At 62.5% G+C, this 115343-nt stretch carries 100 protein-coding genes, 2 tRNA genes and 2 riboswitches (1 of these 104 running past the window's edge); of the genes, 52 read left to right on the forward strand and 50 right to left on the reverse strand.

Going from position 1 to position 115343, the window contains the following annotated elements:
• The 8 genes from rpoB to QM659_RS03170 form a co-directional block, all read right to left on the reverse strand.
• Positions 1-2734, reverse strand: a 2734-nt coding sequence (rpoB, locus tag QM659_RS03135) for a DNA-directed RNA polymerase subunit beta (protein ID WP_415187342.1), incomplete at its 3' end; no start/stop codon positions are given.
• A gap of 227 nt (positions 2735-2961) precedes the next feature.
• The gene (rplL, locus tag QM659_RS03140) at positions 2962-3345 is read right to left on the reverse strand and encodes a 50S ribosomal protein L7/L12 (RefSeq protein WP_127079240.1); all 384 of its coding nucleotides are present in this window, start codon (positions 3343-3345) and stop codon (positions 2962-2964) included.
• Between the two features lie 56 nt (positions 3346-3401).
• Positions 3402-3929 (reverse strand): 50S ribosomal protein L10, encoded by a 528-nt coding sequence (gene rplJ / locus QM659_RS03145; RefSeq protein ID WP_127079238.1) that lies wholly within the window; start codon positions 3927-3929, stop codon positions 3402-3404.
• A gap of 310 nt (positions 3930-4239) precedes the next feature.
• A complete protein-coding gene (gene rplA, locus QM659_RS03150; RefSeq protein ID WP_127079236.1) occupies positions 4240-4953 on the reverse strand; it encodes a 50S ribosomal protein L1 in 714 nt (237 codons plus the stop codon).
• A gap of 5 nt (positions 4954-4958) precedes the next feature.
• A complete protein-coding gene (gene rplK / locus QM659_RS03155; RefSeq protein ID WP_127079234.1) occupies positions 4959-5387 on the reverse strand; it encodes a 50S ribosomal protein L11 in 429 nt (142 codons plus the stop codon).
• 125 nt (positions 5388-5512) lie between these two features.
• Complete coding sequence (gene nusG / locus QM659_RS03160; RefSeq protein WP_127079232.1) at positions 5513-6043, reverse strand: transcription termination/antitermination protein NusG; 531 nt, start codon at positions 6041-6043, stop codon at positions 5513-5515.
• 37 nt (positions 6044-6080) lie between these two features.
• Positions 6081-6278: a preprotein translocase subunit SecE gene (gene secE / locus QM659_RS03165; protein ID WP_127079230.1), complete on the reverse strand. Its 198-nt coding sequence runs from the start codon at positions 6276-6278 to the stop codon at positions 6081-6083.
• 100 nt (positions 6279-6378) lie between these two features.
• A tRNA-Trp gene (locus QM659_RS03170) sits at positions 6379-6455 on the reverse strand.
• A 245-nt stretch (positions 6456-6700) separates the two neighbouring features.
• On the opposite strand from QM659_RS03170, the gene QM659_RS03175 reads away from it, so the two are divergent.
• From QM659_RS03175 to rimO, 3 genes are all read left to right on the forward strand, one after another.
• A tRNA-Gly gene (locus QM659_RS03175) sits at positions 6701-6774 on the forward strand.
• A gap of 126 nt (positions 6775-6900) precedes the next feature.
• Positions 6901-8694, forward strand: coding sequence for a cation:proton antiporter (locus tag QM659_RS03180; RefSeq protein WP_415187343.1), 1794 nt, complete (start codon positions 6901-6903; stop codon positions 8692-8694).
• A gap of 116 nt (positions 8695-8810) precedes the next feature.
• A complete protein-coding gene (gene rimO, locus QM659_RS03185) occupies positions 8811-10157 on the forward strand; it encodes a 30S ribosomal protein S12 methylthiotransferase RimO (RefSeq protein ID WP_415187344.1) in 1347 nt (448 codons plus the stop codon).
• Positions 10158-10288: 131 nt separating this feature from the next.
• On the opposite strand, the gene QM659_RS03190 is transcribed toward rimO, so the two are convergent.
• The 3 genes from QM659_RS03190 to rsmG all read right to left on the reverse strand — a co-directional run bounded on the left by QM659_RS03190 (position 10289) and on the right by rsmG (position 12811).
• Complete coding sequence (locus tag QM659_RS03190; RefSeq protein ID WP_127079224.1) at positions 10289-11215, reverse strand: ParB/RepB/Spo0J family partition protein; 927 nt, start codon at positions 11213-11215, stop codon at positions 10289-10291.
• A 115-nt stretch (positions 11216-11330) separates the two neighbouring features.
• Positions 11331-12167, reverse strand: coding sequence for a ParA family protein (locus QM659_RS03195; protein ID WP_127079222.1), 837 nt, complete (start codon positions 12165-12167; stop codon positions 11331-11333).
• Positions 12164-12811 (reverse strand): 16S rRNA (guanine(527)-N(7))-methyltransferase RsmG, encoded by a 648-nt coding sequence (gene rsmG / locus QM659_RS03200; RefSeq protein WP_245434080.1) that lies wholly within the window; start codon positions 12809-12811, stop codon positions 12164-12166. Before rsmG ends, QM659_RS03195 begins: the two co-directional genes overlap by 4 nt.
• 57 nt (positions 12812-12868) lie before the next feature.
• Here rsmG and QM659_RS03205 point away from each other — a divergent pair, with 57 nt between their 5' ends.
• Positions 12869-13507, forward strand: a complete 639-nt coding sequence (locus QM659_RS03205; RefSeq protein WP_415187345.1) for a hypothetical protein — start codon at positions 12869-12871, stop codon at positions 13505-13507.
• A gap of 66 nt (positions 13508-13573) precedes the next feature.
• Here the strand turns inward: QM659_RS03205 and QM659_RS03210 are convergent, their stop codons facing one another.
• The gene (locus tag QM659_RS03210) at positions 13574-14212 is read right to left on the reverse strand and encodes a CatB-related O-acetyltransferase (RefSeq protein WP_415187346.1); all 639 of its coding nucleotides are present in this window, start codon (positions 14210-14212) and stop codon (positions 13574-13576) included.
• A 147-nt stretch (positions 14213-14359) separates the two neighbouring features.
• Positions 14360-16225, reverse strand: coding sequence for a tRNA uridine-5-carboxymethylaminomethyl(34) synthesis enzyme MnmG (gene mnmG / locus QM659_RS03215; RefSeq protein WP_415187347.1), 1866 nt, complete (start codon positions 16223-16225; stop codon positions 14360-14362).
• A 263-nt stretch (positions 16226-16488) separates the two neighbouring features.
• Here mnmG and QM659_RS03220 point away from each other — a divergent pair, with 263 nt between their 5' ends.
• Positions 16489-17469 carry a CBS domain-containing protein gene (locus QM659_RS03220; protein WP_303483479.1) on the forward strand — a complete coding sequence of 327 codons (981 nt, stop codon included), beginning with the start codon at positions 16489-16491 and terminating at the stop codon, positions 17467-17469.
• A gap of 178 nt (positions 17470-17647) precedes the next feature.
• On the opposite strand, the gene mnmE is transcribed toward QM659_RS03220, so the two are convergent.
• Positions 17648-19039, reverse strand: coding sequence for a tRNA uridine-5-carboxymethylaminomethyl(34) synthesis GTPase MnmE (gene mnmE, locus QM659_RS03225; RefSeq protein ID WP_415187348.1), 1392 nt, complete (start codon positions 19037-19039; stop codon positions 17648-17650).
• A 134-nt stretch (positions 19040-19173) separates the two neighbouring features.
• Here mnmE and QM659_RS03230 point away from each other — a divergent pair, with 134 nt between their 5' ends.
• Positions 19174-21231 carry a thioredoxin domain-containing protein gene (locus QM659_RS03230; RefSeq protein ID WP_415187349.1) on the forward strand — a complete coding sequence of 686 codons (2058 nt, stop codon included), beginning with the start codon at positions 19174-19176 and terminating at the stop codon, positions 21229-21231.
• 575 nt (positions 21232-21806) lie between these two features.
• A complete protein-coding gene (locus tag QM659_RS03235) occupies positions 21807-22409 on the forward strand; it encodes a helix-turn-helix transcriptional regulator (RefSeq protein WP_415187350.1) in 603 nt (200 codons plus the stop codon).
• A gap of 66 nt (positions 22410-22475) precedes the next feature.
• Here the strand turns inward: QM659_RS03235 and nudC are convergent, their stop codons facing one another.
• The 3 genes from nudC to QM659_RS03250 all read right to left on the reverse strand — a co-directional run bounded on the left by nudC (position 22476) and on the right by QM659_RS03250 (position 24814).
• Positions 22476-23426 carry an NAD(+) diphosphatase gene (gene nudC / locus QM659_RS03240; protein WP_415187351.1) on the reverse strand — a complete coding sequence of 317 codons (951 nt, stop codon included), beginning with the start codon at positions 23424-23426 and terminating at the stop codon, positions 22476-22478.
• Positions 23427-23501: 75 nt separating this feature from the next.
• Positions 23502-24482 (reverse strand): type I pantothenate kinase, encoded by a 981-nt coding sequence (gene coaA, locus QM659_RS03245; RefSeq protein WP_127079204.1) that lies wholly within the window; start codon positions 24480-24482, stop codon positions 23502-23504.
• Entirely contained in the window at positions 24479-24814 is a 336-nt protein-coding gene (locus QM659_RS03250) for a phosphoribosyl-ATP diphosphatase (protein WP_127079202.1), read from the reverse strand. Before QM659_RS03250 ends, coaA begins: the two co-directional genes overlap by 4 nt.
• Before the next feature lie 21 nt (positions 24815-24835).
• Here QM659_RS03250 and QM659_RS03255 point away from each other — a divergent pair, with 21 nt between their 5' ends.
• The gene (locus tag QM659_RS03255; RefSeq protein WP_415187352.1) at positions 24836-25051 is read left to right on the forward strand and encodes a hypothetical protein; all 216 of its coding nucleotides are present in this window, start codon (positions 24836-24838) and stop codon (positions 25049-25051) included.
• A 3-nt stretch (positions 25052-25054) separates the two neighbouring features.
• Here QM659_RS03255 and QM659_RS03260 read toward each other — a convergent pair whose 3' ends face one another.
• Positions 25055-25735: an AraC family transcriptional regulator gene (locus QM659_RS03260; protein WP_245434079.1), complete on the reverse strand. Its 681-nt coding sequence runs from the start codon at positions 25733-25735 to the stop codon at positions 25055-25057.
• A 149-nt stretch (positions 25736-25884) separates the two neighbouring features.
• Between QM659_RS03260 and QM659_RS03265 the strand changes: the two genes are divergently transcribed.
• The 3 genes from QM659_RS03265 (at position 25885) to secB (ending at position 28180) form a co-directional block, all read left to right on the forward strand.
• Positions 25885-27087, forward strand: a complete 1203-nt coding sequence (locus QM659_RS03265) for an MFS transporter (RefSeq protein WP_303483460.1) — start codon at positions 25885-25887, stop codon at positions 27085-27087.
• Positions 27088-27146: 59 nt separating this feature from the next.
• The gene (locus QM659_RS03270) at positions 27147-27515 is read left to right on the forward strand and encodes a hypothetical protein (RefSeq protein ID WP_415187353.1); all 369 of its coding nucleotides are present in this window, start codon (positions 27147-27149) and stop codon (positions 27513-27515) included.
• Between the two features lie 173 nt (positions 27516-27688).
• On the forward strand, positions 27689-28180 hold the full coding sequence (gene secB, locus QM659_RS03275; protein WP_303483457.1) for a protein-export chaperone SecB: 492 nt from the start codon (positions 27689-27691) through the stop codon (positions 28178-28180).
• Positions 28181-28441: 261 nt separating this feature from the next.
• Here secB and QM659_RS03280 read toward each other — a convergent pair whose 3' ends face one another.
• The 4 genes from QM659_RS03280 to QM659_RS03295 all read right to left on the reverse strand — a co-directional run bounded on the left by QM659_RS03280 (position 28442) and on the right by QM659_RS03295 (position 31621).
• A complete protein-coding gene (locus QM659_RS03280; RefSeq protein WP_415187354.1) occupies positions 28442-28645 on the reverse strand; it encodes a hypothetical protein in 204 nt (67 codons plus the stop codon).
• Between the two features lie 265 nt (positions 28646-28910).
• Positions 28911-29549, reverse strand: coding sequence for an acyl-homoserine-lactone synthase (locus tag QM659_RS03285; RefSeq protein WP_127079187.1), 639 nt, complete (start codon positions 29547-29549; stop codon positions 28911-28913).
• 91 nt (positions 29550-29640) lie between these two features.
• Positions 29641-30396 (reverse strand): helix-turn-helix transcriptional regulator, encoded by a 756-nt coding sequence (locus QM659_RS03290; protein WP_415187355.1) that lies wholly within the window; start codon positions 30394-30396, stop codon positions 29641-29643.
• A gap of 136 nt (positions 30397-30532) precedes the next feature.
• A complete protein-coding gene (locus tag QM659_RS03295; protein WP_415187356.1) occupies positions 30533-31621 on the reverse strand; it encodes a hypothetical protein in 1089 nt (362 codons plus the stop codon).
• A 61-nt stretch (positions 31622-31682) separates the two neighbouring features.
• On the opposite strand from QM659_RS03295, the gene QM659_RS03300 reads away from it, so the two are divergent.
• Positions 31683-32798 carry a helix-turn-helix transcriptional regulator gene (locus QM659_RS03300; RefSeq protein ID WP_415187357.1) on the forward strand — a complete coding sequence of 372 codons (1116 nt, stop codon included), beginning with the start codon at positions 31683-31685 and terminating at the stop codon, positions 32796-32798.
• Positions 32799-32818: 20 nt separating this feature from the next.
• On the opposite strand, the gene dnaQ is transcribed toward QM659_RS03300, so the two are convergent.
• From dnaQ to QM659_RS03325, 5 genes are read right to left on the reverse strand one after another with little or no spacing between them, the layout of a single operon-like run.
• Positions 32819-33544, reverse strand: a complete 726-nt coding sequence (gene dnaQ, locus QM659_RS03305; RefSeq protein ID WP_415187358.1) for a DNA polymerase III subunit epsilon — start codon at positions 33542-33544, stop codon at positions 32819-32821.
• Between the two features lie 30 nt (positions 33545-33574).
• Positions 33575-34201 carry a dephospho-CoA kinase gene (gene coaE / locus QM659_RS03310; protein ID WP_415187359.1) on the reverse strand — a complete coding sequence of 209 codons (627 nt, stop codon included), beginning with the start codon at positions 34199-34201 and terminating at the stop codon, positions 33575-33577.
• Positions 34198-35034: a shikimate dehydrogenase gene (locus QM659_RS03315; protein ID WP_415187360.1), complete on the reverse strand. Its 837-nt coding sequence runs from the start codon at positions 35032-35034 to the stop codon at positions 34198-34200. The genes coaE and QM659_RS03315 overlap by 4 nt, the downstream gene beginning before the upstream one ends.
• 8 nt (positions 35035-35042) lie before the next feature.
• Positions 35043-35645: a Maf family protein gene (locus tag QM659_RS03320; protein ID WP_127079173.1), complete on the reverse strand. Its 603-nt coding sequence runs from the start codon at positions 35643-35645 to the stop codon at positions 35043-35045.
• A gap of 51 nt (positions 35646-35696) precedes the next feature.
• Positions 35697-36584 carry a pyruvate, water dikinase regulatory protein gene (locus QM659_RS03325; RefSeq protein ID WP_127079171.1) on the reverse strand — a complete coding sequence of 296 codons (888 nt, stop codon included), beginning with the start codon at positions 36582-36584 and terminating at the stop codon, positions 35697-35699.
• A 321-nt stretch (positions 36585-36905) separates the two neighbouring features.
• Here QM659_RS03325 and hemE point away from each other — a divergent pair, with 321 nt between their 5' ends.
• The 4 genes from hemE to QM659_RS03345 all read left to right on the forward strand — a co-directional run bounded on the left by hemE (position 36906) and on the right by QM659_RS03345 (position 40712).
• Positions 36906-37952 carry a uroporphyrinogen decarboxylase gene (gene hemE / locus QM659_RS03330; RefSeq protein ID WP_415187361.1) on the forward strand — a complete coding sequence of 349 codons (1047 nt, stop codon included), beginning with the start codon at positions 36906-36908 and terminating at the stop codon, positions 37950-37952.
• A 114-nt stretch (positions 37953-38066) separates the two neighbouring features.
• Positions 38067-38507 carry a protoporphyrinogen oxidase HemJ gene (gene hemJ, locus QM659_RS03335; protein ID WP_415187362.1) on the forward strand — a complete coding sequence of 147 codons (441 nt, stop codon included), beginning with the start codon at positions 38067-38069 and terminating at the stop codon, positions 38505-38507.
• Between the two features lie 384 nt (positions 38508-38891).
• Positions 38892-40157 carry a transcription termination factor Rho gene (rho, locus tag QM659_RS03340; protein WP_127079165.1) on the forward strand — a complete coding sequence of 422 codons (1266 nt, stop codon included), beginning with the start codon at positions 38892-38894 and terminating at the stop codon, positions 40155-40157.
• A gap of 120 nt (positions 40158-40277) precedes the next feature.
• Entirely contained in the window at positions 40278-40712 is a 435-nt protein-coding gene (locus QM659_RS03345) for a GNAT family N-acetyltransferase (RefSeq protein ID WP_415187363.1), read from the forward strand.
• Between the two features lie 48 nt (positions 40713-40760).
• Here the strand turns inward: QM659_RS03345 and QM659_RS03350 are convergent, their stop codons facing one another.
• The 5 genes from QM659_RS03350 to QM659_RS03370 all read right to left on the reverse strand — a co-directional run bounded on the left by QM659_RS03350 (position 40761) and on the right by QM659_RS03370 (position 45119).
• Positions 40761-41678, reverse strand: a complete 918-nt coding sequence (locus QM659_RS03350) for a prephenate dehydratase (protein WP_127079161.1) — start codon at positions 41676-41678, stop codon at positions 40761-40763.
• 240 nt (positions 41679-41918) lie between these two features.
• Positions 41919-42641: an amino acid ABC transporter ATP-binding protein gene (locus QM659_RS03355; protein WP_415187418.1), complete on the reverse strand. Its 723-nt coding sequence runs from the start codon at positions 42639-42641 to the stop codon at positions 41919-41921.
• Positions 42642-42718: 77 nt separating this feature from the next.
• Positions 42719-43411 carry an amino acid ABC transporter permease gene (locus QM659_RS03360; protein ID WP_415187364.1) on the reverse strand — a complete coding sequence of 231 codons (693 nt, stop codon included), beginning with the start codon at positions 43409-43411 and terminating at the stop codon, positions 42719-42721.
• A gap of 7 nt (positions 43412-43418) precedes the next feature.
• Positions 43419-44153, reverse strand: a complete 735-nt coding sequence (locus QM659_RS03365; RefSeq protein ID WP_415187365.1) for an amino acid ABC transporter permease — start codon at positions 44151-44153, stop codon at positions 43419-43421.
• 57 nt (positions 44154-44210) lie between these two features.
• A complete protein-coding gene (locus QM659_RS03370; protein WP_415187366.1) occupies positions 44211-45119 on the reverse strand; it encodes an amino acid ABC transporter substrate-binding protein in 909 nt (302 codons plus the stop codon).
• Positions 45120-45417: 298 nt separating this feature from the next.
• Here QM659_RS03370 and QM659_RS03375 point away from each other — a divergent pair, with 298 nt between their 5' ends.
• From QM659_RS03375 to lon, 3 genes are all read left to right on the forward strand, one after another.
• Positions 45418-45705, forward strand: a complete 288-nt coding sequence (locus QM659_RS03375; protein ID WP_415187367.1) for a DUF3175 domain-containing protein — start codon at positions 45418-45420, stop codon at positions 45703-45705.
• A 183-nt stretch (positions 45706-45888) separates the two neighbouring features.
• Positions 45889-46296, forward strand: a complete 408-nt coding sequence (locus tag QM659_RS03380) for an Hsp20/alpha crystallin family protein (RefSeq protein ID WP_127079150.1) — start codon at positions 45889-45891, stop codon at positions 46294-46296.
• Positions 46297-46311: 15 nt separating this feature from the next.
• Positions 46312-48723: an endopeptidase La gene (gene lon, locus QM659_RS03385; protein WP_415187368.1), complete on the forward strand. Its 2412-nt coding sequence runs from the start codon at positions 46312-46314 to the stop codon at positions 48721-48723.
• Between the two features lie 108 nt (positions 48724-48831).
• Here the strand turns inward: lon and QM659_RS03390 are convergent, their stop codons facing one another.
• Positions 48832-49050 (reverse strand): hypothetical protein, encoded by a 219-nt coding sequence (locus tag QM659_RS03390; protein ID WP_127079146.1) that lies wholly within the window; start codon positions 49048-49050, stop codon positions 48832-48834.
• Between the two features lie 159 nt (positions 49051-49209).
• Between QM659_RS03390 and QM659_RS03395 the strand changes: the two genes are divergently transcribed.
• Entirely contained in the window at positions 49210-51432 is a 2223-nt protein-coding gene (locus QM659_RS03395) for a glycogen debranching N-terminal domain-containing protein (RefSeq protein WP_415187369.1), read from the forward strand.
• 721 nt (positions 51433-52153) lie between these two features.
• Here the strand turns inward: QM659_RS03395 and QM659_RS03400 are convergent.
• Together QM659_RS03400 and QM659_RS03405 are read right to left on the reverse strand one after the other, a co-directional pair.
• Complete coding sequence (locus QM659_RS03400) at positions 52154-54607, reverse strand: xylulose 5-phosphate 3-epimerase (protein ID WP_245434078.1); 2454 nt, start codon at positions 54605-54607, stop codon at positions 52154-52156.
• 48 nt (positions 54608-54655) lie between these two features.
• Entirely contained in the window at positions 54656-56782 is a 2127-nt protein-coding gene (locus QM659_RS03405; protein ID WP_415187370.1) for a glycoside hydrolase family 3 N-terminal domain-containing protein, read from the reverse strand.
• 205 nt (positions 56783-56987) lie between these two features.
• Between QM659_RS03405 and QM659_RS03410 the strand changes: the two genes are divergently transcribed.
• From QM659_RS03410 to QM659_RS03440, 7 genes are all read left to right on the forward strand, one after another.
• A complete protein-coding gene (locus QM659_RS03410; RefSeq protein ID WP_415187371.1) occupies positions 56988-58670 on the forward strand; it encodes an ABC transporter ATP-binding protein/permease in 1683 nt (560 codons plus the stop codon).
• A gap of 117 nt (positions 58671-58787) precedes the next feature.
• Positions 58788-60050, forward strand: a complete 1263-nt coding sequence (locus tag QM659_RS03415) for a glucoamylase family protein (RefSeq protein WP_415187372.1) — start codon at positions 58788-58790, stop codon at positions 60048-60050.
• Positions 60051-60092: 42 nt separating this feature from the next.
• Positions 60093-61412: a glycoside hydrolase family 15 protein gene (locus tag QM659_RS03420; protein ID WP_415187373.1), complete on the forward strand. Its 1320-nt coding sequence runs from the start codon at positions 60093-60095 to the stop codon at positions 61410-61412.
• Entirely contained in the window at positions 61409-64684 is a 3276-nt protein-coding gene (locus QM659_RS03425) for a GH36-type glycosyl hydrolase domain-containing protein (protein ID WP_415187374.1), read from the forward strand. The genes QM659_RS03420 and QM659_RS03425 overlap by 4 nt, the downstream gene beginning before the upstream one ends.
• Before the next feature lie 70 nt (positions 64685-64754).
• The gene (locus QM659_RS03430; RefSeq protein ID WP_127079134.1) at positions 64755-65207 is read left to right on the forward strand and encodes a cache domain-containing protein; all 453 of its coding nucleotides are present in this window, start codon (positions 64755-64757) and stop codon (positions 65205-65207) included.
• A 761-nt stretch (positions 65208-65968) separates the two neighbouring features.
• Positions 65969-66406: a hypothetical protein gene (locus QM659_RS03435; RefSeq protein ID WP_303483417.1), complete on the forward strand. Its 438-nt coding sequence runs from the start codon at positions 65969-65971 to the stop codon at positions 66404-66406.
• A 194-nt stretch (positions 66407-66600) separates the two neighbouring features.
• Positions 66601-66861, forward strand: a complete 261-nt coding sequence (locus QM659_RS03440) for an anti-sigma factor family protein (protein ID WP_415187375.1) — start codon at positions 66601-66603, stop codon at positions 66859-66861.
• 58 nt (positions 66862-66919) lie between these two features.
• Here QM659_RS03440 and QM659_RS03445 read toward each other — a convergent pair whose 3' ends face one another.
• From QM659_RS03445 to QM659_RS03465, 5 genes are read right to left on the reverse strand one after another with little or no spacing between them, the layout of a single operon-like run.
• On the reverse strand, positions 66920-68020 hold the full coding sequence (locus tag QM659_RS03445; protein WP_127079128.1) for a response regulator: 1101 nt from the start codon (positions 68018-68020) through the stop codon (positions 66920-66922).
• The gene (locus QM659_RS03450; RefSeq protein ID WP_303483412.1) at positions 68013-68450 is read right to left on the reverse strand and encodes a response regulator; all 438 of its coding nucleotides are present in this window, start codon (positions 68448-68450) and stop codon (positions 68013-68015) included. Before QM659_RS03450 ends, QM659_RS03445 begins: the two co-directional genes overlap by 8 nt.
• Entirely contained in the window at positions 68447-69937 is a 1491-nt protein-coding gene (locus QM659_RS03455) for a sensor histidine kinase (protein WP_415187376.1), read from the reverse strand. Before QM659_RS03455 ends, QM659_RS03450 begins: the two co-directional genes overlap by 4 nt.
• A 53-nt stretch (positions 69938-69990) precedes the next feature.
• Positions 69991-70515, reverse strand: a complete 525-nt coding sequence (locus tag QM659_RS03460; RefSeq protein ID WP_127079124.1) for a sigma-70 family RNA polymerase sigma factor — start codon at positions 70513-70515, stop codon at positions 69991-69993.
• Entirely contained in the window at positions 70516-70842 is a 327-nt protein-coding gene (locus QM659_RS03465; RefSeq protein ID WP_415187377.1) for a hypothetical protein, read from the reverse strand.
• A 113-nt stretch (positions 70843-70955) separates the two neighbouring features.
• On the opposite strand from QM659_RS03465, the gene QM659_RS03470 reads away from it, so the two are divergent.
• The gene (locus QM659_RS03470) at positions 70956-71798 is read left to right on the forward strand and encodes a response regulator (RefSeq protein ID WP_127079120.1); all 843 of its coding nucleotides are present in this window, start codon (positions 70956-70958) and stop codon (positions 71796-71798) included.
• 105 nt (positions 71799-71903) lie between these two features.
• Positions 71904-72605 (forward strand): alpha/beta fold hydrolase, encoded by a 702-nt coding sequence (locus QM659_RS03475; RefSeq protein ID WP_415187378.1) that lies wholly within the window; start codon positions 71904-71906, stop codon positions 72603-72605.
• Positions 72606-72660: 55 nt separating this feature from the next.
• Here the strand turns inward: QM659_RS03475 and def are convergent, their stop codons facing one another.
• The 3 genes from def to QM659_RS03490 all read right to left on the reverse strand — a co-directional run bounded on the left by def (position 72661) and on the right by QM659_RS03490 (position 75245).
• The gene (def, locus tag QM659_RS03480) at positions 72661-73191 is read right to left on the reverse strand and encodes a peptide deformylase (RefSeq protein WP_303483403.1); all 531 of its coding nucleotides are present in this window, start codon (positions 73189-73191) and stop codon (positions 72661-72663) included.
• Between the two features lie 123 nt (positions 73192-73314).
• Positions 73315-74904, reverse strand: a complete 1590-nt coding sequence (locus QM659_RS03485) for a cobyric acid synthase (protein ID WP_415187379.1) — start codon at positions 74902-74904, stop codon at positions 73315-73317.
• Positions 74901-75245 carry a cysteine-rich small domain-containing protein gene (locus QM659_RS03490; RefSeq protein WP_415187380.1) on the reverse strand — a complete coding sequence of 115 codons (345 nt, stop codon included), beginning with the start codon at positions 75243-75245 and terminating at the stop codon, positions 74901-74903. The genes QM659_RS03485 and QM659_RS03490 overlap by 4 nt, the downstream gene beginning before the upstream one ends.
• A gap of 130 nt (positions 75246-75375) precedes the next feature.
• Positions 75376-75573: riboswitch (cobalamin riboswitch) on the reverse strand.
• Positions 75574-75666: 93 nt separating this feature from the next.
• Between QM659_RS03490 and gluQRS the strand changes: the two genes are divergently transcribed.
• From gluQRS to bchE, 5 genes are all read left to right on the forward strand, one after another.
• Positions 75667-76539, forward strand: coding sequence for a tRNA glutamyl-Q(34) synthetase GluQRS (gene gluQRS, locus QM659_RS03495; protein WP_415187381.1), 873 nt, complete (start codon positions 75667-75669; stop codon positions 76537-76539).
• 49 nt (positions 76540-76588) lie between these two features.
• A riboswitch (cobalamin riboswitch) is annotated at positions 76589-76787 on the forward strand.
• 26 nt (positions 76788-76813) lie between these two features.
• Entirely contained in the window at positions 76814-77923 is a 1110-nt protein-coding gene (locus tag QM659_RS03500) for a FecCD family ABC transporter permease (RefSeq protein ID WP_415187382.1), read from the forward strand.
• On the forward strand, positions 77920-78699 hold the full coding sequence (locus QM659_RS03505; RefSeq protein WP_415187383.1) for an ABC transporter ATP-binding protein: 780 nt from the start codon (positions 77920-77922) through the stop codon (positions 78697-78699). Before QM659_RS03500 ends, QM659_RS03505 begins: the two co-directional genes overlap by 4 nt.
• Positions 78696-79553 carry an ABC transporter substrate-binding protein gene (locus QM659_RS03510; RefSeq protein WP_415187384.1) on the forward strand — a complete coding sequence of 286 codons (858 nt, stop codon included), beginning with the start codon at positions 78696-78698 and terminating at the stop codon, positions 79551-79553. Before QM659_RS03505 ends, QM659_RS03510 begins: the two co-directional genes overlap by 4 nt.
• A 490-nt stretch (positions 79554-80043) precedes the next feature.
• Positions 80044-81870, forward strand: a complete 1827-nt coding sequence (gene bchE, locus QM659_RS03515; RefSeq protein WP_415187385.1) for a magnesium-protoporphyrin IX monomethyl ester anaerobic oxidative cyclase — start codon at positions 80044-80046, stop codon at positions 81868-81870.
• A 91-nt stretch (positions 81871-81961) separates the two neighbouring features.
• Here bchE and QM659_RS03520 read toward each other — a convergent pair whose 3' ends face one another.
• Positions 81962-82420, reverse strand: a complete 459-nt coding sequence (locus QM659_RS03520) for a hypothetical protein (protein WP_415187386.1) — start codon at positions 82418-82420, stop codon at positions 81962-81964.
• A 285-nt stretch (positions 82421-82705) separates the two neighbouring features.
• On the opposite strand from QM659_RS03520, the gene QM659_RS03525 reads away from it, so the two are divergent.
• The 3 genes from QM659_RS03525 (at position 82706) to QM659_RS03535 (ending at position 86378) form a co-directional block, all read left to right on the forward strand.
• Complete coding sequence (locus tag QM659_RS03525; protein ID WP_415187387.1) at positions 82706-83824, forward strand: hypothetical protein; 1119 nt, start codon at positions 82706-82708, stop codon at positions 83822-83824.
• Between the two features lie 11 nt (positions 83825-83835).
• On the forward strand, positions 83836-84612 hold the full coding sequence (gene cobF / locus QM659_RS03530) for a precorrin-6A synthase (deacetylating) (protein ID WP_415187388.1): 777 nt from the start codon (positions 83836-83838) through the stop codon (positions 84610-84612).
• Between the two features lie 197 nt (positions 84613-84809).
• Positions 84810-86378, forward strand: coding sequence for a TROVE domain-containing protein (locus QM659_RS03535; protein WP_415187389.1), 1569 nt, complete (start codon positions 84810-84812; stop codon positions 86376-86378).
• A gap of 146 nt (positions 86379-86524) precedes the next feature.
• Here the strand turns inward: QM659_RS03535 and QM659_RS03540 are convergent, their stop codons facing one another.
• Complete coding sequence (locus QM659_RS03540) at positions 86525-87817, reverse strand: GNAT family N-acetyltransferase (protein ID WP_415187390.1); 1293 nt, start codon at positions 87815-87817, stop codon at positions 86525-86527.
• Positions 87818-87877: 60 nt separating this feature from the next.
• Here QM659_RS03540 and QM659_RS03545 point away from each other — a divergent pair, with 60 nt between their 5' ends.
• Complete coding sequence (locus QM659_RS03545; RefSeq protein ID WP_415187391.1) at positions 87878-88234, forward strand: hypothetical protein; 357 nt, start codon at positions 87878-87880, stop codon at positions 88232-88234.
• Positions 88235-88400: 166 nt separating this feature from the next.
• Positions 88401-91067, forward strand: coding sequence for an MMPL family transporter (locus QM659_RS03550; protein ID WP_415187392.1), 2667 nt, complete (start codon positions 88401-88403; stop codon positions 91065-91067).
• On the opposite strand, the gene QM659_RS03555 is transcribed toward QM659_RS03550, so the two are convergent.
• A complete protein-coding gene (locus QM659_RS03555; protein WP_303483363.1) occupies positions 91037-91564 on the reverse strand; it encodes a DUF2147 domain-containing protein in 528 nt (175 codons plus the stop codon). The two genes, QM659_RS03550 and QM659_RS03555, sit on opposite strands and share 31 nt — an antisense overlap.
• 167 nt (positions 91565-91731) lie before the next feature.
• Here QM659_RS03555 and QM659_RS03560 point away from each other — a divergent pair, with 167 nt between their 5' ends.
• Both QM659_RS03560 and mepA read left to right on the forward strand, forming a co-directional pair.
• Positions 91732-93123, forward strand: coding sequence for an aspartate aminotransferase family protein (locus QM659_RS03560; protein WP_415187393.1), 1392 nt, complete (start codon positions 91732-91734; stop codon positions 93121-93123).
• A 212-nt stretch (positions 93124-93335) separates the two neighbouring features.
• The gene (gene mepA, locus QM659_RS03565) at positions 93336-94607 is read left to right on the forward strand and encodes a penicillin-insensitive murein endopeptidase (protein ID WP_415187394.1); all 1272 of its coding nucleotides are present in this window, start codon (positions 93336-93338) and stop codon (positions 94605-94607) included.
• A gap of 21 nt (positions 94608-94628) precedes the next feature.
• Here the strand turns inward: mepA and QM659_RS03570 are convergent, their stop codons facing one another.
• The 3 genes from QM659_RS03570 to groES all read right to left on the reverse strand — a co-directional run bounded on the left by QM659_RS03570 (position 94629) and on the right by groES (position 98268).
• Positions 94629-95882: an MFS transporter gene (locus tag QM659_RS03570; RefSeq protein ID WP_415187395.1), complete on the reverse strand. Its 1254-nt coding sequence runs from the start codon at positions 95880-95882 to the stop codon at positions 94629-94631.
• 383 nt (positions 95883-96265) lie between these two features.
• Positions 96266-97894, reverse strand: a complete 1629-nt coding sequence (gene groL, locus QM659_RS03575; protein ID WP_415187396.1) for a chaperonin GroEL — start codon at positions 97892-97894, stop codon at positions 96266-96268.
• 56 nt (positions 97895-97950) lie between these two features.
• Positions 97951-98268: a co-chaperone GroES gene (gene groES, locus QM659_RS03580; RefSeq protein ID WP_127079815.1), complete on the reverse strand. Its 318-nt coding sequence runs from the start codon at positions 98266-98268 to the stop codon at positions 97951-97953.
• Between the two features lie 267 nt (positions 98269-98535).
• Here groES and QM659_RS03585 point away from each other — a divergent pair, with 267 nt between their 5' ends.
• The 7 genes from QM659_RS03585 (at position 98536) to QM659_RS03615 (ending at position 109144) form a co-directional block, all read left to right on the forward strand.
• Complete coding sequence (locus QM659_RS03585; protein WP_415187397.1) at positions 98536-99348, forward strand: hypothetical protein; 813 nt, start codon at positions 98536-98538, stop codon at positions 99346-99348.
• A gap of 219 nt (positions 99349-99567) precedes the next feature.
• Positions 99568-101211, forward strand: a complete 1644-nt coding sequence (lnt, locus tag QM659_RS03590; RefSeq protein WP_415187398.1) for an apolipoprotein N-acyltransferase — start codon at positions 99568-99570, stop codon at positions 101209-101211.
• A gap of 204 nt (positions 101212-101415) precedes the next feature.
• Positions 101416-101922 carry a helix-turn-helix domain-containing protein gene (locus QM659_RS03595; RefSeq protein WP_303488098.1) on the forward strand — a complete coding sequence of 169 codons (507 nt, stop codon included), beginning with the start codon at positions 101416-101418 and terminating at the stop codon, positions 101920-101922.
• Between the two features lie 54 nt (positions 101923-101976).
• Positions 101977-103146, forward strand: a complete 1170-nt coding sequence (gene metK, locus QM659_RS03600; protein ID WP_127079076.1) for a methionine adenosyltransferase — start codon at positions 101977-101979, stop codon at positions 103144-103146.
• Positions 103147-103268: 122 nt separating this feature from the next.
• Positions 103269-103907 (forward strand): tRNA (guanine(46)-N(7))-methyltransferase TrmB, encoded by a 639-nt coding sequence (gene trmB, locus QM659_RS03605; protein WP_415187399.1) that lies wholly within the window; start codon positions 103269-103271, stop codon positions 103905-103907.
• Positions 103908-104589: 682 nt separating this feature from the next.
• Positions 104590-108360: a vitamin B12-dependent ribonucleotide reductase gene (locus tag QM659_RS03610; RefSeq protein WP_415187400.1), complete on the forward strand. Its 3771-nt coding sequence runs from the start codon at positions 104590-104592 to the stop codon at positions 108358-108360.
• 88 nt (positions 108361-108448) lie between these two features.
• Positions 108449-109144 carry a hypothetical protein gene (locus tag QM659_RS03615; RefSeq protein WP_415187401.1) on the forward strand — a complete coding sequence of 232 codons (696 nt, stop codon included), beginning with the start codon at positions 108449-108451 and terminating at the stop codon, positions 109142-109144.
• A gap of 157 nt (positions 109145-109301) precedes the next feature.
• Here QM659_RS03615 and QM659_RS03620 read toward each other — a convergent pair whose 3' ends face one another.
• Entirely contained in the window at positions 109302-109991 is a 690-nt protein-coding gene (locus QM659_RS03620; protein WP_415187402.1) for a YggS family pyridoxal phosphate-dependent enzyme, read from the reverse strand.
• An 88-nt stretch (positions 109992-110079) separates the two neighbouring features.
• On the opposite strand from QM659_RS03620, the gene leuS reads away from it, so the two are divergent.
• From leuS to QM659_RS03640, 4 genes are all read left to right on the forward strand, one after another.
• Positions 110080-112686, forward strand: coding sequence for a leucine--tRNA ligase (gene leuS, locus QM659_RS03625; protein WP_415187403.1), 2607 nt, complete (start codon positions 110080-110082; stop codon positions 112684-112686).
• Positions 112673-113239 (forward strand): hypothetical protein, encoded by a 567-nt coding sequence (locus QM659_RS03630; protein ID WP_127079064.1) that lies wholly within the window; start codon positions 112673-112675, stop codon positions 113237-113239. Before leuS ends, QM659_RS03630 begins: the two co-directional genes overlap by 14 nt.
• Before the next feature lie 106 nt (positions 113240-113345).
• Positions 113346-114380 (forward strand): DNA polymerase III subunit delta, encoded by a 1035-nt coding sequence (gene holA / locus QM659_RS03635; protein WP_415187404.1) that lies wholly within the window; start codon positions 113346-113348, stop codon positions 114378-114380.
• A gap of 48 nt (positions 114381-114428) precedes the next feature.
• On the forward strand, positions 114429-115343 hold the 5' portion of the coding sequence (locus QM659_RS03640) for an adenosylmethionine--8-amino-7-oxononanoate transaminase (RefSeq protein WP_415187405.1). Its footprint extends 342 nt past the window's final position; the window shows 915 of its 1257 coding nt (coding positions 1-915); its start codon is at positions 114429-114431; its stop codon lies beyond the right edge, outside the window.

Here is a 115343-nt window from a genome sequence, read left to right on the forward strand (position 1 = left end):
AGATGGCGCGCAGAAGCTTCTCTTCCGGCGTCATCGGGCTTTCGCCCTTCGGCGTAATCTTGCCGACGAGAATGTCGCCCGGCTGCACTTCAGCGCCGATGTAGACGATGCCTGCTTCGTCGAGGTTCTTCAGCGCTTCTTCCGAGACGTTCGGAATGTCGCGCGTGATTTCCTCCGGTCCGAGCTTCGTGTCACGAGCGGAAACTTCGAATTCCTCGATGTGGATCGAGGTGAAGACGTCCGTCGACACGATGCGCTCGGAGAGCAGGATCGAGTCCTCGAAGTTGTAGCCCTGCCAAGGCATGAAGGCGAGGAGCACGTTCTTGCCGAGCGCCAGATCGCCGAGTTCGGTCGAGGGACCGTCCGCGATGATATCGCCCTGCTCGACGCGATCGCCGACACGCACCAGCGGACGCTGGTTGATGCAGGTGTTCTGGTTCGAGCGCTGGAACTTGCGCAGGTTGTAGATATCCACGCCGGACTTCGACGGGTCGGTCTCGTCTGTTGCGCGGATCACGATGCGGGTGGCGTCCACCTGATCGATGATGCCCGAGCGCTTTGCCGCGATGGCGGCGCCGGAATCGCGCGCCACGACGCTTTCCATGCCGGTGCCGACGAGCGGCGCCTCGGCGCGGATGAGCGGCACGGCCTGACGCTGCATGTTCGAGCCCATGAGTGCGCGGTTCGCGTCGTCGTTCTCAAGGAACGGGATCAGCGCGGCGGCCACGGAAACGACCTGCTTGGGCGAGACGTCGATGAAGTCCGCCTTCTCCTTCGCCACGAGCGACACGTCGCCCTGGTGACGGCAGATGATGAGGTCTTCGGCGAAGCTGTTGTCTTCGTTGAGCTTGACGTTCGCCTGAGCGATGTGACAGCGCGCCTCTTCCATCGCAGAAAGGTAGATGACTTCGTCCGTCACCTTGCCATCCACGACTTTGCGGTACGGGCTTTCGATGAAGCCGTACTTGTTGACGCGCGCGAAGGTCGCCAGCGAGTTGATCAGGCCGATATTCGGACCTTCCGGCGTTTCGATCGGGCAGATGCGGCCGTAATGCGTCGGATGCACGTCGCGGACTTCGAAGCCCGCGCGTTCGCGCGTAAGACCGCCGGGCCCAAGCGCCGAGAGACGCCGCTTGTGCGTGATCTCGGAGAGCGGGTTCGTCTGGTCCATGAACTGCGAAAGTTGCGACGAGCCGAAGAACTCGCGCACGGCGGCGCTCGCTGGCTTCGCGTTGATGAGATCCTGCGGCATCACGGTGTCGATGTCGACCGAGGACATGCGTTCGCGGATGGCGCGCTCCATGCGGAGCAGGCCGAGGCGATACTGATTTTCCATCAGCTCGCCGACCGAACGGACGCGGCGGTTGCCAAGGTTGTCGATATCGTCGACTTCGCCGCGACCGTCACGAAGATCGACCAGCGTCCGGATCACCGAAATGATATCGTCCTTCGTGAGGATGCGCATCTCGTCCGACTGCTTGATGTCGAGACGGATATTCATCTTCACGCGGCCGACCGACGAAAGATCGTAACGTTCTTCGTCGAAGAAGAGGCTCTTGAACAGCGCGCGCGCGGCGTCTTCCGTGGGCGGCTCGCCCGGACGCATGACGCGATAGATGTCGAACAGCGCGTCCTGCTGATTCTGGTTCTTGTCGAGATGGAGCGTGTTGCGGATGAACGAACCGGTGTTGACATGGTCGATGTCGAGCACGGGAAGCTCTTCGACGCCCACTTCGCGCAGCTTGTCCAGCACCTTCGAGTCGAGTTCGTCGCCCGCTTCGGCGTAGATCTCGCCCGTCGACATGTTGACGATGTCTTCGGCGAGATAGCGACCGAAAAGCGCCTCGTCCGGCACCGCGATGAACTTCACGCGCTCGGCGAGCTGACGCACGAGGCGCGCATTCAGCTTCTTGCCCGCCTCGATGACGACTTCGCCCGTGTCGGCGTCGTAAATGTCTTGCGTCGCCTTCAGGCCGCGCATGCGCTCAGCCACGAAGGCGGTGCGCCAGCCCTGCTTCGTCGCTTCGAAAGAAATGCGATTATAGAAGGTTTCGAGGATTTCCTCGTTGTTCATGCCGAGCGCGTAAAGCAGCGTCGTCGCCGGAAGCTTGCGCTTGCGGTCGATACGCGCATAGACGATGTCCTTCGCGTCGAACTCGAAGTCGAGCCACGAACCGCGATACGGAATGATGCGCGCCGCGAACAGGAGCTTGCCCGAGGAATGGCTCTTGCCGCCGTCATGATGGAAGAAAACGCCGGGAGAGCGGTGCATCTGCGAGACGATGACGCGCTCCGTGCCGTTGATCACGAAGGTGCCGTTCGACGTCATGAACGGGATATCGCCCATATAGACGTCCTGTTCCTTGATGTCGCGGACGGACCGGGAGCCGGTCTCTTCGTTGACGTCAAAGGTGATCAGGCGTAACTTCACCTTCAGCGGCGCGGCAAAGGTCATGCTTCGCTGCTGGCACTCGTCCACGTCATATTTCGGCGGCTCGAAGTCGTAGCGGACAAATTCGAGTTGTGCTTTGTCCGAGAAATCCTTTATGGGGAAGATCGAGGCAAAGACCGCCTGCAAACCGGTGTTCGGGCGTCCGCCGACCGGGTCTTGCACCATAAGAAATTGATCGTAGGACTGCTTCTGCACCTCGATCAAATTCGGCATTTCGGCGGCGTCGGCAATATTCCCGAAGCGCTTGCGAATACGTTTACGGCCGATAAACGTCTGCGCCATTTGATCTCCTCATTTTCACCGGGCGGCGGCTTGTCCTGCACGCCTTAGCGATTCGGGCGTCGCGATAGAGCCAATTTCTTGGGAAGCCACCTGATATGGCATCCCGTCAACGATTTTCAAGCCCTGTCGGGCACCCCTCTCCCGCCGTCGATTTAAGCGAGAACCAGGGCGCCCGAGGGCCATTGCAGTCCAGAAACGAGGGCCGGACGAACCGGCCGCCCGCGTTCTTACTTAATGTCGACCTTGGCGCCAGCCGCTTCGATCTTCTTCTTGATCTCTTCGGCTTCGGTCTTGGAAACGGCTTCCTTGATCGGCTTCGGCGCGCCTTCAACGAGATCCTTCGCTTCCTTCAGGCCGAGACCCGTGATCGCGCGGACTTCCTTGATGACGTTGATCTTCTGAGCGCCGGCGTCGGCGAGAATGACGTCGAATTCAGTCTTCTCTTCCTCGACCACAGCCGCTGCCGCGCCCGGGATCGGGCCAGCGAACACCGGAGCAGCCGCAGCCGCCGTCACGCCCCACTTGTCTTCGAGCAGCTTCACCAGCTCGGAGATTTCGAGAACCGTCAGACCCGACAGCTCCTGATACAGCTTTTCAAATTTCTCGGACATTTTGACCTCAGTGCATTCGATGATTGGTTGGTGTTGGGAGACCCTGCCTCAAACCATCACGCCGCTTCTTGCTTTTCCTGCTTTTCCTTATACGCCGTAAGGACACCCACAAGGTTCTGAGCGGGAGCATTGAGCTGCCGCACGAGATTGGAGCCGGGCGCAAGGAACACGCTGAGCAGCTTGGAGCGAAGCTCTTCCATGGACGGGATGGCGGCCAGAGCCTTGACGCTGTCCGCGTCGAGCGCCTGCTTGCCGAGAAGGCCGCCGACGATCACGAACTTGTCGGTCGTCTTGGCAAATTCGGCTGCCACCTTCGCCGCCGTTACGGGGTCCTTCGCATAAGCGATGCCCGTCGGCTCAAGGAAGAGATCCGCGCCAGCACCGTCAGCGGTGTTGGCAAGTGCAATTTTGGCGAGACGATTCTTGATGACTTTGAACTGAGCCCCGGCGCCGCCCATGCGACGGCGAAGCTCGGTCATTTGCGCTACGGTCAGACCTTTGTAGCGCGCCACCACGACAGAGCCGCTTGTCGCGAAGATGTCGTTGAGAGACTCAACCATCTCCTTTTTTTCAGCTCTATCCACCGCTTCTCTCCGTTAAAGACGGACCGCATCACTGCGGGCCGCCGCTACGATCACGCCGCGCGCCTCGAAGGAAGGCGAGCGACCGCTCAGTCCTGTCCCGAGGCGTGATAAGACGCGATCCACCAACCGGAAATCCGGCCAAAGAGATCACTCATAATCCATTCCCCGTCTCATGCAGGCGACTATTAAGCCTCGGGCCGAAACCCTTGGCGCCAGCAATCTTGGACAGGCTGCCCCCGCGTGAGCGGAGACAGCGCCGAAGCGTCGCCGCTTCGGCATTCCCGGACGGCGTGCCGCCCGAAACCTCTTATTACTGCGCTGCGGCCGCGCCCGCGCCGATCAACGTCGCGGTATCGACCTTCACGCCTGCCCCCATCGTGGAGCTGAGCGCGATGCGCTTCACGAATGTGCCCTTCGCGCCCGAAGGACGCGCCTTGACGACCGCGTCGGCGAACGCCTTGATGTTCTCGACGAGCGCCGTTTCGCTGAAGCTCGCCTTGCCGATGCCGGCGTGCAGAATGCCCGCCTTCTCGACGCGAAATTCCACCGCGCCACCCTTGGCGCCGCGAACGGCTTCGGCGACGTCCGTCGTCACTGTGCCGACCTTGGGGTTCGGCATCATGCCGCGCGGACCGAGGATCTTGCCGAGACGACCGACGAGCGGCATCATGTCCGGCGTGGCGATGCACTTGTCGAAGTTGATGTTGCCGCTCTGGACCTCGGTGACCAACTCCTCAGCGCCGATGACATCGGCTCCAGCGGCTTTTGCCTCGTCGGCCTTGGCACCGCGCGCGAACACCGCGACGCGCACCGTACGGCCGGTGCCGTTCGGCAGCGCGCAAACGCCGCGCACCATCTGGTCGGCATAGCGCGGATCGACGCCGAGATTGATCGCGATCTCGATCGTCTCGTCGAACTTCGCCTTCGCACCGCCCTTCACGAGCTTCACCGCCTCATCAATGGCATAGAGCTTCTCGCGATCGACGCCCTTCTTGATTTCCTTCAAACGCTTTCCATCGGCCATGGCGCTTATTCCTTCACCGTGAGGCCCATGGAACGGGCGGAGCCAGCAATAATCTTCGCAGCTTGATCGATGCTTGTGGCGTTAAGATCCTTCATCTTCTTTTCGGCGATCTCGCGCACCTGCGCCCATGTCACCGAACCGGCATCAGACTGACCGGGCGTCTTCGACCCGCTCTTGATACCCGCCGCCTTCTTCAGGAAGTGGGACGCCGGCGGCGTCTTCATCGCGAAGGAAAACGACTTGTCCGCGTAATAGGTGATGACCACCGGCACGGGCGAGCCGGGCTCCATCTCCTTGGATGCGGCGTTGAATTCCTTGCAGAACATCATGATGTTCAGGCCGCGCTGACCGAGCGCCGGACCGATCGGAGGCGACGGGTTAGCCGCGCCCGCAGGCACTTGCAGCTTGATATAGCCTATAATTTTCTTAGCCATTTAAGCCTCTCGGGAGCAACGCGCTCCGGGGTTGAGGATTGTGGTTCGGCCGTTGACGTCACGCCTGGCGAGCGAAACGCCGACCTCCCACACGAAAGCCAGACTTCCAAGATCCGCGCGCCGCGCTAGACCTTTTCCACCTGGGCATATTCCAGCTCGACCGGAGTCGCCCGGCCGAAGATGGAAACCGCGACCTTGAGCCGCGCGCGCTCTTCGTCCACTTCCTCCACATGCCCGCTGAAGGATGCAAAGGGACCGTCCGCGACGCGCACCTGCTCGCCGATCTCGAAGGAAATGGACGGCTTGGGCCGATCCACGCCTTCTTTTACCTGATTGAGAATACGCTGCGCCTCGATTTCGGAAATCGGCTGCGGCTTGTTGTCCGCGCCAAGAAATCCGGTGACCTTCGGCGTATTCTTGATCAGAAGGAACGCCCGGTCGTTCATGTCCATCTTGACAAGAACATAACCGGGGAAAAACTTCCGCTCTGTGCTGACCTTTCGTCCGCGCCGAACCTCGACGACTTCCTCCATCGGCACCACGATGTCCTCGAAGCATTCTTCGAGACCCGCAGCCGCGGCGCGCTCACGGATGGAATCCGCGACCTTCTTTTCGAAGTTCGAATAGGCGTGAACGATATACCAGCGCTTTGTCATCAGTTTTGCTGCTTTTAGTTACGAAAATTTTAAGCGCTTAATGGCCGAGCCGCAAAAGATGGGCGATACCCCAACTGAAGAACTGGTCCGCGAGCAGGAAGAAAATGGACGCCAGCACCGCCATGACCACGACCATGATCGTGGTCACAATGGTTTCGCGCCGCGAGGGCCACACGACCTTCGCGGTTTCGGCGCGCACCTGCTGCAAATATTCGAATGGACCGGTTCTTGCCATATTTTCTCAACACCGATGCGGAAGCACTTCCGCTTTCGCTATTCAAACGTCTTCTAATGTCTCGAATGCTCGATTTTCGAGTTTCTCCGCCACCGTGAAGTGGCAGGAGTGGAGGGACTCGAACCCCCAACCCCCGGTTTTGGAGACCGGTGCTCTAGCCGATTGAGCTACACTCCTCCATCCATCCGGTTAAGGGCAAGCCGCCGGAAGGAATGGTTCGAACCAATACCTAACCGCCTGCTACGGTCCTAACCAGTAGTAGGGATTTGATTGCTATCACGCAAGCCGACGCAATGCCAAGCATTTTTCGCGGCAGCGCGGAACAATTTGCGCTTGTCAAGCGGCTTCGAAAAATGTGGATCGCGCCCGGCCGCCGCTTTTTTCGTTGAGCGCCGCGCCAATCTTGCTAATGTGGCGTTCGCGCGGGTGTAGCTCAATGGTAGAGCAGCAGCCTTCCAAGCTGAATACCCGGGTTCGATTCCCGGTACCCGCTCCAGCCCTCCCACCAAGCCTTTTGCGACGAATCCGCCAAGCTGGCCCCGCGCTCACGGACACGTGAGGAAAAGGGTTTCGCACCTGTCTGCTTGCTTGTACAAAAAATGAAAGCACAAGCGGAGGGTTAGTGAGCGCGTCCATCAACATGCAAGCCTATAGCGACGCGCTCGTCGTGCTGGGTACGGCGGGGATCATCATCCCCATGGTCCATGCGTGGGGCCTGAACCCGGTTCTCGGCTGGCTCGGCGCCGGCGTTTTACTGGGGCCCCTCGGGCTTGGCTCGTTCATTCAGGAAGCGCCGTTCCTTTACTGGTTCACCGTCGTCGATCCAAGCCACATTTCCGGCTTCGCCGATCTTGGCGTGGTGTTCCTTCTCTTTCTCATCGGCCTCGAATTGTCCTACGAGCGGCTGATCGCCATGCGGCGGCTCGTGTTCGGACTCGGCGGCCTTCAAGTTCTCGTCACGGCGGCGATCATCGCGATCATCGTGAAATGGCTCGGCTATTCGAGCGTCGTGGCAGCCATTCTTGGCGGCTGTCTCGCGCTGTCTTCCACAGCCATCGTGCTGGAGGTGCTTTCGCGGCAAAATCGCCTGCGAACGAGTTCGGGGATTGCGTCGTTCTCGGTGCTGCTCGCGCAGGATCTTGCCGTGATCCCGATCCTGATCTTCGTGTCAATCCTCGGCGTGCATGGCGGCTCCGTGATCGAGACAGCCCAAAACGCCATCGTGCATGCGCTTGCGGCCATTGCGATCATCATTTTCGTCGGGCGTGCGTTTCTTCGACCGCTGTTTCGCCAGGTGGCTCGCACAAAATCGCGGGATCTGTTCATTGCGGCGACCCTGTTCGTGATCGTTGGAACGGGTGTTGTGGCGGCGCTCGCCAACCTCTCCATGGCGCTCGGCGCGTTCATTGCGGGGGTGATGCTCGCGGAAACGGAATACCGCCACGCCATCGAAACGGTTATCGAGCCCGTGAAGGGCCTGCTGCTCGGAATGTTCTTCTTTACCGTGGGCATGGGCATCGACTTTCGCGAGCTTCTGCATTGGCCGATCTGGCTGCCCGCATGTGTCGTGGGGCTCATCGCCCTGAAGGCCGCCGTTCTGATCCCCCTCGCGCGCGCATTCGGCGTGCCCTGGGCGGCTGCGATCGAAACCGGCCTGCTGATGGGGCCCGGCGGCGAGTTCGCATTCGTCGGCATCACCCTTGCCGCGTCTCTCGGCGTGATCAATCGCGACGCTTCGAGTTTCTCGCTCGCGCTGACGTCGCTCACCATGGCGCTGATCCCACTGCTTTCGATCCTCGCGAACCGCATCACGCCGCTCATCGTGAAGCCGCGGCCCGTGAACCCGGCGCTCGCCGCCGAGCCGCAACCACAGACCCGGCATGCCATCGTGGTGGGATATGGACGTGTCGGCCGGCTTGTCTGCGAAATGCTGGAGAAAAACGGCGTACCTTACACGGCAGTCGACAACGATACTGCCGCGGTGACGCAAGGCCGTGCTGTCGGCCATTCCGTCTATTACGGCAACGCCATCAACCCGCCTTTCCTCAAGGCGTGCGGGGTGATGGAAGCTTCCGCGGTCGTCGTGACCATTCATGTCCAACCCATGATCGACGACATCGTGGAGGAAGTCCGGCGGCTCAGGCCAGACGTGCCCATCATCTCGCGCGCCAGGGACGAAGGCCACGCGCGCCATCTCTACACCATCGGCGTGACCGACGCCGTGCCGGTCGTCACCGAGGCGAGCTTCCAGCTCGCGGAATCGACGCTTCTATCGCTCGGGCTTCCCGTCGACGCGGTCGAGAAAACGATCCAGACCCGGCGCGCTCAGGTGCGCGCGGAGTTGCAGCCGCATGCCATGGCGGCACGGCCCCCCATCGCTTCCACCGTTCCTGCGGAGCGCACCGAGGTCGTCTGACCGTTTCGCTGTCGAATGCGAGCCTCGGCACAACGCCCTTTATCGCGGCGGTGGAAAACGCTACATTCGAGGGGGCGCCGCATGGCGCTCTTTTTGTTTCAGCGAGATTTTCACGAATGCCGAAGCCGGTAGCAGAGCGGGCCGCGTCCACCGCGCCCAAGGTGGGATTTGTCAGCCTCGGCTGCGCGAAGGCGCTGGTCGACTCCGAGCGCATCCTCACCCGCCTTCGCGCCGAGGGCTACGTGATCTCGCCCGACTATGACGGCGCGGACGTCGTCGTCGTGAACACCTGCGGCTTCCTCGACAGCGCCAAGGCCGAAAGCCTCGACGCCATCGGCGAGGCCATGGCCGAGAACGGACGCGTGATCGTGACGGGGTGTTTCGGCGTGGAAGATCGGCGGATTCGCGATTCGTTCCCGGATGTTCTGGCCGTCACCGGCCCGCACCAATACGACGCCGTGGTGAACGCGATCCACGCCGCCGCGCCCGCGCCGCATGCGCCGTTCCTCGACCTCGTGCCGCGAGCCGGGCTGCGCCTCACGCCGCCCCATTATGCCTATCTCAAAATATCAGAGGGCTGCCACAATCGCTGTTCGTTCTGCATCATTCCGCAGCTTCGCGGCGACCTCGTCAGCCGCCCCGCCGCCGATGTGCTCGCCGAAGCCTCGGCGCTCGTCGAAGGCGGCGCGAAGGAACTTCTCGTCATCAGCCAGGACACGAGCGCCTACGGGCTCGACCTGAAATACGCCGCGAGCGACTGGCGCGGCTCGCCGGTGAAGGCGCGGCTCACGGAACTCTGCAACGCGCTCGGTTCGCTCGGCGCATGGGTGCGCCTGCACTACGTCTACCCCTATCCCCATGTGGACGAGCTTCTGCCGCTGATGGCCGAGGGCAAGATCCTGCCCTATCTCGACATCCCGTTTCAGCATGCCTCGCTGAACGTGTTGAAGGCCATGCGCCGCCCGGCCAATCAGGAAAAGACGCTCGAAACCATCCGCCGCTGGCGCGAAGCGGTGCCGGATCTCGGTCTTCGCTCGACGTTCATCGTCGGCTTTCCCGGCGAGACGGAGGAGGATTTCGCGCTCCTGCTCAACTGGCTTCGCGAAGCGAAACTGACACGCGTCGGCTGCTTCAAATATGAAAATGTCGAAGGCGCGCCGAGCCGTGCGCTCGATGGGCATGTGCCGGAAGAGGTGAAGGACGAGCGCTTTGCGCGGCTGATGGAAGTGCAGCGCGAGGTGAGCGCCGCCGTGCTCGCGGGCCAGGTCGGCAAAACCATCGACGTCATCATCGACGAGGTGGATGAAGACGGCGCGACCGGGCGCGGCCCGTGGGACGCGCCGGAAATAGACGGCTCGGTGCTGTTCGAGGACGCGGGCGACATGGAGCCGGGCGACATCGTGCGGGCCACCATCGTCGAAGCGGACGACTACGATCTCTGGGCGGAGCCGGTCGCGGAATAGCAGGCGCGCCGGTCCCGGACACGCACATGCAAGCGCCTCGCGCTGACCGCGCTGGCGCTGTTGCCGTCGGAAGGGGACGTGGCAAAACGCATGCGAAGCGGCCACCCGTTCGCACGACGACAGGCGTCGGATCAGCGCTTCTGCGTGAGCAACGCGCGGTAGATCACCTGAAACTGCTCAAGCGTCTTGTAGCGGATGATGACCTCGCCCGCTTCGCCGGAACCAGGGTTCATCACCACCGAAAGTCCGAGCGCATCGGACATGTCGCGTTCCGCCGCGCGCGCGTCGGCGTCCTTGGAAGGCGCTGCGGTCTTGCCCTTTGGGGCCGTGCCCTCGCTCGCCTTCTTGCCCATCACGAGCGCTTCCACGTCGCGCACGTTGAGGCCCTTCTTCACGATGTCGAGCGCGACGGTTTCAGCGTCTTCGCGTCCGATCAGCGCGCGCGCGTGTCCCGCCGAGAGCGATCCGTCGCGAACCAGCGCCTGCACCGGCTCCGGCAGCTTCAGAAGACGCATCGTGTTGGCGAGATGGCTGCGGCTCTTGCCGATGATCCCGGCAAGCTCTTCCTGCGTATAGCCGAAGCGTTCCACGAGTTCCTTGTAGCCGCCCGCCTCTTCGATGGCGTTCAGGTCGGCGCGCTGCACGTTCTCGATGATCGCGAGTTCGAGCGCTTCCTGGTCGCTGAGCGAGCGGACGATCACGGGAACGGTGTGAAGCGAAGCTCGCTGCGCGGCGCGCCAGCGACGTTCGCCAGCCACGATCTCGTAAGAGGTTTGCGCCGCGTCGGACGGACGGACAACGATCGGCTGAACGAGGCCCTTTTCCCGGATCGAGCCGGCAAGCTCATCCAGTTCCGCTTCGTTGAAGTTCTTGCGCGGATTGAAGGCGCTCGGCCGAACGCGGTCGATCGGAACCTGACGGATCTCACCGTTTGCCGCGATGACGCGTGGCGTTCCGATCGGCGTCGCATCGCCGATAAGGGAGGCAAGGCCCCGCCCAAGACGGCTTCCCCGAACGGGCGATGGTCCCGTCGCTAAAGCGCCCGATCTTGTTTCCATGTCGCTCTCCAGTCGCAAATGGTCATCATGTCATGCCGCCCGTGGCGGCAGCCCTCGACATACTCACCCACGCAAATCACCGAATGCGGGCCGCGTCGCAACGGCCCCGCGCCCGTTACGCCGCCTTTGCCGCTGCCGCCGCCTCGCGCGTGATCATCTCTGCGGCGAGGTCCATGTATGCCTTGCTGCCCGCGCTCGTGTGATCGTAAAGGAGCAGCGGCTTGCCGTGAGACGGCGCTTCCGCGATGCGCACATTGCGCGGGATGATGGTGTCGTAAACCTTCTGGCCGAAGAAGCTTCGAACTTCGGCCGCGACTTCATTGGAAAGACGCGTGCGGCCGTCATGCATGGTCAGCACGACGCCGTGGATTTCGAGGCCCGGGTTCAGGCTCGCCTGCACGAAGTCGATGGTTTCCTTCAATTGCTGGATACCTTCGAGCGCGAAGAACTCGCATTGCACCGGCACGAGCGCCGCATCGGAGGCCGCGAGCGCGTTCAGCGTCAGGATGCTGAGCGAGGGCGGGCAGTCGATGAGCACATAAGAAAGACGGTCGGCGGGGGCGCGGTCGAGTTCGGAGGCGCGGAGCGACGCGATGGCGTCGCGCAGGAAGTAGGCGCGGTTAGGCGCCGCCGCGATTTCCGGCTCAAGACCGGCGAGGTCTCGGGTGGACGGGGCGACGAACAGGCCGGGGATCGCCGCCGGCGTCATCGCCTGTTCCAGCGCCGCCGCACCCGCGAGCACGTCGTAGGTCGACACGTGGCGCGCCTCTTCCGGCACGCCGAGGCCGGTGGATGCGTTGCCCTGCGGATCGAGGTCGATCACCAGCACTTTCTCGCCAGCCGCAGCCAGCGCCGTGCCGAGGTTGATGGCCGTCGTCGTCTTGCCCACGCCGCCCTTCTGATTGGCGACCGCGAAGACGCGAAGACCTGCTGCCTGGTTTCTCTTTGTCACTGCCCGCCACCTTGTCTGAGCATCGGCTTGCCGATTTCCAAAATGCGACCCTCTGCATCGCTGAGGCTGGCGTGGCTTCTGACTTCGAAAGCCCATCGCTTCTGCGCGTCAGCGATTTCCACTTCGGCCTCGCGGCCTTTAAGAAACAATCCGGTTGACGCATTACCGAAGAACGGGTGGGCCAGATCCAGCAGCGCATCGAGCGAAGCCAGCGCACGCGACGTGACGACGTCGGCAACGGGTACCGCGCCCGTTGCGGCGGCATCGGCGATGCGCATGTTGTGCACACGAGCGGGAGCCCCCGTCCGCCGCGCGACCTCGGAAAGAAACGCACACTTTCTTGCGTTGCTCTCCACAAGATGCACACAGGCGCACTCTTTCTGATTCGCGATCATAATAGCAATCGCGAGTCCGGGGAATCCCCCGCCGGAACCGAGGTCGACCCACGTTCTGGCGCCGGGCGCGAGCGCGACGAGTTGGGCCGAATCCGCGAAATGTCTTTGCCATATCTGAGGAATTGTCTTCGGGGCGACGAGGTTCACCGCCTTCTGCCACTGCACGAGCAGCCTTTCGTACAATTCGAGTTTTTCCACTGTTTCATGTGAAACACGAAAGGTCCGGGCAAATTCGGCGGCGCTGTTCACGTTTGAAGCACTCATGAATGGTATCCGTAGAAGTGGGGGCGCTCTGGAGATTGCAGCATGCTGCCGCGCGTTCCCATGGCCCTTTCCACGCTTCTTGTTGCGCTGCTTTGCGGCATCGCGCAAACCGAGGCGTCGAAGTTGTTCACAGATGAGGCCGAGTTTCTCATCGCTCCCGTTCCGTCCGCCGACTGGACCGTTCAGGAAACCGAAATCCGCCCGAAATTCGCCGAGGTGGATTACCTGCCGAACGGGCAGACCTCCGACGACTGGAACCGCCTCGTCACCGTGCAGACCTGGCGCGACCCCGGCTTCCGCTACGACATCCTCGCGGAGAAGATGAAGGAGCAGGTCGAGGCGACGCAGCCCTGCAAGTCCACCGCCATGCAGAAGCTCGCCGACCGCAAGGTGAGCGGCTACGACGCCGCGCTCTATGCGCTGTCCTGCCCGGAGAACAAGACGACCGGCAAGGGTGAGTATACGCTCATCCTCCAGATTCAGGGACGGGATGCGGTTTACGGCGTGCAACGGTCGTGGCGCGGCGCGGCCTTCGAGCCCGGCGCGATCCCCGTGCCACATGAGGAGGGCGAGGAATGGCTCGCCTGGTTCGACCGCATCCAGCTCTGCGATAACCGCCTCGCGGGCAAAGGCTGCGGAGACGCCCTCGGCAGGGCGACCGCCACGGCGCGGAAACGCTGAGGCGCCCGGCCTGCCATCGGTGGACGCGTTCGCAAGAGGCGTGGCGCGAAGCCGAGCGTCGACCGTTTAGCGCGCCTTCTCCAGAGCGTCGATATCGGATCCGCGTATCGCATCGAGATTCCGCGTGATCTTCTCAACGGACCACTCCCACCATGCGACCGCCTGGAGACGCCCTATGGTTTCGTCATCGAACCGGCGACGGATCAGCCGGGCCGGATTGCCGCCAACCACGGCGTAAGGCGGAACGTCGGATGCGACGACCGAGTGCGCGGCGATAATTGCGCCATCTCCGATGTTGACGCCGGGCATGATGAGCGCTTCCATTCCAAGCCAGACATCGTTCCCAACCATCGTATCGCCTCGAAAGCCGGCCCGGATCGTCGCGAAATCGAAGCCCTCCCGCCACGCTTCGCCGAAGATGTTGAACGGAAAAGTAGAGAAGCCCGTCATGGCGTGGTTTGCGCCGTTCATGATGAACCGCACACCCGTCGCTATGGCGCAGAATTTCCCGATGACCAGACGATCGCCGATGAAATCGTAATGGTGGAGAACGCAGATCTCCTCGAACCGCTCAGGCCCGAGCGGATCGTCGTAATAAGTGTAGTCTCCCACAACGATGGTTGGGCGGGTGATGAGCGGCTTGAGAAAGCCGACTCGCGGATGCTCGGCGATAGGATAAGGGCGTGTTGGGTCTGGCGGTGTCATGACGGGCATCCCATGATGGTCGATTCAAGCGAAGCCGTGGCGCGCCCTTTTGTCGAGTTTACTTTATGGCGGGTCAATCGAAGACGGTTACAAAGATTTGCCGGCTTCGGGATCGCGCTAACGCTCGGCAGCGGGAACAGCCTTTCCTCACGCAGCGCGCGCCGTCTTCCGGATATGAGCGAGCAGCACCATCAGCGCGGCGGGCGTCATGCCGTCGATGCGCGCCGCCTGCGCGAGCGTCGCCGGACGATGGCGGTCGAGCTTCTGCCGCACTTCGTTGGAAAGTCCCTGGATCGCCGCAAAGTCGAGCGCGGGCGGAATGGCCACGGCCTCGTCCTTGCGGAAGGAAACAATGCTCGCCTCCTGCCGGTCGAGATAGACGGCGTAGCGCGCATCCACCTCCAGCCGCTCCACGGTTCCGCACGGCAGGTCGGCCAGCTCCGGCCAGACGCGGGCAAGCCCGGCGACGGACTGCCCCGGCAGCGCCAGCAGATCGAAGGCCGAGCGGCGGCGGCCGTCGCGGTTCAGCACGATGCCGTGGCGCGCCGCCTCGTCGGGCGTGAGCGTGAGCGTTTCGAGCAGCCGACGCGCCGAGCCGAGCGCTTCGGCTTTTGCGGCATAGGCAGCCTCACGCATTGAACCGACGCAGCCGACGCGCGCGCCCAGCAGCGTCAGCCGTTCATCCGCGTTGTCGGCACGGAGCCGCAAGCGGTACTCCGCGCGGCTGGTGAACATACGATAGGGCTCGGACACCCCGCGCGTCACGAGGTCGTCGATCATCACGCCGATATAACCGTCCGTCCGCGACACGGTGAAATCCGCAATGCCGCCGCCCGCCGCCAGCGCCGCGTTGATGCCCGCGACGACGCCTTGCGCCGCCGCCTCCTCATAGCCGGTCGTGCCGTTGATCTGTCCCGCGAGGAACAGGCGTGGCAGCCGCTTCGCTTCGAGCGTGGGGCCAAGTTCGCGCGGGTCCACATAGTCGTATTCAATGGCGTAGCCGGGCCGGATGATCGTCACGTTTTCGAGGCCGGGGATCGTCGCGATGAACGCGCGCTGCACGTCCTCCGGCAGCGAAGTAGAAATGCCGTTCGGGTAGACGGTCGGATCGTCGAGGCCCTCCGGCTCCAGAAAGATCTGGTGGCTCTCGCGGTCGGCGAAGCGCACCACCTTGTCCTCGATGGAAGGACAATAGCGCGGGCCGACACCCTCGATCTGGCCGGAGTACATCGGCGCACGGTGGATGTTCGCGCGGATGATGGCGTGCGTCTCCGCCGTCGTCGCCGTGATAGCGCAGGCGATCTGCGGCGTGTCGATGCGATCGGTCATGAAAGAGAACGGCACGGGCGGCGCATCGCCGGGCTGACAGGCGAGGCGCGCGAAATCGATGGTGCGCCCGTCGAGGCGCGCAGGCGTGCCGGTCTTGAGGCGACCCATCCGAAGGCCGAGCGCATAGAGCCGGTCGCTGAGGCCGATGGACGGAGCCTCACCCACACGGCCCGCAGGCGTCCGCGTCTCGCCGAGATGGATGACGCCCTTGAGGAACGTGCCCGTGGTGATGACGACGGCTCCGCTGCGCAGCTCGCGCCCGCTCGCCGTGACGACGCCTGCTACGGCATCGCCCTCGACCAGAAGATCCTCGACAGCGTCTTCCACCACGGTCAGCCGGTCCTGCGCGGCGAGCGCGGCCTGCATCTCGCGGCGATAGAGCTTTCGGTCGGCCTGCGCGCGCGGCCCCTGCACCGCCGGACCCTTGGAGCGGTTCAGCATGCGGAACTGGATGCCTGCCTTGTCGATGACCCTGCCCATGAGCCCGTCGAGCGCGTCGACCTCCCGGACGAGGTGCCCCTTGCCGAGACCTCCGATGGCCGGGTTGCAGGACATCTCGCCGAGCGTCGCCGCCTTGTGCGTGACGAGCGCCGTGGCCGCGCCCAGACGCGCGGCGGCAGCTGCGGCCTCGCATCCCGCGTGCCCGCCACCCACCACAATCACATCGAAAGCCCGCTCGGCCATCGCTCACATCCTGTCGTCTCGGGGAAGATGCTGCCGGCGTGGGGAACCCCCACTCGGCGCGCACCGAAGATAGCAACGCCGCGCCGCATTTGAAATGGCGGCATGGCTTCACGTGAACGCGGCGCTTGCTGCACTTGCGAAAAGACGCGACACTTTTTTGGGATCGTCCGGCGACGCCACCGCTAGCAAAAGGGCGCCTCTGCGATTAGGTCCAGTCATTCGTTGATGAATTCAAGGAGAGAGCGATGCAGGCGCGAGATGTCATGACGAAACCTGTCATCACGGCGACGCCCGACACCGACATCCGCAAGATCGCATCCATCATGATGGAGAAGCAGATCGGGGGCTTGCCCGTGGTCGACTCCAGCGGTGTCGTCGTAGGGATCGTCACTGAAGGAGACCTTCTTCGCCTCAGATCGCCGGACCAGCAGAAAATTCACGACTGGCGTCTCTCGCTTCTTCTGGACCCGAAGGCGCTCGCGCAGCCTCTTCTCGACAAACTTCAGGCCAGTCTCACCGCGCGCGACGTGATGTCTGCTCCGGTCATGACCGTGCCGGACGGGGCCGAAGTGCTGGAGATCTGCAAGATGTTCGTGGACACGGGCATCAAGCGCGTGCCGGTGACGCGGGAGGGGCGCCTCGTCGGGATCGTCAGCCGCTCGGACATCATCGCCCGTATCGCGCAGATGAAGCCGGAACCGCCGCAGGGCGAAGGCATCTTCGGATGGACGTTGCACTTCGATCCTTTCGACCGCGACAAGGACAAGACGCCACCCACGCCCTCCGCACCGGAGCCGCGCCCCGATGCCCCTTTGACCGCCTCCGACTTCCGCCTCATCGCCCAGGAGGCCGCGGCCAAGAAACTGCGTCAGCGCGCAATCCAGGACCACGTCAAAAGCGATGACCGCATGGCGCGCGTGAAGCAACTCGTGGACACCCACCTGTCAGAGGACGAGTGGCTCACGGTCCTGCAAAGGTCGCGCGAGGCGGCTGAACGCGGCGAGCGGGAATATCTCGTGCTCCAGTTTCCGGCCGAGCTTTGCAGCGACGGCGGGCGCGCGATCAATGTCGGCGAGCCGGGCTGGCCAGCGACCCTTCGCGGCGAGGCGGCCGAGACTTTCCTGCGCTATGAGCGCACCTTGAAGGATCGCGGCTTCCACATGATAGCGCGTGTGCTCAGTTTCCCGAACGGCTATCTCGGCGACATCGGTCTGTTCCTGCACTGGGGCGGCATCATGGAATAGTGCGAGCCGGAAGGCCGCTCGCATTCGGTCTGCGGTCCGCGGCCTGCCTTCCTTCGCGCAGAGGCTTACGCACGAGCCGGTTGGGGCTGCTTCGGGCTCATCGCTTCTCAGCAGCCGATGTTTCATGTGAAACAGTTTGTTTACTTTTTCGGGCGTGCGCGGCTTCCCGTCTCTGCGGTCACTTCCCGATGCAGAACTCGCCGAAGATCTGGCCCAGCACATCCTCGACATCGAGGCGACCGGTGAGGCGCCCAAGCGCGTCGGCGGCTTCGCGCAGATGTTCGGCGGCAAGCTCCGGCGCCTCGCCCGCTTCGACGCCTTCGAGGAACCGGGCAAGAGCAAGCCGCGCGCGCCCGATCTCCTGCCGGTGCCGGAAGCGCGTTATCGCCGGCGCTTCACCTCTGCCATAGGTCTCGCCAGCAAACCGCACGAGCGCTGCCTTCAGGGCATCGAGGCCGAGACCGGTCTTCGCGGAAATGTAGACCGCCTCGCTGCCGAAGTTTCCGGGCGCGGGTGACGGAGCCACGTCCACCTTGTTCACGACGAGGAGCCTTACGCCGGACGATGAGGTGACGGTGGCGCCCTCGATGTGCGTGGATGGGGACGAGGCGGCGGTTTCTCCGCCGGCTTCGGCCTTCGCCGCTCCCGCACCTTCGCGCGAACCGTCCACCATCGCGAGAACGACGTCGGCCGCCTCGGCTGCGGCCAGCGCACGGCGGACGCCCTCCTGTTCGACGGGGCTCGTCGCCTCGCGGATACCGGCCGTATCGCGCAACACGAACGGATAGCCGTCAAGATCGAGCGATACTTCGATCACGTCGCGCGTGGTTCCCGGCTCGTCGTAGACGATGGCGGCCTCACGCCCGGCGAGCGCGTTGAGCAAGCTCGACTTGCCGACATTCGGCTCGCCGACGATGGCGACCGATATGCCCTCGCGCAGGATCTCGCCCCGACGGCCATCGGCCAGCGCGCTCTCAAGATCGGCGATGAGAGCGCGGGCCTCCGGCACGGCTTCCCTGAAAGCACCGTCCGCGATGTCCGCCTCATCGGAAAAATCGAGGCTCGCCTCGACGTAAGCCATCGCCTTGAGAAGCGTGCGGCGCCATTTCTCGTAGCGCGCCCGCATCGCGCCCGAATGCTGCGCCAGCGCCTGCCGCCGCTGCACTTCGGTGTCTGCGTTGATGAGATCGGCCAGCCCCTCGGCCTCGGTCAGATCGAGCTTGCCGTTACCGAAGGCGCGGCGCGTGAACTCCCCCGGCTCGGCCAGCCGCAGACCGATGTCGGCCAGAGCATTCATGACCGCCGCCACGACCGCGCGTCCGCCATGGACATAAAGCTCCGCCATGTCCTCGCCGGTGAAGTTCGCGGGGCCGGGAAGCCAGAGCACCATCGCCTCGTCGAGCATCTCGCGTGACTTTGGATGACGCAGCCGCCGGAAGCTCGACACGCGCGGCGCGGGCAACCGTCCGTTGCAAAGCTCGTACAGCGTCTTTCTCGAAGCACGCCCGGAAATCCGGATCACGGCGATCCCGGCCCGGCCCGGCGCGGACGACAGCGCGTAGATGGTCATGAACGTTTCCTGCTTCTTAAGGCTTCAAAGACAAGTTGCACGATACATTTTCGAAATTTGGGTATAATCGTCCCGAGGGCTTGCCGTGCTTCTGGCGGACTTTCATTGGGCAAAGCAGTCAACAAGGTTGCCTCATGGCGTTAAATCGTTTGAGCGAAGAGACTAGTCCCTACCTTCAGCAGCACAAACACAATCCGGTCGAATGGTGGCCCTGGTGCCAGGAGGCCTTCGAGGAAGCGCAGCGGCTCGACAAGCCCGTGCTGCTCTCGGTCGGCTATGCCGCCTGCCACTGGTGCCATGTCATGGCGCACGAGAGCTTCGAGAAGGAGGATACCGCCGAGTTGATGAACCAGCTGTTCATCAACATCAAGGTGGACCGCGAAGAGCGCCCGGACGTCGACACCCTCTATATGACCGCGCTTCAGGAACTGGGGGAACAGGGCGGATGGCCGCTCACGATGTTTCTCACGCCCGACGGCATGCCCTTCTTCGGCGGCACGTACTTCCCCGACAAGCCGCGCTTCGGCAAACCCTCCTTCAAGGACGTGCTCGTGAACGTCGCGCGCGTCTACGCGCAGGAGAAGGAGACCATCGCGCAGAACACCGCCTATCTGAAGCAGCGGCTCACACCCCGGCTGAACTACGGCGCGGCGCCCGAATTCTCGGAGGAGCAGCTTGCCGCCATCGCGGCAAAGTTCATCGGCGCCATCGACCCGACGAACGGGGGCCTTCGCGGCGCGCCAAAATTCCCGAACACCACGATCTTCCAGTTCCTCTGGCGCGCGGGCCTTCGTTACAATCTGAAGACCTGTATCGAGGAGGTGAAGAACACGCTCCTGCATATCTGTCAGGGCGGCATCTACGATCACCTCGGCGGCGGCTTCTCGCGCTATACCGTGGATGAGCGCTGGCTCGTGCCACACTTCGAGAAGATGCTCTACGACAATGCGCTTCTCATCGAGTTCATGACCGAGGTCTGGAAGGAAACGCAGTCAGACCGCCTCAAGACGCGCGTGGCCGAAACCATCGGCTGGCTCAAGCGCGACATGATCGTTCCGGGCGGCGCCTTCGCCGCTTCCTATGACGCGGACTCCGACGGTGTCGAAGGCAAGTTCTACGTCTGGAGCGCGCGTGAGATCACCGACATTCTCGGCCACGGCGAAGAGGCCGCGATCTTCGCGCAGACCTACGACGTGACGGAAGGCGGCAACTGGGAAGGCAAGACCATCCTGAACCGCCTGAAGGCGCTGGCGCTGCTCAACGGCAGCGAAGAGCGCGCGATGGATGAATGCCGCGCCAAGCTGTTCGCCGAGCGCGAGCGGCGCGTGAAGCCGGGCTGGGACGACAAGGTGCTCGCGGATTGGAACGGCCTCGCCATTCGCGCGCTGGCCCGCGCCGGCGACGTCTTCGTCCAGCCCGACTGGGTCGCACTCGCGGTGGATGCCTATGGCTTCGTGAAAAACCGCATGATCGAGAACGGCCGCCTGTTTCACTCCTGGCGTGACGGCAAGCTGAAAGGCCCCGCCACGGCCGCCGACTATGCCAACATGATTTCCGCCGCTCTCGTCCTCCATCAGGTGACGGGCGAGGCGCGCTATCTGGACGACGGGGTGGAGTGGACCGCCATCATGAACCGTCACTACGACGCGGAACAGGGCGGCTATTATTTCGCGGCGGACGACACGAGCGACCTCATCCTGCGCCCGCTCTCGGCGAGTGACGATGCCGTGCCGAACGCGAACGCGACCATGCTGCAGAACCTCGCGGACCTCTATACGCTGACCGGAGACGCCGCCTATCTGACGCGCGCCGACGGTCTGCTGACCGCTTTCCAGGGCGCGGCCCAAACGATGGCCATCGGATACACCGGCCTTCTCTCCGGCGCGCTCACGCTGATATCGCCGCAATCCATCGCCATCGCGGGCGACCGTGCCGGTCCCGACGCAGCCGCGTGGCGCAGGGCTCTGGCGGAAGTGTCCTTGCCGGGCGCAACCGTGCAGTGGGTAAGCCCGGACGAGACGCTCCCCGCTTCCTCCCCCGCCTTCGGAAAGAAGGCCATCGGCGGCAACACGACAGCCTACATCTGTTTCGGACCACGGTGTTCCGAGCCGATCACCGATCCCGCTACCCTGAAGGAGCGGCTTAAGGAAGAGCGTGCCGTTTCGGTGCAGGTGGCCGCTTCGCCCGTTTAACGGAGCGCCGCCGGTTTTGTTTGGAAACGCAACGCAGCGCGATACAGGGATTGCGTCGCGAGCCGCGTCCCACCGTGCCGGCGCAGGAAACGGGGGCCTTTCGATCCCCAAGCCAGGACCCCCCCACGGCATCGTGCTTCGGATGAAACGGATACCCTTCCGGTTCGAGCGCGCCGAGGCGCTGAGCCGCGCGGCGCGGTCCTGAATGCGAAGCAGGCTGTGAGGGCCTATCCGGCCTCGAACCACTGAGCCACTCGAATACTGCAAGGCCCGGAGCGGGGGGGAGCCGTTCCGGGAGCGTCGTTGCGCGACATCAGGGCTGCTTTAGTCCCATGGCATCCGCAGAAGGCTCCAGACAAGCTCTTTGGCCCAGAATGGGATGGGTGCCAGAACACGCATGCGATTTGCCTTAAAGTGCGTACGATGTCATAGTAGCTGCTTGCTTTAGTCGGTACCGGAACCGGGTCGATTTCGGCTTCGCAACGCCTATTTCCGCTTTTTCGTTTGATGCCCACTCATTCAACTTATCTGCGCACTCCTAACTCTTGTGCACAAACCTGCTTTAGGAATTCGCCATGTCGAGTGGCATAGCCACAGTATTATCGGACCTGTTCGATCAGATTGCCGTCGCTGTTTTTATCATTTCCGGTAGCGGGAGCCTCCTTTTCTCCAATCGCGCCGGCCAAGCCATGATCGACGAGGGTTGGCCGGTCCGTTTCACCAACGGCGCGCTCACGGGGATCGACACCCCCGCTTCGGAGGCTTTGAAGAAGGCTCTCGACAAAAGGCATGCCGATGGCGCGAGCGATCAGGCCATTTGTCTTGCCATTGCGGGACAGGGAAGGCCGAGCGCCATCGGGTATCTGAGGGCCATCCCGGGGGCCGATACCTCGGCTTCCATGTTGCTCGTCACGCAAACCGGACGATCGACCGCCTACGGAATAGAAGGTCTGGCCAGCAGCTATAACCTCAGCAAGGCCGAAACGCGCATTCTCAAGCACGTCGTGGAGGCGCAGTCGCTCCCCGAGGTCGCGCAGCGCCTCAATCTGTCGCTTCCTACCGTCAAGAGCCACATGCGCCGGATTCTGAGCAAAACGCAGTGCTCACGGCAGGCAGACCTGCTTCGCATCGTGGAGGGGGCACGCGCATATTTTTATCGTCCCCGCAGCGAGAATTGAGAAGTCTGACATCCGCGTTGGCGAACCGCTTCCGCGATCCGACAACGACGGAACAGCTTCCCCCGCTCACGAGCGGGGAAGCGCGCCATCCACGAACGCGCGGATCAGCGAATGCGCCATCGAGATCCGCGGCGGGACGAACAGTCCTTCCGGGTGGGAGAGCGCAAGCATAGAGGCAAGTTCCGCCCGGTCGAACCAACGCGCATCGGATAACTCCGTGCGGTCGATCGTAAGCGCCTCGGTAAGCGCCTCGCCCCAGCAACCGATCATCAACGAGTGCGGAAAGGGCCAAGGCTGGCTCGCCACATATTCGACCGCACCCACCTCGATGCCCGTCTCCTCCTTAACCTCGCGGCGAACGGCGTGCTCGACGTCGTCGCCGGGTTCGACATAACCGGCGAGCGTCGAATAGAACTTGTCCGGAAAGCGAAGCTCATGGCCGAGCAGCGCACGGTCGCCGCGCGTGACGAGCATGATCACGGCGGGGTCGGTTCGCGGCCATGTGCTTTGCCCGCACCCCGCGCAGGTTCGGCACCATCCGCCCTCGATGGCATGCAGCGGACCGCCGCAGCGCGAGCAGCAGCGTTGATGGGCATGCCAGCCCAGCAGCGCCCGCGCTTCCGCCGCGATCAGCAAATCCGTTTCATGTGAAACACCCTGAAGCGCGAGCGAGCGCAGATCGACAAGCGGAGAGAGCGCCTTTTCCACCGCCGCGAAGTCTCTGTGGTAGGGCGGCACGTTACAGGCGAACACGCTGGCCCCCGTCCCGTCCTCACCCAGAAACGCGAAGTCGGCCGGCGCGGCGAGGGCCTGCACTTCCGGCACACTCAGCCAGCGAATGGCGGGCGGCGCGCGGTCCGGCGTCGGATGGATGGGAATCCGAAGGTCGGCGAGAACCAGAACCCTGGTGCCGGGAGCATTGAACCGGGCGTCGATGAAAGCCGCATCGCGCCGCATCTCCGCGCGGCGGTTGAGGCTCTTTTCAGAGGTAATCGTGGGTAAATGGAGAAACGGCATCGCTCAAACCTTAACGACTGAAGCGACGGCCTTCAATGAAGAGACATCGCTTCAGTCGGCAAAGCGGGCGCGTGCTCACAGCTTCCGCAGCGCCACCGTCTCCACGCGATGCGAGTCGCCCTTCGACAGGATGAGATTGGCGCGCTTTCTCGTCGGCAGGATGTTCTTCTTCAGGTTCACGAGGTTGATCGTGCGCCAGAGCTTCAGCGCCTGCGCGATGGCCTGTTCCTGCGTCAGCTTGGAATAGCGGTAGAAATAGGCGTCCCTGTCGCGGAACGCGGTGCTGTAGAGGCGCAGGAAGCGGGTCACGTACCACTTTTCGATCACCGCAGGTTCCGCGTCGATGTAGATCGAGAAGTCCAGAAGGTCGGAGACGAAAGGCACCGCGTCGCCGTGCTTCGGCAGCTTCGCGGGCTGGAGCACGTTCAGCCCCTCGATGATAAGGATGTCGGGCCGGTCGACGACGATCTTTTCGCCGGGAATGATGTCGTAGGAGAAGTGAGAATAAACGGGCGCTTCCACGCGCGCCTTGCCCGCCTTCACGTCGGCGACGAATTGCAGTAGCCGCGCCTGGTCGAAGCTCTCGGGAAAGCCCTTCTTGTGCATGATGCCGCGCCGTTCAAGCTCGGCATTCGGCCACAGAAACCCGTCCGTCGGAACGAGATCGACGCGGGGATGGTTCGGCCAGCGCACAAGCAGCTCGCGAAGGACGCGCGCCGACGTGCTCTTGCCCACCGCCACGCTGCCCGCAACGCCGATGATGAACGGCATCTTGGCGTCGCCGTGATTGAAGAAGCGCGTCGTCGCGCTGTGCAGAAGCTGCGCCGCGCGAACGTAATAGTTCACGAGCTTGGCAACGGGCAGATAGATGTCCGTCACCTCTTCCTGCGAGATCTTTTCGATGAGGCCCGAAAGGCGCGCAAGATCGGCCTCGGACAGCGTCATGTGAACGCCGTCGCGCAGCTTCGACCATTCCTCGCGCGAGAAGGTACGATAGGGAGAGAGCTGCAGGGCCTGGGGCAACTCGAACTCCAGAACGGGGCTCGGCATGCTCATGACTGCGAGCCATCCTTCGGCCGCGACGCCTTTTCCGCATGTCCTGATTGAGCGGTGCGGCTGTCGAGTTCGGCGAACACCGCCTCGATCGGGACATTGCGCGCTTCGAGCAGAACCATCAGGTGATAGAGAAGGTCCGCAGCCTCCGCGCGGAGCTTTTCGTCGCTCTCCGCGACGCCTGCGATCACGGTTTCGACCGCTTCCTCGCCAAGTTTCTTGGCGCAGGCCGCCGCGCCCTTGTCGAGCAGCGATTTCGTATATGACGCGGAAGCAGTGGAAGCGCGGCGCGCCTTTATCGTCGCGGCCAGTCGTGCGAGCGTATGTTCACTCATGCCTAAGCCCCTCGGGCCGCCGTGACCGTCGCCGCAATCATCAATGAGCGGCTTTTCCGGATCAAGGCGAAATTAAATGCCGAACTTCACGAACTGCGGAAATGCGAAGTCGCGCTCAGCGGCCTCGGAAGAAAGATCATAACCGGTCCCGCCTTGGGAAAGATCCCGTGCTCTTTCTCCGACCTCTTTGTCAAGATCCACGACGCTTATCCATACGGCGAACAACGGACGGATTGACGCCTATCGACGTCGCATCATGGCGACAAGCGCGCTTGCGCTGCGATAGCCGACCCGGCGCGCGGTAGCCTCGGCCTTCGCGCCCTCGCTCAGGAGGGCCGCGGCGCTCATCGCGCGCAACCGCCGCCGCCATTCCGCGAAGGAGAGACCGGTTTCCTCCCGGAAGCGGCGCGTCAATGTGCGGCGGGAAAGGCCGCACCGTATCGCCCAATCGTCGATGTTGAGCGGAAGCGCGCAATTCTCGATCAGCGCTTCGCAAAGCGCCGCCAGCCTGCGGTCCCCCGGAAGCGGAAGCTCGAACTCCGCCCTCGCTGCGCGCGCCACCTCGTGGACGACGAGCGCCGCCAGCGCGCCGCCTCGTCCGCTCTCGTCGTAAAGGACCGGCTCTTCGAGAAGGGCGAGGATCGCTTCGCGCAGGAGGACCGGCACGGCGATCACCTTGCATTGCGTCGGGATGACGCCGGCTTCCTCCCCCCGGATGTACGCGGTGCGGAGAGAAACGGGCACGCGAAAATCGACGCAATGGACCGTGTGCGCCGGTATCCAGAGCGCATGACGCGGCGGCACGATCCACGCCCCTTGCGCGGTCTTCGCCAGCATGACGCCCTCGACCGCGTGAAGGAGCTGTCCGCGCGGGTGAAAATGCGGCTGCGTGCTGGCTCCCGCCGGATAGTCCTTAGCCATAACGGCGACCGCGCGCGGCACATTCTGGTAGTCGGCGCGGTCGGTGCTGCGATTTTGGCCCGCTTGAGACAGTTTTCGGCCCCCGTGCGTTTTCAGGCCAGACTACGCTTTCGGCAGGCACGCAAGCAAGAGAGGGATACGCCAACACCATGACTGCAAAGGGCGACGCGCCGCACAAGACACTACTTTTCGTGAACATCGCACACGCGCTGGATCATTTCGTTCTGCTGATTTTCCCGACCGCCGTCATTGCCATCGCGGCGGACCTCGGCCGCGATTACGGCGATCTGATCTGGCTGACGACCGGCGCTTTCGTCGCGTTCGGTTTCTTCGCGCTTCCGGTGGGCTGGCTCGCGGACCGCTTCGGGCGGCGCGCGCTCCTGATCGCCTTTTTCTTCGGCTACGGCGCGGCGTGTCTCGCGGTGGCGTCATCGACGAGCTTCCCGATGATCGCCGGGTCGTTGCTCATGCTCGGCATGTTCAGCGCGATCTATCATCCCATCGGGTCCGCCATGATCGTGGCGAACGCGAAGAAGCTCGGCCGCGCGCTCGGCATCAACGGCGTATGGGGCAACATGGGCGCGGCACTCGCTTCCGGCATCACAGGGCTTCTGGCCGCGAATTTCGGATGGCGCGCGGCATTCATCGTGCCCGGCGTGATCCTTATCGCGCTCGGCATCGCGTTCGTGGCGCTCGTCCGCGATGACACCATGACCGGCAAGAAGGGCGCCGCGAGCCACGCGCTCGTCATGAGCCGCCAGCGCCTTGTGTGGCTGCTGCTCGCTTTCGTGGCAGCAATCCTCGCGGGCGGCCTGACGTTCAACATCGTGACGATCGCCATGCCGAAGGTGATCGACGAGCGGCTCGGCTTCTCGCTCCCGCTGGAGCTGACGGGCTGGATCACGACGAGCATTTTCGTCTGCGGCGCGCTCACTCAGATCACTGTGGGGCGGCTCATCGACAAGCTGGAACTGCCGTTGCTGTTCGTTGCCCTGTCCGCGTTGCAGGCAGGTGGCCTGCTGCTCTCAGCGCTGACGACGGGCGTGCCGATGGCGGCGGGGCTCGTGCTGGCGACGGCAGCGATTTACGGACAAGTGGTGTTGAACGACGCCATGGTGGGCCGCTACGTCGCCGACGAATTCCGCAACCGCTTATATTCCGTGCGCTTCTTCGTCGGCTTCACGGTGGGCGGCCTCGCGGTGCCGCTCATCAGCCTTCTGCGCGCTCACGGCGGATTTCAGGAGGTGCTGCTCGTCTCGGCCGCTCTGGCGGCGGTCATCCTCATCTGCGCGCTTGCGACATGGGCGCTGGTGCATGGGAAGACGCAACCCGCGGTGGCTCCGGCGGAATAGCGCCGGAACTGACGGCACTTGCGGTCGTTCTCCCGAAAGGGCCAACGGAGGAAACGACCATGCCGAGAATGACCGTGGAACCGCGCACCGCGGGAAACAGGCTGCTCCCGGCTTTGGCGCTGGGAGCGGCGCTGGCGGCATTCACAAGTCCTCCGCTTCAGGCGGATGTCGACGCGCCGAAGCCGAAAGCCGCGCCCCAAGATACGCTGTCGAGCGATCCGAACCGCGTTCAGGTGCCGGTGCCGGACTTGCGGCCTGGCGAAACGCTGACCGAGCATCTCGACCGAAACGACGGCGTCATCCGCCCGCAGGAACGCAATACACCCAACATGTCGACCGTGATGCCGCCTGAGCCTCATCCGAACACGACGCCGGTCATTCCTCCACCGGGCACGCCGGGCGGAGATCAGAGCATCGAACCGAAATAGAAGATCGCCTCCGTTCGCGGGGCGAAAACCTTGCTCCATTTCTTGGGATGACGGCGACTTGCGCCTGCGAAGGCGTTGCAGTCGCGTGTGCGGCATGGTAGCTCACCGCTGAAGGCGCGCCGCCCGTGGCCAGCCGCAAAAGCGTAGACTCAGACATTCCGGAGAATGAGCCAATGGCCGAGACCAATGGAACGAACGGCGGCACCGAACAGCCCGAACTGAATCCGGGTCAGCCGCAAGTCAACGTCATCGGACAGTATATCAAGGATCTGTCCTTTGAGTGCCCGGATCCCACGCGCTTCTTTCGCGGCCCCGGTAACAACCCGAACCTGCAACTCAACTTCAATGTGCAGGTAAACAACATTCAGGATGGCGTTTTCGAAGTCGGCCTTGCGCTCGAAGGCGAAGCCAAAAGCGATGAGGGCGTGCTTTACAACATCGAGCTGCTTTACGCGGGCGCGTTCGTTCTGAAGAATCTGCCGCAGGAAGCCGTTCAGCCCGTTCTGTTCATCGAAGCGCCGGCGCTACTCTTCCCCTTCGTGCGCCGTCTCGTAGCGGACCTGACGCGCGAGGGCGGGTTCCCGCCGCTGCTGCTCGATCCAATCGATTTCGCCGGTCTCTATCGCCGTCGCGCCGCCGAAGGCCAGCAGCCGACCGTCAGCTAGAACTTGGGACGATGCAGAAGGAGGTTCGCCTTCTCTGCTCGACGAGCACCGCTCATACTCGGCATCGCGCTTTAACAAAGGTGCGGTGCTTTTTTATTGAGGCGGCGCGACGCCGGATGGACCCTGACCGTCGGAAGTCCGCCCATGACCAAAGCATGCAACCGCTTTCGCCTTTGGCGAAGCGGTTTATCATGCCGACATGAAATCCCTCCGCCTGCGCGGAGTTGGTGCATGCTGTGCGACGCAGCGCGCCGATAGCAGTCAAGGATTGGCGGGGGCGTCAACCTGGATGCGCATCATCTCCGACGACATCCACGACAACATGACGGCCAGGGCATCGGTCGGCTGCATTCCCTCGCAGAGCGCGGCCTCGAATGCGTTCGTCAATTGAGACTGAAGCATATCCGAGACGTGCTCCGCGATCAGCGGTTGCGGATTTCCCGGGAAGAGGGAGTCCATATCCATCGGTCTCAGCTCGTTACGTAAGGGCATCATGCCTATCCTGTTGCTATCGTGTCGAAAGTAATCGTGACAATCATGACGTCACGCTTGCCAATGAGTGTGCCTGCGAAAGTCCTGATCACATTTCGTCTCCGCCTCGACCAATGCCTTTGCGAGTTCGCTTAGGCCGGCACCTTCGGCTTCGCGGGAGAGATATCGCAGGGCTGCCAGTATACCGTTGACATCCTGCTGCTTCTTTTCCGAAAAAAAGCCGTCTTCGACTGCGCTGCTAGGCAGCGAGCTGCATTTCAGTGTGTTCGCCATAATTGAGGACGTTCTCATAAATACCCGTTTTCTCCCGGACCTTCTGCAGGACCGCCCTCGATACTGTCAGCGAACCTGCTATTATTTTGTAGCCTTCTTCACTTCTCGCTACGTCTCCCAACCACTCGACTTCCCAACCGTTACGCACGAAGATATTGCGGCAGTACGCCGGGTACATGACGCCGACGATGCGGTTTATGCCCTGCGCAAGTCCGAACTCCAGATAGCCGATGATGAGTTCCTGAATGATCCGCTTGCGCTTCTCGGTCGGCATCTTCTCGTCCACGCAGAAACGGCTCCCCTCCCAGACTTCGGCTGCTTTCGGGATGGCGATGTTGCTGACGAGATGGGGGAAAACCTCCTGCAGCATGTACGGGCGATCTGTCGGATAAAGCCGCGACGATCCCCGCGCTCTTCCCGCCTCATCCCGCCAGACGAGATACCAGGCGGCCGGATTGTCATACTGGTCGTATTCCATGTTCCGGATCGTAGGCACCTTCCAGTGTTGCCGCTGCACGATGCATTCGTGCCTAAGCCGGTGCTGCTCGTAGATAGGATTTCCCGCAAACAGGTGACTTGTACTGATCGAAATGCAGTCAATCATCAGCGCCCTCGCTACGCGTGAACAACGAGGGGCATAATCGCGGAATGGCTGCCGCTTCACAGCTAGCAACCTTGACAGGTTCCGACGGGAATCAGCCGAAGAAGGAGGGGAGGATCAGACCGTGACGAATGGCCTTGACGGTCGCAAGTGTGCGCTCGTTAGCATTTAACTTCTTGAAAACATTGCTCATATGAAAACGAACGGTGGAGTGGGACACCCCCAGGATATCGGCGATGACGGAGTCGCTCTTTCCCTCCGCCGCCCAGGACATGATCTCCCTTTCGCGTTCGGTGAGATAAACCTCGCCGATATCCTCCGTCAACGGAGACTCGACTTTTTCCAGCTCCGTGAAGGCAAGATGAAATTGAAAGGCAAGCGCCTGCACCTTGTGGAGCAGCGCCCTGTCCGGGTTTATGCCGCCATGGCTGCTTGCGATACCGAAGCCAGCCAGTTCACCGTTCACACCGCAGATGGGCACGGCGATGCCGTCGCACAGGCGCGCTTCCTCCGCCTCGTTCATGACCTTTATCTGATCCGTGTGCCACTTGCGTTGCGTAAGCACCGACGCCCAGGTAAACGGCCTGCTCGCGCAAACCCCGAATTGCGGAACGGGGTCTTTTTTCTCGTACTGATTGATCCGGTAATGATCCATCCAATCGTCCGGGTAATTGCAGACGATACCGTGTCCCGCGTTCAATCCCACGGATGGATGATTGGTGATTAGGCTGTAGCAATAGCGATCATAGCCGAAGACTGCGAGGGCTTTTCCAAAAAGCTCGGAAACCTCCTTGCTCGACTTCGACGCGTTGGCGTCCTCGATGAATCGCTCTATCGCAAACCTGTCCATAACCAAATGCGCGCCGAATGGAGGTGAGGTCAGTGCATGAATTTATCGTAACACGCACAAACTCACTAGTGTAGCCTAAACATCACGGCAACCGGGGCTAGGATTAATGCGTGAACGTTTGGTTATGGCTTGAGCTTCAGACCCTTTCCAATATTAAGTAGTTGATATTATTAAATGGATCGCCAAAGACATCGGATCTTGCACCCTCGGCGAGAGCTTTCAGATCAGGCCGGCTCCGAAATTGCAGTCCCGGTCTTGAGAACAACGCCAGGTAGCCGCGTAAATCCGCCGTGGCGGCCACATTACAGACGATCAATTTCCCGCCGTTGGCTAGCTGATTATTAAGGACGCCGAGAAGGCGGCGCGCCCGCCTGTCGGACAAGAGCGTCAGAAGCAAGGGGCCATAAATCAGATCGAAACCGCCCTTCTCGCGAAACAAGCCTTCAATGTCATCTGACGAAGGCTGAATAATCGTGATTTGGCTCTGATATTTACGGCTGAGGAATGCACAGACCGCCGCGTCCCGCTCCAACGCGGTGAACTCCATGCGACTGAGGTCGAGGGGGCCGTCTTCCAGTTCACGAAGATGTCCCGCGCCGAGCGCAAGAATTCGAGGGCTGGCGCGGCGGGTGCTTACATCCTCGATATATGCGCGCGTCAGCGTTTTCAGGAGGCGCACCGAAAGCGCGAAAGTGCTCGTCGTAAGCTGGTCGAAGATCCTCGCGGCGCCCTTCGGCGTTCCCAGCGGCAATAAGCCACCATTGAGAAAGTCGAGGGAGACCGCGTAGCCGCCGGACTTCGCTGATGCATAGCTTGTGAAAGGGTCTTCACGGCAATGCCGGTACATCCGGTGCGAACGCGTTACGAGGCGAAGGCGGCTTAGGCATTGCAGTCTTTTTGCAAGGTCGAAGACCTCGGAAAGCTCCCGCTCCAGAAGCTTGTACGCGGCGGGAACATCGCCTTCTTCGAGAAGATCCGCCGAATCATCGAGAATGCCCTGCGCCAGAAACAGCAAGCTGTCCGGCGTGAAAGTGCCCAGACGCTGCTTGCTTCCCTGTGCTGCTGGATCCGCCGCAAGGGACAGGTTTTTCCCGGTTCTTCGCATACAATCCCGCGCCTCGCCATGGGCGAGAAGCCGCCCTCTCCACAAGGTAAACTGGCATTCTAGGGAGGATGCCTCCAATTTGCAGGATGCAAATGCATCCTGCATTTTTCGAAAAGCCATTGACTTCGTCCAAGCCGAGCGGCTTCCTGTCGGAGGCTGATAAAACTGCATACGAACGGCTATGGCCGATTCCTTCGAAACGCTCATCGACCTGATTTATGAGGCTGCGGAAGACCCGCTGAAGTGGGAACGGGTTCTTGCTCACCTGACCGCCGCCGTCGGCGGTTCGGGCGCGGCTTTTCATGCGAGCGAGGCGGACAACTCCGGTTTCGGCTTCGGAATGAGCTGGCACGTCGATCCCGAGGCGCAGCGGCAATACGCCGATTACTATCACTCGGTTAACCCTCTGGCCGCCCCCTTGACCATGGTCCCGGCCGGCGTTGCCATCGCCGATCACGCTCTCGTTCCGCGCGAGGCTTACAAGAAAAGCGAATTCATCCACGATTACTCGCGCCGTTTCGACATACGCGGTTCGATCACGCTGCTTGCCGCCCGAAACGCACAGCGTCTGGCCTGCCTTGGCGTCGTCAGGCCCTACCATTCCGAGACCTTCGAGCCCCGTGAGGTCGCCTTCGTGCAGCGGGCTGCCCCGCATCTGACGCGGGCGCTTGCGCTCAACAGACGCCTCGCGCAACTCGACGGCGAGCGGCAGACCTTCGAGGAGGCGTTGGAGAGATTGGGCCAGGCGGTGGCCGTCCTCTCCGAAGACCGCAAGATCTGCTACGAGAATGAGGCCGCGCAGCGGCTTTTCCGCCGTGGAGACGTCCTTCGCATTGTCCAGGGGCGGCTGGCTGCGGTCAGTCCCCTGATCGACGCCCGTCTGGCTGAGGCCGCGCGCGCGGCGCTTGCCCTCACGCACAGGCGGGGCGATATAGTCCTCGTGCCGCAGGAAAGCGGGTTGCGCCCTCTCATCGTCAGAATCATGCCATTCGGGCAGACTTCCGATTTCCCGCTCGGGATCGGAACGCGTGCAATTGTACTGATCACGGATCCTGGCGCGCCTGTACACGATGCGGCGACCGACGTGATGACTGCATTCGGTCTTACGCCAGCCGAAAAGCGGCTGGTTCATGAGCTTCTCGCGGGGCGCACCTTGCAGGAAGCTGCCGGCATCCTGAACATCACCCGCGCGACGAGCCGAAACAGGCTGTCGCACATCATGTCCAAGACCGGAACGCACCGGCAGAGCGAGCTGCTCCAGCTCATTCTGCGCAGCACCATGACAACAACGGGCTGAGAGCCTCTGAAACGCTGGGCTCAGGCCGCCGTCTGCACGGGCTCGGCTGGTGGCGCATCGTCATAACGCTTCCAGATCGCCTTGTCGCCGAGCGATGCGACGAAGGCGGCGTGCGCGGCGGCTTCTTCAGCGGTAAGCCTCGGCGCCAGCGGCTTGAGGCGCACCTGCACCGCCGCTGCCTGGCCCGCGACGGCAACTTCCGCCGAGCGTGCGCCAAGATCAAGCCCCGCCTGCTCCGCTCCGATAAGCCGCAGATACACATCCGCCAGCAACTCGCTATCGAGCAGCGCGCCGTGCTTCGTGCGCGTGGAATTGTCGATGCCGTAGCGGCGGCAAAGCGCGTCGAGATTGTTCGGACTTCCGGGGTGCTTGCGCCGGGCAAGCGCGAGCGTGTCCGTCACGCGCTCCATGGAGATCGGCGGTGGATAGCCAAGTTTCTGAAACTCGAAGTTCAGGAAGCCGACGTCGAATGCCGCGTTGTGGATGATGAGGCGCGCGCCTTCGAGCACGGCCAGCATTTCCGAAGCGAGCGAGGAAAAAAGCGGCTTGTCGGCGAGAAAGGCGTCCGTCAGCCCGTGGATCGCGGTCGCCTCTTTCGGCACCGGCCGTTCCGGGTTGAAGTACCAGTGCCAGAAAACGCCGGTCGGAATGTAATTGTGCAGTTCGACGCAGGCCAGTTCGATGATGCGGTGGCCGTCCTTTGGGTCGAGCCCTGTCGTCTCGGTGTCGAGAACAAGTTCGCGCATGCTCGCCTGATGGACCCCGTATTCGATGCGTCAGATGTCTTGAAGGGCGGCCCAGCGTTGATATGCCAGCGGGGGCCGCGTCACGATATCCTTCAAGATTGCATCGATTTGCTGTCGGCTGTCCTCGTGCCCGACTTCCGTATCCACAACGTAGTCGGCCCGGGCGCGCTTCTCGGCGTCGGGCATCTGCTTCGCGACGATGGCTTCGAGCTTTTCGACCGTCATGCCGGTGCGGGCGAGAAGCCGCTCGCGCTGTGCCTCGGCCGATGCGCTGACCACAATGACGGCGTCGAACAGATCGCCTGCGCCGGTCTCGAAAAGGAGCGGGATTTCAAGGATCGCAAGCGGCGTGCCCTTGTCCTGCTCGGCGCGCAGGAAGCGCCATTCCGCCGCGCGAACGAGCGGATGAACGATAGCCTCAAGCCGTTTCATCGCTTCGGGCGAGCCGAGAACGCGCCCGCCCAGCGCCGGTCGATCGACCACGCCGCCCGCGGTGGTGCCCGGAAAAGCGGCCTCGATCAGCGGCACGGCTGCGCCCGCGTAAAGCTCGTGCACCACGCGGTCGGCGTCGAGCACGGGGATACCGAGCCCGCGCAAATAGGCGGCGACCGTGCTCTTTCCCATGCCGATGGACCCTGTCAGCCCGATGACGATCATCCGCCTGCCTCCCGCGCCGCGATGGCATCGAGCACCGCCGCGCGAAGCTCGGGCGTCACGCGCGGCCGCGCGCCGAACCAGCGCTCGAAGCCCGGCGCGGCCTGATGCAACAGCATGCCGAGGCCATCCACCGCGACAAGCCCACGCACGCGGGCCTGCGCCAGAAGCGGCGTTTCAAGCGGGGTATAGACGATGTCGTTCACGGTCGCGTCGGCAGCGACCGGCGACAGGTCGATGTCGAGCGGCGGCTGCCCCTTCATGCCGAGCGTCGACGTGTTGACGACGAAGCGCGCGCGGTCGAGCGCCACCGGAAGGTCGGCAAGCGCGAAGCTCGTCGCGGGCGGGAATTCGGCGGCGAGAGCGTCAGCCGTCGCCTTCGTGCGGTTGACGATGCGAATGTCGGCGAAGCCCCGCTGGATCAGCGCCCACACGATGGCGCGCGCCGCCCCGCCCGCGCCGATTACCACCGCCGCGCCCGGCTTGTCCCAACCGGGGGCCTGCTCGTCGAGATTGGCCAGAAAACCGAAGGCATCCGTGTTCGCGCCATGAAGTTTTCCACCATCGAGCCACAGGGTATTCACAGCGCCGATGGCCATCGCCGCCGCATCGCGCCGTTCGGCGAGCCGGAAGGCTTCAAGCTTATGCGGCACGGTCACGTTGCCGCCGGCAAGCCCCGCCGCCGCGAAGCCCCGCACGAAATCGGCGAAATCCTTCGGCTCGACCGCCGCCTTGCCATATTCGCCCTCGATCCCGTGCTCGCGCAGCCAGAAACCGTGGATCACGGGCGAAAGCGAATGGGAGATGGGCCAGCCGATGACACAGGCGCGTTTCATAACCGCCCCTACTTCTTCAGCACCGAAATGCGCCGCAACTCATCGAGCACCGGGACGATCGGCATGCCGAGAATGGTGAAATAATCGCCTTTCACCTCACTGAAGAGGTGAATGCCGAGACCCTCGATGTGATACGCGCCGACGGATGTCTGCACGCCCTCGCCCGCCGTCTCCATGTACCAGTCGAGGAAGTCGTCGGTGAAGTCGCGCATCGTGAGCGTGGCCGTATCGACGAATTGCGCGACATGTCCCCCATGCAGCAAGACTGCCGCCGAATGAAGCTGGTGCTGGCGGCCGCGCAGTTTCAAAAGCTGGCCGCGCGCTTCCTCCTGACTCTTCGGTTTCTGCAGGATTTCGTTGCCGACCGCGAGCACCTGATCGGCGCCGATGACGATCGCTCCCGGTTCCGTCTCAAGCACGTTATCTGCCTTCAACCGCGCAAGCGCGAGCGCCACATCGGGGGGCGCGATATTGCGTGCGAAGTGCTTGTGCTCTTCCGCCTCGTCGACCATCGACGGCTGCGTATGAAAGCGCAGCCCTGCGCTCGCAAGAATTGCCGCGCGCGCGGGGCTCGCGGACGCGAGGATGATTTCAGGATAATCCGATTGCATGCGCCGATTAGGTACCTTTTCGAGATCCAGCCAAAGCGAAGTGCTATTTTTCTAGCGACGGCTCCCCTCATAGATCGCGATGATCTGAGCGGCGGTTTCCTCAATCGATTTTCTCGTCACGTCGACGAAATGCCAGCCATTCTGCGAGCAAAGTCTCTTCGTGAACGCTATTTCATTCTTTATAACGTCGGTGTCGACATAATCTTCAAAATTATTGCTGTTGAGCGCAAGCAATCTGTTGCGCCTGATCTCGGAGAGCCTTTCGGCGCTTGCGACAAGGCCGATGACGAACGCCGTCTTCAAACTCGTCAGGTTCGGCGGCGGCGGGATGTTCGGCACGAGCGAGACGTTCGCCGTCTTGTAACCGCGGTTCGCCAGATAGATGCTTGTCGGCGTTTTCGACGTGCGGCTCGCACCCACGAGCACGATATCGGCCTTGTCGAGATCGTCCGTGCGCTGGCTGTCGTCGTGCGCGAGCGTATAGTTCATCGCCTCGATGCGGCGGAAATAATCGGCGTCGAGCGTGTGCTGCGCCGCGACGACCGCGTGAGCCGGCATTTTCAGATAGTCCTCGAATGCCTTCAAAACGGGGCGGAGCACGGCCACGCATGGCACGCCAAGCTCCTCGCAGCGCGTTTCCAGAAGCTCCGCGAGATTCGGGTTCGCGAGCGTGAACAGGACGATGCCGGGCGACGCCTCGATATGCTGCAACACGACGGCAAGTTGACGCGGGTTGCGCACGAGCGGGTGCATGTGCCGGTTCGGTTTCGCGCCCGGAAGGCGCACCACGGCCGCCTTCGCCATGGTCGTCAGCGTCTCTCCGGAAGCGTCGGAGACGAGATGCAGGTGGAAGTGCTTTGCGGTGGGGACAGCTGTCAATTCCGGGGATAAAGCGCCCTCTTCGGCGCTTCGCTCGGGCTTGGCATTTTCCGGGGCCATTGAGTCCTCCACGCCAATTAAAAAAGAACGCACAGCTCGTGACGCTCTGGAAAAAAAGCCCTTGGTTCTTACCCGGCCCGCGACCTGCGCTGAGTCTTCACAGGTTGTCCCCTACGTTATTCATTGCTGAGAGGGGCAAAGCAAGGCTAAAGAGCAGGGATGAAAGCCCCCGCAAGCGCGATTTTTCAACAAGAACTCGTCGCGACGCATCGGCAGGAGAACGTGCTCTCCAAACAAGGGGAAGAACGCGGCACAACGCGATGTTTCCGCAAGTTGCCTCCCCTATAAGAAACAACAGAACCTTAAGATGGAATCTTATTGATGAACATCGCCGCTGACACGCCGAAGACCGATCCGAAGTTCATTGCCGCTCTGAAGGGCACCGCCCACAAGGCACCGCCCATGTGGCTCATGCGGCAGGCCGGACGCTATCTCGCCGAGTATCGCGAAGTGCGCGCTCAGGCAGGTTCGTTCCTGAACCTCTGTTACAATCCCGAACTGGCGGCGGAAGTGACTCTCCAGCCGATCCGGCGTTTCGACTTCGATGCCGCGATCATCTTTTCAGACATCCTCGTCGTGCCGCACGCCCTCGGCCAGCATCTCGAATTCCGCGAGGGCGAAGGCCCGCATCTCGATCCCATCACGAGCCTCGCCGATCTTTCGAAGCTCTCCGTCGAGAAGGCAAAGTCCACATTTTCCATCGTGTACGAAGCGATCGACCGCACCATCACAGGGCTTGGCGATCGGACCCCGCTGATCGGCTTCTGCGGCGCGCCGTGGACGGTGGCGAGCTACATGGTCGAAGGCCATGGGTCGAGCGACTACCGCGCGGCGAAGCTGCTCGCCTATCGCGAGCCGGAAACCTTCAAGGCCATCCTCGACCTGCTCGTCGACGCATCGGCGACGTATCTCATCGGCCAGGTGAATGCGGGCGCTCGCGCTCTGCAGATTTTCGACAGCTGGGCGAGCGCACTTGCCGACAACGACTTCGACGCCTTCGTGATCGAACCGACCGCCGAGATCGTGAAGCGCGTGAAGGCCGTGCATCCGAACGTGCCGGTCATCGGCTTCCCGCGCGGCGCCTCGCCGAAATACGCCGATTACGTGGCCCGCACCGGCGTCGATGCGCTCGGCTGCGACACGGCCGCGCCGCTTCCGACGATTGCCGCCCAGCAGGACAAGGTCACCGTGCAGGGTAACCTCGATCCGCTGTTGCTGCTTGCGGGCGGCGATGCTATGGACCACCGGGTGAACGCGACGCTGGAGGCTCTGGCCGGCAAGCCTTACGTCTTCAACCTCGGTCACGGCATTCTTCCGGATACCCCCGTCGAGCATGTCGAACGTCTCATCCGCCAGGTGCGCGGCTGAGGCCGTCGCACTTGTTCGGACGATCCGAACGAATCGAGCTATAGCGAGATCTGAAGCGCCGGGGTTTGCGGCGCTTCGAAAACCGCCCGTGAACGGCCTGCCATGATCAGTCTCATGAATGACGCCTATCTTTACCTGAAGTCCTTTCACCTGATCGCGGCCTTCGCGTGGATGGCGGGCATGTTCTACCTGCCGAGGCTCTACGTCTATCACTCGCAGATCGGGGTCGGCACGCCGCAGTCCGAGACGTTCAAGGTCATGGAACGTCGGCTTCTGAAGGCCATCATGAACCCCGCGATGATCGTCACCGTGGGGCTCGGCCTGTGGATCGCCTTCGTCACGGACTATATCGACTGGCGGCATGCGCCTTGGCTGCATGCAAAGATCGCGCTGGTGATCGGCCTGCTCGTCATCCATGGTTTCCTCGCCAAATGGCGCAAGGATTTCGAGGCCGACCGCATCCCGCACAGCACGCGCTTCTTCAGGATCATAAACGAAATTCCGACGTTGCTTCTGGTCGGGATCGTCCTGCTCGTCATCGTGAAGCCTTTCTAGGGGAGCTTTTGATCCCGACATTTGCTCGCTGCAAGCGAATGCAAATGGCGGAAACCAATAACATCGGTAAAGCGGTCTCTTCTTGAAGGTCAGAGGTCAATCTGATCGGATCCGGCTCCAGGTCTTCTTCTCACGGGAAAAAATGAGACGGGGCTTTTTCCCGTCTTTGCGAAGGGCGCAAACGCTGCTATATTGGCGCTTGTCGTTAAGCGTCCGAGATTTGCCGTTCAAAGATCGGTCACCCCGATCCTGCATTTGAGTGAAGCAGCCGCGATCTGCCCTCCAGACAAGACAAGCGGCTCAGCGAACGTCCTCTCCTCCCCCGGTTCGCGGGCTCCACTGTCCGCTCCAACTCATGCTCCCCCAAAAAAGTCGTCGACCATCATGCAAGAAATGAAGCTTCAAGACCTCAAAGTTAAATCCCCTACGGAACTTCTTGCGGTCGCCGAGGAATTCGCAGTCGAGAATGCGAGCGCGCTCCGCAAGCAGGAGCTGATGTTTGCGATCCTCAAACAGCTCGCGGCGCGCGACATCGAGATCACGGGCGTCGGCGTTGTTGAGACCTTGCAGGACGGGTTCGGCTTCCTCCGGTCTCCGGATTCGAACTATCTTCCAGGACCGGACGACATTTATGTCAGCCCCAGCCAGATCCGCCGTTTCGGCCTGCGCACGGGCGACACGGTCGAAGGCCAGATCCGCGGGCCCAAAGAGGGCGAGCGCTATTTCGCGCTGCTCAAGGTCAACAAGATCAACTTCGACGACCCGGAGAAGATCCGCCACAAGGTCCACTTCGACAATCTGACGCCGCTCTATCCAAACAGCTGGCTGAAGATGGAAACCGACACGCCGCAGTCGAAGGATCTGAGCCCGCGCGTCATCGACATCGTGGCGCCGCTCGGCAAGGGTCAGCGCGGCCTGATCGTGGCGCCGCCCCGTACCGGCAAGACCGTCCTGCTCCAGAACATCGCGCATTCGATCACGGCGAACCACCCCGAGTGCTATCTCATCGTTCTTCTCATTGACGAACGCCCCGAAGAAGTGACCGACATGCAGCGCTCGGTGCGCGGCGAGGTCATCAGCTCCACCTTCGACGAACCGGCATCGCGACACGTGCAGGTGGCTGAAATGGTCATCGAGAAGGCCAAGCGCCTCGTGGAGCACAAGCTGGACGTCGTCATCCTGCTCGATTCCATCACGCGTCTCGGCCGCGCCTACAACACGGTGGTGCCGTCCTCCGGCAAGGTGCTCACCGGCGGCGTGGACGCGAACGCGCTGCAACGCCCGAAGCGCTTCTTCGGCGCGGCACGCAATATCGAGGAGGGCGGCTCGCTCACCATCATCGCGACGGCGCTGGTCGAGACCGGCAGCCGCATGGACGAAGTGATCTTTGAAGAATTCAAAGGCACCGGCAACTCCGAACTCGTGCTAGACCGCAAGGTGGCCGATAAGCGCGTGTTCCCGGCGATGGACATCGCGAAGTCCGGCACCCGCAAGGAAGAACTGCTCGTTCCGCAGGCTCAGCTTCGCAAGATGTATGTACTGCGCCGCATCCTGAACCCAATGGGTCCGATGGACGGCATCGAGTTCCTTCTCGACAAGCTGCGCCAGACGAAGTCGAACGGCGATTTCTTCGATTCGATGAATACGTAAAGCGCCGGGCGGCTTGCCTGCTGCCGCTTGCGTCAAACCATATTCGCGATCGCACAAGGCCGGGCTTTCCGGCCTTTTTGCTGTCCACGCGTGAGAGCGCGGTACAGCGCCGGAGGGGACATGATCGCTTACAGAACAATGACGTCGGACGACCACGCCGCGATCATGGCGCTTCTCGATGCCATGCCCGGCGTTAAGGTGCGCGATGCGGATTCGTTCGAGGGGTTCGCGCGTTACCTCAGGCGCAATCCCGGCCTGAGCTTCGCGGCGGAAGAGGATGGCGCGTTCGTCGGCTGCGTTTTCGGCGGCCACGATGGGCGGCGCGGCTATCTCTATCATCTCGCCGTCGCACCGACGCATCGCAGGCGCGGCATCGCATCCGCCCTCGTGCGCAACGCGTTGGACGCGCTGGCAGCGGAAGGCATCGGCAAGGTTCACATCGATCTCCTGGCTGACAATGCCGATGGCCTCGCCTTCTGGCAGGCGGCGGGCTGGTTCGAGCGCCCCGAACTCGTGCGGCTGTCGTTCCTTCCGACCGGCAACCCGCAGGGGTGAAAGCGGCCGATGCGCCGGTTCCTCAGATGGAAAGCGCGGGCGACCCGCCTACCGCGCGGAGAAAAGCGGGTGGGGATCGTCGTCCAGCGGCGCCTTCTTCAGCGTCTCGCGGAATGGGCTCGCCGGATAGGTGCCGAGCACCACAAGCTCGGTCGAGTAGAACGCCAGTTCCTCCAGTGCGAGCCTGAGCGAGCGATCCTCCGGGTGGCCTTCAACGTCGGCATAGAACATCGTGGCGCTGAAGCTGCCTTCCGGCTGATAGGATTCGAGCTTCGTCATGTTCACGCCGTTCGTCGCGAAACCGCCGAGCGCCTTGTAGAGCGCGGCGGGCACGTTGCGGACGCGGAAGATGAAAGTCGTCAGCGTGGGCCCGTTGCCGGACGCCGGCATCACCGCTTCGTCGGCAAGGGCGAGAAAGCGCGTTGTATTATGCGCCGCGTCCTCGATGTCGCTTTTCAGGATGCGCAGGCCGTAGATCTCGGCGGCGAGCTTGGAGGCGATGGCGGCCTTGGTCGGGTCGCCTTCCTCAGCCACCATGCGCGCGGCCCCGGCGGTGTCGGCCTCGGGAACGGGGCGCAGGCCCAGCCGCTGGATTGTGTTGCGGCACTGGCCGAGCGCCTGCGTATGGCTGTGAACCGTCTTCAGCGTGGCCAGATCCACGCCGGGCAGCGCCATGAGCTGGTGATAGATGCGCTCGAAATGCTCTCCGACGATATGCACGCCCGAATGCGGCAGGAGGTAATGCACGTCGGCGACGCGGCCAGCGACCGAATTCTCCACCGGAATCAGCGCATAGCGCACTTCGCGGTGCTTAACGGCAAGCAGCGCTTCCTCGAAGGTGGCGCAGGGAAAGGGTTCGAGCGACGCGTCGTAATTGATGCAGGCGATATGCGAATTCGCGCCGGGTTCGCCCTGATAGGCGATCTTCGCGGGCGTGGCCGTCGCGGCCGTTGCAATGGATGTCATCACTCTAACCTGTTTCGCCGGAGCGGCGCGCGCCTTCACCTTGCGAGGATATCGCGCGCATTTTCAAGATCGGCTTCGGTGTCCACCCCGAGACACGCGGTGTCAACCGCAGAAATGGGAATGTGGCCCGGAACCGTCGGCTGTTGGCGGCGCGCGTCGCCTTGACCCGCAGGTCGCTTCGGTTGGGGCGTTAACCGCTCGTTAACAAAGGTTAACGCCCGTTAACTTTTCGCCGCTTCATCAATGGGAGAGGATTTTCGAGAGGAAGAGCTGCGCGCGCTCGGAGCGCGGACTGCCGAAAAACTCTTCCGTGGGCACGTCTTCGACGATGGCGCCCCTGTCCATGAAGATAACCCGATTCGCCACCTTTCGCGCAAATCCCATTTCGTGCGTGACGACCATCATCGTCATGCCCTCGCGGGCAAGTTCGACCATCACGTCGAGCACCTCGCTCACCATTTCCGGGTCGAGCGCGGAGGTCGGCTCGTCGAAAAGCATGGCGATCGGGTCCATGGCGAGCGCGCGGGCGATGGCGACGCGTTGCTGCTGCCCGCCCGAAAGCTGGCCCGGATATTTCGGCGCCTGATCGGCGAGGCCGACGCGCTGGAGCAGCTTCCGCGCCTTTGCCTCCGCTTCGTCCTTGCCGCGCTTCAGCACCTTGCGTTGCGCGAGCGTGAGGTTTTCCATGATGGTGAGATGCGGGAAAAGCTCGAAGTTCTGGAACACCATGCCGATATGCGAGCGAAGCTTCGGCAGGTTGGTCTTCGGGTCGTTCACCTTCTGACCGTTGACGAGGATGTCGCCCTGCTGAAACGGTTCGAGCGCATTCACGCATTTGATGAGCGTGGACTTGCCTGAGCCGGACGGCCCGCACACCACCACCACCTCGCCTTTTTGAACCGATGTCGTGCAGGCGTCGAGCACCTGAAATTCCGGCGTGTACCATTTGCTGACGCCGATCATCTGGATGACGGGCGCGCCGGGGGACTGTGTCGCGGCCGAAGTCGGCGTTGTCGTTGCCGTGGTCATGAGTGGAAGCCCTACCGAATGATTGCCGTGTGCGCCTGCAAGCGTCGGACCGCCTGCGAGGCCGCGAAGGAAATAAGGAAATAGACGAGCGCGGCGAAAATATACATCTCCGTCAGGCGTCCGTCGCGCTGGCCGATCTTGCCCGCGATGCCTAGGAAGTCGTTCAGAGACAGCACGTAAACGAGCGAGGTGTCCTGAAAAAGGACGATGGTCTGCGTCAGCAGCACCGGGAGCATGTTGCGAAACGCCTGCGGCAGCACGATGCGCCGCATCACCTGCGAATAGGTCAGGCCCAGCGCATAGCCCGCCGCGACCTGTCCTTTCGGCAGGGACTGGATGCCCGCGCGCATGATCTCCGAGAAGAAGACCGCTTCGAAAAGGCTGAAGGTGATCAGCGCAGTGAGAAACGGATCGATGGGGATCGGACGCGGCGAGCCGACGATCTTTTGCGCGATGAACGGCACGAGGAAGAAGAACCAGAAGATCACGAGCAGCAGCGGCAGCGACCGCACGAAGTTCACATACGCGCCCGCGATCTGCGGCAGCGGCCATACGCCCGACAGGCGCATCAGCGCGAGCACGGTGCCAAAGAGAGTGCCGAAAATCGCCGCGAGAATCGTCAGCTTCAGTGTGAAGACCATGCCCTCCAGGAAGAGGTAGGGCAGCGCGTCGATGACGACCTGAAAATCGAAGTTCGAGAACATCGCCGCCTCACTTCGCCACGAGCATGCCGGGAACGGCGACGCCGCGCTCGATCCGCCGCATGACCGTTGTCACCAGGATGTTAAGCACAAGGTAGATCAGCGTCGCCGCCGTGAAGGCCTGAAAAGTTTGAAACGTGTAGCTGTCCATGTTCCGAGCGCTTTGCGTCAGTTCCGCCACGCCGATGGTCAACGCGACCGACGAATTCTTGATGAGGTTCAGAAGCTCCGACGTCAGCGGGGGGAAGACGATGCGATAGGCCATCGGCAGCAGCACGTTGGTGTAGCTCTGCCGCGTCGTCAGGCCGAGCGCGGTTGCCGCCATTTTCTGGCCGCGCGGCATGGACGTGATCGCCGCCGAAAGCTGAACCGCGACGCGCGCCGATGTGAAGAGGCCCAGCCCCAAGGCGGCCGTGTAGAAATTCGCGTGAGGAATCTGCTTCATCCACATGCCGATATCGCGCGGCAGAAGCTCGGGCAGCACGAAGTACCAGAGGAAGAGCTGGACGAGCAGAGGGATGTTGCGAAAGAACTCGACATAGCCTCCGCTCAAGCGCCTCACCAGCGGAGAGGGAAGCGTGCGGCAAACACCGACGATGGATCCCATCACGAAGGCAACCAGCGCCGCGATTATTGAAATTTCGAGGGTCAACTGAAGGCCGAGCAGGAGGGTATAGGCATAGGTGCCCGTTCCCTCCGCAGACTCCTGCCAGAAGATGCTGAACCAATCGACGATCTTGTCCACGGCCCCGTCTCCGCGCTGCGAATAAGAAGCGAGGCGCCGGAGCGCCTCGCGATGCGATTAACGAATGTACGCGTCAGGATCGGCCGCATCGAGCGGGGCCTCGAACTGCTTTGCGAGCGCGGGCGACAGCGGCAGATTGAGGTTGATGTTCTTCGGCTGAATCGGGCTCTGGAACCACTTCTTGTAAAGTTCCGGGCCTTCGGTCTTGTAGATCTCAGCCGTTGCGGCATCGACAACCTTCTTGAACGGCTCGTCGCCCTTCGGCAACATGATGCCGTAAGGCTCGGCCTTGGAGAACGAGTCCGTGGAAATCACATACAGGCTCGGATCCTTCGAGTTGGCGGCAAGGCCCGCCAGCAGGATGTCGTCCATCACGAAGGCGACGGCGCGATCGGTCTCTACCATCAGGAACGCTTCCGCATGATCCTTCGCCGCAAGGATCGTCAGCCCGAGATTATCCGCCTGATTGCGTTCGTTGAGCTGCTTGATGTTGGTCGTGCCCGCCGTGGAAACGACCGTCTTGCCCTTCAGATCGGCAATCGCTTTGATGTTGCTGGCCTTCTTGGTGACGTATTTGCTTTCCGAGAGGTAATGCGAGTTGGTGTAGGAAACCTGCTTCTGGCGCTCGGCGTTGTTGGTTGTCGAGCCACATTCGAGGTCCACCGTGCCGTTGGCGATCAGCGGGATGCGCGTCGAGGACGTAACCGCGACGTAGTTCGTCTTGATGGTGTCGTCCTTCAGCTCTTTCTTCACCGCATCGACGACCTTTTCGCAGATGTCCATCGCGAAGCCGACGGGCTTGTTTTCGGCGCCAAGATACGAGAACGGGATCGACGTTTCGCGATAACCGATGGTGATGGTGCCGGTGTCCTTGATCTTTTTCAGTGTACCCGTCAGATCTTGCGCCTGAGCGAGCCCCGGCATTGCAAACAAGGCAAGTCCGAGTACCCAGCGGGAAAGGGCCATGAATGCAAACTCCTTTGTTGGTTGGTTCGGCGGATGAAGAGCGCGTTGTCAGAATAGGCAAAAAGTCAGCGCGAGTGGCATTATATGTTTCATCTGCTCACAGTAAATCTGCATGTGAAACGGGCAAGCCTCATCTGTGCTCAATTTTACGCCATTTGCATAAGCACGCGTCCCCGTGACGCACACCCTCATGGCAGGCATTCGGTCTTTGTGCTCACGCATTCGTTGCCGAGAACTTCGCCTGCACGTCAGAGTTTCCCCCTGATGCGCTCTATGGAGGCGCGTTGGGAGAAAGCACATGCCCCGTCGGAACACGTGGTCGCAGCATGTGACCGAAACGAGCGATGCGTTGAGTCTTGAGCCCGATGTGTTCACGCTTGACGATCCGAAGAAAATCGCCGCCTCGCTGAAGGCATCGGCGGAAAGGAGCGAGCGCCGCAAGGCGCCTCCGTTCCGCTCCGCCATGTCGATGCTCACCTTCTACATCAACCGCGCGGGCCGCACACTTCCCGACGAACGAAGGCATGTGCTCGAACGCGCGAAGGTCGAGCTTCGCAAGCTTTACGGGAAAGCCCCGCGCGAATGACCGTCGGCACACCTGCGCCCTTGCATACCGATCGAGCGCTTAATCGATATTGCGAAGCCTTGAAAGCTATCCCACCCATCGTCCATATTCTTCAAGGAATAGCAGGCATCTCCATTCCCTCGATCCGGCCGGTCTGTTGCGTCTCATGCGCAGTCCGAGCATTCGATGTCAGGAACGCACTTCATGACAAAAAAGGAATTCACGACCTGGATGTGGTTCGAGGCGCTCGACCGCCTTTCCCGCGCCCAGCGTCTTCACCAGCAGTTCTTTCAGGTTCATCATCAGGCGGGGCAACCGGCCTGGGAGCCGCCGGTCGACGTTCTCGAAACGAAGACCGAGGTGCTGATCCTTTGCGCGTTGCCGGGCGTCGATCCCGAAACCGTGGATGCGGTGATCGAGGGCGGCATGCTTACCGTCTCCGGCAAACGCTCGCTGCCGGAAGAACTGCGCACGGCTCTCATCCATCAGCTTGAGTTGCCGCAAGGACGTTTCGCGCGGCGCATTCCGCTACCGCCAGCGCATTACGTTTCTGTCCAGCGGCAGGCCGCCAACGGTTGCCTGCTCATCACCCTCGAAAAGAAATCTCTCTGACAAGGAAGCGGCACAATGGATCAATCCAACACCGGTCCGGCGCCGGAGGCCGAAACGCAGCTTGGTGAAACCGTGGCAGACGCCAACGAAGGCTCCAACTCCCTCCTAATCCTTCCGATCCGGGAGACGACGATATTCCCGGGCACGCTCTTTCCCATCTCCATCGGCCGGCCGATTTCCATCGCGGCGGTTCAGCAGGCGATGCGCGAGGAAAAGCAGATCGGCATCCTTATGCAGCGCGACAGCGCGAACGCCGAGCCCCACGGCAATGACATGCATCGCGTCGGCACCGTCGCGAACATTGCGCGCTACGTCACTGCGCCGGACGGCACCCATCATGTCATCGTGCAGGGCGTCGAGCGGTTCCGTGTGCTCGACTTCCAGCAGGAACGCCCCGTGCTCGTCGCGAATGTCCAGCGCATCGTCGAGCCATCGGAGGATGGAGCGGAAATCGAAGCGCGCATGATGGTACTGCGCCAGAAGGCGGTCGAAGCCCTGGAGCTTCTGCCGCAGGTGCCGACGGAACTCGTCAACGCGATGCAGAACGCGACGTCGGGCTCGATGCTGGCCGACCTCGTGACGGCCTATATGGATATCCCGAGCGAGCAGAAGCAGGAAATCCTCGAAACCATCGACCTGCCCATCCGCATGGACAAGGTTTCGCGGCTTCTGTCCGAGCGCATCGAGGTGCTGCGCCTCACGCAGGAAATCGGACGGCAGACGAAAGCGGTGTTCGACGAGCGCCAGCGCGAGGCCGTCCTGCGCGAGCAGATGGCCGCGATCCAGCGCCAGCTTGGCGAGGGCGACGGCAAGGCCGATGAAATCGCGGAACTCTCCGCAGCCATCGCCAAGGCGCAGATGCCGTCCGAGGTCGAGACGCAGGCGAAGAAGGAACTGCGCCGCTACGAGCGTTTGCCCGAGCAGGCTGCCGAAGCGGGCATGATCCGCACCTACCTCGACACGCTCACGGAACTGCCCTGGGCGCTGCCGGATGAAAAGCCGATCGACATCGGTCAGGCGCGCAAGATCCTCGAAGACGAGCACTTCGGCCTCGACAAGATCAAGCAGCGCATCATCGAATATCTCGCCGTCCGCAAGCTCGCGCCGCAGGGCAAGGCGCCGATTCTGTGTTTTGTCGGGCCGCCCGGCGTCGGCAAGACCTCGCTCGGCCAGTCCATAGCCCGCGCGATGGAGCGCCCCTTCGTGCGCGTCAGCCTCGGCGGTGTGCATGACGAGGCGGAAATCCGCGGCCATCGGCGCACCTATATCGGGTCGCTGCCCGGCAACATCATTCAGGGGATCAAGAAGGCAGGCCAGCGCAACGCCGTCATGATGCTGGACGAGATCGACAAGATGGGGCGCGGCATTCAGGGCGATCCGTTCGCGGCGATGCTCGAAGTGCTCGACCCCGAGCAGAACAATACGTTCCGCGACGCCTATCTCGGCGTGCCGTTCGACCTGTCGCGCGTGACCTTCATCGCGACGGCGAACATGCTGGACACGATCCCAGGCCCGCTTCTCGACCGCATGGAAATCATCCAGCTTTCGGGCTACACGGCGAAAGAGAAGCTCGAAATCGCGAAGCGCTACCTCGTGGTGCGCCAGCTCGAAGCGAACGGCCTCACCGCCGAGCAGGCGGCCATCGATGACGACGCCTTGACGGGCATCATCGAGGATTACACGCGCGAGGCCGGTGTGCGCTCGCTCGAACGCGAAATCGGCAAGGTGTTCCGCAACGTCGCGGTGCGCATTGCAGAAGCGCCCGGCGAAAAGGTACAGATCCACCCGGGCGACCTCGTGGCCATCCTCGGCCAGCCGCGTTTCGAGAATGAAGTGGCGATGCGCACCAGCGTTCCGGGCGTGGCGACGGGGCTCGCCTGGACGCCGGTCGGTGGCGATATCCTCTTCATCGAGGCGACACGCGCGCCGGGCAAGGGGGTGCTGATCCTCACCGGCCAACTCGGCGACGTCATGCGCGAAAGCGCTCAGGCCGCGCTCAGCCTCGTGAAGAACCGCGCGGCGTCGCTCGGGCTCGATCCAACCGTTTTCGAGAAGAGCGACATCCATATTCACGTTCCGGCGGGCGCGACCCCGAAGGACGGGCCGAGCGCGGGCGTGGCGATGTTCACCGCGCTCTATTCGCTGCTTTCGGGGCGCACGGTGCGCAGCGACACGGCGATGACGGGCGAGATCAGCTTGCGCGGCCTCGTGCTGCCGGTCGGCGGCATTAAGGAAAAGGTGACTGCGGCAGCCCGCGCCGGGTTGACGCGTGTTATGTTGCCCGCGCGCAATCGCCGCGATTACGACGACATCCCGGAAGAGACGCGCAAGAGCCTGGATTTCATCTGGCTCGAACGGGTGGACGATGTGATTGCGGCCGCGCTCGAAAGCGAGCCTCAACCCGAAGCTCCGGCCTCGGTGCACTGATTTCAAGGCTGTCCGCGAAATCTCGGCGCGGCGCGCTCAAAGGCGCGCAACGCCGGGTCTCATCGGCAGGGGCCGGACGGGCGGCAAAGCCAAGCCCGGCTGGATCGATCAGGACGGACGAGGAAATTTCTCGACGTTCTCTTCCGTGAACTCCTTGTCGAGTTCGGCTTCGAGATCGAGCAGATCCTGCGGAGGCGTGTAACCGAAGGCACGAGCCTGGTTCAGTTTTTCCTTCAACTGGATGTAGAAGCCGAAGCGGTCTTCGGGCGCGTCCGCAACCGTTTGCAGGAGAAGATCGAGTTCAGCTTTCAGCGCTTCGAAGGCCATGTCATTCTCCCATGAAACTGATCGCGGTTTTATGCGATGATGCAGTAAAATATCCTGAAAAGCATCAACAATTGCCCGAGCGGCGGCGCTTTGGCGCCGGGTCATTTGTTAACAAGAGGGGTCGGGGGGCCTAACCGTCAGCGAACGAAGAGGTCTTGAATGCTGGATGCGCCGAAAGAAACGAGCGCCTGCGACACGATACCGGAGAGCGAGCAATCCCCGTTCTATATCGCCTCGGCAGGCGCTCCATCGCGGCCGCGCTGCATTCTGAAGCAAAACGATTGCTTCGCGGTGATGGACAATTACGGCGACATCGGTTGTGCCAGCGATGAAGCCAGCGGCCTTTATTCGCACGACACGCGCCACCTGTCGAAGCTGTCGGTGTGCGTCAACGGCGAGATGCCGCTCCTGCTCGGCTCGACCATGCGCGACGACAATCTGAACATGCGCGCGGACCTGACTAACCCCGACATCCATGTCGACGGCGAAGGGATCGGGCTTCTCAAGGACACGGTGCATATCAAGCGCACGATCTATCTCCACAATGGCGGCCTGGCGCAACGCAACGCGTTCGTCAATCATGGCCCGGAGCCGGTCTCGCTCGACCTCTTGTTTCATTTCGACGCCGATTTCGCCGACCTGTTCGAGGTGCGCGGTATGCGGCGCCCCGCGCGCGGCTCCCTCAAGAAGAAAGTCGTCGGCAAGGACAAAGTCACGCTTCATTACACCGGCCTCGACGGAAAGGTGCGCGAGACGACGCTTACCTTCCAGCCTGCTCCGGTCGAACTGACCGAGACGACGGCGCGTTTCAAGATTAGGCTCGCGCCGCGCGAGACCGAGCGCCTCTATGTGGCGATCAAATGCGATGGCGAAGGGCAGCCCGCCGCCGATTCGTTCCTTTGGGGCCTGTTCCACGCGCGCCGCGATCTGGTGGGCAAGCCGCACGAGATCGCAAGCGTCACCACATCGAATGCCGTGGCGAACGAAATCATCTGCCGGTCGCTCGCCGACCTTCGCATGCTGATGACGAAGACCACGGACGGCAAATATCCCTATGCGGGCATTCCGTGGTATTCCACCACATTCGGGCGCGACGGTCTCATCACCGCGATGCAGCTTCTGTGGTTCGACCCCGCCGTGGCGCGCGGCGTGCTGAAACGGCTCGCTCGTTTTCAGGCCACCACCTTCGACGACGCGGCGGATGCGCAGCCCGGCAAGATCCTCCACGAGATGCGCGGCGGTGAAATGGCCGCGCTCGGCGAGGTGCCCTTTGGTCTCTATTATGGCAGCGTCGATTCAACGCCGCTTTTTGTCCTGCTCGCGGGGCTTTACGTCGAACGTACGGGCGACCTCGCATTTCTGCGCGAGATCTGGCCGAATGTGATCGCGGCGCTCGATTGGATCGAGGGGCCGGGCGATGCGGACGGCGACGGCTTCGTCGAATACGCGCGCGCCAATCAGAACGGGCTTGTCAACCAGGGCTGGAAGGATTCGCACGACGCGGTGTTCCATGCCGACGGCTCGCTTGCGGACGGGCCGATCGCTCTGGTGGAGGTGCAGGGTTACGTTTACGCGGCGCTGAAGGCGGCGGCGGATTGCGCGAAGCTTCTCGGCGAAATCGAGCGCGCGGATACGCTGATCGCAAAGGCGGAGCTTCTTCGCCTCAAGTTCGAGGCCGCTTTCTGGTGCGATGACATGGGCACATACGCGCTGGCGCTCGACGGAAAGAAGCAGCCCTGTCGCGTTCGCACGAGCAATGCCGCGCATGCCATGGCAACCGGCATCATGATGCAGGAACGGGCGCGGCATGTGGCGAATGACCTGTTGCGGCCGCGTTTCAACTCGGGCTGGGGTATTCGTACCGTCGCTTCAGGCGAGGCGCGCTACAATCCGATGTCCTATCACAATGGTTCGATCTGGCCGCACGACAACGCCATCATCGCCATCGGCCTCGCCCGCTACGGGCTGACGCAAGGCATCGGCCCGATCTTCGACGGGCTGCTACAGGCGGCGTCCTATATGGATCAGCGGCGGTTGCCGGAGCTGTTTTGCGGTTTTCCGCGTCGGCGGAGCCGGGGCCCGACGCTCTATCCTGTCGCGTGTTCGCCACAGGCTTGGGCGAGCGGCGCGGTGTTCCATTTGCTTCAGGCGGTACTCGGGCTGCATTACAGCTTGCCAAACCGCACAATCACATTGCGAAACCCGGCGGTGCCGATATCGCTCGGCGAAATCACGATCCGCAACATGAGGCTCGGCGATGCGTCGATCAGCTTCACGGTTCGGCCGGAGCCAAGCGGAACGGTCTCCGTCGGAGTGCTAGAACGGTCAGGGAAGATCAATATCGCCGTTCTTCTCGATGAGGGCGACAGCGCCGCCGCATGAGTGCGGCGGGCAAAATGATGTGGCGGTCGCTCATGCACGCGATGAGCGACCTCGCGCCGGATTTTCGGCTGTTGTGTGCGCCGCGGTCCGCGGAAAGCGCGGCGATCACGAAAGCAGGAGCCGGATCGGGCGGCCGGTAATCGCCGGTCTTGCTGCTTTCGACGGTCTCAATTCAGAAAAGCGACTGTCCCTTGGCGAGGTCTGAAGACTCGCCGTCGCTGCTTAAACGCAACGGATACAAATTCTGGAGCTCTGCATCGTTCGCCGTGCGAACCTGAGTATCGGTAGAATGTTCGATCTTGCTAATGTTTAGCGAAGCCAAAGGTTGGCGGGGTCGAGATCGAATTCTTCCTTGATGAAGGCGAAGATGGAAGAGAGGCCGTCAAAGAGAATATTCATGATGTGCTCCGTTTTTCTTCAGAGATGCAGGTTTTGCATCGATGAGAGGCTTTATAGGAACAAATCGTCACTTTTTTATTAACAAAGAATACACCAAGTCATGTGTAGAACGTGTTCAGGTTTTTTTGGCGGTAATTTAATTACTTGAAAAGCGCGAAAAGCTTCTGGATGTTGCGAGGTGTTCCACGGGGCGTTGCGTAGTTGCAACGGTTTGCACGATCTTGAAAAAACAAGGGCGGAGACATTACCCCCGCCCTTCCTCGATCAAGATTTTGCCCGGTCTGAAAAGGGCGAGACCACCGACCATCCCGCCTCAAAACCGTCAGATCACGGCATGCATCACGAGATGCGGATTGCCGTGCCCGTCGATTGTACGGACTTCTTCCTCGCTCAGGACTTCGTGCGCATCCTTGCCGATGAGCTTCGCCGCCGCGCGCGCGATATGCGCCCAGGTCGAGTAGTTGGCGAACAGGAGGCCCGCCGCGTCGAGCGTGCCGCCGCGATTGACGTAGCCCAGCACACGCAGGTGCTTCGGGCCGCCATCGATGCGCCGAAGCACGCCGATGATAGGCTCAGGCCGCGTATGCGTGACGACGACGCGCGGCAGTCGCGCCGGGAACAGCGCTTCCAGTTCCGCATCGGACAACACGAACTTGCCTTCGACGTGGTCGCGCGGCTCGCGCAGGCGCCCTGGCTCGACGACGATAGTAATCGCCACCTTGACGCCCTTCGCTTCGAGCCGCTTTCCGGCCTTGATGGCCTCCACCAGCTGATAAGAGCCAAGCGCGATCAACTGAACGTCCGCTGACGCGAGATCGCCCGAGTACGTCGCCGCGCCCTTCTCATAGAGCTTTACCGCGAGTTCCGGCGAAACGAGCGACGGCACCGGGCGCTTTGATACGACGAGCGTGCCGATGGTGCCATGGTCGCGATAGATCGTGCGCAAAGCCTCGACGGCGGTATTCGCGTCCACTGGGAACAGCACGCGCGACGTGTCCGACATTTCGCCGAGCAGCGCCTCGGCGAGCGTCGGATCCTGGTGGGACTGTTCGTTCTTGCCGTTTTCCCACGCATGCGACGTGGCGATGACCGGCACGCCGATCCAGCCAGGCTTCTTGCCGATATGCTTCTGGTGCCGCGCGAAGATGATGTCCTGGCGGAGCGCGCCGAGCATCTTGACTGCGAAGGCTTCGTAGCTGACCGAGAGATTGAGGCCGCCCTTGTTGCCGAGCGCCGCGCCGATCACGGCCTCTTCGTTAAGCGCCGTGATGATCGCGCCTTCGGTCGATTCCGGCACGCCCTCTTCCGGCACGTTCACGCGGTGCTTGAGATGCGCGAGCGTCTGGCTCATCTGGTTCGAGCCGAGTTCGTCCGGGTTGCCGACGCGCGGGCGAAGGTTCGGGTTCGCCTTCACGAGATCGACGAAGAAGCGGTCGACAGCCGCCATCGGCGAGACGTCGCCACCGACCTCGGACCACACGGGTTCGGGGAAAGTCGGCGTCGCCACATTACGCGCGGCAATCGGATGGTCGCCTTCCTTCGGGCGGTGCTGCTCGGCATGCACGTTGAACGCCGCGATGGACTCTTCGAGTTCTGCCGGCGGCACGAACAGTGCTGCCGCGCCCTCGTTGAACTCCGCGCGAGCGGCTTCATCGTGGCGCGGATTGCCGATGAGCGGCGTTCCGTGCGCGCGGTTCGTGCCGGCACCGGGGAAGCCGTAGCCCTTGATGGTGCGCGCGACCGTGTAAGGCAGACGGATCGGATAATCGCGCTTGCCCGCGAGCGTCAGCGCGCCGCGACCTTCAAGCTTGAACTCCGAAATGAGGATCGCCCAGGCGAAAGCGGCCGGGTCGGTTCCGTCGATATCGATCGGGTCGAAATTGTTGATGCGCAGATGGTCGTTCAGCCACTCGGTGCCGCCCTGCTGCTCGATCTCGCTGCGTTCCTCGATGCGGCGGCCGTTCAGGATCATGATCGGCGAAACGAGCCCGCTATCGCCCGGACGCCACCAGCGCGGGGACCATTCGCTGCCGCGCTGCTCCTCGAAAGCGCCGTCGGAGAGGATCGCGACGAGCTTCTCGCCCTTCAGCGGCATGTGGACATATTCCACTTCCGCGAAACCGAGATAGCCGCCTTCCATCGTCGCGCCCGCCGTGTTCGGATTTGCGTGGCTGCCGAGCGGAACGCCGGGCGAGCCGTCCGGTGCGATGGCGTAGGAATAGAAGTCGCGCACGAGGTTTTGCAGGCCCGCCGCGTCGCGTGTGTAGCGGTCTTTCTGCTGCGGCGTCTGATTATCGAGCAGAAGATTCACGGATTCGATGGCGGCGACGGTGTGTCCCTGCCCCATGACCCATGAGCGCGTTTCGCCGGTCAGGGCATTCGCGAGGAAATAGCCGACATAAGCGGGCGCGACGTTGAGCGAGCCGCCGGTATGGCCTTCCGGCGCGTGCTTGAAGTCCTCGGGAGCGAGGGGCCGGCCTTCGAGGTCGACGCGGGTCGCGTAGGTCATGTGAACGACGATCCACATCGCGGCGCTTGTCAGGCGGTCGGCGGCGATGAGCTTATGCAGGATCTCGTCGAGGTTCTTCGCCTTGCCCGCCTTGATCAGCGTCTCGGCCAGCCCGTAAATGCGTACCTGGGTAACGTCCTGGTGCTTGACGACACCATAGCCTTCGGCCCACTTCCGGAACAGCGGGTTCTGGCCGCGCAGGGCTGCAGCCAGCTCCGACACGTCGAGAGACGTGTGATTCGCAAGCTCGTATTCCGATTCAGACATGTATCATACCATCCGTTTGAGGGGGAGGAAGTTGGGTCATCGCGCCGGTTATTCGTTCGTTACGATATGAACGCGACAGCGTTTTAACAATGAAGAGGCGGCGCCGGGGCCTGTGAGGATTTCGATTTCGCCGGGTTCGAGACGCGGTTTCCCATCGGCGTCGGGGAAGGAAAAAGCGTCCGTAGTCAGATGGAAGCGCGCCGTAACGCGTTCGCCGGGAAGAGCTTTTATCCTGGTAAAGGCTTTCAGTTCGAGCAGGGGCCGCGTCACGGAAGCGAGCGGATCGCGGATAAACAAATATACAGTTTCTTCGCCCGCCACATCCCCGATATTCGCGATGTCGACTTCGACGGTAAGGATCTCTCCCGGCCTCAAGGTTGCGACGCTTGCACGCGGCTCGGTATAATCGAAGCGAGTGTACGTCAAGCCGTGGCCAAAAGGAAACTGCGGTGCGTTCGGCACGTCGAGATATTTGCTCGTGTCGTGATTTTCGGGGTCGGCGGGGCGGCCCGTCGGGCGTTCGCCGTAGTAGACGGGGATCTGGCCCGCATCGAAGGGCCAGCTCAGCGGAAGCTTGCCGCCGGGCGCCGCTGCGCCGCTGAGGATATCGCCAAGCGCGTTGCCGGCTTCAGAGCCGAGAAACCAGGCTGCCAGAACGGCGTGCGCCTTCTCGAACAGCCACGGCGCGACCAGTGGGCGGCCGGATGTCAACGTCACGATAACCGGCTTGCCGAGCGCGAAAACGGCCTCGGCCAGCGCGCGCTGCGCTTCGGGAATGACGGGCCGTGCGCGGCTGTTGGCCTCGCCCGACATGTTGGCGGTTTCCCCGAGGAACAGAAGCACCGCATCCGATGCGCGCGCGGCTTCGAGCGCGGCGGGGATATCTCCGCCGTTTGCGTGGATTACGGTTGCTTGCGGAAACGCTGTCTCCACACCTGCAAGGAAACTCACCGTTTCGGAAGCTTCGCCCGCCGCCCGCCAGGGTCCGAGCATTTCGCCTGGCGCGTCGGCCAATGGTCCGATGACGGCGAGGCGGCCCGTTTGAGCCGGGAGCGGCAGCGCGCCGTTGTTTTGCAGGAGCACGACGGATTGCCGGGCGGCCTCGCGGGCCAGCGCCCGGTACGCCTCGATCGTTGCGGGCGCAAGCGCGCCCTCGCCGCGCGCGTAGGGCTTTTCAAAAAGGCCGAGCGCGAGTTTCAGCGCAAGCACCCGGCGCACGGCGGCGTCGATGGTCTCGATGCGGACGAGACCGCGCGCGAGCGCTTCCGGCAACCCTTCGGTGTAGGTGCCGCTCGCCATGTCGATGTCGACGCCCGCATTCAGCGCGAGCGCCGCCGCTTCCGCCGCATCTGCGGCGACGCCGTGCTTGATGAGTTCCGCCACGGCGAAGAAGTCGCTGACGAGCACGCCATCGAAGCCGAAGCGTTTGCGCAGAACACCGGTCAGCAGCGCGCGATGCGCGGTCAGCGGCACGCCCGCAAGTTCGATGAAGGCTGGCATGATGGCCGCAACGCCGGCATTCACGGAGGCGGCGAAGGGCGGAAGGTAAACCTCTTCCAGTGTGCGTTGCGAGAAGTCGGCGGAAGCGTATTCGCGCCCCGCATTGACGGCGGCGTAGCCCGCGAAGTGCTTGGCGGTTGCCGCCACGGCGTCGCTGCGCGCAAGATCGTCCGTCTGGAAGCCCTTCACCTTCGCCTCGGCGAAGCGCGCCGTCACAAATGGATCCTCGCCCGCGCTTTCGACGATGCGGCCCCAGCGCGGATCGCGCGCCACGTCGAGCATCGGCGCGTAGGTCAGCGCGATGCCATCCGCCGCCGCCTCGACAGCCGCCGCGCGCGCGGTGCGCGTCCACAAGTCGGGCTCGAAGGCCGCCGCTTCGCCGAGCGGCACGGGAAAGATCGTGCGATAGCCGTGCAGCACGTCGAGCGTGAAGAGAAGCGGGATTTTCAGGCGGGAGTTTTCTACGGCAGCCTTCTGCCCCAGCAGGATTGCGCTCGCGCCACGCAAATCGAGAACGCTGCCCGCGCGGCCCGCCGCAATATCGGCCAGCTTCGGCGCCAGAAGCGTCGAACCGGCCGCGTCAAAATCGGCCCTTATCATCGTAAGCTGGCCGACCTTCTCTTCGAGGGTCATCGCCCGAAGCAGGCCTTCGATCCGTGCAGCGTCTTCCATCATCGAACGCAGCCTTGGCCCTTGGGTGGTCAATCTTCGACTTACGGATTATAAGGACCGCCAAAGCCGGTCAACCCCCCTTCTTCCGAGCGTGTTAGAAAGTATGTCTTCCGTGAAGCAAAATGAGACGGCGCCTCAGGAAAGTGTATATAGCCAGATACGCTCTCTTTGGAAAATTATAGATGGTCCTAAGGCGCGCAATGGTCTTTTGTTGTTTGGCGGGGGTATAATCGCCGTCATTGCAGCGAATGCGCTCGTTCAGATTCGCCTCAATACGTGGCAAGGAAACATCTACGACGCTATCAACTCCCGCAATCTGTCGATCTTCAGGGATGAGGTCGTCATCTTCCTGGTGATCGTGAGCACGCTGCTGTGTCTGGGCGTCGCGCAGACCTGGCTGCATGAAACGCTAAAGGTGCGATTGCGCAAGGCTGTGACCTTCGACCTCCTGAAGGAATGGCTTTCGCCCCGCCGCGCGTTTCAACTGCCGCTCACGGGCGCGATCAGCGTCAATCCGGACCAGCGCATTCAGGAAGACACGCGTCGGCTTTGCGAACTCACAGTCGATCTCGTCGTGGGATTGATCCAGTCCACCCTCTTGCTTGGCGCCTTCGTCGGCGTGCTTTGGGGATTGTCGGCGCAGGTTGTGTTCGTCTACGAGGGCAAGGCGTTCACCATTCCGGGCTACATGGTCTGGGCCGCCATCGGCTATGCGGCCATCGGCTCGCTTTTCACCTGGCTTGTCGGCCGACCGCTCATCGCCGCGCACACCGATCTGCGCGTCGCCGAGGCGGATTTCCGCATCAATCTCGTCCGCGTGAACGAGTCGGCCGAGGAAATTGCGCTCATGCACGGCGAACAGGCCGAGCGCGAACTTCTGCGCCACCCTGTCGACACCGTGCTCACGATCATGCAGAAGATCGCGAACAGGCTCGCGGCGCTCGGCTGGGTGACGGGCAGTTACGGCTGGCTCGCGCTTCTCGCGCCGTTGCTTCTTGCCGCGCCGGGCTATTTCTCCAACTCGCTTTCGCTGGGCGGCCTGATGATGGTGGTCGGCGCTTTCGGTCAGGTTCAGGCGGCGCTTCGGTGGTATGTCGACCGCTTTCCCACGATCGCTGAATGGCGCGCCATGCTCGCACGCGTTATCGGCTACCGGACAGCGCTGCAAACGCTCGAAGAGAAGAGCAGCAAGACATCGCACATCCGTTACGAGCAAAGCCCCGACGATTCGGTGACGCTCGAAAAGCTCTGTGTCTACGCCCCGAGCGGCCGCGTTTCGTTGAGCGAACCGCTCGTGAGGGTGGCCCCCGGCGAGCGCGTTCTGATCTCTGCCGCTCCGAAGTCGGGCAAGACGACATTCGTGAAGGCGCTCGCAGGCATCTGGGGCTGGGGCAAGGGGACGATCCGTTATCCGGCCGGCCAGCGCGTGGCCTTTGTGCCGGATACGATCTATCTGCCGACCGCAAGCCTGAAGACAGCTCTCGCCTATCCTCGCCCCGCTGAGGAAATCGACGACGAAGAAGCCATCAAGGCGCTTGAGCGCGTGAGGCTCGGGAAGCTCTCTGCGGACCTGAATGTCGAACGGCGCTGGGAAAAGGAGCTTGCACTCGACGAGCAGCGCCGCCTGTTGCTCGCCAACATGCTTCTCTATAAGCCGCAATGGATCATCCAAGACGAATCCATCGTCGAACTCGACGATGAGAGCCGCGATCTCGCGTCATCTATTTTCACGCACGAACTCGCCGACACGGCTCTTATCAGCGTCGGGCGGTTCGATCCCGGGAATGGCTTCTACACGCGGAAGGTCGACTTGTGCACCGCGCCGCCATCGCTGCACATGCCGCTCAGGCTTGAGAATGGCGAGTTGCGTGAAACGCCCGAACACGCCTGAAAACGCGCTATTTTCGCCAGAGCGCCGGCATGGCAGGATTTGTTACCAGACCCGGCTTGGAAGAAGGCCAAAAGTGCGGTTACTTCCGGTTGAGAGACTGCGCAAAGCGAGGTGACTGTGCATAGCGAGCCCTGGACGCCTGACCATATGGACGACGAAGCGTTGCTTGATCTCGTGCAGCGGCAGACCTTCCGTTATTTCTGGGACTATGCGCACCCGAATTGCGGGCTTGCCCGCGATCGCGGCAACCCGGATCGCACCACGGGAAACGATCTGATTTCCATCGGCGGATCAGGCTTCGGCGTGATGGCGATCATCGTCGCGACGGAACGCGGCTGGATCGAGCGCCGCGAGGCCGTTGAGCGGCTCGCCGCGATGCTAGGCTTCCTCGATACCGCCGAACAATATAACGGTGTCTTCCCGCATTACATCGACGGCAATACGGGCCGGGAAATCTCGCTCTGGTCCGACAATGCGGGCGCGGACGTGGTGGAGACGGCCTATCTCGTGCAGGGCCTCCTTTGCGCGCGCCAGTATTTCGCGAACGGTGAACCGGAGGAGCGCGCGCTCGCCGCGAAGATCGACGCCCTGTGGCGCGCGGTGAACTGGCAAGCGCATGTCGAGAACGACGACATCATGCTCTGGCACTGGCTGCCGACGAAGGAGCATCAGGCCTTCCAGCGCATCGAGGGCTGGAATGAGTGCCTCATTACCTATGTGCTCGCCGCGATGTCGCCCACCTACCCCATCGACGCGCGACCTTATCACGAGGGCTGGGCGCGCGGTAAGGTGTTCCGCAACGGCCGCGATTATTACGGCGTCGAACTGCCGCTCGGCCCCGATCTCGGCGGCCCGCTGTTCTTCGCACATTACTCCTTCCTCGGCCTCGACCCGCGGGGCCTTCGCGACCGCTACGCGGACTACTGGCAGCAGAACCACGCGCACACGCTGGTGAATTACAGCTATTGCGTCGCCAACCCGAAAGGCTTCAAAGGCTATGGGCCGAAGGCATGGGGCCTGACCGCGAGCGATGGCGACAAGGGTTACCGCGCCTTCGCGCCGGATCAGGACGAGGGCGTGATCGCGCCCACCGCCGCGCTGTCGAGCCTGCCCTACACGCCCGCGCACTCGCTCGCTGCGCTGCGCCACTTCTATTTCGATCTCGGCCCGCGCCTCTGGGGACGTTTCGGCTTCGCGGATGCCTTTAACGAAACGGTCGGCTGGGTCGCCGAGGATAATCTCGCGATCAATCAGGGACCGATCATCGCGATGATCGAGAATTATCGAAGCGGGCTCTTGTGGCGGCTGTTCATGAGCTGCCCGGAAGTGAAACCGGGGCTTGAGGTTTTGGGCTTCACGGCGGAACCGCTCGTCGCCTGACGGCAGGGGAAGCGCGGCGGTTCGCGAGAAGGAGATGGGACGATGACGGCTTCGGGAACCTCGCTCGAACGCTGGGGCGATGCGCTTGTGCGGCACGCAGCGGCAAAGATCCCGCGGGCGATCTCGGCCACGTCGCTTGTGAAGGAGCGGGCGGGGTTCGGGCAGACGGTGCGGCCCGCGCCGGGTTCGGTTCTCGCGAGCGCGGCCTCGACGCAGCTCGACTATTTCTTTCACTGGTTGCGCGATAGCGCGCTTGTCATCGACGCGACGCGCGTGTTCATCCGGCGCGGCCTCGATGCGGATGCGTGGGTGAGCCGCTACCACGATTTCGTGCGCTTCAGCCTCGGACTCAATGCCATCGACGGCCGCGCGCTCGTGGCGGCGGGCGGTTTCCGCGAACGCGCACAAGCCGATCATCTGAAATACATCCGCCCGGACGAGGAGCTTTCCGCCGTGCATGGTGCCCGCGTGCCGGGCGACGTGCGCTTCAACGCCGACGGCACCATCGACTATTTCGACTGGCACCGCCCGCAGAACGACGGCCCGGCGCTTCGCGCGCTCACCTGTCTGCGCTTCGCCGACGACGGGATCGGAAGCGCTGCGGCTGACGCGCTCATTCGGGGCGACCTCGCCTACACCGCGCGAAACGCGGGCGCGCCCTGCTACGACATCTGGGAAGAAGACTGGGCGCAGCATTACAACACGGTGATCGCGCAGTACGCGGCGCTGCGTCACGGCGCGCGCTGGGCGGAAGAGCGCGGCGAAGCGGCCTTCGCGGCTGAGCTTGCGGCACGGCGCGACGAACTCGCCGACCTGCTGGAGCGCTATTGGGACGAAAGCGGGGGGCTTCTCCGCAGCCGCCTTCCGGGAGGCGAGAAGGCTGACGAGAAGGCGCTCGACTTCTCGCTGATCCTCGGGGTGGTGCATGCCGGTCTGGAAAGCGGTCCGCACAGCGTCGCGGATCCGCGCGTGCGCACGACGTTTCTCTGGCAGCAGGCAATGTTCCGCGACACTTACGCGATCAATGCGGGCCGCTCGTCCGGTATCATGTTCGGCCGCTACAAGGGCGACACCTACATCAGCGGCGGCGCGTGGTATATCAGCACCTTCGCTGCCGCCGAATATCATTACCGGCTGGCCGTCGCGGTGCCGAACGAGAGCGAGGAACACATCGCGAGCGGCGACGCGATCCTCGTCCGCGTGCGCAACTTCATCCCCGCCTCGGGCGATCTCTCCGAACAATTCGACCAGACGACAGGCGAGCCGACGTCCGCCGAAGACCTTACGTGGAGTTATGCAGGTTTCGTCACCGCATGGGCGGCGCGTGACGCTGCGCTTTCACAAGCTGGAGCCCGATCATGACCGCAACCCGAAGCTTCCGCACGCCGCGCGAAGAGGGCCTCGGCCTCGCGCGCATCGCGAACGCGGCGGGCCTTGGCGTCGCCGTACTGCCGAACGGGTGCCTGTTCGCCATCGAACATGAGGACGGTCCGCGCCGCATCCTCGTCAATCAGGTTCTCGGCTCGCCCGTCGGCGGCGGCATCATGCGGATCTTGCTGCGCACAGGCGGCGCCGCGCCGCGCGCGGTGGAGATCGTCGGGCCGGGGGCGCATGTCGCCTTCGGCGCTTACGAAGACCGGTTCGTGTGGGCGGGCGAGACGGACGGTCTCGCGCATCGCGTCACGCTGTGGCTGCATCCCGAGCAGCCCCTCTGGCTCTGGCGCGTGGAGGTGACGAACGCGGGCGGCGGCCAAGTGCCCTGCGATGCGATCCTCGTGCAGGATCTGGGCCTTGGCGCGCGCGGCTTCGTGATGGGCAACGAAGCTTACGCCTCGCAATATATCGACCACACGGTGGAGCGGCATCCGCGTTTCGGCCCGGTCATCATGAGCCGCCAGAACATGACGCAGGATGGCGGTCGTCATCCCTGGGTGGCGCATGGCTGTTTCGATGGCGCTGCGAGCTTCGCGACCGATGCGCTGCAACTGTTTGGCCCGGCCTATCGCGACGCGGCGGCGGTCGATCTGCCGTTCGGCGAAAGTCTGCCCGGCGAGCGACTTCAGTACGAAACGGCTTGCGCCAACGTGCAGTCGAGCGCGGCCGAATTGCAGCCGGGGCAGACGGCGACCTGGACCTTCTTCGCGGTCTACGATGCCGACCATGCCGCGCCGACAAGCTACGCCGACCTTTCGCGCATCGATTCCGCCGAAGGCGCCGCGAGCGAGTTCTTCCCGCGCGAGGTAGCCGTTAGCGTGCCCGTGCGCGACATCCTCCGCGATGCGCGGCCGCTCGCCTGCCGCGAAGATGCCGGGCGCGACGACGAAACGCGAAAGCATGCGGAATGGTGGAGCGGACGGCTCCTCTCCTGGTTCGAAGGCGATTGCGCGGAAAGCCGCCACGTCGTGCTGACGGAAAAAGACCGGCTCGTGAAGCGCCGCCACGGCACGATCCTTCGCAGCGGAGCCAGTCTTCTGCCCGAAGAGACGACACTCGCGGCCACCGCGTGGATGCATGGCGCATTCGCGGCGCAGCTCACCATCGGCAACACCTCGTTTCACAAGCTGTTTTCCGTGTCGCGCGACCCGTACAACATCACGCGGTGGAGCGGCGTTCGCGTGCTGGCCGAGATCGGCGGCGAATGGCGGCTGCTCACGCTGCCCTCGCGCTTCGAGATGGGGCTGGCCGATGCGCGCTGGATCTATGAGCACGATGGCGGCGCGATCGCGGTTCGCGCGGTATCGACCGGCGAAGACGCTGCGCTGCAAATCGAAGTGCTTGTCGAAGGCGCGCCGGTGCGGCTCCTCGTGTTCGGCAATCTGACGCTCGGCGAGTTCGACTATGCGCATGCGGGCCGCGTCGAGATCGACGAAGCCGAAAAGCGCGCGGCTTTCCGGCCCGACCCGGAATCGCTCTGGGGGCAGCAATACCCGGACGCGGTTTATCACCTGACCACCAGCACGCCAGAAGCCGTCGAAGCCATCGGCGGCGACGAGCTTCTTTATAAGGATGGAGCCGCGCGAGGTGGCCCGTTCATTGCCCTGCGAACCAGACCGACCAATGTGCTGCGCCTCGCCGTCACAGGCTCGATGACAGACGCCGCGGATGCGGACCGTCTCGCCGCGAAATACGCGGGCGGCATCGACACCCGCGCCATGCTGGCTTCGGCGGCGGACTTCTGGGCGAGCGTCACACGCGGCGCGCGGCTCCAGTCCGGCGACACCGACATCGCTGCGTTCGACACGCTGCTGCCGTGGCTCGTGCATAATGCGATCATCCACCTCACCGCGCCGCACGGCCTCGAACAATATTCGGGCGCGGCGTGGGGCACGCGCGACGTGTGCCAGGGACCGATGGAATTCCTGCTGGCCTTCCATCACGACGAGACCGCGAAAGAGGTTCTGCGCCGCGTTATCGCGCGCCAGAGCAAGACGGATAGCGACTGGCCGCAATGGTTCATGTTCGACCGCTATGCCTGGATCGCGGGCGTGCCGAGCCATGGCGACGTGATCGTTTGGCCGCTCAAGGCCGTGTGCGATTACATTGAGGCGACGCAGGATTTCGCGTTTCTGTCCGAGCCGGTCGGATGGCGGGAGGCCGAGGCCGCGCCGTCGAGCGTGTCAGACCACCTCGCGGCGGAGCTTGCCGAGATCGAGGCGCGCTTCCTGCCGGGCACGCATCTGCCGCGCTATGGCGAGGGTGACTGGAACGACACCCTGCAACCCGCCGACGCGTCGCTCGCCGAGCGCATGGCGAGCAGTTGGACGGCGGCGCTTCTGTTCCAACAGGTTTCACGATACGCCGTCCTTTCGGCGCGCGCTGGCAATGGCGACGATGCGGCGCGGCTCGCCGCGCTCGCCGGCGCCATCCGCGCGGACTTCAACCGCTGGCTCATCCGCGATGGCGTGGTGGCGGGCTATGCGATCTTCGACGGCGCGGATGCGGAGCCCGAGCTTCTCCTTCATCCGAGCGACAAGAAAACGGGCGTCTCCTATTCGCTCATCCCGATGAATTGCGCGATCTCGGGCGGTCTCTTCACGGCTGAACAGGCGCGCACCCATCTCGGTCTCATCCGCGAGCATCTCAACTTCCCCGACGGCGTGCGCCTGATGGATCGGCCGCTTCCTTATTACGGCGGCGAGGAGCGCATCTTCCGCCGCGCGGAGTCGTCGCCGTTTTTCGGGCGCGAGGTGGGTCAGATGTATGTCCACGCGCATCTGCGCTGGTGCGAGGCGATGGCGCTCATGGGCGACGACGAAGCGTTCTGGTGGGGCCTTCGCGTCGTCAATCCCGTGACCGTGGCGGGAGCAGTCGGCAACGCGGCGCTTCGCCAACGCAATTGTTACGCGAGCAGCAGCGACGCGGCTTTCTCCGACCGTTACGAGGCGAGCGCGGAGTGGGAACGCGTGCGAGCAGGCGACACCGCGGCCGAGGCGGGCTGGCGGATCTACTCCGGCGGACCGGGCCTCTATCTCGATCTCCTGATACGCCACCTTGCGGGCCTTCGTCGCAGTTACGGCGATGAAGTGGCCGCGCCTTTCGCGCCCACACCCGACGAAACCGTCGTTCTCACCTTGAACAGCGATACGCGCGCCGGTCGCAAAGGTTCCCGCGAAAGTGGTAAGTCTATGGTCTAGGTTGAAGCTCCGCCCGCGCTCCTGTCTATAAGAACTGCATCAAACCAGATAATCAAAATGGGAGGAAAAGATGCTTCGTTCTTTCTTGGCAGGCATTTTCGCAACGACGATCGCTTTTACGGGCGGTGCGCTTGCTCAGGCGTCGGGGACTGCCGCCGAAGCCAAGGCGTTGCTCGAAAAGGCGGTGACTGCGGTCAAGGCCGACGAGAAGAAGGCAATCGAAGACTTCAACAATCCGACCGGCGGTTTTCGCGACCGCGACCTTTACGTTTTCTGCGCGGGCGGCGCTGACAACGTCTTCACGGCGCATGCGAATGAGAAGCTGCGCGGCACGAAACTTTCCGATCTCGTCGACAAGAAGGGCAAAAAGCTTGGCGAAGAGCTGATCAAGAATGCGGCGGACGGCAAGTTCGCCGAGGTCGATTATTGGTTCCCGCGTCCTGGCCAGACCGAGCCGGTGGAGAAGGTGACGTTCGTCACCAAGGCGGGCGGCCAGATCTGCGGCGTCGGCTACTACAAGTGATATTCTGCCTTGAGGCCGCACCCCCGCTGGGGTGTTGGCGTGGCATCGAATCGAGACCATTGGAGCGCCGGGGCCTGTCCTCGGCGTTTTTTTGTGCAGAACCCCCTTCTCAACGGCCAGAGGTGGCGCTTCCTGCCGCCATGCTGCAAATCAGACTGCGGCACGACGGCGTGAGGCTTTTTCAGATAAGCCTGCGTTAAAGCGCGCTCATATAGCGACGATCGATCCACGGCATCGGTAAAAGAATTGTGTTTGGTCAGACCAGCATTCCGCGATAAACGTGTGCACATTCAATGCGTTCACTGACCGAAGGGTATACACAAAGCGCTGGCATCGACTTTTGTGCTGGTATACAGTCGACGCGTCAAAACGTCCCTCGCCTTGGGGCGTCACCGACAACAAAACCGAGTTATTTGCGAAACGAAGCTAGCCTCAACGTTATTTTCCAATCACGGTAATGTGCGGAAATTTGCGACCCAACTGCTATGGGTCGGCATATTCTTCACCTGATTTCGCCTGTATCCTCATGTTGTGAGTGAGATTTTTGACTGGAAGTACGTCGAGATCGAAAAGTGGAATGCCGCGCTCAACGCTGCATAGTAAATACCAATTTTTAATATAACCTGAATCTCATGCTCAAACTACTCGATATTTAATAATCGATTGACAGTGATTTGCCGATATACGGGTTGTCTATTTTCTCAACTCGCTTTAGGGGAAATAATACAGCCCCGGCTCGAAATGGAGACTTGGATACCCGCATGTCTGCCGGGAAAGAACAAAACGACGGGATCATTCCCGGACGTACGACCGAGAAAGCAGCAATGAATACGACCGCGCGCGTCAAGCAAGGTGGCCAAGGCCGCGTCAAAGACCCGGCCAGTGACAGGCGTCTAGCACAAAATCGCACGGGTCCTACGGGTCAGGGCCGCGTCAAGGACAGCTCTCAGGATCGCCGACTTGCTCAGAACAGGCCTGGTCCGACCGGTCAAGGCCGCGTCAAGGATCCCGAGCGTGACAGGCGCCTGTCGACCAACCGCGAAGGACCGACCGGCCAGGGCCGCGTCAAAGACCCGAAAAACGATCGGCGCCTGTCCGAAAACCGTGAAGGGCCAACAGGCCAGGGGCGGGTAAAAAATCCGCGGCGCGACAAGCGGCTGCGTGACAACAGGACAAGTTCAGGGAGCGCCACGAACTAGTGGCACCCTAACGTTAACCAAAAGTGAGCCCGGAGGGCTTGCCTTTGCGGCTTTATTGCCTCAAGGTCTGCAGGTTATCGCTATTCTGGGGCTGGCGAGGGAACAGAATTTCGGTCGGCATGTTTGGTTCGTCTGGCTACCGAAATCTAAACCTCGTATGTAACATGCAAATGAGAAAGCAACCGAAGCCTATCTTGGAGCCCGACGATACGTCGTCGGAAGCTTTTCGAGACGATCGGCTTCCCTTGATCGTGTCGGCCTACCTCGACGGAGAGCTTCTGGGAGAAGAGCTCGCCGCGTTTGAGGCCCTTCTCAAGGACAATCCCACGCTCGCTTCGGAAGTCGCGGAAATGCGGCAAATCGAAGAGCAACTCGCGAAGATCGGGACCGACATTCTCGCGGAGCCCGTACCGGAAGCGCTTCTGCAGGCGATTGCGGAGTTCGAAAGGAGCTAGCGCCCGTTGCGGCTTGTGCTCCGACATCGAACGCCGCGCCGTTATCTTGACCACTCCTTCAGGTCAGCACCTTCTCGCTTTCCAGAACACGAATATGCTCGCCGATGGGAAACGTCAGCGTGGCCCTCGTTCCAGGTGACAGTTTTTCGTATCGAAGAGCGCCTTCGAGCTTTTCCGCCATTCCGGCGATGATGCGCTGACCAAGCCCACGCCGGTTTTTTCTTTCCAGCGGATCGTCCTTGGTGCCCACGCCGTCATCCTCAACCACAAGATCGACCTCCGGCCCGCGAACCCGAATGAATACGCGCACCTGGCCGCGCCCGTTCGGATAGGCATGCTTGAGCGCGTTGAGAATGAGTTCGGTGGTCACGATGCCAATCGAGACGGCTGCGTCGGGAGATATCTGGATGGGAGAACCGCTGAAGGAAATGACGCTGTTCGAGCTTTCGCCGCCAGACACATCCTCCAGATCGCGAATGAGGCTCGTCAGATATTCCGAAAGTGTCACCCATCGAACGTCAAACGAGGTGTAAAGGGAGCGGTGAACGCGCGCGACCGCCAGCACGCGGCCGTTCGCCTCCTTCAGCGCTGCTTTCACATCGGCGCTGCCGCTTACATCCCCCTGGAAGTGGAGCAGCGACGCGATAAGTTGCAGGCTGTTGCTGACCCTGTGGTTGACTTCGCGGAGCAGCAACGCGCGTTCCTCCGCCAGCGCCTTGAACTCGTCGCGAGCCGTGCGAACGGCGGCCTCGGCCCGTTCCCGTTCGCGCTTGAGGGCGGTCGTGAACATTGCGTTGGTGATCGCGTTTTCGAGCAGCAGCAGGAAATCGCCGTGGAGGTCTTTCACCACATAATCCGCCGCGCCCGCCTTCAACGCGGCGACTGCGACACGGCTGTCCTGCGTCCCGGTGAGATAGACGACGGGCGGAGCGTTGGAGCGCGATTGAAGCGCGGCGAGGAGGGTCAGGCCGTCCTGTTCGGGGAGGACGTGATCGAGCAGCACGACATCGAATTCGGACGCTGCGTTCTCCTTGAGGCCCGCTGCCGCCGAATAGGCCGAAACAACGGAAAAGCCGTTGCGTTCAAGACGGTTTGAAACCAACCGGCAAAAGCCTTCATCATCGTCGATGATAAGGATTCGCGGATTCTTGTTAGGCATTAAGCGGGTCCGGAACCTTGATGACGGAAAAAAACAGGCCAAGCTGGCGTATGGCTACCGCAAACTGCTCATAATCGACGGGCTTCGTGATGTAGACGTTGCAACCGAGATCGTAGCAGCGCCGTATTTCGAGCTGATCGTCCGTCGTCGTGAGTACGATCACGGGTGCAACGCGAAGGTGGCCGTCGTTCTTGAGATATTCAAGAATGTCGATGCCAGACATATCGGGCAGGTTCAGATCGAGCAGCACGAGGATCGGGTTCATGTCAGCCGGTTCGTTCTCGATACGCCTGAAATATTCGAGCGCCGACGACCCATCTTCGAAATGCGTGATCTCGTTCGTTACGCCGGCGCGCCTGATGTTCCGCTCGATGAGCCGGGCGTGTCCATGATCGTCTTCGATCATGATGATTGTCACAGGCTTGTTCACGCGGCCATCCCTCTATTATGCGCAATGGTGCCGGGAAACGTCACCTTGAAAGTGCTTCCGCTCCCCAGGACGGATTCGACGGCGATAGACCCGCCAAGACGCCGCACCAGTGCGGACACAAATGCCAGACCCATCCCCTCGCCGGGCACATCCTGCGGGCCTGCCCGCCGAAAAAGCTCGAAGATCCGTTGATGATCGCGTGGATCGATACCGCGGCCATTATCGGAAACCGAATATACGACGTCAACACCCCGCAAGTATCCTTCTATCTTTATTTCTCCGTGCCCGTCGTTTTTGAGGAACTTGATGGCATTTTCGATGAGGTTGGAAAAAATCTGCTCCATCGACATCCGATCGCTGAGGATCGGCGGTAAATCGCCAATCGTGATTTGGGCATCCTTCTCCCGAACTTGATGAGCCACGTTGGACACGACCGTTTCAACGAGGGCCTTTGCGTCGATCAATTCGGAGTGAAGCGGGCGGCTTCCCTGACGGGAAATCTTCAGAATGGCGTTGATCAGCCGGTCCATCCTGGCGATCGAGCTCTTGATGAAGCCGAAAGCCTCATCGAAATCCTTGCCGAGTTCGTCCGTGTCCGCCAGCGCGTTCGCCTTCTCCAGCCGTTCGAACAAGTCCTTGCGCAGCGTTTCCAGCTCGGAGGTGAAACCCATGATATTGACGAGCGGCGAGCGAAGGTCGTGGCTCACGATGTAGGCAAAGCGCTGAATTTCGTCGTTAGCGCGCTGCAACGCCGCTGTACGGTGCATGACAATATCTTCGAGGTCGTTGTTCGTTCGTTCAAGCGCGCCGTGAGCTTTCACCAGCGCCGCGTTCGACCTCATCAGGAACCAAATGCTAAGAAAAGAGAAGGCCAGGATGGCGACACCGCCTACGACATCGACGATGATTTTTTTCTCCCGCAGCTCTGCCGCGGTCGTTTCGATGTCCTCGCGCTTCTCCGCAGCCTCATCCTGCAACGCGGTGATGTGTTCTTCGATTTGTTCGGAAAGCTTGATGCCGTAATTGTCCTTGAGACGCGCGAGGGCGGCGTCGCGCCGGTCGCTCGTCGCGTCGGAAACCGTAGCGGCCATCTCGTCGGCCTTGCGGGTCATCAGATCGAGCAGAACTTCCAGGCGGTCCCCTCCCTCCAGGCTTTCCGGCGCGCTCTCGATCAATCTCCTCGTTTGCGGAAGAAGCTGCGAATGCAGCTCGTTGTAAGGCCGAAGATATTGCTCCGTTCCCGTAAGCAGGTAACCGCGCTGACTGCTTTCCACGGTGCGCATTATTCGAGCGGCGCGGCCGAGCTTTGCACTGTAGCGGTTCAGTTCGGCGGCTTTTTGCGCATCGTTTTCAAGGCGATGGGATAGCCAGAAGGAAAAAGCGGCGAGAATGATAAGCACAATGGCCGCCGCGCCCAGAAGCGCTGCTTCGCGGCGGCTTTCGCTGAAAAGCGAAACGATGTCGCGCACACCCTTCATCGCGCCCATGCTCTTTGTCGCGACCGAATGTCGGCCGTCGATGAAAGATACACGATGTGGCTTCATGGTGTCGCGTCAATCGGAAGCGCTTTTTCACCGTTCACGAATTCTTCGAGGCGCTGGCGGGCGCGGCTGAGGCGACTTTTCACGGTCCCCACGGGGCAATTGCAGACGGCCGCCGCCTCCTCATAGGATAATCCCTCCGCCGCGATCAGGATGATTGCCTCGCGCTGCTCGGGGACGAGGCCGCTCAATCCTTTCAAGACGTCCTTGAACTCGATGTATTTTTCCTGCGTCGCGCGGGTTTCCAGATTTGACGGGTCGACGTCGTCGAGCGGAGCGGTCTGATGATATTTCTTGTAACGAATGTCATTGTAGAAGCTGTTGCGAAGGATCGTGAACAGCCATGCGCGCAGGTTCGTGCCTTCCTGAAACTTGTCGAGATTTGACAGGGCCTTGACGAGCGTGTCCTGAACCAGATCGTCCGAATGCTGCGAGCTTTGCGTCAGCGACAATGCGAATGCGCGCAGGTTCGGGATCCACTTGACCAACTCTTGCCGCAGGTTTGCATCGGCGGGATTACCCATTCAGTTGCGCTCCTGCTTTTCGATCTTGTTGATAAGAGCCAGCATTTCGTCGGGAATGGGCTCAGCGAGAAGCTTCTCGTAAAGTTTGACCACACCCGCGGCGAACCGAGCCTCATCATAAGTGGGGTTGATGGGCGTTGTTTGCGCGAGATCGCCGGCCCCGTCGGGAGCCTCTTTTTTTTCTCCGGGACCATCTTTCAAATTCAGAACCAAACCGGCCTCTTCGCTTTTCAGAGGCGACTGCGGGAGAGGAGCGCTCGCTTCGCGCTCGCTCGTATCGTTTTCGTTCATCATGGTTCCTTGTTGTTGAGAGGAGTCACCGGCCACTCTGGACAGGGAGCAAATTTTCACAAATCATCAATGTACCGGAACACCCGCTAAGGGCGTTTGTTGCAGTAAAATCAACTACGCCTGGACAATTATCTCTTGGGGTACGCCATATGTCTGTTTCGCAATCAATTGCTCCGCATCTGCCGTCGCTTCGGCGATTTGCGCGTGCGCTTTCCGGTTCGCAGGAAAGCGGAGATGCCTACGTCGTTGCGCTCCTTGAAGCGCTGGTCGACGATCCGGCCCTGTTTCCTGCGGGGCTTGAACCGAAGATTGCGCTCTACCGCGTCTTCCTGAAGATCTGGAATTCGGTCGGGACCAACGACTTTCCGACCTTCGCCAGCGAGACTTCCGAGGCGATCCATGGGCTGCAAACGCTCACGCCAAAGCCTCGGCAGGCCTTTCTGCTCCTGTCGGTGGAAGGCTTCGACGCCGACGCGATCGCAAAAATCCTCGATATCGACACGGGCGAAGTCGCGCTGCTGATCGCGGCGGCGGATCATGAAATTGCGAGCCAGCTCGATCCGGCCGACATCCTCATCATCGAGGATGAACCGCTCACCGCCGCCCATCTCGAAGAGATCGTTACGGGCATCGGCCACAACGTGACGGGCACGGCGCGTACGCACAGCGCCGCGCTCAAGCTCGCGAAGGAAAACCAGCCGGATCTCATCCTCTCCGATATTCAGCTGGCGGATGGCAGTTCGGGCGTGGAGGCCGTTAACGAAATCCTGGGTTCCCTCGAACTTCCGGTCATTTTCATCACGGGGCATCCGGAGCTTCTGCTGACCGGTGCAAAGCCGGAGCCCACCTTCCTCATCGCGAAGCCGTTCAACGCCGAAACCGTGAAAGCCATCATCGGGCAGGCGCTGTTCTTCCAGGTGCGCTCGCGCGTGAAGGACGGCAACGGCGTGCTCTCCCGGAACGCCTCGGAGTCGGCTGCCGACGCGCGTTGACGAGCGCCTACATGGAGCGCTTACATTAGAATGTGCTGCTCAAGTCGCGTGCATCCCCGGTCGGAAGTCATGGGGGTTGCACGAGGGGAGCCGGAGAGACGCATCATGGAAACCTTGCCAACGCTGTTGATCCCAGGCCTCGGCTGCGACACGCGGCTTTACGGCAGCCAGCTTCCCGTGCTGTTCAGACAGGGAGCGGCCGTCACGGTGGCCAACCACACACGAAGCGACTCCATAGCGGGCCTCGCCGACGATGTGCTGGCAGCCGCTCCGCCGCGGTTCGCGCTTGCCGGGCTTTCGATGGGCGGCTATGTCGCTTTCGAGATCCTGCGGCGCGCTCCCGATCGCGTGGCCAAGCTCGCGCTGCTCGATACAACGGCGCGCCCGGATACCCCGGAGCAGACGGCGCGCCGCAAGCATCAGATCGAGATGGCGCAAACCGGCAAGTTCGGCGATCTGCCGGGGCTGCTGTTCCCTGTCTTCGTGCACGCAAGCCGTCGCAACGATCATGCTCTTCGCGCCATCGTCGAAAGCATGATCCTCGAAGGCGGTTCGGAGGTCTTCGTCCGCCAGCAGACGGCAATCATGGGGCGGCGGGATTCGCGGCCCTATCTCGGCTCGATCCGCTGCCCGACGCTCGTCGTGGTGGGTTATGGCGACGAGTTAACGCCGCCCGCGCTCGCGAAGGAAATCGCCGATGCGATTCCCGGTGCGAAACTCGAAGTCGTGCCGGATTGCGGGCATCTGTCCACGCTGGAACAGCCCGACTTTCTGGCGCACACGCTGGCGGCGTGGCACAGCGCGTAAGCTGATCGAAGCATGGCGCTTCGGGCTTGTCAGTATTTGCAAAACCCGGCGGCGCTTACAGAACCTCGGCCTTGGCGCGCTCGCGTTGCATCTTCTGGAACTTGCGGATGATAAGCGTCCGCTTCAGCCGCGACAGGTGATCGATGAACAGCCGTCCTTCCAGGTGGTCGATCTCGTGTTGCACGAGGGTTGCCTCAAGATCGGCGAAATCGCGTTCCTGCTGCTTGCCGTCGGCGTCGATGTAGCTCACGCGCACAAGCGCGGGACGTTCCACCTCCGCGTACATCTGCGGAATGGACAGACAGCCTTCCTCATGAACGCGCGGAGCGTCGCCGTGAGCGAGAATCTCGGGATTGATGAGAATGAGCGGATTCTTGCCCTTCTCGTCGCCCTTCTGCGCGTCCATCACGATAAGGCGGCGCAGCACGCCGACCTGCACCGCTGCCAGCCCGATGCCCGGCGCGGCGTACATGGTTTCAAGCATGTCGTGTGCGAGCGCTCGCAACTCGTCGTCGACCGTTTCGACGGGTTTCGATTTTTCGCGCAGGATCGCGTCCGGGATCGTGACAATGGATCGTATAGCCATGCTCAGCAGATAAGCGAGGCGCGCGGCGCGGTCAACGGCTTCGTTTGCGGCGGAAATCAGGTTTTGTGGGTGCGCTCAAGGCTTCGCGGCTCGCTCGCCGCCTTGTGAAGGCAACGGGCCGCTTCAAACCGCCAGCGCCAGCAGCGCGTCGAGATCGAGGTTCTTTTCGACGTGATCCGCCAGCGCTTCGAGAGCCGCTTCGGTGCGCGCGTCGAAATCCAGGCCGGATGCCGCCGCGCCGATGCTTTGGAGCCAATGCGCGCGAAACTCGTTCGAGCCGAACAGGCCGTGCACGTAGGCGCCCGCGATGAGACCGTTCGCCGATAGCGCGCCCTCGGGCCGGGTGCCTCCGCGCCCGTCGTCGAGCACGAGCCAGGGACGTTCGAGCCCCGCGCCGGTCGTGCGCCCCATATGCATCTCATAGCCGGTCACCCGGCAGCCCGTCGCGCGGTCCGTGGTGTCGATGTCGATCAGCCGCTTGTCGCCGCCGATTTCCGTCTCGATGTCAAGCAGGCCGAGGCCCGGCGTCTCGCCCGCCGGCCCCTCGATGCCTTGCGGATCGCGCACCACGCGGCCTAACATCTGGAAGCCCGCGCAAAGCCCGATCACGCGACCGCCGCGCCGCGCATGCGCGAGAATGTCGATGTCCCAGCCCTCGCGGCGCAGCACGTCGAGATCGGTGCGCGTCGCCTTCGAGCCGGGGAGTATGACAACATCGGTGTCGGCGGGGATCAGGTTGCCCGGCTGAATCCACTTGAGCGAAACGCCGGGTTCCGCCGCCAGCGGATCGAGGTCGTCGAAATTCGCCACGCGAGACAGGCGCGGCACCGCGACCTTGACGCCGCGACCCTCGCCCTCGGCCGGACGCTCCAGAGCGAGCGAGTCTTCTGCGGGAAGCCGCTCCGCACTGTCGAACCAGCGCAGCACGCCGAGGAAGGGCCACCCCGTGGCTTCGGTGATGGTTTTCACGCCCGGCTCGAACAGCGAGAAATCGCCGCGAAACTTGTTGACGATGTAGCCTTTCACCCGCGCGCGGTCGGCCTCGGACAGAAGCAGATGGCTGCCGACGATGGCCGCCATCGTGCCGCCCCGGTCGATGTCCGACAGGATCACCACCGGCAGGCCGCCCGCTTCGGCGAGGTGCATGTTCGTGATGTCTGAATTGCGAAGATAGACTTCCGCGCCGCTGCCCGCGCCCTCCACGATGACGAGATCGGCCTCGGCGCGGAGCCGGTCGAGACTGTCGATCACGGCGGGCATCATCTTCTGGCGCATGTGATGATAGATCCGCGCCGGGCAATTGCCGAGCACGCGCCCGCGCAGCACCACCTGCGAGCCGATATCCGTCTGCGGCTTCAAGAGCACGGGGTTCATGTGGATCGACGGGGCGGCCTTCGCTGCGCGCGCCTGCATCGCCTGCGCACGGCCGATCTCGCCATAGACGATCTCGCCATCCGGGCCGGGCGGCAGGTCGCTGTCAGCCGCCACGGCGGCGTTGTTCGACATGTTCTGCGCCTTGAACGGACGCACCACGAGGCCGCGCCGCGCATACGCCCGGCACAGCCCCGCGACAACCATGCTCTTGCCGACGTCCGACGCCGTGCCCTGGATCATGATCGAGCGGGCGCGGCGCGGCAGCCCCTCGGGCGCGGGCTGATAGGCGATGCGGGCGATGAGTTCGGCGGCCTGTGCGGGGATCGTGTCGGCGGTCATTCGTCTGTTTCGTTTTCTACCGGCGGCGCTTTCAGCCGGAATTCGCGCGTCTGATCGTGCCCGTCCCAGATCTCCGGTTTCTTCAGCCACTTCTGGATGAAGTTCCAGCTTCCGCGATAGCCATTATGCGGCAGGGTGCAATTCGAGCAATCCTTTCGCCGCATTCCGGTCGCGTCGGTATAGACGATGTACGGGCCAGGGCATTCATAGGCGATAAGCGGGCAATAGCAAAACAGGCAATTGAATTTGCCGCGAACGCCTTTGTGACACGGCAGGAACGGGCACGCCTCGTTGGTGAAGCCCTTGAAGCCTTCGTTTGTCGTAGTGTCTTTCGGTTCCATGCCATGGCCTTTCGGGTGTCACAGGAGCGGCTGCGGGCGATGACAGACGAGCCGCCGGCGACGAACCGCGGGCTTGCGCTTGGCATGGCACCGTGCGGCCCTCCGCCGAACGAGAAGCGTATGCGCGCCTTTGACAACGCGCCGCTTCGGCCGGTCTCCTGGCTTGCGGATATCGCCCCGATCGCCTTCCCGAACCGCTACCGGTCCAGTGGCTCCCGATCGGAGCATCCGCCTACAGTTGCGGGGGCAGCCGCGGCATGAGCGAATTCGCCGACCGCGTTCCCGTTTCACCCGATCTTGATCGGGCACCGAAGCTTTCCTTAAAATAGGTCGAAGGCGCGCGCGGGCAAGCCCGACGAACGGCGCGGCTGGGACGCTCCACAGGCTTGCGCAGCGGCGCGGCGTGAAAGAAAAAAACCGCATGACCCATATCGGCCGCTTCGCGCCCTCGCCCACGGGGCCCTTGCATTTCGGCTCGCTCGTCGCCGCCGTCGCAAGCTATTGCGATGCGCGCGCCGTTGGCGGTCGATGGCTCGTGCGCATGGAAGACATCGACCCGCCGCGCGAGATGCCGGGGGCGGCGGCGCGCATCCTTAAGCAGCTTGAGGCCTACGGGTTCGAGTGGGACGGTGACGTGCTGTTTCAGTCGACGCGCCTCGATGCCTACGCGCACGCGCTCGAAGCGCTCAGGCGCGCGGGACACGTCTTCTGGTGCCGCTGCTCGCGGGCCGATCTCGCGCGGATCGGCGGCGCGGTCTATCCCGGCACATGCCACGCCTTCACGGCGCCGCGCGACGATGCCGCCGTGCGCCTCCGCGTTCCCGCTGGCGTCGTGGACTTCGCCGATCGCGTGTTCGGCCCTCAGCGCGAGGATGTCGCTGCGACCGTGGGCGATTTCGTCGTGCAGCGCCGGGACGGGCTGTTCGCCTATCAACTCGCCGTGGTCGTCGACGATGCCTCTCAGGGTGTGACCGATGTCGTGCGCGGCGCCGATCTCCTCGACAACACCGCGCGGCAGATCGTGCTGCAACGGCTGCTTGGCCTGCCAGAGCCGCGATACATTCATCTGCCGCTCGCGCTCAACGCCGATGGCAGCAAGCTCTCGAAGCAGACTTTCGCGAAGGAACTGCCGACTCCCGCCGATAGCCGCTTGCTGTGGCGGGCACTCGCCTTTCTCGGACAGGACGTGCCGCCGGAGATGCCGCCCGTGCCCTGCGCGGAAATCCTCCGCCATGGGGTCCAGCATTGGAGCCCCGCCGCCGTGCCGCGCACAAGCCATATGCGGCTCGCCTGATCGCACGCGACGCGAAGCCCGTCGCATTGCCGCCGCTTTGCCTTTATGATAGGCCGCATCAAGCGCCGGTGCCCGCGCAAGCGGGTGAAACGGGAACGCGGTGAGGGACGCTCGATCCCGATTCCGCGGCTGCCCCCGCAACTGTAAGCGGCGAGCCGTCATCGAAGCCACTGAACGCGTGCGTTCGGGAAGGCGATGGCGGCCACGACCCGCGAGCCAGGAGACCGGCCGGCGCTGTAACTGTTGTCTCGAAGCGTGCAAGCGGCCTCGTCGCATGAAACGCTCTGGACACGCAACGTGCGACGGCGGGTCGGCGGAGGATGTCATTTTACAGGTTCCCCATACGGATTCGGCCGTAAAGTCGGCCGTGCTCGCGCCGCGCCGCAAGTGGCCGGTGACGACGCTGGCGCTATTCGCGGTGGCGGCGCTGCTGGCCGTGCTGTCGCTCGGCGCGGGGCCGGTCGCGCTTTCGCCCGATACGGTTACGGCGGCGCTGTTCGGCGCAGGGACCGAGCCGCAACGCATCATCGTGCAGGAAATCCGCCTGCCGCGCGCGGTGCTGGCGCTCGCCATCGGCGCGATCCTCGGGCTTTCCGGCGCGGCGCTGCAAGGGCTGTTGCGCAACCCGCTGGCCTCGCCCGCGCTGTTCGGCGCGCCGCAGGCGGCGGCCTTCGGCGCGGTCGTCGTGATTGCAACGGGGCTCGCCGATGCGCTGTCTTTCGCCCTGCCGGTGGCGGCGATCGCGGCGGCGTTCGCGTCGGTTTTCGTGCTGCTCGCAGTGGCGGGCCGCAACGCAAACCTTCTGATCCTCATCCTCGCGGGCCTCGCGCTTTCGGCTCTCGCGGGCGCGGGAACCGCGCTCGCGGTGAACCTCGCGCCGAACCCTTACGCCGCGCTTGAAATCACCTTCTGGCTGCTTGGTTCGCTCGAAGACCGGAGTTTCCAGCATGTGGCGCTGGCGCTTCCCTTCATCCTGGCGGGCGCTGCGATCCTGCTTGCCAACAGGAACGCGCTTCGGACGCTGAGCCTCGGCGAAGAGGCGGCGCAAAGCCTCGGCGTGGATGTGGCGCGGCTCCGGCTCGCGGTGATCGCGGGCGTGGCGCTCGGTGTCGGCGGCGCGGTGGCGGTTTCGGGAACCATCGGCTTCATCGGTCTCGTCGCGCCGCATCTCGCGCGCCCGCTCGTCGGCCACGACCCCGCGCGGCTGCTCCTGCCAAGCGCGGCCATCGGCGCGGCGTTGCTTCTTGCCGCCGACATCGCCGTGCGCCTTATTCCGTCGACGACCGACATAAAAGTCGGCGTGCTGACGGCGATCATCGGCGTTCCCTTCTTTCTCTATCTGATCGTGCGCGACCGCCGCGCGCTGACGGGTGGCCTCTCATGAGCGCGGCTTATCTCTTGGCGCGCGGTCTCGGTGTCCGGCTCGGCGCGCGCGACCTCATCGCGGATGTGTCGTTCGACCTGCCGCGCGGCTGCCTCGCCGCCGTGATCGGTCCGAACGGCGCGGGCAAGACGACGCTGCTCCGCGCGCTTGCCGGGCTCGTGCCGTCGCGCGGGGAAATCCGGGCGGGCGGCGGCGACGCGGCGGCGCTGCCGATCCGCGAGCGCGCCCTTCGCTTCGCGTATCTGCCGCAAGGCCACGCGGTGCATTGGCCGCTGCCGGTGCGCGATGTGGTGGCGCTCGGCCGCTATCCGCATGGCGCCACCGATCCCGCGAATCTCCCGGCCCGCGACGCCGAAGCCGTCGCCCGCGCCATCGCCGCCGTCGATCTCGCCGCGCTCGCCGACCGCCCTGTCACCGAGTTGTCCGGCGGCGAGAAGGCCCGCGTGGCGCTCGCCCGCGTGCTGGCGGTCGAAGCGCCGGTCGTGCTGGCGGACGAGCCCATCGCGTCCCTCGACCCGCGCTATCAGCTCGACGTGATGGCGCTGCTTCGGGACACGGCGCTCGGCGGTGCGCTCGTGCTGGTGGTGACGCACGATCTCGGCCTTGCCGCACGATTTGCGGATCGCGTGCTGGTCATGAAAGACGGACGGCTGATCGAATCCGGGGCGCCCGCCGTCGCGTTGTCGCCCGAGATGCTGGCGCGCGCGTTTCATATCGGTGCCTTCCGGGCGGAGCATGACGGCGCGCCCGTGCTCGTTCCGTGGGTCGCGCCGTGACCCGCTTCGTCGCCGCCTGCATGATGCTGTTTGCCTCGCTCACCGCCGCCGCCGCCGATTCACCGCGCCGCATCGTGTCCATCAATCTCTGTACCGACCAGCTTCTTCTCACGCTCGCGGACAGCGATCAGATCGCCGGACTGAGCCCCTATTCGCGCGACGCCTCGCAAAGCTGGCTGGCGAAGGAAGCGCGCGCTTTCCCGAAATTGTCCGGCACGGCGGAGGATGCCCTTATCGCAGAACCGGACCTCGTGCTCGCCGGGCGCTTCACGCGGCTTGCCACGCGTCAGATCTTGAAAGCGAAGGGTGTGCCGGTCGCGGAGTTCGATGTCGCCCGCTCCATCGACGACGCGAAACTGCAAATTCGGCGCATGGCCGCGCTCGTCGGCCATCCAGACCGCGCGGAACCGCACATCGCGCGGATCGACGCCGCTTTGCTCCGCGCCCGCGCCGCAGCGGCGCGCGTGCATTCGCGGGTGCTGGCCGTTTCGCGGCGCGGATGGGTGTTCGGGGGGGAATCGATGACGACATCCCTTCTGGCCGCCTCCGGTCTCGTGAACGCCGCCGGAGACATGGGCCTGTCGCATGGCGGTTTCGCGTCGCTGGAGGCCATCGTGATGACGCGGCCCGATTTCATTCTCGTCACAAATGTTCGTGATAGCCCGCGGGATCAGGGCGAAGCGCTGCTGGTGCACCCTGCGCTGCAAAAGCTGTATCCGCTCGCGCGCCGCATCGTGATTCCCGAGCCGCTCACGACATGCGACGGACCGATGCTCGCGGATGCGCTCGACAGCCTCGCCGCTCAGGTTTCGGCGCTTGAGACAAGTAAAGCCACGCCTGAGTTTTCACGGTGAGATTCAACGCGCATCGGGTCAGAACGCCGCGCAAAGCACCGCGAAAGGCCGCTTGCATTCGTCTCAAGCGGGTGCAATAAGTCGAGTTTGATGGTGCTTCGATGGTCTTAATCGTCGAAGATAATAGGTAATAAGGCTGACACTCCAACCTCATAAAAGAAGGGTGGATACTTGGCTTTGTTCGCGCAGGTAAATATCTGCCGCGAAGTGGCAAGTTTGCCAAGCTATTACCGGCCATTGGAACAGACCGAATCCGCTGGAGGGTGGTTCAGAAGCTATGATGACCTTCAACTCTACCGGCCGGTTTCTGATTTGTCGCGGAATCGCCGACGCTTTCTGAGGAGCGTTGCTGATGTCGGTGCGGCATATCCGGACGACGGCCCCTATCGGATCATGGCGTAGCTCACGCTTCCGGCTTTGTCCACCCCGCGACATCATCACACTCATCAAAAGGCGTTGACGGGACAGCGGCCCCCCAAGGAGGCGATGCATGCGGATTGTACTTATCCATCCAAACTATCATTCGGGCGGCGCCGAAATCGCGGGCCGATGGTCCCCCTCGTGGGTGGCCTACCTCGCCGGTTATCTGAAGGCGGGCGGTTATTCCGACATCCGCTTCATCGACGCGATGACGGACAACCTCACCGAAGATGAACTTCGCGCGATCCTCGCCGAGGAAAAGCCCGACATCGTCGGCTCGACGGCCATTACGCCGTCCATCTACAAGGCCGAGCGCGCGCTGCAGATCGCCAAGGAAGTTCACCCGAATGTGGTGACGGTGCTGGGCGGCATCCACGGCACGTTCATGTATTCGCAGATCCTGCACGAAGCCCCTTGGATCGACGCCATCATCCGCGGCGAAGGCGAAGCGGTGATGCTGAACCTCGTGAAGGCGGTCGACAAGGGCGAATGGCCCGACAGCCGCGGCCAGGTCCACGGCATCGCCTATCAGGAAGGCTCGAAGGTCATCGCCACCCCGGCCGAGCCGCCGATCCGCGACGTCGACACCATCGTCGCCGACTGGTCCATCCTCGACTGGACGAAATATCACTACATCCCGATGAACACGCGCGTCGCCACGCCGAACATGGCGCGCGGCTGTCCGTTCACCTGCTCCTTCTGCTCGCAGTGGAAGTTCTGGCGCGATTATCGCGTGAGAAAGCCGAAGCTCGTCGTCGACGAAATCGAGTCGCTGTATCGCGACCACAATGTGGGCTTCTTCATCCTCGCCGACGAAGAGCCGACGATCAACCGCAAGGCGTTCGTGGCGTTCTGCGAAGAACTCATCGCCCGCAAGTTGCCGGTGCTTTGGGGTATCAACACCCGCGTGACCGACATCCTGCGCGACGAAGACTTGCTTCCGCTCTACCGCAAGGCGGGCCTCGTCCACATCTCGCTCGGCACCGAAGCGGCGGCGCAGCTCAACCTCGACCTGTTCAACAAGGAAACGACGGTTGCGCAGAACAAGAAGGCCATCGACCTTCTGCGCGCGAACGGTATCGTGACCGAAGCGCAGTTCATCGTCGGCCTCGAAAACGAGACGCTCGAAACGCTCGAAGAAACCTACAAGATGGTTCGCGAGTGGAACCCGGACATGGCCAACTGGTCCATGTTCACGCCGTGGCCGTTCTCGGACCTTTACCGCGAACTTGGCGATACGGTCGAGGTGTTCGACTTCGAGAAGTATAACTTCGTGACGCCGATCATGAAGCCGAAGGCGATCGACCGCGGCGAACTGCTCGACGGCGTGATGAAGAACTACCGCCGCTTCTACATGAACAAGGCGCTGTGGGGCTATCCGTGGGTGCGTGGCGACAAGGTGCGCCGCAAGTATCTGCTCGGCTGCCTGAAGGCGTTCCTGCTCTCGGCCTGGCAGCGGCAGTTCTACGATCTCGGCAAGCGCGGCTACTGGGGTCCGCAGACGAAAAAGAAGCTCAAGTTCGACTTCGATACGTCGCGCACGCTCGAAAAGACACCCGAGCTTCAGATCGCCTCCAACCAGTGGAAGGCCGCGCCGAAGCGCAAGGCCGAAACCTCTCCGATGGCTGCGGCTGCCGCGAAGGTGCGCGGTGAAGATGTGAACGATCCGCAGAAGGTCATGGCTTGCGGCGGCGGCGACCAGCAGCTCGATGAGGCAACGATGGCAGCGGCCATCGGCGGCAGCGTCTCGAAGCCCGCGACCGACGCGGGATGCGGGTGCTCGGGAGAGTCCAAGCATGAGCACACCGAAGCCGGCGAGTGCAAGGGTCACGGCCCGGAAGGCAGCTGCGGCTGCGAGACGGCCGAAACAAAGACCGACGCGCCCGCAAAGGTTTAGAGAAAAGAGAAGCGCCGCGTGAATGCGGCGCTCGTATCGCCTGAGGCCGGGTTCGCCCGGCCTTTTTTATGTCGGCTTGCCACCGGGTTCGTCATCGCGACAACCCGAACTGGATTTCTATACGGTGGTAAGCCGCCCCCGGCCCGTTCCAGTCATGATAGACTTCCCGGCTTTCGCCGGAGAAAACGTGCCGCGATCGTTCGATCTCGGCGACGAGCGGTGCATAACCTTGCGTGAAAAGCGTCCGCATAGATCCTTGATGGACGACAGATGCGACGATGATCGGTTCGAGATGGACGAGTTCGATGGCGCCCTGATACGCGTCAGGCTTCGCAACGGGTCGGCAGATGGCCCAGTCGAACGGGATCTTGCCGGTCCTTGGCAGGTTGTGAGCGATGAACAGCCACGGGCCGGATGGCGTCAACCCCGCGGAAGAAATCGCATTTTCGATGATCGGTCCATACTCCTGCGCAGCTTGTTTCACATCCGGAATGCGCAGGCGCTTGGTCAGCCGCAGCGCCCACATGTCAGGCGTTTCCTTGATTTCCATCGTCTCTTCCTCCCACGGTCGCTATGCGAATAGCGCGCCGCGAGTTTGAAGACAAATCTCCGCAGGGAACAGCATTCTATTGTTCGTCTTTAAAGGAGGCGATTAAGCAAAATTTTTTTGATGAGCCATCAAACTCGAAGCGCGTCCCGTCTGGGGTAATGGGCGCGGTCAGCCCGTAAGTTTGAGTTGCCGAAAGACTCCGCTTTTCGCACAATGCGACAATGGCAACGCGCGTAAGGCGGGTGCCTCATCATCTCATGCAAGTCGAACCCATCGGGAAGCATCGTGTCTTCTGATTTCTGGTCGCGCAGCTTCGAAAGGATCGCGCGCCTCATCGCGCCGCGAACGATCCGCGTTCGCCGCAAGCCCGGTGCGCCGTCGCCCTCGCAGCGCGTGCCTCGCCCCCGCTTGGGATCGCCCTCGGGCTTTCCAACCATGGGCCGCATGGATTCGGACTGGGAAGGCGAATATGACAACGCGGGCGGCTGCCGGAATACCGTATACACCACGCCACACACGGTGATCGCGCCGGAATGGGCAAGCGTCACAATCGGCTTCCTCGGCACGCAGCCGCTCGACCGCGCCATCGCCAGGATCGCCGCCACGGCTGGCGCGAAGGTCAACGTTCTCGGCGCCCCGCTCGAACCGAAGCTTCGCACCGTCGCGGCCCATGCCGATCCGGCTTCGGTCGTGAAGGGCGCGCGCTATGCGATCCTGCCGGTCTTCGCGCCGGGGCGATCCGCGCAGGCAAACACGAATGCGAGCTTTGCGCCGGAACGCGCCTACGGCTCTGCGCTCGGCGGCATGAGCGCAGGCGCGCGCCTGATCGCGCCACGCGCCGACGCGGCACTCACCCGCCATGCCGCCGCCCTCGGGCTGACCGTTCACAGCTATGAAGACCTGCTGCGGCCGATCCTCGACGCCGCCGGGGAGGCGATCGACGAGCTTTTCAGCCGCGTGGAAAAAGCCGGAAGTCGCCTTCAGGGTTCCGTTGTGTGCGTCATCGCGGGCGAGCGTATCCCGGATCTCCTCATCCTTCGGCTGCTGGACGCGGGCGCGCGGGTGCATCTTGCAACGAGCGAGCGCGGTCTGGACGATGTCTTTCCCGGCGTCGCCGTGCTCCCGCTCTCTGAATTGCCGGTTCAGTCGCCGAAGTTCGACGCGATCTTCTCGACCATCAACGGCCCGGTCGTCGACGCGCGCGAACTCGGCAGCCTGCCCGATCACGCTCTTGTCGTGGATCTCGCGGACCCGCCGGGCAGCGTCGATTTCCAGCTCGCGAAACAACTCGGACGCAAGGCGATCTGGGCACGGGGCATCCTGCGGCGCGTGCCGTCGCTGGGACAGGCCTATTGGTCCGTGATCGGCGGCCTGATCGCGTCGCTCGAACAGAACGAAAGCTGAGCCAGCACACGATGCGAAAGATCCTCGTCATCGGCATCGGGGCCGGAAACCCGGATTACCTCACTGTGCAGGCCATCGAAGCGCTCAACCGCGCCGACGTGTTCTTCATCCCGGACAAGGGCACGGAAAAGGCCGCGCTGCGCCGGTTCCGCGAGGAGGTGTGCGCGCGTTTCATCCGCGAGCCGCGTTTTCGCGAAGTCGTCGTGCCGATCCCGCGCCGGGCAGAAACGCAGGATTATCGTGCGAACGTGGCGGACTGGCACGCCGCCATCGAAGCGAGTTACGAGCGGCTGTTCGCGGAGGCACTGGGGCCGGACGAAACGGGCGCGTTCCTCGTCTGGGGCGATCCGGCGGTATACGACAGCACGCTGCGCCTTCTCGACAGCCTGCTCGCTAAGGGCGTCGCGTTCGAGCACGAGGTGATCCCCGGCATCGGCGCCATTCAGGCGCTCGCCGCGCAGCACAAGATCCCGCTGAACCGCATCGCCGAACCGGTGCTCATCACCACGGGGCGGCGGCTCGATGAGGACTTTCCGCGTCATCCGGGCAGCGTCGTCGTCATGCTCGATGGCACGGTGAGCTTCACGCGCGTGCCGGAGCCGGAGACGGTCGACATCTATTGGGGCGCCTATCTCGGCACGAAGGATGAAATTCTCGTCGCCGGGCGGCTTTCGGAGGTGCGCGGCGAGATCGAGCGTCTGCGCGCCGAGGCGCGCGAAAGGCACGGCTGGATCATGGACACCTATCTGATGCGGCGGGTCGGAGGAGCGACCGGGCAACCGGAGTAGGCCCCCCGTCATCACATCGCGGTCTGGGCGGCGCGTGGCTCGGCGTGGAAAAACGTCCCGCATCGCCGTTTTTCCCTTGAATTGCATGATCAAGCTGAAAGCGAGCCGATTCGCCGCACCACATTGCTCGCCCGCGCGCCTCGATTTTTTTCTAGGACAGGAGCAAGCAATCCTTTTTCGCTCGAGGTGGGCCGACCATGTTCGATTACAGGAAGTTTTTGCTGCGCCGTATCAAGCCGCGCGTCGTGGACACCGTTGCGCTGCCGTTTCCGATGAGCGACTGGTCGCGGTTCGAGCGGTTCCTGATCCTCGGTTCGGAGAACGGGCGTTATGTGGCGCGCGAGCGGGCGCTCAACGCCGAGCATATCCCTTCGGTGCTCCGCTCGCTTGAAGTCGGCGGCGTGCATGCCGTTTCGACAATAGAGGAAAAAAGCCTCACCTCGCGCGCGCCGTCGAACGCGCCCGCTGTCTTCGCGCTGGCGCTCGCTGCCGTTCACGGCAACGCGGCCGTGAAGCGCGCCGCCATCGCCGCCCTGCCGAGGGTATGCCGGACGACGGAACATCTTTTCCAGTTTGCCGAGGCGGCACAGAGCCTGCGCGGGTTCGATCCAACGGTGAAGCGGGCGGTCGCGCTTTGGTATGCCGAGCAGCGGACGGACGATCTCGCGCGGCAGGTCGTGACCAGCCGTCAGCGGGGCGGGTGGACGCATCGCGATCTCATCCGGCTTTCGCAGCCGCTTGCGGCGGACCCCGCGCGAAAGGCGCTTTATGAATGGGTCGCGACCGAAAGGGCAAGCCCGGCCCTGCCATCCGTGGTGAAAGGCTATGTCGCGTTGCAGCATGCGAAGACGGCGGACGAGGCGGCGGCGCTGATAGCGGCCCACGATCTCCCCATCGAGACGGTTCCGAAGCATTGGCGGCGCGACGAGAAAGTGCTGCGCGCTGTCGTGGAGCGCATGCCCGTCAAGACGCTGCTGCGCGAGCTTGGCCGCCTCACCGCGACAGGCGTGCTGAAATCCACCGGCGAGGGGCTGAACCTCATCATGCCGTCGCTGCGTGACATCACTCGGGTCTGGCAATCGCATCTTCACCCGTTCGCTTTCCTTCTGGCGCTGGACGACTACCGCAAAGGACACGACAACGCGGAAAAGCTGAACTGGGAGCCGCTGCCGCAGGTCGAGGACGCGCTTGAAGCGGCCTTCCACGCGGCTTTTGCGAATTCGGACACGACCGGCAAGCGGCTCCTGATCGCCGTCGACGGCTCCTATTCGATGGGGGCGAGCCACGTCGTCGGAACGGGGCTGAGCGCGCGCGACGCGGTGGCGGCGATGGCGCTCGTCTCGGCGTCGGTCGAGCGGGAATGCCACGTCGCCGCCTTCACCGTGCCGAGCGGGCTGGACGAGCAGCGGCTTCTGCCGGTGAATATCGACGCCACGATGCGGCTGCCCGAGGCCTTGCGCGAAATCGCGAACTACGCGTCCGACTCCGTGGATTGCGCGTTGCCGATGCTGTACGCCCTTGAAAACGACCTCAAGGTCGATGCTTTCGTCGTCTACACCGACAGCGAGGTGCGCGTGAAATCGGTGCATCCGGCGCTCGCGCTGCGCGAGTATCGCTCCCGGTCCGGCATCCCGGCGAAGCTCGTTATCGCGGGTGTGGCATCGGCCGGTTTCGCCATCGCCGACACCAACGATGGCGGCATGCTCGATATCATCGGCTTCAGCGAGAGCACGCCGCGCCTGATCGCGGACTTCATCCGGAACTGACGCGGCGGCGGCCGGCCTTGCGCCCCGTCCGGCCGCGCCGCCCCGATCTTTCGGTGACACGCATCAAATCGGACCGATTTGATGCGGAGAAGCGGATCGACGCCCGGCTCACAGCGTCGTGCCGCGTCCGACTACCGCACGGCGATTCAGGCCCGCAGATCGGAATAATTCGCGAACTTTTTCAGGTGCGGATCGTACTTGGTCGGTTCCAGATAAGGCAGCACAACCTTCAAGGCTGCGTTGATGATCGGCGAGCGATGCCGCGCGTAGAGGTCGAGCGGGTCGAGTTGCATGCGCAGATGATGCTTCGGATCGTAGTTCAGTCCGTTGCTGATGTAGCGCTTGTAGCCGTTTGCCATCGCCCAGCTCATGATGTCGCGAATGGTGTAGTGGTAGAGGTGCAGATCGAGCGCCACCTCATAATCGAGGCCGATATACTGGTCGTAGATCGCCTCGTTGTGCACCATGCACAGATTGAACGCGACGATGCGGTCGCCCTGACGCCAAACAAAGAAACGCGTGCGATCTGGCATGCGCTGGCCGAGCGCGCAGAGATAGTCCTTCGTCAGCTTCTCGAAATGCAGCTTCGAGCGATTGTAGACGTTGAGATAAAGCGGATAGATCTCGTCGACGAATGGCGTGATGTCTTCCACGACCGACATCGTCAGCCCGGCGGACTGCGCGGCCTTGAACTTGCGGCGAAGATCCTTGCGGGTCGCGCGGCTGAGCGATGCGGCCATGTAGGCGTCGAAATCCTTGTGAGCGGTGCTGAGGCTCGCCATTGGCAGGCTTGGCAAGCAGATAAAGCCATCGTTCTTCAGATGGCCGAGGACGTCCCGATAGGCGGACGGAAATTCCTTGAAGACGATGAGGCCCGCGCGTTCCTTCTTCGCCTCTTCCAGAGCGGCCTTTGCAAGGAGCGAGCACGTCTTGGGGTCGGCGAAAGCCTCGTGATTGTCGAGATGGCCCTCGCCCGCCACGCAACCGATCATCAGCGTGCGAAGGGTCAGAAACTTCGGGAACCGCTGCCGGACCCGGTCCACAGCGGCTGTGATCGCGCCGCTCGCGCCCGCCAGAATATCCTGATCGAGGACAAAAAACGGCTGGATGGCCCTCTGCCGCCCCGCTTGATCGCGCAGCACGAAATAGCGGTAGCTGTGCTCCGGATGAAGGGTTTCCTGCACGATCCTGTAATAGCGGCCGTCCTTGTATTGGCCGCTGAACGCCTGGTCCCATCCGCCGGACGCGTCGATTTCCGCGTAAGTCGCCACGCTGACGCTGTCGGCTCCGCGTGCCGTGCGAGCCTCCGGCGCAAATTCGCGCGAAGGGACGCGGTAAAGGACGCCGCTTTCCGGTGCGTCGCGCCGCAATGCGGGGCGGACCCTGTTCAACTCGCCTGCGCCAAAAACCGCGGCTTCCTCGTTTACGAGATCGCTCATGCCGGGTTTCCTCTCTGATTCCCCGTTCTTTGCAGGGGCTTCTAGCACCGCAAGACAGGCATGAACAAAAGCTGGAGTGTAAGGACTTATCGCAAAAATCGCCTATTTCTTGACGGTTTCGAAACCATGCCCAAAAAAATCACGGCATTCCATGGCTTTAGCGATGGTCACCGCGAAAGTCATGACTGGCGTGCCGTTTTGGCGATAGTTCCGGCCGATCGGAAAAGGCGATCGAAATTCAATTCCCCGAACCGGGAAGCCGCAAAAACATTCTCCCTCTTAACACCTATGCAAGGTTCGTTTACACGAAGCTGCGTGATCGTGCCTCATTTGCAACAGATGCGCGAAATAGCAGCAATGAGGGTCATCGGCCCGGTAAAAAGCGGAGAGGGGACGAGCCTTGGATTGGCTTTCTAAAATCCCATTTCAGAAAAGTGCCGTCTTGGAATGGTGGCCCGCTCCAAGTCTTAACTCAGGTTGCAATCCGTCGCGCGATCACTCTTTCCGGTTGCCAAGCGTGGACATATCTGCATTGTTCGCGGCGATGAAAGTGTCGGTTGCACTAATCCAAATACGGTAGGAAATGCTCAAAGAGCCCATAGTAAAGACCGTCGATATCTGTTCGCGCCATCCCTGGCGAGTACTGGCCGCAGCGCTCGTCGTCACGATCATATCCGGTTATTATTTCGCCGCGCATTTTGCGATCAACACGGATATCAGCAAGCTCATCTCGACTGAACTTCCCTGGCGGCAGCGCGAGGTTGCGTTCGCGAAGGCATTTCCGAAAGTCGAGTCCGCCATCGTCGCGGTGGTGGACGGCCCTACGCCGGAACTCGCCGATCAGGCCGCGCAACGACTTGCGCAACGGCTTTCGGAAGAGAAGAGTCTCATCAGGAGCGTGCAGCAGCTTACCGGCGGCCCCTTCTTCCAGAAGAACGGCCTTCTTTTCCTTTCCGAAAGCGAACTCAAGGATGCGCTTGGGCAGCTGACGCGCGCGAAACCGTTGCTCGAACCGCTTGCCGCCGATCCCAGCCTTCGCGGCGTGATGGGCGCGATCACGCTGACAACGCAAGGCGTGCAGGGGCGTCAGGTCACGCTGAACAGCGTTGCGCCGCAATTCAATTCGATGGCGGCGGCAATCGAGAACGCCACTGCCGGGCGTCCTGCCCACTTCAGCTGGCGTGAGATGCTGAGCGGGCAGGCATCGAAGACGAGTGAAAAGCGGCAGCTTATCGAGATCGTGCCGGTTCTGGATTTCAACGATCTCCAGCCGGGCCTTGAGGCTTCCGACGCCATCCGCAAGACGGCGGCCGAACTCGGTTTGCCCGATCAGGGCGTCACCGTGCGTCTGACCGGGCCGGTTCCGATCTCCGACGAGGAGTTCGGCACCCTCAAGGAAGACGCGGGCATGCACGGAACGCTCACGATCGTGTCCGTGCTTGTCATACTCTGGCTCGCGCTGCATTCGGGGCGGATCATCTTCGCCGTGTTCGTGTCGCTGATCGTGGGGCTTGCGATAACGGCCGCGCTGGGGCTGGCTGCGGTAGGCTCGTTCAATCCGATCTCCGTCGCGTTCTTCGTGCTGTTCGTGGGGATAGGCGTCGATTTCGGATTGCAGTTCAGTGTCGGTTATCGTGCGGAGCGCTTTGAAAAGGACGACCTGCGGGGCGCGCTCACGCAAAACGCCTCGCATCTCGGTAGCCGCCTCGCTCTGGCGGCCATGGCGACGGCGGCGGGGTTCCTCGCCTTCACGCCCACGGCCTACAAGGGGCTTTCGGAACTTGGCCTCGTCGCCGGTATGGGCATGATCGTCGCGTTCCTGACGAGCATTACCGTGCTTCCCGCGATGCTGCGGTTGCTGAACCCGCCGGCTGAGCCGCATCCGCTCGGCTATGCGTTCCTGAAGCCCGTCGACGACTTCATGGACCGGAACCGCATGCCGATCCTCATCGGTACGTTATGCGTCGTGCTTGCAGGTTTGCCGCTTCTCAACTGGCTGCGGTTCGATTTCAATCCGATGAACCTCCGCAGCCCGAAGGTGGAATCGGTTGCAACGTATCTCGACCTCAAGAAAGATCCGGAAACCGCGGGTCGCACCATTGAGGTGCTTACGCCGTCCCAGGCCGAGGCGGATGCGCTCGCGAAAAAGATTGCGGCGCTGCCCGAGGTGGCGCGCACCACGACGCTGAGTTCGTTCATCCCCGAAAATCAGGACCAGAAGCGCGCGTTGATCGCACAGACGGCCGTGACGCTCGAAACCGTGCTCAAGCCGAAGGCCGTTCAGGCCGCGCCGACCGATGCGGAAATCGCCGAGAAGCTGGAAGGAACGTCGAATCTCCTCAGCGTGATCATCTCTCGGGTGCGCGGCCAGAAAGAGGGCGTCGAGGCGGCAAAGCGGCTGTCGGAGGCGCTTGCCGCACTCTCCAAGGCTTCGCCCGAAGCGCGAGCGCGCGCGACCGCGGCGCTGGTTGATCCGCTCAACATCACGCTGAACACGCTCAGGGCGAGCTTCGACCCCGGAACGGTAACGCTCGCCACGCTGCCGCCTCACCTTGTTTCCGACTGGAAAACGGCAGATGGCCGCGTGCGCATCTCGGTTTCGCCGAGCGGCGACTCGGAAAACAACGACGTTCTGCGCCGCTTCGTCGACGAGGTAACGGCGGTTGCACCGAATGCGACCGGCGAAGCCATCGGCATTCAGGAAGCGGGCGACACCATCGTCAACGCGTTCCTCGAAGCGGGCTTCTGGGCGCTGACTTCGATCTCGATCCTGCTTTTCATCTTCCTGAGACGGGTGAGAGACGTGGCGCTCACGCTGTTCCCGCTGCTGCTGGCCTGCGCGGTCACGCTGGAACTGTGCGTGATCCTCGACCTGCCGCTGAACTTCGCGAACATCATAGCGCTGCCGCTTTTGCTCGGCGTCGGCGTCGCGTTCAAGATCTACTACATCATCGCGTGGCGCGACGGGAAAAGCGGCCTCCTTGCCTCGCCGCTCACGCGCGCTGTGTTCTTCAGCGGCATGACGACGGCGGTGGCATTTGGAAGCCTCTACCTTTCGAAGCACCCCGGCACTTCGAGCATGGGTGAGCTGCTGGCCCTGTCGCTCATGTCGACGATGGCGGCAGCGGTGTTGTTTCAACCGCTGCTGATGGGGCCGCCGCGAAAGGTGGAAGAGGAAGAAACGGAAGGGAAGAAGACGGAACCGAAGCGTCCCGCCGCCTATCTCGGAAGTTCGGAGCACACGGCCTGATCGGTCAGAGCGCCTTTCTGCGGCGGGGTCTTCACGCGACTCCAGTCCTGCCCGCCGCAGATCCACCCGCCGAGCACGCAGCCTTCGATGCGCAGCACGTCCGGGCTCGAAAGGCTGATGTGCGAGATGTAATTCTCGCCTTCCTCGGCGTTGTAGACTTCGCCATCGAAGCGGCCCGGCTTGTCTGCCGAGGGCTTCATGCCGAGAAGGATCGGCATGCCGAGCACGGATCGCGTCTGCTTCGCCGGGTCGGGGTTCTTGCTATCGACGCCGGGCTCGCCCTTCGTCCACGAGATGATGCCCCAGACGCCGTCCGCACAGGATACGACTCGCACTTGAGCGGTGCCGTCCTCGACAAGCCATTCGCCCAGAACGGACGGAGCCGCGGGCGCGGCCGGTGCCGCCGGGGCAGGTTTCGGAGCAGCGGGTTTCGGCTGGGCAAAAGCGGGACCGGCGATGAGCAGGCCCGCGATCGCTGCGAGATGAAATGCCTTCATGAATTTTAACTCCAATCTGTTGCGTGCGTGCCTCATGTGCCCCCAATGTGGAAATTCTGCGGTTGAGAACAAATTTTGCGTTCGGTTGGCATCGCATGCTATCCCCGCAACAATTCAAGATACGGTCGGGCGCGCATTCCGCGACCACTGCCGAGGAGCTGAATGGCATGAGCATCGATATCAAATCGCTTTTCGCGGAGAACGAGGCGGGGCGCTATGCGCTCCATACGCGGCACCTGAACGAGCAGATGGTGCGCGTCCTCAAGACGATCGGCTACGATGTCGGCTTCGTGCGCGGGCAAGGCCCCTATTTGTGGGACCGCGCGGGCGACAAATATCTCGATCTCCTGTCGGGCTGGGGCGTTTTCGCGCTCGGGCGCAACAATCCGAAGGTCCACGATGCGCTGCGGCAGGTGCTCGACAGCGAATTTCCAAATCTCGTGCAGATGGACGTGTCGCCGCTTGCCGGCGTCGTGGCAGAGCGCCTTCTCGCGCGGGCGCCGTGGCTGGAGAAGGCATTCTTCGCCAATTCCGGCACGGAGAGCGTTGAAGCTGCCATCAAGTTCGTGCGCGCCGCCACGGGCCGTGCGGGTCTCGCCCATTGCAGCCATGCGTTCCACGGCCTGTCCTACGGCTCGCTCTCGCTCAATGGCGACCAGATCTTCCGCAAGGGCTTCGAAGGCTTCCTCACCGACACGGTGGAAGTGCCGTTCAACGACCTCAATGCGTTGGAAGACGCGCTGAAGACCAAGAAAATCGCGGGCTTCTTCGTCGAGCCGATCCAGGGCAAGGGCGTTCACGTCCCCGACGACGGCTATCTGAAAGGGGTTCAGGAGCTTTGCAGGAAGTACGGCACGCTTTTCGTCGCCGATGAAATCCAGACCGGCGTCGGCCGCACAGGCAAGTTCTTCGCCATCGATCACTGGCCGGGCATCGAGCCGGATCTCGTGCTCGTCGCCAAGGCGCTTTCGGGCGGCCATGTGCCGGTTGGCGCGGTGCTGACGCGCAAGTGGATCTTCGACAAGCTGTTCAACCGCATGGACCGCGCGGTGGTCCACGGCTCCACCTTCGCCAAGAACGACATGGCGATGGCGGCCGCTCTCGCGACGCTTTCAATCCTCGAAGAAGACGGGGTTATCGAGAACGCCGCCGCAAAGGGTGAGCGGCTCACGGCCTCGTTCCGCTCGATGATCGGCCGCTACGAGCTGATGAAGGACGTGCGCGGCAAGGGGCTCATGATCGGCATCGAGTTCGGCGAGCCGAAGTCTTTCGCGTTGCGCATGTCGTGGCACGCGCTGGAGGCGGCGAACAAGGGTCTCTTCAGCCAGATGATCACGATCCCGATGTTCAAGGAGCACAAGATCCTTTGCCAGGTCGCGGGTCACGGCATGAATATTGTGAAGCTGCTGCCCGCGCTCACGCTCTCCGACGACGATTGCACGTGGATCGAGGACTCGTTCGATGCGACCATCGCCGCCGCCCACAAGGTGCCGGGCGCGGCCTGGTCGCTCGGCAAGACGCTCGCGGGGCATGCACTCAAATCGCGAGCGGACGCCTGACGCACACGTTGAGGTTAACGCTGTTTAAGGTTTCGGCAACGAAACGGTGAAGCCTTTCCGCTACAATTCAACCCGTTATCTGTTTTATCGTCTGAATAACAGTCGAAAAGGGCAGTCGGGAGCGTCGCGCGCTGACACAGCCACGGCGTCTGGTCTTTGATGATCGGCTGCTCACCCGTAGGAAGCGGGACGATCAGGCGGGGAGACTTTGAATGAATGCGCGAAATATTCTCCTCAACGCGTCGCTTGTTACGAGTGTCGCGCTGGCGGTGACGGTTGCTTCCGGCGGTGCGGACGCTCTCGCGGGCTTGATGGCTTCCTCTGACGCCCCGAAAGCGACAGCCTATAACCCCCGTCGCGGCACGCCCAAGCGCGTTGTCACGGCGCAGGCGACGCCATCGGAATTGCGTCAGGCCGGGGCGACGACGGACGCGCCAGCGGCGCTGCCACAGCCTGAAATCGCCCCATCTTCCTCCGCCGTTCAGACCGCCCCCGCCGTTGCGAACGCGCCGAATCCTCCAAAGGACATGGCCGCGACCGCCTCGGCTCCCGGGGTCAGACTGACCGCGGGCGCCACTCCCGCCGCGGCGCCGGTTCCGATCCCCGGCACCGGGGCAATTGCTCCGAAAGTCTTGAAGACGACGCCCGCGAAGCTGCTCTTCGGCGCGGTCCGCGAACCCGCCAAGATGGAAACGCGATCCATCGGGTTCTATGCGAAGGGCTGCCTCGCCGGTGCGGAACAGCTTGCCGACAATGGCCCCGTCTGGCAGGGCATGCGGCTTTCGCGCAACCGCCACTGGGGCAATCCCGTGCTCGTGACCTTCATCGAAAAGTTTGCCAGGGATGCGAAGGCGAAGGACGGATGGCCGGGCCTCCTGATCGGCGACATGTCGATGCCGCGCGGCGGCCCGATGCCGTTCGGTCACGCGAGCCATCAGGTCGGTCTCGATGTCGACATCTGGTACAAGCCGATGCCCGACCGCACGCTTGCCGCCGACGAGCGCGAACAGGTGAAGATGGAGAGCGTTCTTCTCGATCCCGTTCATGTCAATGAGCAGATGTGGACGCCGGACCACATAAAGTTGCTTCGGCGCGCGGTGTCCTACCCGGAAGTGACGCGCGTCTTCGTCAATCCCGCGATCAAGAAATGGATGTGCGATAACGTGAAGGACGATCGCGGCTTCCTGCACAAGATCCAGCCCATCATGGGCCACGATGCGCACTTCCATGTCCGGCTCGCCTGCCCCGCTGGCGATGATGGGTGCCGCAATCAGCCGCCTCTGCCCGCCGGCGACGGCTGTGGCGGGGGGCTCGACAAGTGGATCGCGCAACTCTCGAAACCGGTGGTTCCGGTCGCGCCGAAGCCGACGGTGGCATCCGCGCCAGCCGCGAAGTCGAAGCCCGGCATCACTGTGGCGCAGCTTCCGCCGGCTTGTACGGCGGTGCTGAACGCGTCGCCTTCGATCACGCTTGCCGCGCATTGATAAAACACCTGACGGTGGCGCTCAAGATGTCGCCGTCAATTCCCGTCCTTCCGGGCTTGCCGCCTCATAATCTCGCGACTCGGGGACTGCGACTGCGAAAATGGCGAACGCCCCGAGCGCGCACGCGGCCAGAAAATAGAACGCCGCGGAAAATCCGAGGCTGTTGACGATCTGCCCCGCGACGGCGTTGCTCAACGCCGCGCCAAGACCCCAACTCGCCCCCGCCGCGCCGAGCGCGAGGTTGAAGCGGCCGGTGCCGCGTGTGAAATCCGCCACGACGATATAAAACAACGCGCCGAAAATGCCCGCGCCGATCCCGTCGAGGATTTGAATGGCGACGATGGCCCACGGGTTGTCAGCGAGAGCGAACAAAAGCCCACGTAACGGCAAGACTGCGAAGGCACACAGAAACAGGGGCTTGCGGCCCCACGCATCCGCGCGGTGTCCGACAAGGATCGCCATCGGGATCATCACGAGTTGAGCGGTGACGACGCAGGACGCCATGAAAAGCGGGCTTTCGTCCGGTTTGCCGACGCTGAGCTTCTCGCCCGCGAGCGGCAGCATGGCCGCGTTCGCGAAATGGAACAGCGTGATCGCGGCGGTGAACCACAACAGCGGCCTGTTGCGCAGGAGCATGCCGACCGCTTCGGGCGTTTGCCCGTGTTTCTCCTCGCCGCGTGCCACGTCGTTGTCGATGGCGCTGTCATCGATCCGATAAACCGCCACCGCGCAAAGCGCCGCGAGCAGCGCGACGGTCCAGAGCATGGCGACCTGCGCGATGAAATATCCCGCCGCTCCGGCGAGGATGGCCGCCGTGACGTTGCCTCCGTGGCTCCACGCCTCGTTTCGCCCTACGCGGCGTGCGAAAGCCTTGCGCCCTACGATACCGAGGCTGATCGCGGTAACGGCGAGGGGGAGGATCGCGTCGGAAATGCCGATGAAAGCTTGGCCGACCGCGACCGTCCAGAATGTCGGGTTGGCCGACATCGCGAGCGACGCGACTGCGACGATGGCCACGCCGACGACAATCAGGGAGCGCTTCCAGGCGATGGCGTCCACGAGCGCGCCCGCCGGGCTGCGCGCGAGAACGGTCGCCAGGCCGCCGATGGTCAGGACCAGGCCCGCGCTGCCCGCGTCCCACTGCTGGCTCGATGTGAGATAGATCGCAAGGAACGGCCCGAGACCGTCCTTGACATCCGCGAGCAGGAAATTCAGCCAGTCGAGGGCGCTTTGATTATGGTCCGAGATAGGAGGCTGCGCATCGTCCGGCTGCACGGGGGCATATCCTGCTTCCTGCCGCGTGAGCCTGAGCGCCGCGCGTGGAAAGCAAAGCAACCGAGAAGCAAAAGTGATCCCTAAGGACGGGGCCTTCTTTCCTCAATGTGTGGTTTCCACCCATCCGCTGAACGAACAATTTCTCGGGTCTGAAAAGATGCGCGAAGCGCTTGGGTATTTCTAAAGAACTCAACAAAGGTGTTAAAATAGGTCATTATGCCGAATATGGCCCCAATAGCGACCCAAATATATTTAGGGAGGAGTCTAATCTTCACTAATCAGAATCCTAAGTTGGGTTGGAAAAGGTAACTTTTACACTCTCGGTTTGAAAAAACCCGCGACTTGCGTCGCGGGCTTCGTGTTTCGGCCGCTCTGGCGAGGACTTAGTAGTCCATGCCACCGCCCGGCATCGCCGGAAGCGGAGCGTCCTTCTTCGGCTTCTCGGCGATCATGGCTTCGGTCGTGATCAGGAGGCCCGCCACGGAAGCGGCGTCCTGAAGCGCGATGCGAACCACCTTCACCGGATCGATGACGCCAGCGGCGACGAGGTTCGTATATTCCCCGGTCGCGGCGTTGTAGCCGAAGCTGTACTCCTTGTTTTCAAGAACCTTGCCGGCGATAACCGCGCCGTCTTCGCCCGCGTTCGTTGCAATGGTGCGGATCGGGGTCTGGATCGCGCGACGGACGATGTTGATGCCCGCCTTCTGGTCTTCGTTCTCGCCCTTGAGGCCTTCAAGCGCGGAGATCGCACGGAGCAGAGCAACGCCGCCGCCCGGCAGGAAGCCTTCTTCCACGGCCGCGCGGGTCGCGTTGAGGGCGTCGTCGACGCGGTCCTTCTTTTCCTTCACTTCGACTTCCGTCGCGCCGCCGACGCGGATCACCGCGACGCCGCCCGCGAGCTTCGCAAGACGCTCCTGGAGCTTCTCACGGTCGTAGTCGGAAGTGGTGTCTTCGATCTGGGCCTTGATCTGGTTGATGCGGGCCTCGATCTCCTTCTGGTCGCCGGAGCCATCGACGATGGTCGTGTCGTCCTTCGTGATGGTGATCTTCTTGGCGCGGCCGAGCATGGCAACGTTGACGTTCTCAAGCTTGATGCCGAGGTCTTCGGAGATGAGCTGGCCGCCGGTCAGAACGGCGATGTCCTGCAGCATGGCCTTGCGGCGGTCGCCGAAGCCAGGAGCCTTCACGGCCGCAACCTTGAGGCCGCCGCGCAGCTTGTTGACGACGAGCGTGGCCAGAGCCTCGCCTTCGACGTCTTCAGCGATGATCAGGAGCGGACGGGCCGACTGGACGACGGCTTCGAGAACCGGCAGCAGCGGCTGAAGATTGGAGAGCTTCTTCTCGTAGATCAGGATGAACGGATCGTCGAGATCGACGCGCATCTTCTCTGCGTCGGTGATGAAGTACGGCGAGATATAGCCGCGGTCGAACTGCATGCCTTCCACGACTTCGAGTTCGAAATCGAGCGACTTGCTCTCTTCAACCGTGATGACGCCTTCGTTGCCGACCTTCTCCATCGCTTCGGCGATCTTGGAGCCGACTTCGGCGTCGCCGTTCGCGGAGATCGTGCCGACCTGCGCGACTTCGGAGGAAGAGGTGACCTTCTTCGCCTTGCTCTGGAGATCCTTCACGACAGCTGCGACCGCGAGGTCGACGCCGCGCTTGAGGTCCATCGGGTTCGCGCCGGCGGCGACGGACTTCGCGCCTTCCTTCACGATGGCCTGAGCCAAAACGGTCGCGGTGGTCGTGCCGTCGCCAGCGATGTCGTTGGTCTTGGAAGCGACTTCGCGCACCATCTGCGCGCCCATGTTTTCGAACTTGTCTTCAAGCTCGATTTCCTTCGCGACGGTCACGCCGTCCTTCGTGATGCGCGGAGCGCCGAAGGACTTGTCGATCACGACGTTGCGGCCTTTCGGGCCGAGCGTAACTTTCACGGCGTCGGCGAGAATGTCCACGCCACGGAGCAGGCGATCACGGGCGTCCTGGCCAAAACGTACTTCTTTAGCAGCCATTGTTCATGACCCTTCGAATTGAGTGTGAAACTTGGGAATTAGAGAGGTATCGGCGTTTAGGATTTCTTCTTCTTGCCGCCGTCGTGACCCTCGAGGATGCCGAGGATGTCGCTTTCCTTCATGATCAGAAGGTCTTCGCCGTCGATCTTGACTTCGGTGCCGGACCACTTGCCGAACAGGACACGGTCGCCTTCCTTCACGTCGAGAGCAACGAGCTTGCCTTCTTCGTTACGGGCGCCGGGGCCAACGGCGATCACTTCGCCTTGCTGAGGCTTTTCCTTCGCCGTGTCCGGAATGATGATGCCGCCTTTGGTGCGCTCTTCTTCTTCGAGACGGCGCACGACGACGCGGTCATGCAGGGGCCGGAATTTCACTGACATGTGTATCCTCCTCAGACGACAAATCTGGATGGTGAATGTGTGGGTGCGGCATATTCGCTCGCGTTCACCCTGCCGAAGAGATAGAGCGGAACTGTTAGCACTGTCAAGTGGTGAGTGCCAATTTCGGCGAGAGGTCTTTAGCAGGCGTGAAGGATGATGAAGCGAATTTGACGAAATCTCGTCATAATAAAATTGCACTCGACGTGGCATGCCACACTGCGGCGCGTCGGGCCTTGTCCCGAGATTCAGGGGAGCATTTCAATGACCGATATTCTTGCAAAAAACGTTAATCCCGGCTCGGCGCAGCCTCCTCTCGCGGGAGATGGGGAGAAACCCAGGGAAGAAAAGAAGCGGCGCGCCGGAATCTGGCTCTGGATCCTCGCGGTCTTGCTGTTTCTCGCCGCTCTGGTCGAAGGCGCTATCCTTTACGCCGAGCGGGCGGCAAAAAAGGTGGAGGCCGCGCCTGCGCCACAACCCGTAGCGGCCGTTCCGCAACCGGTCTCTGACAAGAGTGCTCCCAAGGAAAGGGTCGAGAATGCGTATTTCTTCCGCATTGACGGCAAGGACGCGGAAGGGCGCTCGGCATCTTTCGATTATATCATCGTCACCAGCGACTATACCTGGGTCAAGGGAAGCACGGTCGAAGTCGTTTCCAACGATGTCGTGATCCCCGAAGAAGAAACCGCCGACCGCATCATCACGCCGAAGGTGAGGGAGTCGTTCGCCAGCGCGCTCGACCTGATCGCCGTTGGCCTGGCCTCCCGCGAAGGCGACCGCGAGGCGGAGGAAGCGCGCGCGCTTGCACGCGCTCAGACGGTTGCAGGATGGATTTCCAAGGTGACGGATGCCTCGATCCCGCTTTGGACGCTCAATCTGGGTCAATACGACAAGGAAGCCTGCAAGGCCAAAGAGGACGCGGACTCGAGCTATGAGCGGCCTGTTCTTCTCGCGAGCGTTCGCGCAAGGGCTGAGGGCGTGAACCTGACGGAAGCTTTCTCCGACGCTCTCAGCGGGCATGACAATCTGCCGAGCCGCGAATGCTACTCGCAATTCGATCTGGTCAAGATTCGCTGATGGACGATGGTCGGGTGGCTAGGCTGCCCGACCATCTATCCGCCTGGGGGATGCTCATTTTTCAACAGGTTGGCACGGCCGACGAGCGGCATGCGCGCCACCTTTCCCCAACCTTGCAGTCGCATTTTGCGATTCCATCTCGTCAGCAGCGAACGGGCTCGATATTTGCAAGCACTTAATGCTGCGTCGCCTGCCGACACTCTCCCACCAAGGTTCTTCATGGACTCCCTGCCGACGGCCATCGCCGGTCTCAAGACCTGGAAACTGGCGCTGATCGCCTTTATCGCCGGCGCGCTGTCTGTGCTTGCCATGGCGCCGTTTCATCTCTGGCCGGTGCTGTTCCTGACCTTCCCGTTGATGATCTGGGTGCTCGATGCCGTTGCGCTTCGCGAGGATGCGACGACGCGCCGTGAAGACTATCTGAAACGTCTCAAGAGCGCGGCGCTGCTCGGCTGGGCGTTCGGCTTCGGCTATTTTCTCGCGGGTATCTACTGGATCGGCTTCGCGTTCTACGTCGACGCGCAACGTTACGCGGTCCTGATGCCGTTCGCAGTTGCCGGACTTTGCGCGGCGCTCGGGCTGTTCTATGCGGTCGCGGGGGTTCTCGCGGCGGCGATGTGGCGACGCGGTTATGCGCGCATCATCGGGTTCGTTTTCGCTTTTTTCTGCGTGGAGGCCGCGCGGGGATATTTCTTCACCGGTTTTCCCTGGAACCTGTTCGGGCAGGCGCTTGCCGCTGACGATGCGCCGATGCAGATGGCGGCCTATATCGGCATTTACGGTCTGACGCTCGCCGCGCTTTTCATCTTCTCTGCGCCGGCAGCCTTTATCGCGGCCCCGGGGGCACGCTTCGACAGGCTTCCCGTCCCCGCTCTGGTCGCGGCCCTGACCCTCGCGGCGTTCTATGCGGTTGGCGCACAAAGGCTTCAGCAGAGCGTCGGTGACGTGCCTGGAGTGCGGATCCGCATCGTTCAGCCGAATATTCCGCAGCAGGAAAAGTGGAAACCGGAAAATCGCCGCTGGATCTTCGAGCGCGCGCTTCAGTTGAGCCGCAGCGGCACGTCCGGTGAAGACATCGCCGCGTTCACGCATGTCATCTGGCCTGAATCGTCCGTGCCGGTCCTTTTCGCCTTCAATGATCAGATATACAGCGACGAGGTGCGCGATGCGCTTTCAGCGCTCATTCCAGACGGGACTTCACTGATCATAGGCGCCGAACGTGCCGAGGGAAGCCGCGAACCGGACGGTCGTCCACGCTTCGATCGAGCTTTCAACAGCTTATTTTTGTTGGGGAAAGGGGCTGAGATCAGGGCTGTGTACGACAAGATCCACCTCGTCCCATTCGGTGAATATGTGCCCTTCAGGGACGTTCTGATGAAGGCGGGTTTTTCCGCTTTTTCCCATAGGTTGGACGGTTTTGAGGCGGGGTTGGGGCCGGCACGGCCAATCGAAACCCCGCAGGCGGCGCCTTTTCTGCCGCTGATCTGCTACGAGATTATTTTTCCGGGAAGAACGGGAAATCTGCCGGAAAGGCCGAAATGGCTGGTCAATATTACTAACGATGCGTGGTTTGGACAGTCCACCGGACCATATCAACACCTCCATCTGGCACGCATTCGCGCCGTGGAAGAAGGCTTGCCGGTTGTCAGGGTGGCCAATACCGGAATTTCGGCGGTCATCGACCCTTTTGGCCGCATTTTGGACAAAATAGATTTGGGTAAAGCTGGGACAATTGACCACAGCTTGCCCCATGCATTACCGATAACCTGTTATCAAAAAACGAGGATGCAGTCGTTTATTGCGTTATTTTTCTTCACGCTTCAATTTTATCTGGCTATGGTCGCTCTCGCAAAAGTCAGATGATTCTTAATTCCGGAACTCACTGAGGATTCTTGCGGTTAAGAGAAGAACGCCTTGGCGATGTCTCCAAAACGATCCGTTAGCAGATAAGAAGAAGCTTGACGGCTCGTTCACGCATAACTACAACTTTTAGGTAGTGGGAATAGGTCATACGGCTGAGTGCGCACAACTTAAAGATGGCGGAGAGAGATGGGGCGGAATATGGGCATGGTCGAGTCTTCGGTGTCAATATTGGCCGATAATGACGAGATATATGAAACCGCAGGGCGCAAGCCGAATCCGGTGGATATTCATGTCGGCAGCCGCGTGCGATATCGTCGCATGATCATCGGCATGAGTCAGGAGAAGCTGGGTGAGAAAATGAATCTCACTTTCCAGCAGATTCAGAAATACGAAAAGGGAACGAACCGGATCGGCGCAAGCCGCCTCTTCCAGCTTTCGAAAATTCTGGAAGTGCCGGTTGGCTATTTCTTTGAAGACGCATTTTCTCATGGCACGCCGGCAAGCGCAAATCACGGCCTTCATGAGCCCGAGCAAGAGGGCTTTCTTCTCGATTTTCTCAACTCTCGCGAAGGTCTCGAACTAAACAAGGCGTTTGCCAAAATACAGGATCCGAAGGTGCGGCGCCGCGTCATAGATCTCGTAAGGGCCTTGTCAGAGGAAAAGCCGGACGCTAAGGAAGGCCAGCCGGGGATTGGGAACGATCTCGGCTAGCATGGTGAGTTGCCATGCATTCCAGGCAAATCTTGCAAGGATTGGAACGAGGCAGTGTCTCGCAATAGCTATCATTTCACAAGCGAATCGGTATCCGAGGGGCACCCTGACAAGGTCTGCGACCAGATCTCGGACGCGATTGTCGATCTTTACCTCGCCGCCGATCCGCATTCGCGGGTGGCATTGGAGACTCTCGCGACCACGAACCGAGTCGTTCTGGCGGGCGAAGTCCGTGGGCCGTCTTCCGTCACGAGCGACAAGCTGATCGAGACGGCGCGCAACGTGATCCGCGACATCGGCTACGAGCAGGAGGGATTCGACTGGCGGACCGCCGATATCGTCTCCTACGTGCACGCTCAATCCGCTGATATCGCCCAGGGCGTCGACGCTGCGGGCAACAAGGACGAGGGCGCCGGCGATCAGGGTATCATGTTCGGCTTCGCGACGCGCGAAACCGAAAGCTACATGCCCGCGCCGATCTATTATTCGCATCGCATCCTGTACGAGATTTCGAAGCTGCGCCGGTCCGGGCAGCTTCCAGAACTTGGCCCCGACGCCAAGAGCCAGGTTTCTCTGTACTATGAAAACGGCAAGCCGGTGCGCGCGACCTCTGTCGTCGTTTCGACGCAGCACGCCGAAGACGCGACACAGGAGCGTATTCGCGAAATCGTCGGCAACATCGTGGCCGAGGTGCTGCCGCAAGGCTGGTTCCCGCCGAAGGAAGAGTTCTACGTTAACCCGACGGGACGCTTCGTGATCGGTGGCCCCGATGGCGATACCGGTCTTACCGGCCGCAAGATCATCGTGGACACCTACGGCGGTGCAGCCCCGCACGGCGGCGGCGCGTTCTCCGGCAAGGATCCGACGAAGGTCGATCGCTCTGCTGCTTACGCGGCGCGCTGGGTGGCGAAGAATATCGTCGCGGCGGGTCTTGCCGACAAGTGCACGCTTCAGCTTTCCTACGCCATCGGCGTGGCGAAGCCGCTGTCCATCTACACCGACCTTCATGGGACGGGCAGCGTGGACGAAAGCAAGCTTGAAGCCGTAATCGCCGAGATCGTGGACCTCAGCCCCCGTGGCATCCGCGAGCGCCTGCAACTCAGCCGCCCGATTTATCAGCGGACTGCCAGTTACGGCCACTTCGGTCGCACGCCGACCGATGACGGTGGCTTCTCTTGGGAGCGGCTGGACCTCGTCGACGCGCTGAAAGACGCGCTGAGCTGAGCGTGACGAAAGGCGAGACTGCGCCGTGCGGGAATGCCGACGGCGCAGCATATTCCTCCGAAAGACGGCTTCGATCATTTGGCCGCAGAAAGGGCAGAACGCTCTCTCTGCGGCAATCATCGTTGCTTGCCGACGCGCTGCAAAGCCGCTCGATCGACGTCAGCGCACCGCTGGACGCCGTCGCTCTGAAACGGCTTTTTCCCGACAGCGTGCGGGACATCTGGCTCGAAATCGGCTTTGGCGGCGGCGAGCATCTCGTCTGGCAGGTCGCCAACAATCCACATGTCGGGATGATCGGCGCCGAACCCTACCTGAATGGCGTCGTGGCGGCGATGGATGCCCTCGTCGCGCGCGAGCTTTCCGAACGCGTCCGTTTATACGCGGACGATGTGCTTGCCCTGCTTCAGGCGCTGCCGCCGGAAAGTCTGGCACGCGCCTTCATGTTGTTCCCCGACCCGTGGCCCAAAAAGCGCCATCGCGAGCGGCGGCTGTTTTCCGCGCACCTTCTCGATGAACTCGCGCCCCTGCTGCGGCCGGGCGCCGAATTCCGTTTTGCCTCCGACATCGATGATTACGCCGAGGCTGCCATCGAAGCTGCGCGCCTCCATCCCGCTTTCGACATCGCGCAGGTTTTCACGACCGAGAACCGCGATACGCTGCCTGACTGGCCCGTGACGCGCTACGAGCAGAAGGCCCGGCGAGAGGGGCGCGGCGCGACGTTTCTTGTGCTTCAGCGCGTGATCGAGCCGTCAAGGGCCTGAAGACGGGCGTTCCCAACGTTTCCTTATAATGGGAAGACCTCGCATGGGCGACGTATCGTTCCTGTGATGCGCATTCGCGTCCGGCGGCTGGCCTGCATGGGGCGCGTCGGGCACTCCGATAGAAAGGGCTTCTCGAACGGTTGTGCGCGCAACAGCGCCTGCAATGCTCGGCGGACTGCGTGCGGCTGGACGCAGAGCCCTTTGCCTCCGCATCTTGCTAAGCCCCAGGCAAACAGCCGCGCTGCGCGCCTCGCGATTTTGGCGTCCGAACAGTCGGCGGCGGACTCAAATCAGCCCACAGCTTGTCCCCCGCTTGTCAACAGGGAATTATCGCTCGCGCAGGGCTTTTGAACAAGATCAACACAACATATAGCGCCACCGTCAACATCACCCCCAAGCATTTGTGCGATGTTGCGGCGAAGTGACAGCCATACGCGTGCGAATCGACTACGTTCGGACGTGTCGCTGCGGGGAGCGCCCTTCCAAGGAGGGCGCGGCGGCATTTCATCCTCAGTCGGCTCAAGTCTTCCAATTCAGGTTGTTTCAGCCACCCGATTTCCGGGTGCGCTGGCGTGCGCCCTTTTGTCAGAGGTGCGCTCTATGTGCGTCTTCGAGTTCTGCGTCCCAAACATCACTTTGAACAAAGCGGGCAGGCGCAATGATGCGCCGGGCAGGAGAATCCATGCGGATCGAACGGCGATTCACTACGAGCGGGCAGTCTCCCTACGAGACGATTCGGTTCCGTCAGGCGACGAGCGAACTGAAAAATCCGGATGGAAAAATGATTTTCCAGCTCGAAGGCTTCTTCGTGCCGGAACAGTGGAGCCAGGTGGCCGCCGATATCATCGCGCAGAAATATTTCCGCAAGGCCGGCGTGCCCGCGCGCCTGAAGCGCATCGAGGAAAACAGCGTTCCCTCGTGGCTGTGGCGCTCCGTGCCCGACCTGCAGGCGCTTGCCGAACTGCCCGAGGCAGAGCGCTATGGTCCCGAAAAGGACGCGCGTCAGGTGTTCGACCGCATGGTGGGCGCGTGGACATACTGGGGCTGGAAGGGGGGCTATTTCTCGTCGGAGGAGGACGCCCGCACGTTCCACGACGAGCTTTGCTATATGCTCGCGATGCAGATGGCCGCGCCGAACAGCCCGCAATGGTTCAACACCGGCCTGCATTGGGCCTACGGCATCGACGGCCCCGGCCAGGGTCACTATTACGTGGATTTCCAGACGGGCGAACTCGTGCGCTCCGAAAGCGCCTATGAGCACCCGCAGCCGCATGCCTGCTTCATCCAGTCCGTCGAAGACGATCTCGTCAACGAAAACGGCATCATGGATTTGTGGGTACGCGAGGCGCGCCTTTTCAAATACGGCTCCGGCACCGGCTCGAACTTCTCGAAGCTTCGCAGCGAAGGTGAGCGCCTTTCCGGCGGCGGCAAGTCTTCCGGCCTGATGAGCTTCCTCAAGATCGGCGACAAGGCGGCGGGGGCGATCAAGTCCGGCGGCACGACGCGCCGCGCCGCAAAAATGGTGATCGTCGACGCCGACCACCCGGACATCGAGACGTTCATCAACTGGAAGGTGCTCGAAGAGCAGAAGGTGGCGGCGCTCGTCGCCGGTTCGAAGGCGTGCGCCAAGCACCTCGCGGCCATCATGCGCGCCTGCGTGAATTGCGAGGGCCACGGCGAAGACTGCTTCGACCCGTCCAAGAATGTGGCGCTTAAGCGCGAGATCAAGGCGGCGCGCGCCGCCTTCGTGCCCGATGCCTACATCCAGCGCGTCATCCACTTCGCGCGGCAGGGCTTCAAGTCCATCGAGTTTCCGAGCTTCGACACGGATTGGGAAGGCGAAGCGTATCGCACCGTCGGCGGCCAGAATTCGAACAACACGGTTCGTGTGGACGATGCGTTCCTGCGCGCCGTGGAAGTCGACGGCGATTGGAACCTGACATCCCGCACGACGGGCAAGGCCGCGAAGACGCTGAAGGCACGCGCGTTGATGGATCAGATCTCGGAAGCGGCATGGGCCAGCGCCGATCCGGGGATCCAGTTCCACACCACGATCAACGACTGGCACACCTGCCCTGCGAGCGGCCCGATCCGCGCGTCCAATCCGTGCTCCGAATACATGTTCCTTGACGACACGGCCTGCAATCTCGCGTCGCTGAACCTGCTCTCGTTCCGCCCGCAGGCCGCCGACGGCCGCCTTGTCGATACCGAAGCCTTCGCGCATGCCTGCCGCTTGTGGACGGTGGTGCTCGAAATCTCCGTGACGATGGCGCAGTTCCCCTCGAAGGAAATCGCGCAGCGCTCGTTCGACTTCCGCACTCTCGGCCTCGGCTATGCGAACCTCGGCGGCCTCCTCATGGTCTCCGGTCTCGGCTACGACTCGGACGAAGGTCGGGCGCTCGCGGCGGCGGTTTCGGCGTTGATGACCGGCGTCAGCTACGCTACCTCGGCCGAGATGGCGCAGGAACTCGGCGCGTTCGCCGGTTACGGCACGAACGCCGCCCATATGCTGCGCGTGATGAAGAACCATCGCCGCGCGGCCTATGGGCGTGACAACGGCTACGAGATGCTTTCCACGAATCCCGTGCCGCTGAAAGACGACGTCTGCCCGCAGACCGATCTCGTCACGGTGGCCCGCGAAGTGTGGGACGATGTGATCTCGCTCGGGCAGAAGCACGGTTTCCGCAACGCGCAGGTGTCGGTCATCGCGCCGACGGGCACGATCGGCCTCGTGATGGACTGCGACACGACGGGCATCGAGCCAGACTTCGCTCTCGTGAAGTTCAAGAAGCTTGCCGGCGGCGGCTATTTCAAGATCATCAACCGCGCCGTGCCGGAAGCGCTGCGGAACCTCGGCTACACGCAGACGCAGATCGACGCGATCATTGCCTATGCGGTCGGACGCGGCACGCTCGCCACGGCACCCCACATCAACCACAAGACGCTCGCGGCGAAGGGCTTCACGCCGGAGAAGATCGCCGCCGTCGAGGCGGGCCTCGCGAGCGCCTTCGACATCAAGTTCGTCTTTAACAAGTGGACGCTCGGCGACGATTTCTGCAAGGGCGTGCTGAAGCTCACCGACGAGCAGATGGACGCGCCCGGCTTCGACCTGCTGGCAGCGATCGGCTTCCCGAGGGCGGAGATCGATGCGGCGAACGAGTATGTTTGCGGCACCATGACCCTCGAAGGCGCTCCGGCCATCAAGCCTGAGCATCTGCCCGTGTTCGATTGCGCGAACCCGTGCGGAAAAAAGGGCAAGCGCGCGCTGTCGTGGCAGAGTCACATCCGCATGATGGCGGCGGCGCAGCCGTTCATCTCCGGCGCGATCTCGAAGACGATCAACATGCCGAACTCGGCCAGCATCGCCGATTGCCGCGAAGCCTACATGCTGTCGTGGAAACTGGCGCTGAAGGCCAATGCGCTCTATCGCGACGGGTCGAAGCTTTCGCAGCCGCTGTCCGCGCAGCTTCTCACCGACAACGACGCGGATGCCGAGGACGCGGCCGAAGCGCTGGCCGCCGCGCCGCAGGGCCGTCGCGCGCAGATCGTTGCCGAGCGCATCGTCGAGCGCATCATCGAGCGCGTCCGCACGAAGGTCGAGCGCGAGAAGCTGCCGAACCGGCGCAAGGGCTACACGCAGAAAGCCGTGGTCGGCGGTCACAAGGTGTACCTGCGCACCGGCGAGTTCGAGGACGGACGCCTCGGCGAAATCTTCATCGACATGCACAAGGAAGGCGCCGCGTTCCGCAGCCTGATGAACAACTTCGCCATCGCGATCAGCCTCGGCCTGCAATATGGCGTGCCGCTCGACGAGTTTGTGGAGGCGTTCACCTTCACGCGCTTTGAGCCGGCGGGCTTCGTGCAGGGCAACGAGGCGATCAAGAACGCGACGTCGATCCTCGATTACATCTTCCGCGAACTCGCCGTGTCCTATCTCGGCCGCAACGACCTCGCCCATGTCGACCCGGCACAGATCGGCGCGACGGTGATGGGTGGCGGCGTCGCGGACGACAGGCCGGGGCAGAAGGCCGCCGCGGCGGCTGCCACCAATCCGGTGATCTATGCGGATCGCTATGTGTCGAAGGGTCTCACACGCGGACTTCACCACAAAGTTGTCATAGTTCAGGATCAGCCTAAGAATGAGCGAATCGGTGGCGCCGGTTCGTATGAAACAAATGGCGCCCTCGCTTATGCCTTGCGTCCGGAAGACGAAGACAAGTCTCCGCTGGGCTCTCTCGATGTAAACGCGCGCGATGGGGCAAGTGCCGCGTTGAACCATTCCCATCAGACGGTACCGCTCGCAGCAAGGCCCGGTAAGGCCGACTTGCTCGCGGAAGCGCGCGCGAAGGGTTACGAGGGCGAAGCCTGCGGCACATGCGGCAACTTCACTCTCGTTCGCAACGGAACTTGTCTGAAGTGCGATACCTGCGGCGGCACAACGGGATGCTCATAAGGCTGCCATAGCGTTCGGAGGATTTGCGCGGACCCTCGCGCAAACCTCGGGATGATCGCCTCGGACTTAGCCAAGGGCTGACGCAACGATGGCGCTCTGGACGATCACCCAACCGCAAGACCACGATATCTATACGATCGTGTATCTCCTGAAAGATGCGCTGAAATCAGCAATCAGCGATGCATGGTTCTTCGAGCGAACCGCGCTTCCCAAAGCTGACGTCAAAGGAGCCGGGCACGCGGAAATCGCCGCCCGGCTCGGTCGTTTCCGCGAAGGATGCAAGACCTTCCAGGAACGCGAAGCGCTGATGCTCATGAAGATCATGCGCGCGCGCAACTGGGCTTCGGAACTGCGCAAGATCGCGCCCGATTTCCAGGACGAGATCGAACAGATGCTTGAGGCCACATCCGCTTGCGAGGCGTTGCAGGCTGAGTTCGTCCGCGACGCGCAGCGCATGTTCAATGGCGGCGGTTCGCTCTCGCGCTTCCTGTCGCTGCGTCAGCCAGACCCGCGCAGCGTGCACCAGCCGGTCCATGGCGGATCCTATCTCGTGGGCGGTCGCACCGCGCTGTTCGAATTGCGCACGGCGTGCGAGGTGTTCCTGGCGCAGATCGACGACGTGTTTTTCTCCTCCCGCACCGAAGAGATGGCAGACCTTCTGCCCGAACCCGCGCCCGTGCCCGTCGGCTATCTCGAAGCGCCGAAGCACGCCGCTCCCCTTTCCATGCCGATTCTCATCGACGACGTGCCGCAGGGAAATAGCGATAAATCGCCGGTCCATTGAACAAGGCGGGACTCTATTCGTTTCGGGAGACTGATTAGCGGCACGACGCTGTAGACCGGAAGGGTGCGAAGCGGCTTTCCGATAGACGCGACGGCCTGACAAAAAGCTGGAGCGCGCTTTTGATGCAATCAAAGCGGGCCGCTCCAGCCCCGCTCCGTCACCGCCCGCCGAAAATCGCGGAGCCGACGCGCACGAGCGTCGCGCCCTCCGCGATGGCGGCCTCGAAGTCGCCGCTCATGCCCATGCTGAGTTCGAGCAGCCCCAGTTCCTTCCGCAGCGCCGCCATCTTCTCGAAATAGGGCACCGGATCGTCGTCGAACGGCGGGATGCACATCAGCCCCGCGACGGAAAGGCCGAACTCGCGCTCGCACTGGCGTACAAATGCGGCGGCGTCATCCGGCGCGACGCCCGCTTTCTGCGGCTCCTCTCCGATATTGACCTGCACGAACAGCTTCGGGGCGCGTCCCTGCTTCTGAATCTCATGCGCCAGCGCCGCCGCGAGCTTCGGCCGGTCGACCGTCTCGATGCAATCGAAGAACGTCACCGCCTCGCGCGCCTTGTTCGTCTGGATCGGGCCGATGACATGCAGCTCCGCGCGCGGATATTCCTCGCGCAGCGGCGGCCATTTCCGCATGGCTTCCTGAATGCGGTTTTCGCCGAAGAGAACGTGACCTTGCCGGAGAACCGGCCGGATATGCTCTGCGTCGAAGGTTTTCGTCACCGCCACGAGCTTCACGGAAGCCGGATCGCGCCCCGCGTTCTGCGCCGCGCGCCATACGCGCTCGCGGATCGAAAGATAAGCGTCTTCAACGGCGCTGGAATTGAACGGTTGATCGTCTGTGCTCATGTCATGCGCTTCTCTTGACCGAGGCTCCCTTTCAACTTCATATCACGCAAACCTTTTTTGCCGCGCTTTCGCGCGAGGAACATGACCCATGGCACAGGAACGCTACAACGCCCCGGAGCGTGAGAAACATTGGCAGCGGATTTGGGAAGAGCAACAGACTTTTCTCACGTCCACCGATCGCTCAAGACCCAAATATTACGTGCTTGAGATGTTCCCCTACCCGTCCGGGCGCATCCATGTGGGGCATGTCCGCAATTACACGATGGGCGATGTCGTGGCGCGCTACAAGCGCGCGCGGGGCTTCAACGTGCTGCATCCCTTCGGCTGGGATGCGTTCGGCCTCCCGGCGGAAAACGCCGCAATCCAGAAGGGCATCAACCCGCGCGAATGGACCTACGACAACATCGAAGCCATGCGCACACAGCTGAAGCGCATCGGCCTTTCGCTCGACTGGACGCGCGAATTCGCCACCTGCGACCCCGAATATTACCACCAGCAGCAGCGCATCTTTCAGGCCTTCTACAAGAAGGGCCTCGTCTACCGGAAGAAGAGCAAGGTGAACTGGGACCCGGTCGATCACACCGTGCTCGCGAACGAGCAGGTGATCGACGGCCGCGGCTGGCGCTCCGGCGCGCTCGTCGAGCAGAAGGAGCTGGCGCAGTGGTTCTTCAAGATCACGCATTACGCCGATGACCTGCTTGACGGCCTCGATACGCTCGACAAGTGGCCCGACAAGGTGCGGCTCATGCAGAGGAACTGGATCGGCAAGAGCCAGGGCCTGCTCATGCGTTTCAGCCTCTCGGGCAAAGGCCTGCCTGCGGGACACGAAACGGTGCAGGTGTTCACCACGCGGCCCGACACCCTCTTCGGCGCGAGTTTTGTCGGCATTTCGCCCGAGCATCCGCTCGCGAGGGAGCTGGCGAAGACCGATCCGAAGCTCGTCGAATTCATCGAGGATTGCCGTCGCATCGGCACCGCGCAGGAGGATATCGACCGCGCGGAAAAGAAGGGCTACGACACGGGGCTCTTCGCCGCGCATCCGTTCGATGAGGGCGTCAAGCTGCCGGTCTATGTGGCGAACTTCATCCTGATGGACTACGGCACGGGCGCGATCTTCGGCTGCCCCGCGCACGATCAGCGCGACCTCGATTTCGCGCGGAAATATAACCTCACGGTGAAAGCCGTCGTCATTCCGGAAGATACCGATCCGGCCGAGTTCAAGGTCGGCGACGAAGCCTATACGGGTCCGGGCCTGCTGCAAAATTCCTCTTTCCTCAACGGTCTGACCGTGGATGCCGCGAAGGAAGAAGTTGCGGACCGCCTCGCGAAGCGCGGCATAGGCGAGAAGAAGACCACCTTCCGCCTGCGCGATTGGGGTGTGTCGCGTCAGCGCTACTGGGGCTGTCCGATCCCCGTCATCCATTGCGAAAAATGCGGTGTCGTGCCGGTGCCGGACAAGTATCTGCCGGTGCGTCTCCCGGATGACGTGTCGTTCGACAAGCCCGGCAATCCGCTGGATCATCACCCCACGTGGAAGCATGTCGAATGCCCGACCTGCGGAGGCAAGGCGACGCGCGAAACGGATACGTTCGACACCTTCGTGGATAGCTCGTGGTACTTCGCGCGCTTCACCGCGCCGCATGCCGCCGAGCCGGTGGAGAGCGCGCAGGCGGATTACTGGCTGCCTGTCGATCAGTATATCGGCGGCGTCGAGCACGCGATTCTGCACCTTCTCTATGCGCGGTTCTTCACGCGCGCGATGAAGGATTGCGGTTATCTCGGCCTTGCGGAGCCGTTCAATGCCCTGTTCACGCAAGGCATGGTGCTGCACGAAACCTATTTCGACGACAAGCAGAACTGGCTTGCCCCGGACGAGGTCAAGATCGAGACCGAGAGCGGCGTGCGCAAGGCTTTCCGCCTCGATGGCGCGCCGATCAGCATCGGCAGCATCGAAAAGATGTCGAAATCGAAGAAGAACACCATCGATCCCGACGTCTTCACGCAGCACTACGGCGCCGATGTCGCGCGCTGGTTCGTGCTTTCCGACAGCCCGCCGGAGCGCGATGTGGTCTGGACCGAGGAAGGCGTGCAGGGCGCGTGGCGCTTTACGCAGCGCGTCTGGCGCCTTCTGAACGAGGCGGAGCCGAGGCTCGCGCCCGTCGACGCAAAGGCGCCCGCCACGTTCTCCGCTCCAGCGCAGGCCTTGCGCCGCGCCGCGCACAAGGGGCTCGCCGCTGTCGCCGAGGAGATCGAGGGGCTGCGCTTCAACCGCGCCATCGCGGCGGTCTACGAATTCGCGAATGCCCTGCAAGGCGCACTTCAGGACAAGGGCACGGCGGGAGATGAAAGCTTCGGCTTCGCGCTGCGCGAGGCGAGCGTTTTCTTCGTGCACATGATCAATCCGATCATGCCGCACCTCGCCGAAGAGGGCTTTTCGCTGCTTGGCTACAACACGCTTCTCGCAAACGAAGCTTGGCCGGAGGTTGAGCAGAGCTTGCTCGTTGACGATACCGTAACCATTGCCGTACAGGTGAACGGGAAACGCCGTGACGAGATCGTCGTGCCGCGCAACGCGGACCGCGCCGATGTCGAGGCGGCGGCGCTTCGCCTCGAAAGCGTCACTCGGGCAGTGGACGGTAGGCCGATCAAAAAGGTGATCGTGGTTCCCGAAAGGATCGTCAATGTCGTGGCTTGAAATCTCGAAAAGCGGCAAGCGGCTTCGCAGGGGGGCAGGACTTGCCGTGATCGCAGGTTTCCTCGCTTTCGGTTCGGCCGGCTGCGGATTTCATCCGCTGTACGGAACTCCGACGGCTGGCGGACAGTCTCTCGTAGAGGCGATGAAGCGCGTCGAAATCGCCACGATTCCGAGCCGCACCGGCCAGAAGCTGCGCAACGAGCTTCTTTTTGGCACCACGGGCGGAGGTGGCACACTTGCTCCCGTCTATCGGCTCGACATCGCGTTGCGCGAAAGCTATCGAAACACCCTCGTCACGCAGGCGGGCAACCCGACGGGCCGCATCCTGCAGCTTGATGCGGAGTTCCGCCTCGTTCGTCTCTCGGACAATGAAACCGTGTTCAAGGGCGCGAGCACGTCCGAAGCAGCCTACGACCTTGCGGGTTCGACCGGCAATGCGGGTTCCATCTACGGCGACACCCGCGCCGCGCTCAACGCGCAGGACCGCGCGGCCCGCACGCTCGCCGACACGTTGAAAACGCGCCTCGCCGCTTATCTCTCGCGCGACGCGTAGCCGGAGCATCAACATTGGTCGGTCATCCCAACCGGGTTGACCGACTGTCGCCGCTCGCAGAATTCGGGTGACTGAAGCTCGAACCTAACCGGGCCAGAAGTTTTCCATGGTCGCGCCAAGCGCCTCATCGCTAGACAGGTTCCTCGCCGCACCGCAGCCTGCGGTTCGCGGTTTTCTGTTCTATGGCTCGGACGCATTGCAAATCGCGGCCCGCGCGGATGCCCTGAGCCGCGTCCTCCTGAAAAGGCTAGGCCCGGACGCTGAACTCGCCCGCCTGCACGACACCGATCTTGCCGCCGATCCTGACCGCGTCATCGTGGAATTGACGACGCATTCGCTTTTCGGGGGAACGCGCATCGTCTGGCTGACGTCGCTGCCGGTAAAGGCGCAGGCGATCCTGGCGGACGCTATCGCGCGCCCTTTCGATGGCGCCTTCCTGATCGCGCAAGCGCCGGACATGAAGAAAAGCCACAAGCTCGCGCAGAGCTTCGAGGCAGCCGCGCATCTCGCGGCGATCGGTTGTTATGGCGAAGACCCCGACAGCGTCGTCGCGGCGATCCGCCATCAGGCCGCCGAAGCCGGTTACGAGATCGATGGAGAAGCGGCGGCGCTCGTGGCTGCGCGTTGCGATTTTTCGGCGCTGCTGGCGCGCTCGGAAACCGCGAAGCTCATCACCTATGCGGGAGATGACCGCCGCATCACGGCGGCGCAGGTGGAAGAGTGCCTGAACGATCAGCAAACTGCGGACCTGTCCGACATCGTGGACGCGGCGCTCGACGGCGACGGCCGCAAGGCGATCCTCGCGTTCGAGCGCTACATGGCGGTAGAGTCGAACGTGTCGCCGGTCTTCGTAGTGCTCGGGTCGAGCCTGCTTCGTCTGCATGCGCTGCGCGTTGCGGTAGATGCGGGGGCATCGCCGATGCAGGCCGTCAAGGAGCTGCGGCCGCCGGTGTATTACAAACAGCAGGACGCCCTCGCGGCACAGATCCGCAAATGGACGATTCCGGCCTTGGCGGCGCGGCTGGGCGATCTTAATGGCGCGTTGCGCGACACGCGCCTCAAGCCCGCGCTTGCCGAGGATATCGCCGCGCGCTTTCTGCTCACCGTCGCGAAAGAAGCGCGCGCGGCGAGCCGCCGATAGCCGGAAGGGCGTGAGGCTCAAGCGTTCGCGCCCGCAAGGAGCAATGACATGACATCGCAATCGCCGATCTGGCACCCCTTCACGCAGCACGCGCTCCAGCCTGTCATGACGAAGATCGCGCGCAGCGAAGGCGCCTGGCTTGAGGCTGCCGACGGTCGCCGCATCTATGACGGCATCGCCTCGTGGTGGGTCATCACGCACGGGCATAATCACCCGCCCATCGTGGAGGCGATCCGCGCGCAGGCGGGCGTGCTGGATCAGCTTATTTTCGCGGGTTTCACGCATGAGCCGGCGGAGGAGGTCGCGCGCGGGCTCGTGGAGATTGCGCCGGAGGGGCTCGAACGCGTTTTCTTCTCGGACAGCGGCTCAACTTCGGTGGAAGTGGCGCTGAAGATGGCGCTCGGCTATTTCGTCCATCGCGGAGAAAAGCGCACCCGCATCGTGGCGCTGGAGCACGCCTATCATGGCGACACCATCGGGTGCATGTCGGTCGGAGCGCGCGGTGTTTTCAACGATCCCTACGGGCCGCTGCTGTTCGAGGTGGAACGCATACCCTACCCCGCGCCGGGCCGGGAGCAGGTGGCGTTCGACGCGTTCGAGGCTGCGTGTCGCCGCGATCCGCCCGCCGCGATCATCGTGGAGCCGCTGATCCTCGGCTCTGGCGGCATGCTCTTTTATACGCCCGACGCGTTGCGCGAGCTTCACCATATCGCGCGACGGTACGGCGTCCTGTTCATAGCGGACGAGGTGATGACGGGCTTCGGCCGCACTGGGACGCTGTTCGCTTGCGAGCAGGCGGGCATCGCGCCCGACATCATGTGCCTCGCGAAGGGGCTGACCGGCGGCGTTATCCCGCTCGCGGTGACGCTCGCGACGCAAGAGATCTTCGAGGCTCATTATTCGCCGGATCGTGCGCGCATGTTCTTCCATTCGAGTTCGTTCACGGCGAACCCCATCGCCTGC

The organism is Rhodomicrobium sp. (assembly GCF_047605405.1).
Taxonomy (GTDB): Bacteria; Pseudomonadota; Alphaproteobacteria; order Rhizobiales; family Rhodomicrobiaceae; genus Rhodomicrobium; species Rhodomicrobium lacus.

What these genes read in the sequence shown, in the direction of transcription:
- nusG (WP_127079232.1), bottom strand. Translation starts at nt 6,043, where the DNA reads ATGACAAAGCGCTGGTATATCGTTCACGCCTATTCGAACTTCGAAAAG.
- QM659_RS03400 (WP_245434078.1), bottom strand. Translation starts at nt 54,607, where the DNA reads ATGTCTGAATCGGAATACGAGCTTGCGAATCACACGTCTCTCGACGTG.
- hemE (WP_415187361.1), top strand. Translation starts at nt 36,906, where the DNA reads ATGAACATCGCCGCTGACACGCCGAAGACCGATCCGAAGTTCATTGCC.
- dnaQ (WP_415187358.1), bottom strand. Translation starts at nt 33,544, where the DNA reads ATGCGCGAACTTGTTCTCGACACCGAGACGACAGGGCTCGACCCAAAG.
- QM659_RS03265 (WP_303483460.1), top strand. Translation starts at nt 25,885, where the DNA reads ATGACTGCAAAGGGCGACGCGCCGCACAAGACACTACTTTTCGTGAAC.
- QM659_RS03460 (WP_127079124.1), bottom strand. Translation starts at nt 70,515, where the DNA reads ATGGGTAATCCCGCCGATGCAAACCTGCGGCAAGAGTTGGTCAAGTGG.
- QM659_RS03630 (WP_127079064.1), top strand. Translation starts at nt 112,673, where the DNA reads ATGTCGTGGCTTGAAATCTCGAAAAGCGGCAAGCGGCTTCGCAGGGGG.
- QM659_RS03430 (WP_127079134.1), top strand. Translation starts at nt 64,755, where the DNA reads ATGCTTCGTTCTTTCTTGGCAGGCATTTTCGCAACGACGATCGCTTTT.
- QM659_RS03560 (WP_415187393.1), top strand. Translation starts at nt 91,732, where the DNA reads ATGAGCATCGATATCAAATCGCTTTTCGCGGAGAACGAGGCGGGGCGC.
- QM659_RS03390 (WP_127079146.1), bottom strand. Translation starts at nt 49,050, where the DNA reads ATGGCCTTCGAAGCGCTGAAAGCTGAACTCGATCTTCTCCTGCAAACG.
- cobF (WP_415187388.1), top strand. Translation starts at nt 83,836, where the DNA reads ATGCGAAAGATCCTCGTCATCGGCATCGGGGCCGGAAACCCGGATTAC.
- QM659_RS03485 (WP_415187379.1), bottom strand. Translation starts at nt 74,904, where the DNA reads ATGACCGCCGACACGATCCCCGCACAGGCCGCCGAACTCATCGCCCGC.
- QM659_RS03375 (WP_415187367.1), top strand. Translation starts at nt 45,418, where the DNA reads ATGCCCCGTCGGAACACGTGGTCGCAGCATGTGACCGAAACGAGCGAT.
- QM659_RS03295 (WP_415187356.1), bottom strand. Translation starts at nt 31,621, where the DNA reads ATGGCTTTTCGAAAAATGCAGGATGCATTTGCATCCTGCAAATTGGAG.
- QM659_RS03520 (WP_415187386.1), bottom strand. Translation starts at nt 82,420, where the DNA reads ATGGAAATCAAGGAAACGCCTGACATGTGGGCGCTGCGGCTGACCAAG.
- QM659_RS03550 (WP_415187392.1), top strand. Translation starts at nt 88,401, where the DNA reads ATGCTCAAAGAGCCCATAGTAAAGACCGTCGATATCTGTTCGCGCCAT.
- lnt (WP_415187398.1), top strand. Translation starts at nt 99,568, where the DNA reads ATGGACTCCCTGCCGACGGCCATCGCCGGTCTCAAGACCTGGAAACTG.
- QM659_RS03620 (WP_415187402.1), bottom strand. Translation starts at nt 109,991, where the DNA reads ATGAGCACAGACGATCAACCGTTCAATTCCAGCGCCGTTGAAGACGCT.
- QM659_RS03610 (WP_415187400.1), top strand. Translation starts at nt 104,590, where the DNA reads ATGCGGATCGAACGGCGATTCACTACGAGCGGGCAGTCTCCCTACGAG.
- QM659_RS03280 (WP_415187354.1), bottom strand. Translation starts at nt 28,645, where the DNA reads ATGGATATGGACTCCCTCTTCCCGGGAAATCCGCAACCGCTGATCGCG.
- QM659_RS03300 (WP_415187357.1), top strand. Translation starts at nt 31,683, where the DNA reads ATGGCCGATTCCTTCGAAACGCTCATCGACCTGATTTATGAGGCTGCG.
- secE (WP_127079230.1), bottom strand. Translation starts at nt 6,278, where the DNA reads ATGGCAAGAACCGGTCCATTCGAATATTTGCAGCAGGTGCGCGCCGAA.
- QM659_RS03615 (WP_415187401.1), top strand. Translation starts at nt 108,449, where the DNA reads ATGGCGCTCTGGACGATCACCCAACCGCAAGACCACGATATCTATACG.
- QM659_RS03420 (WP_415187373.1), top strand. Translation starts at nt 60,093, where the DNA reads ATGACGGCTTCGGGAACCTCGCTCGAACGCTGGGGCGATGCGCTTGTG.
- QM659_RS03540 (WP_415187390.1), bottom strand. Translation starts at nt 87,817, where the DNA reads ATGAGCGATCTCGTAAACGAGGAAGCCGCGGTTTTTGGCGCAGGCGAG.
- coaA (WP_127079204.1), bottom strand. Translation starts at nt 24,482, where the DNA reads ATGAGCATGCCGAGCCCCGTTCTGGAGTTCGAGTTGCCCCAGGCCCTG.
- QM659_RS03220 (WP_303483479.1), top strand. Translation starts at nt 16,489, where the DNA reads ATGACGAAACCTGTCATCACGGCGACGCCCGACACCGACATCCGCAAG.
- rimO (WP_415187344.1), top strand. Translation starts at nt 8,811, where the DNA reads ATGCCGAAGCCGGTAGCAGAGCGGGCCGCGTCCACCGCGCCCAAGGTG.
- lon (WP_415187368.1), top strand. Translation starts at nt 46,312, where the DNA reads ATGGATCAATCCAACACCGGTCCGGCGCCGGAGGCCGAAACGCAGCTT.
- holA (WP_415187404.1), top strand. Translation starts at nt 113,346, where the DNA reads ATGGTCGCGCCAAGCGCCTCATCGCTAGACAGGTTCCTCGCCGCACCG.
- QM659_RS03475 (WP_415187378.1), top strand. Translation starts at nt 71,904, where the DNA reads ATGGAAACCTTGCCAACGCTGTTGATCCCAGGCCTCGGCTGCGACACG.
- QM659_RS03355 (WP_415187418.1), bottom strand. Translation starts at nt 42,641, where the DNA reads ATGATCGGCGTCAGCAAATGGTACACGCCGGAATTTCAGGTGCTCGAC.
- QM659_RS03455 (WP_415187376.1), bottom strand. Translation starts at nt 69,937, where the DNA reads ATGGGCGCGATGAAGGGTGTGCGCGACATCGTTTCGCTTTTCAGCGAA.
- QM659_RS03535 (WP_415187389.1), top strand. Translation starts at nt 84,810, where the DNA reads ATGTTCGATTACAGGAAGTTTTTGCTGCGCCGTATCAAGCCGCGCGTC.
- QM659_RS03545 (WP_415187391.1), top strand. Translation starts at nt 87,878, where the DNA reads ATGAACAAAAGCTGGAGTGTAAGGACTTATCGCAAAAATCGCCTATTT.
- QM659_RS03505 (WP_415187383.1), top strand. Translation starts at nt 77,920, where the DNA reads ATGAGCGCGGCTTATCTCTTGGCGCGCGGTCTCGGTGTCCGGCTCGGC.
- rplK (WP_127079234.1), bottom strand. Translation starts at nt 5,387, where the DNA reads ATGGCTAAGAAAATTATAGGCTATATCAAGCTGCAAGTGCCTGCGGGC.
- mnmG (WP_415187347.1), bottom strand. Translation starts at nt 16,225, where the DNA reads ATGGCCGAGCGGGCTTTCGATGTGATTGTGGTGGGTGGCGGGCACGCG.
- QM659_RS03500 (WP_415187382.1), top strand. Translation starts at nt 76,814, where the DNA reads ATGAAACGCTCTGGACACGCAACGTGCGACGGCGGGTCGGCGGAGGAT.
- QM659_RS03235 (WP_415187350.1), top strand. Translation starts at nt 21,807, where the DNA reads ATGTCGAGTGGCATAGCCACAGTATTATCGGACCTGTTCGATCAGATT.
- QM659_RS03190 (WP_127079224.1), bottom strand. Translation starts at nt 11,215, where the DNA reads ATGGAAACAAGATCGGGCGCTTTAGCGACGGGACCATCGCCCGTTCGG.
- QM659_RS03290 (WP_415187355.1), bottom strand. Translation starts at nt 30,396, where the DNA reads ATGGACAGGTTTGCGATAGAGCGATTCATCGAGGACGCCAACGCGTCG.
- QM659_RS03370 (WP_415187366.1), bottom strand. Translation starts at nt 45,119, where the DNA reads ATGGCCCTTTCCCGCTGGGTACTCGGACTTGCCTTGTTTGCAATGCCG.
- mepA (WP_415187394.1), top strand. Translation starts at nt 93,336, where the DNA reads ATGAATGCGCGAAATATTCTCCTCAACGCGTCGCTTGTTACGAGTGTC.
- bchE (WP_415187385.1), top strand. Translation starts at nt 80,044, where the DNA reads ATGCGGATTGTACTTATCCATCCAAACTATCATTCGGGCGGCGCCGAA.
- hemJ (WP_415187362.1), top strand. Translation starts at nt 38,067, where the DNA reads ATGAATGACGCCTATCTTTACCTGAAGTCCTTTCACCTGATCGCGGCC.
- QM659_RS03405 (WP_415187370.1), bottom strand. Translation starts at nt 56,782, where the DNA reads ATGATGGAAGACGCTGCACGGATCGAAGGCCTGCTTCGGGCGATGACC.
- QM659_RS03435 (WP_303483417.1), top strand. Translation starts at nt 65,969, where the DNA reads ATGTCTGCCGGGAAAGAACAAAACGACGGGATCATTCCCGGACGTACG.
- def (WP_303483403.1), bottom strand. Translation starts at nt 73,191, where the DNA reads ATGGCTATACGATCCATTGTCACGATCCCGGACGCGATCCTGCGCGAA.
- QM659_RS03445 (WP_127079128.1), bottom strand. Translation starts at nt 68,020, where the DNA reads ATGCCTAACAAGAATCCGCGAATCCTTATCATCGACGATGATGAAGGC.
- QM659_RS03490 (WP_415187380.1), bottom strand. Translation starts at nt 75,245, where the DNA reads ATGGAACCGAAAGACACTACGACAAACGAAGGCTTCAAGGGCTTCACC.
- QM659_RS03585 (WP_415187397.1), top strand. Translation starts at nt 98,536, where the DNA reads ATGACCGATATTCTTGCAAAAAACGTTAATCCCGGCTCGGCGCAGCCT.
- QM659_RS03270 (WP_415187353.1), top strand. Translation starts at nt 27,147, where the DNA reads ATGCCGAGAATGACCGTGGAACCGCGCACCGCGGGAAACAGGCTGCTC.
- QM659_RS03360 (WP_415187364.1), bottom strand. Translation starts at nt 43,411, where the DNA reads ATGTTCTCGAACTTCGATTTTCAGGTCGTCATCGACGCGCTGCCCTAC.
- rplL (WP_127079240.1), bottom strand. Translation starts at nt 3,345, where the DNA reads ATGTCCGAGAAATTTGAAAAGCTGTATCAGGAGCTGTCGGGTCTGACG.
- QM659_RS03320 (WP_127079173.1), bottom strand. Translation starts at nt 35,645, where the DNA reads ATGCAATCGGATTATCCTGAAATCATCCTCGCGTCCGCGAGCCCCGCG.
- rplA (WP_127079236.1), bottom strand. Translation starts at nt 4,953, where the DNA reads ATGGCCGATGGAAAGCGTTTGAAGGAAATCAAGAAGGGCGTCGATCGC.
- QM659_RS03555 (WP_303483363.1), bottom strand. Translation starts at nt 91,564, where the DNA reads ATGAAGGCATTTCATCTCGCAGCGATCGCGGGCCTGCTCATCGCCGGT.
- QM659_RS03345 (WP_415187363.1), top strand. Translation starts at nt 40,278, where the DNA reads ATGATCGCTTACAGAACAATGACGTCGGACGACCACGCCGCGATCATG.
- coaE (WP_415187359.1), bottom strand. Translation starts at nt 34,201, where the DNA reads ATGATCGTCATCGGGCTGACAGGGTCCATCGGCATGGGAAAGAGCACG.
- groL (WP_415187396.1), bottom strand. Translation starts at nt 97,894, where the DNA reads ATGGCTGCTAAAGAAGTACGTTTTGGCCAGGACGCCCGTGATCGCCTG.
- QM659_RS03425 (WP_415187374.1), top strand. Translation starts at nt 61,409, where the DNA reads ATGACCGCAACCCGAAGCTTCCGCACGCCGCGCGAAGAGGGCCTCGGC.
- QM659_RS03250 (WP_127079202.1), bottom strand. Translation starts at nt 24,814, where the DNA reads ATGAGTGAACATACGCTCGCACGACTGGCCGCGACGATAAAGGCGCGC.
- leuS (WP_415187403.1), top strand. Translation starts at nt 110,080, where the DNA reads ATGGCACAGGAACGCTACAACGCCCCGGAGCGTGAGAAACATTGGCAG.
- QM659_RS03395 (WP_415187369.1), top strand. Translation starts at nt 49,210, where the DNA reads ATGCTGGATGCGCCGAAAGAAACGAGCGCCTGCGACACGATACCGGAG.
- rho (WP_127079165.1), top strand. Translation starts at nt 38,892, where the DNA reads ATGCAAGAAATGAAGCTTCAAGACCTCAAAGTTAAATCCCCTACGGAA.
- QM659_RS03285 (WP_127079187.1), bottom strand. Translation starts at nt 29,549, where the DNA reads ATGATTGACTGCATTTCGATCAGTACAAGTCACCTGTTTGCGGGAAAT.
- QM659_RS03595 (WP_303488098.1), top strand. Translation starts at nt 101,416, where the DNA reads ATGGTCGAGTCTTCGGTGTCAATATTGGCCGATAATGACGAGATATAT.
- QM659_RS03210 (WP_415187346.1), bottom strand. Translation starts at nt 14,212, where the DNA reads ATGACACCGCCAGACCCAACACGCCCTTATCCTATCGCCGAGCATCCG.
- gluQRS (WP_415187381.1), top strand. Translation starts at nt 75,667, where the DNA reads ATGACCCATATCGGCCGCTTCGCGCCCTCGCCCACGGGGCCCTTGCAT.
- QM659_RS03260 (WP_245434079.1), bottom strand. Translation starts at nt 25,735, where the DNA reads ATGGCTAAGGACTATCCGGCGGGAGCCAGCACGCAGCCGCATTTTCAC.
- QM659_RS03315 (WP_415187360.1), bottom strand. Translation starts at nt 35,034, where the DNA reads ATGAAACGCGCCTGTGTCATCGGCTGGCCCATCTCCCATTCGCTTTCG.
- QM659_RS03350 (WP_127079161.1), bottom strand. Translation starts at nt 41,678, where the DNA reads ATGACATCCATTGCAACGGCCGCGACGGCCACGCCCGCGAAGATCGCC.
- secB (WP_303483457.1), top strand. Translation starts at nt 27,689, where the DNA reads ATGGCCGAGACCAATGGAACGAACGGCGGCACCGAACAGCCCGAACTG.
- mnmE (WP_415187348.1), bottom strand. Translation starts at nt 19,039, where the DNA reads ATGACCATCTACGCGCTGTCGTCCGCGCCGGGCCGGGCCGGGATCGCC.
- QM659_RS03380 (WP_127079150.1), top strand. Translation starts at nt 45,889, where the DNA reads ATGACAAAAAAGGAATTCACGACCTGGATGTGGTTCGAGGCGCTCGAC.
- QM659_RS03205 (WP_415187345.1), top strand. Translation starts at nt 12,869, where the DNA reads ATGCTGCCGCGCGTTCCCATGGCCCTTTCCACGCTTCTTGTTGCGCTG.
- nudC (WP_415187351.1), bottom strand. Translation starts at nt 23,426, where the DNA reads ATGCCGTTTCTCCATTTACCCACGATTACCTCTGAAAAGAGCCTCAAC.
- QM659_RS03470 (WP_127079120.1), top strand. Translation starts at nt 70,956, where the DNA reads ATGTCTGTTTCGCAATCAATTGCTCCGCATCTGCCGTCGCTTCGGCGA.
- QM659_RS03230 (WP_415187349.1), top strand. Translation starts at nt 19,174, where the DNA reads ATGGCGTTAAATCGTTTGAGCGAAGAGACTAGTCCCTACCTTCAGCAG.
- QM659_RS03325 (WP_127079171.1), bottom strand. Translation starts at nt 36,584, where the DNA reads ATGGCCCCGGAAAATGCCAAGCCCGAGCGAAGCGCCGAAGAGGGCGCT.